Origin of the sequence: Arsukibacterium indicum, from assembly GCF_019100565.1 — a bacterium.
In the GTDB taxonomy this organism is placed as follows: domain Bacteria; phylum Pseudomonadota; class Gammaproteobacteria; order Enterobacterales; family Alteromonadaceae; genus Alishewanella; species Alishewanella indicum.
Map to the genome: position 1 here is coordinate 115344 of NZ_JAHRID010000005.1, position 115343 is coordinate 230686.

Annotated in this window: 98 protein-coding genes and 2 tRNA genes (2 of these 100 cut by a window edge); 67 read left to right on the forward strand and 33 right to left on the reverse strand. The window is 46.9% G+C overall.

What is annotated here, in order from left to right:
* Positions 1-672: the 5' portion of a hypothetical protein gene (locus KQY15_RS11845; protein WP_217669406.1), read on the reverse strand. 1518 nt of this gene lie to the left of the window's left edge; the window shows 672 of its 2190 coding nt (coding positions 1-672); its start codon is at positions 670-672; its stop codon lies off the left edge, out of view.
* A 147-nt stretch (positions 673-819) separates the two neighbouring features.
* Complete coding sequence (locus tag KQY15_RS11850; protein ID WP_217669769.1) at positions 820-2454, reverse strand: electron transfer flavoprotein-ubiquinone oxidoreductase; 1635 nt, start codon at positions 2452-2454, stop codon at positions 820-822.
* 197 nt (positions 2455-2651) lie between these two features.
* On the opposite strand from KQY15_RS11850, the gene KQY15_RS11855 reads away from it, so the two are divergent.
* The 3 genes from KQY15_RS11855 (at position 2652) to KQY15_RS11865 (ending at position 4941) form a co-directional block, all read left to right on the forward strand.
* Positions 2652-3401: an electron transfer flavoprotein subunit beta/FixA family protein gene (locus KQY15_RS11855; protein WP_217669407.1), complete on the forward strand. Its 750-nt coding sequence runs from the start codon at positions 2652-2654 to the stop codon at positions 3399-3401.
* Positions 3401-4327, forward strand: a complete 927-nt coding sequence (locus tag KQY15_RS11860; RefSeq protein WP_217669408.1) for an electron transfer flavoprotein subunit alpha/FixB family protein — start codon at positions 3401-3403, stop codon at positions 4325-4327. The genes KQY15_RS11855 and KQY15_RS11860 overlap by 1 nt, the downstream gene beginning before the upstream one ends.
* A gap of 116 nt (positions 4328-4443) precedes the next feature.
* Complete coding sequence (locus KQY15_RS11865) at positions 4444-4941, forward strand: GNAT family N-acetyltransferase (RefSeq protein WP_217669409.1); 498 nt, start codon at positions 4444-4446, stop codon at positions 4939-4941.
* Between the two features lie 66 nt (positions 4942-5007).
* On the opposite strand, the gene fur is transcribed toward KQY15_RS11865, so the two are convergent.
* Entirely contained in the window at positions 5008-5448 is a 441-nt protein-coding gene (fur, locus tag KQY15_RS11870; protein WP_217669410.1) for a ferric iron uptake transcriptional regulator, read from the reverse strand.
* 155 nt (positions 5449-5603) lie between these two features.
* Between fur and KQY15_RS11875 the strand changes: the two genes are divergently transcribed.
* Complete coding sequence (locus KQY15_RS11875; protein WP_217669411.1) at positions 5604-6068, forward strand: DUF4442 domain-containing protein; 465 nt, start codon at positions 5604-5606, stop codon at positions 6066-6068.
* An 88-nt stretch (positions 6069-6156) separates the two neighbouring features.
* Here the strand turns inward: KQY15_RS11875 and fldA are convergent, their stop codons facing one another.
* From fldA to KQY15_RS11895, 4 genes are read right to left on the reverse strand one after another with little or no spacing between them, the layout of a single operon-like run.
* Complete coding sequence (gene fldA / locus KQY15_RS11880) at positions 6157-6687, reverse strand: flavodoxin FldA (RefSeq protein ID WP_217669412.1); 531 nt, start codon at positions 6685-6687, stop codon at positions 6157-6159.
* A 14-nt stretch (positions 6688-6701) separates the two neighbouring features.
* A complete protein-coding gene (gene ybfE / locus KQY15_RS11885; protein WP_217669413.1) occupies positions 6702-6974 on the reverse strand; it encodes a LexA regulated protein in 273 nt (90 codons plus the stop codon).
* Positions 6975-6988: 14 nt separating this feature from the next.
* Positions 6989-7186 (reverse strand): DUF2788 domain-containing protein, encoded by a 198-nt coding sequence (locus KQY15_RS11890; protein ID WP_217669414.1) that lies wholly within the window; start codon positions 7184-7186, stop codon positions 6989-6991.
* 48 nt (positions 7187-7234) lie between these two features.
* Positions 7235-8050 (reverse strand): alpha/beta fold hydrolase, encoded by an 816-nt coding sequence (locus KQY15_RS11895; protein WP_254795675.1) that lies wholly within the window; start codon positions 8048-8050, stop codon positions 7235-7237.
* A 68-nt stretch (positions 8051-8118) separates the two neighbouring features.
* Here KQY15_RS11895 and seqA point away from each other — a divergent pair, with 68 nt between their 5' ends.
* From seqA to KQY15_RS12045, 30 genes are all read left to right on the forward strand, one after another.
* Entirely contained in the window at positions 8119-8658 is a 540-nt protein-coding gene (gene seqA, locus KQY15_RS11900; protein WP_217669415.1) for a replication initiation negative regulator SeqA, read from the forward strand.
* A gap of 9 nt (positions 8659-8667) precedes the next feature.
* On the forward strand, positions 8668-10317 hold the full coding sequence (pgm, locus tag KQY15_RS11905; protein ID WP_217669416.1) for a phosphoglucomutase (alpha-D-glucose-1,6-bisphosphate-dependent): 1650 nt from the start codon (positions 8668-8670) through the stop codon (positions 10315-10317).
* A 176-nt stretch (positions 10318-10493) separates the two neighbouring features.
* Complete coding sequence (locus tag KQY15_RS11910) at positions 10494-12974, forward strand: glycogen/starch/alpha-glucan phosphorylase (RefSeq protein ID WP_217669417.1); 2481 nt, start codon at positions 10494-10496, stop codon at positions 12972-12974.
* A 138-nt stretch (positions 12975-13112) separates the two neighbouring features.
* Positions 13113-14054 (forward strand): hypothetical protein, encoded by a 942-nt coding sequence (locus KQY15_RS11915; RefSeq protein WP_217669427.1) that lies wholly within the window; start codon positions 13113-13115, stop codon positions 14052-14054.
* 23 nt (positions 14055-14077) lie between these two features.
* Complete coding sequence (locus KQY15_RS11920; RefSeq protein WP_254795677.1) at positions 14078-14875, forward strand: SAM-dependent methyltransferase; 798 nt, start codon at positions 14078-14080, stop codon at positions 14873-14875.
* Positions 14876-14945: 70 nt separating this feature from the next.
* Positions 14946-15422: a GNAT family N-acetyltransferase gene (locus tag KQY15_RS11925; protein ID WP_217669429.1), complete on the forward strand. Its 477-nt coding sequence runs from the start codon at positions 14946-14948 to the stop codon at positions 15420-15422.
* 28 nt (positions 15423-15450) lie between these two features.
* Positions 15451-15744, forward strand: coding sequence for a hypothetical protein (locus KQY15_RS11930; protein ID WP_217669431.1), 294 nt, complete (start codon positions 15451-15453; stop codon positions 15742-15744).
* Positions 15745-15785: 41 nt separating this feature from the next.
* The gene (locus KQY15_RS11935; RefSeq protein WP_308160245.1) at positions 15786-17561 is read left to right on the forward strand and encodes a GGDEF domain-containing protein; all 1776 of its coding nucleotides are present in this window, start codon (positions 15786-15788) and stop codon (positions 17559-17561) included.
* A gap of 48 nt (positions 17562-17609) precedes the next feature.
* Complete coding sequence (astE, locus tag KQY15_RS11940; protein WP_217669435.1) at positions 17610-18656, forward strand: succinylglutamate desuccinylase; 1047 nt, start codon at positions 17610-17612, stop codon at positions 18654-18656.
* Between the two features lie 173 nt (positions 18657-18829).
* Positions 18830-20014: a thiamine pyrophosphate-dependent dehydrogenase E1 component subunit alpha gene (locus KQY15_RS11945; protein WP_217669437.1), complete on the forward strand. Its 1185-nt coding sequence runs from the start codon at positions 18830-18832 to the stop codon at positions 20012-20014.
* Positions 20014-20991: an alpha-ketoacid dehydrogenase subunit beta gene (locus KQY15_RS11950; RefSeq protein WP_217669439.1), complete on the forward strand. Its 978-nt coding sequence runs from the start codon at positions 20014-20016 to the stop codon at positions 20989-20991. The genes KQY15_RS11945 and KQY15_RS11950 overlap by 1 nt, the downstream gene beginning before the upstream one ends.
* Positions 20992-21000: 9 nt before the next feature.
* Positions 21001-22602, forward strand: a complete 1602-nt coding sequence (locus tag KQY15_RS11955) for a dihydrolipoyllysine-residue acetyltransferase (RefSeq protein WP_217669441.1) — start codon at positions 21001-21003, stop codon at positions 22600-22602.
* 90 nt (positions 22603-22692) lie between these two features.
* Positions 22693-24153, forward strand: a complete 1461-nt coding sequence (locus tag KQY15_RS11960; RefSeq protein WP_217669443.1) for an AAA family ATPase — start codon at positions 22693-22695, stop codon at positions 24151-24153.
* Positions 24154-24231: 78 nt separating this feature from the next.
* On the forward strand, positions 24232-26070 hold the full coding sequence (locus KQY15_RS11965; protein WP_217669445.1) for a protein kinase domain-containing protein: 1839 nt from the start codon (positions 24232-24234) through the stop codon (positions 26068-26070).
* Between the two features lie 153 nt (positions 26071-26223).
* Positions 26224-26697: a free L-methionine (R)-S-oxide reductase MsrC gene (gene msrC / locus KQY15_RS11970; RefSeq protein WP_217669447.1), complete on the forward strand. Its 474-nt coding sequence runs from the start codon at positions 26224-26226 to the stop codon at positions 26695-26697.
* Entirely contained in the window at positions 26694-27032 is a 339-nt protein-coding gene (locus KQY15_RS11975; protein WP_217669449.1) for a hypothetical protein, read from the forward strand. The genes msrC and KQY15_RS11975 overlap by 4 nt, the downstream gene beginning before the upstream one ends.
* A gap of 6 nt (positions 27033-27038) precedes the next feature.
* On the forward strand, positions 27039-27782 hold the full coding sequence (gene proQ / locus KQY15_RS11980; protein ID WP_217669451.1) for an RNA chaperone ProQ: 744 nt from the start codon (positions 27039-27041) through the stop codon (positions 27780-27782).
* Positions 27783-27799: 17 nt separating this feature from the next.
* Positions 27800-29824, forward strand: coding sequence for a carboxy terminal-processing peptidase (gene prc / locus KQY15_RS11985; protein WP_217669453.1), 2025 nt, complete (start codon positions 27800-27802; stop codon positions 29822-29824).
* A 91-nt stretch (positions 29825-29915) separates the two neighbouring features.
* The gene (locus KQY15_RS11990; RefSeq protein WP_217669455.1) at positions 29916-31247 is read left to right on the forward strand and encodes a sodium-dependent transporter; all 1332 of its coding nucleotides are present in this window, start codon (positions 29916-29918) and stop codon (positions 31245-31247) included.
* Between the two features lie 74 nt (positions 31248-31321).
* Positions 31322-32791, forward strand: a complete 1470-nt coding sequence (nhaC, locus tag KQY15_RS11995; protein ID WP_217669456.1) for a Na+/H+ antiporter NhaC — start codon at positions 31322-31324, stop codon at positions 32789-32791.
* A gap of 78 nt (positions 32792-32869) precedes the next feature.
* The gene (pepN, locus tag KQY15_RS12000; protein ID WP_217669458.1) at positions 32870-35452 is read left to right on the forward strand and encodes an aminopeptidase N; all 2583 of its coding nucleotides are present in this window, start codon (positions 32870-32872) and stop codon (positions 35450-35452) included.
* Positions 35449-35673 carry a DUF2835 family protein gene (locus KQY15_RS12005; protein ID WP_217669460.1) on the forward strand — a complete coding sequence of 75 codons (225 nt, stop codon included), beginning with the start codon at positions 35449-35451 and terminating at the stop codon, positions 35671-35673. The genes pepN and KQY15_RS12005 overlap by 4 nt, the downstream gene beginning before the upstream one ends.
* A gap of 319 nt (positions 35674-35992) precedes the next feature.
* A complete protein-coding gene (locus tag KQY15_RS12010; protein ID WP_217669462.1) occupies positions 35993-38074 on the forward strand; it encodes a DUF1302 domain-containing protein in 2082 nt (693 codons plus the stop codon).
* A 16-nt stretch (positions 38075-38090) separates the two neighbouring features.
* Positions 38091-39452: a DUF1329 domain-containing protein gene (locus KQY15_RS12015; protein ID WP_217669464.1), complete on the forward strand. Its 1362-nt coding sequence runs from the start codon at positions 38091-38093 to the stop codon at positions 39450-39452.
* A 115-nt stretch (positions 39453-39567) separates the two neighbouring features.
* Entirely contained in the window at positions 39568-40608 is a 1041-nt protein-coding gene (locus KQY15_RS12020) for a WD40/YVTN/BNR-like repeat-containing protein (RefSeq protein WP_217669466.1), read from the forward strand.
* A 1-nt stretch (position 40609) separates the two neighbouring features.
* Positions 40610-42928, forward strand: coding sequence for an efflux RND transporter permease subunit (locus tag KQY15_RS12025; RefSeq protein WP_217669468.1), 2319 nt, complete (start codon positions 40610-40612; stop codon positions 42926-42928).
* 234 nt (positions 42929-43162) lie between these two features.
* Positions 43163-47989 (forward strand): NAD-glutamate dehydrogenase, encoded by a 4827-nt coding sequence (locus KQY15_RS12030; protein ID WP_217669470.1) that lies wholly within the window; start codon positions 43163-43165, stop codon positions 47987-47989.
* 68 nt (positions 47990-48057) lie between these two features.
* Entirely contained in the window at positions 48058-49068 is a 1011-nt protein-coding gene (gene pyrD / locus KQY15_RS12035; RefSeq protein WP_217669472.1) for a quinone-dependent dihydroorotate dehydrogenase, read from the forward strand.
* A 117-nt stretch (positions 49069-49185) separates the two neighbouring features.
* Positions 49186-49704, forward strand: coding sequence for a cell division protein ZapC domain-containing protein (locus KQY15_RS12040; RefSeq protein ID WP_217669474.1), 519 nt, complete (start codon positions 49186-49188; stop codon positions 49702-49704).
* Between the two features lie 59 nt (positions 49705-49763).
* The gene (locus tag KQY15_RS12045) at positions 49764-50978 is read left to right on the forward strand and encodes a class I SAM-dependent methyltransferase (protein ID WP_254795678.1); all 1215 of its coding nucleotides are present in this window, start codon (positions 49764-49766) and stop codon (positions 50976-50978) included.
* 18 nt (positions 50979-50996) lie between these two features.
* On the opposite strand, the gene KQY15_RS12050 is transcribed toward KQY15_RS12045, so the two are convergent.
* The 3 genes from KQY15_RS12050 to KQY15_RS12060 all read right to left on the reverse strand — a co-directional run bounded on the left by KQY15_RS12050 (position 50997) and on the right by KQY15_RS12060 (position 54102).
* The gene (locus KQY15_RS12050) at positions 50997-51974 is read right to left on the reverse strand and encodes an extracellular catalytic domain type 2 short-chain-length polyhydroxyalkanoate depolymerase (protein ID WP_217669476.1); all 978 of its coding nucleotides are present in this window, start codon (positions 51972-51974) and stop codon (positions 50997-50999) included.
* A gap of 85 nt (positions 51975-52059) precedes the next feature.
* The gene (locus KQY15_RS12055; RefSeq protein ID WP_217669478.1) at positions 52060-53385 is read right to left on the reverse strand and encodes an alkaline phosphatase family protein; all 1326 of its coding nucleotides are present in this window, start codon (positions 53383-53385) and stop codon (positions 52060-52062) included.
* Positions 53386-53523: 138 nt separating this feature from the next.
* Entirely contained in the window at positions 53524-54102 is a 579-nt protein-coding gene (locus tag KQY15_RS12060) for a transporter substrate-binding domain-containing protein (RefSeq protein WP_217669480.1), read from the reverse strand.
* A 474-nt stretch (positions 54103-54576) separates the two neighbouring features.
* Here KQY15_RS12060 and KQY15_RS12065 point away from each other — a divergent pair, with 474 nt between their 5' ends.
* The 3 genes from KQY15_RS12065 to KQY15_RS12075 all read left to right on the forward strand — a co-directional run bounded on the left by KQY15_RS12065 (position 54577) and on the right by KQY15_RS12075 (position 58375).
* Entirely contained in the window at positions 54577-55821 is a 1245-nt protein-coding gene (locus KQY15_RS12065; protein ID WP_217669482.1) for an Nramp family divalent metal transporter, read from the forward strand.
* A gap of 99 nt (positions 55822-55920) precedes the next feature.
* Positions 55921-56976 carry a GGDEF domain-containing protein gene (locus KQY15_RS19245; protein ID WP_217669484.1) on the forward strand — a complete coding sequence of 352 codons (1056 nt, stop codon included), beginning with the start codon at positions 55921-55923 and terminating at the stop codon, positions 56974-56976.
* 58 nt (positions 56977-57034) lie between these two features.
* Positions 57035-58375, forward strand: coding sequence for a DNA recombination protein RmuC (locus tag KQY15_RS12075; RefSeq protein WP_217669486.1), 1341 nt, complete (start codon positions 57035-57037; stop codon positions 58373-58375).
* Here the strand turns inward: KQY15_RS12075 and KQY15_RS12080 are convergent, their stop codons facing one another.
* The 5 genes from KQY15_RS12080 to KQY15_RS12100 all read right to left on the reverse strand — a co-directional run bounded on the left by KQY15_RS12080 (position 58376) and on the right by KQY15_RS12100 (position 62022).
* A complete protein-coding gene (locus tag KQY15_RS12080; protein ID WP_217669488.1) occupies positions 58376-59413 on the reverse strand; it encodes a glycosyltransferase family protein in 1038 nt (345 codons plus the stop codon).
* 26 nt (positions 59414-59439) lie between these two features.
* Positions 59440-59967, reverse strand: a complete 528-nt coding sequence (locus tag KQY15_RS12085) for a phosphatase PAP2 family protein (protein WP_217669490.1) — start codon at positions 59965-59967, stop codon at positions 59440-59442.
* Positions 59968-60086: 119 nt separating this feature from the next.
* Complete coding sequence (locus KQY15_RS12090; protein WP_217669492.1) at positions 60087-61550, reverse strand: protein adenylyltransferase SelO; 1464 nt, start codon at positions 61548-61550, stop codon at positions 60087-60089.
* 170 nt (positions 61551-61720) lie between these two features.
* Positions 61721-61797 (reverse strand) — tRNA-Met (locus KQY15_RS12095).
* A gap of 148 nt (positions 61798-61945) precedes the next feature.
* Positions 61946-62022 (reverse strand) — tRNA-Met (locus KQY15_RS12100).
* A 206-nt stretch (positions 62023-62228) separates the two neighbouring features.
* On the opposite strand from KQY15_RS12100, the gene rlmKL reads away from it, so the two are divergent.
* The 5 genes from rlmKL (at position 62229) to rmf (ending at position 68920) form a co-directional block, all read left to right on the forward strand.
* Positions 62229-64358, forward strand: coding sequence for a bifunctional 23S rRNA (guanine(2069)-N(7))-methyltransferase RlmK/23S rRNA (guanine(2445)-N(2))-methyltransferase RlmL (gene rlmKL / locus KQY15_RS12105; RefSeq protein WP_217669494.1), 2130 nt, complete (start codon positions 62229-62231; stop codon positions 64356-64358).
* Positions 64358-64603 carry a glutaredoxin family protein gene (locus tag KQY15_RS12110; RefSeq protein WP_217669496.1) on the forward strand — a complete coding sequence of 82 codons (246 nt, stop codon included), beginning with the start codon at positions 64358-64360 and terminating at the stop codon, positions 64601-64603. Before rlmKL ends, KQY15_RS12110 begins: the two co-directional genes overlap by 1 nt.
* Positions 64604-64632: 29 nt before the next feature.
* Positions 64633-66537 (forward strand): ATP-binding cassette ATPase Uup, encoded by a 1905-nt coding sequence (uup, locus tag KQY15_RS12115; protein WP_217669498.1) that lies wholly within the window; start codon positions 64633-64635, stop codon positions 66535-66537.
* 39 nt (positions 66538-66576) lie between these two features.
* The gene (locus KQY15_RS12120; protein WP_217669500.1) at positions 66577-68418 is read left to right on the forward strand and encodes a DUF3466 family protein; all 1842 of its coding nucleotides are present in this window, start codon (positions 66577-66579) and stop codon (positions 68416-68418) included.
* A gap of 319 nt (positions 68419-68737) precedes the next feature.
* On the forward strand, positions 68738-68920 hold the full coding sequence (gene rmf, locus KQY15_RS12125) for a ribosome modulation factor (protein WP_019674311.1): 183 nt from the start codon (positions 68738-68740) through the stop codon (positions 68918-68920).
* Between the two features lie 81 nt (positions 68921-69001).
* Here the strand turns inward: rmf and fabA are convergent, their stop codons facing one another.
* Positions 69002-69514: a bifunctional 3-hydroxydecanoyl-ACP dehydratase/trans-2-decenoyl-ACP isomerase gene (fabA, locus tag KQY15_RS12130; RefSeq protein WP_217669502.1), complete on the reverse strand. Its 513-nt coding sequence runs from the start codon at positions 69512-69514 to the stop codon at positions 69002-69004.
* A 166-nt stretch (positions 69515-69680) separates the two neighbouring features.
* Here fabA and KQY15_RS12135 point away from each other — a divergent pair, with 166 nt between their 5' ends.
* The 3 genes from KQY15_RS12135 to KQY15_RS12145 all read left to right on the forward strand — a co-directional run bounded on the left by KQY15_RS12135 (position 69681) and on the right by KQY15_RS12145 (position 71656).
* Positions 69681-69938, forward strand: coding sequence for a hypothetical protein (locus tag KQY15_RS12135; RefSeq protein WP_254795680.1), 258 nt, complete (start codon positions 69681-69683; stop codon positions 69936-69938).
* A gap of 82 nt (positions 69939-70020) precedes the next feature.
* The gene (locus tag KQY15_RS12140; protein WP_217669506.1) at positions 70021-70878 is read left to right on the forward strand and encodes a 6-pyruvoyl trahydropterin synthase family protein; all 858 of its coding nucleotides are present in this window, start codon (positions 70021-70023) and stop codon (positions 70876-70878) included.
* The gene (locus tag KQY15_RS12145; protein ID WP_217669508.1) at positions 70841-71656 is read left to right on the forward strand and encodes a M23 family metallopeptidase; all 816 of its coding nucleotides are present in this window, start codon (positions 70841-70843) and stop codon (positions 71654-71656) included. The genes KQY15_RS12140 and KQY15_RS12145 overlap by 38 nt, the downstream gene beginning before the upstream one ends.
* On the opposite strand, the gene KQY15_RS12150 is transcribed toward KQY15_RS12145, so the two are convergent.
* Positions 71604-73436: a M61 family metallopeptidase gene (locus KQY15_RS12150; RefSeq protein WP_217669510.1), complete on the reverse strand. Its 1833-nt coding sequence runs from the start codon at positions 73434-73436 to the stop codon at positions 71604-71606. The genes KQY15_RS12145 and KQY15_RS12150 overlap by 53 nt on opposite strands.
* Positions 73437-73597: 161 nt before the next feature.
* Between KQY15_RS12150 and KQY15_RS12155 the strand changes: the two genes are divergently transcribed.
* The 3 genes from KQY15_RS12155 to KQY15_RS12165 all read left to right on the forward strand — a co-directional run bounded on the left by KQY15_RS12155 (position 73598) and on the right by KQY15_RS12165 (position 76030).
* Positions 73598-74014: an acyl-CoA thioesterase gene (locus KQY15_RS12155; protein ID WP_217669512.1), complete on the forward strand. Its 417-nt coding sequence runs from the start codon at positions 73598-73600 to the stop codon at positions 74012-74014.
* Positions 74015-74145: 131 nt separating this feature from the next.
* Positions 74146-75240 (forward strand): sensor histidine kinase, encoded by a 1095-nt coding sequence (locus KQY15_RS12160; RefSeq protein WP_308160246.1) that lies wholly within the window; start codon positions 74146-74148, stop codon positions 75238-75240.
* Positions 75212-76030, forward strand: a complete 819-nt coding sequence (locus tag KQY15_RS12165; RefSeq protein WP_217669516.1) for a LytR/AlgR family response regulator transcription factor — start codon at positions 75212-75214, stop codon at positions 76028-76030. Before KQY15_RS12160 ends, KQY15_RS12165 begins: the two co-directional genes overlap by 29 nt.
* A 41-nt stretch (positions 76031-76071) precedes the next feature.
* Here KQY15_RS12165 and KQY15_RS12170 read toward each other — a convergent pair whose 3' ends face one another.
* Positions 76072-77067 carry a 6-phosphofructokinase gene (locus tag KQY15_RS12170; protein ID WP_217669518.1) on the reverse strand — a complete coding sequence of 332 codons (996 nt, stop codon included), beginning with the start codon at positions 77065-77067 and terminating at the stop codon, positions 76072-76074.
* Between the two features lie 170 nt (positions 77068-77237).
* On the opposite strand from KQY15_RS12170, the gene KQY15_RS12175 reads away from it, so the two are divergent.
* The gene (locus tag KQY15_RS12175) at positions 77238-78209 is read left to right on the forward strand and encodes a DMT family transporter (protein WP_217669520.1); all 972 of its coding nucleotides are present in this window, start codon (positions 77238-77240) and stop codon (positions 78207-78209) included.
* Positions 78210-78280: 71 nt separating this feature from the next.
* Here KQY15_RS12175 and pyk read toward each other — a convergent pair whose 3' ends face one another.
* Both pyk and KQY15_RS12185 read right to left on the reverse strand, forming a co-directional pair.
* Entirely contained in the window at positions 78281-79717 is a 1437-nt protein-coding gene (gene pyk, locus KQY15_RS12180) for a pyruvate kinase (RefSeq protein WP_217669522.1), read from the reverse strand.
* A 139-nt stretch (positions 79718-79856) separates the two neighbouring features.
* Entirely contained in the window at positions 79857-80714 is an 858-nt protein-coding gene (locus KQY15_RS12185; RefSeq protein WP_019674299.1) for a MurR/RpiR family transcriptional regulator, read from the reverse strand.
* A 260-nt stretch (positions 80715-80974) separates the two neighbouring features.
* On the opposite strand from KQY15_RS12185, the gene zwf reads away from it, so the two are divergent.
* The 10 genes from zwf to KQY15_RS12235 all read left to right on the forward strand — a co-directional run bounded on the left by zwf (position 80975) and on the right by KQY15_RS12235 (position 93773).
* Positions 80975-82456, forward strand: a complete 1482-nt coding sequence (gene zwf, locus KQY15_RS12190) for a glucose-6-phosphate dehydrogenase (RefSeq protein ID WP_217669524.1) — start codon at positions 80975-80977, stop codon at positions 82454-82456.
* Positions 82457-82475: 19 nt separating this feature from the next.
* The gene (gene pgl, locus KQY15_RS12195) at positions 82476-83165 is read left to right on the forward strand and encodes a 6-phosphogluconolactonase (protein WP_217669526.1); all 690 of its coding nucleotides are present in this window, start codon (positions 82476-82478) and stop codon (positions 83163-83165) included.
* Positions 83166-83175: 10 nt separating this feature from the next.
* Positions 83176-85008, forward strand: coding sequence for a phosphogluconate dehydratase (edd, locus tag KQY15_RS12200; RefSeq protein ID WP_217669528.1), 1833 nt, complete (start codon positions 83176-83178; stop codon positions 85006-85008).
* The gene (locus tag KQY15_RS12205; RefSeq protein ID WP_217669529.1) at positions 85001-85972 is read left to right on the forward strand and encodes a glucokinase; all 972 of its coding nucleotides are present in this window, start codon (positions 85001-85003) and stop codon (positions 85970-85972) included. Before edd ends, KQY15_RS12205 begins: the two co-directional genes overlap by 8 nt.
* A 3-nt stretch (positions 85973-85975) precedes the next feature.
* Positions 85976-86629 (forward strand): bifunctional 4-hydroxy-2-oxoglutarate aldolase/2-dehydro-3-deoxy-phosphogluconate aldolase, encoded by a 654-nt coding sequence (locus KQY15_RS12210; RefSeq protein WP_217669531.1) that lies wholly within the window; start codon positions 85976-85978, stop codon positions 86627-86629.
* A gap of 148 nt (positions 86630-86777) precedes the next feature.
* Positions 86778-88367 carry an ABC-F family ATPase gene (locus tag KQY15_RS12215; protein WP_217669533.1) on the forward strand — a complete coding sequence of 530 codons (1590 nt, stop codon included), beginning with the start codon at positions 86778-86780 and terminating at the stop codon, positions 88365-88367.
* 153 nt (positions 88368-88520) lie between these two features.
* Positions 88521-88988 carry a Dps family protein gene (locus tag KQY15_RS12220; RefSeq protein ID WP_217669535.1) on the forward strand — a complete coding sequence of 156 codons (468 nt, stop codon included), beginning with the start codon at positions 88521-88523 and terminating at the stop codon, positions 88986-88988.
* 204 nt (positions 88989-89192) lie between these two features.
* A complete protein-coding gene (locus KQY15_RS12225) occupies positions 89193-90038 on the forward strand; it encodes an HDOD domain-containing protein (protein WP_217669537.1) in 846 nt (281 codons plus the stop codon).
* Between the two features lie 57 nt (positions 90039-90095).
* Positions 90096-91790 carry an NAD-dependent malic enzyme gene (locus KQY15_RS12230; protein WP_217669539.1) on the forward strand — a complete coding sequence of 565 codons (1695 nt, stop codon included), beginning with the start codon at positions 90096-90098 and terminating at the stop codon, positions 91788-91790.
* A gap of 111 nt (positions 91791-91901) precedes the next feature.
* The gene (locus KQY15_RS12235; RefSeq protein ID WP_217669541.1) at positions 91902-93773 is read left to right on the forward strand and encodes a DUF885 domain-containing protein; all 1872 of its coding nucleotides are present in this window, start codon (positions 91902-91904) and stop codon (positions 93771-93773) included.
* A gap of 27 nt (positions 93774-93800) precedes the next feature.
* Here the strand turns inward: KQY15_RS12235 and KQY15_RS12240 are convergent, their stop codons facing one another.
* Together KQY15_RS12240 and KQY15_RS12245 are read right to left on the reverse strand one after the other, a co-directional pair.
* Complete coding sequence (locus KQY15_RS12240) at positions 93801-94292, reverse strand: DUF1543 domain-containing protein (protein ID WP_217669543.1); 492 nt, start codon at positions 94290-94292, stop codon at positions 93801-93803.
* A gap of 32 nt (positions 94293-94324) precedes the next feature.
* A complete protein-coding gene (locus KQY15_RS12245) occupies positions 94325-95395 on the reverse strand; it encodes a hypothetical protein (RefSeq protein WP_217669545.1) in 1071 nt (356 codons plus the stop codon).
* A gap of 223 nt (positions 95396-95618) precedes the next feature.
* Here KQY15_RS12245 and KQY15_RS12250 point away from each other — a divergent pair, with 223 nt between their 5' ends.
* The 6 genes from KQY15_RS12250 (at position 95619) to KQY15_RS12275 (ending at position 103915) form a co-directional block, all read left to right on the forward strand.
* Entirely contained in the window at positions 95619-96668 is a 1050-nt protein-coding gene (locus KQY15_RS12250) for an efflux RND transporter periplasmic adaptor subunit (RefSeq protein WP_217669547.1), read from the forward strand.
* Positions 96665-99754 carry an efflux RND transporter permease subunit gene (locus tag KQY15_RS12255; RefSeq protein WP_217669549.1) on the forward strand — a complete coding sequence of 1030 codons (3090 nt, stop codon included), beginning with the start codon at positions 96665-96667 and terminating at the stop codon, positions 99752-99754. The genes KQY15_RS12250 and KQY15_RS12255 overlap by 4 nt, the downstream gene beginning before the upstream one ends.
* Complete coding sequence (locus KQY15_RS12260; protein ID WP_217669551.1) at positions 99747-100868, forward strand: GNAT family N-acetyltransferase; 1122 nt, start codon at positions 99747-99749, stop codon at positions 100866-100868. Before KQY15_RS12255 ends, KQY15_RS12260 begins: the two co-directional genes overlap by 8 nt.
* 75 nt (positions 100869-100943) lie before the next feature.
* A complete protein-coding gene (locus KQY15_RS12265) occupies positions 100944-101645 on the forward strand; it encodes a tellurite resistance TerB family protein (protein ID WP_217669553.1) in 702 nt (233 codons plus the stop codon).
* 91 nt (positions 101646-101736) lie between these two features.
* On the forward strand, positions 101737-103077 hold the full coding sequence (locus tag KQY15_RS12270) for an ABC1 kinase family protein (protein ID WP_217669555.1): 1341 nt from the start codon (positions 101737-101739) through the stop codon (positions 103075-103077).
* Positions 103070-103915 (forward strand): MipA/OmpV family protein, encoded by an 846-nt coding sequence (locus tag KQY15_RS12275; RefSeq protein WP_217669557.1) that lies wholly within the window; start codon positions 103070-103072, stop codon positions 103913-103915. Before KQY15_RS12270 ends, KQY15_RS12275 begins: the two co-directional genes overlap by 8 nt.
* Before the next feature lie 9 nt (positions 103916-103924).
* Here the strand turns inward: KQY15_RS12275 and yghU are convergent, their stop codons facing one another.
* Positions 103925-104767, reverse strand: a complete 843-nt coding sequence (gene yghU / locus KQY15_RS12280) for a glutathione-dependent disulfide-bond oxidoreductase (protein ID WP_217669559.1) — start codon at positions 104765-104767, stop codon at positions 103925-103927.
* Between the two features lie 195 nt (positions 104768-104962).
* Between yghU and KQY15_RS12285 the strand changes: the two genes are divergently transcribed.
* Both KQY15_RS12285 and kynU read left to right on the forward strand, forming a co-directional pair.
* Positions 104963-105913: an alpha/beta hydrolase family protein gene (locus tag KQY15_RS12285; RefSeq protein WP_217669561.1), complete on the forward strand. Its 951-nt coding sequence runs from the start codon at positions 104963-104965 to the stop codon at positions 105911-105913.
* On the forward strand, positions 105873-107162 hold the full coding sequence (gene kynU, locus KQY15_RS12290) for a kynureninase (protein WP_217669781.1): 1290 nt from the start codon (positions 105873-105875) through the stop codon (positions 107160-107162). Before KQY15_RS12285 ends, kynU begins: the two co-directional genes overlap by 41 nt.
* Before the next feature lie 5 nt (positions 107163-107167).
* Here kynU and KQY15_RS12295 read toward each other — a convergent pair whose 3' ends face one another.
* The 10 genes from KQY15_RS12295 to KQY15_RS12340 all read right to left on the reverse strand — a co-directional run.
* Positions 107168-107785, reverse strand: coding sequence for a DUF938 domain-containing protein (locus KQY15_RS12295; protein WP_217669563.1), 618 nt, complete (start codon positions 107783-107785; stop codon positions 107168-107170).
* 22 nt (positions 107786-107807) lie between these two features.
* The gene (locus tag KQY15_RS12300; RefSeq protein ID WP_217669565.1) at positions 107808-108539 is read right to left on the reverse strand and encodes an SGNH/GDSL hydrolase family protein; all 732 of its coding nucleotides are present in this window, start codon (positions 108537-108539) and stop codon (positions 107808-107810) included.
* A gap of 190 nt (positions 108540-108729) precedes the next feature.
* A complete protein-coding gene (locus tag KQY15_RS12305; RefSeq protein WP_217669567.1) occupies positions 108730-109098 on the reverse strand; it encodes a hypothetical protein in 369 nt (122 codons plus the stop codon).
* Positions 109099-109109: 11 nt separating this feature from the next.
* Positions 109110-109556: a hypothetical protein gene (locus KQY15_RS12310; protein ID WP_217669569.1), complete on the reverse strand. Its 447-nt coding sequence runs from the start codon at positions 109554-109556 to the stop codon at positions 109110-109112.
* A 728-nt stretch (positions 109557-110284) separates the two neighbouring features.
* Positions 110285-111625, reverse strand: a complete 1341-nt coding sequence (locus tag KQY15_RS12315) for a zonular occludens toxin domain-containing protein (protein ID WP_217669571.1) — start codon at positions 111623-111625, stop codon at positions 110285-110287.
* 1 nt (position 111626) lies between these two features.
* Positions 111627-112046, reverse strand: coding sequence for a DUF2523 domain-containing protein (locus tag KQY15_RS12320; protein WP_217669573.1), 420 nt, complete (start codon positions 112044-112046; stop codon positions 111627-111629).
* Positions 112046-113452, reverse strand: coding sequence for a virulence factor TspB C-terminal domain-related protein (locus tag KQY15_RS12325; protein WP_217669575.1), 1407 nt, complete (start codon positions 113450-113452; stop codon positions 112046-112048). The genes KQY15_RS12320 and KQY15_RS12325 overlap by 1 nt, the downstream gene beginning before the upstream one ends.
* A gap of 79 nt (positions 113453-113531) precedes the next feature.
* On the reverse strand, positions 113532-113744 hold the full coding sequence (locus KQY15_RS12330) for a hypothetical protein (RefSeq protein WP_217669577.1): 213 nt from the start codon (positions 113742-113744) through the stop codon (positions 113532-113534).
* A 296-nt stretch (positions 113745-114040) separates the two neighbouring features.
* Positions 114041-114382 carry a hypothetical protein gene (locus KQY15_RS12335; protein ID WP_217669579.1) on the reverse strand — a complete coding sequence of 114 codons (342 nt, stop codon included), beginning with the start codon at positions 114380-114382 and terminating at the stop codon, positions 114041-114043.
* 10 nt (positions 114383-114392) lie between these two features.
* Positions 114393-115343: the 3' portion of a phage/plasmid replication domain-containing protein gene (locus KQY15_RS12340; protein ID WP_217669581.1), read on the reverse strand. It continues 261 nt past the right edge of the window; only the last 951 of its 1212 coding nucleotides appear in the window; the start codon falls outside the window, past its right edge; the stop codon is at positions 114393-114395.

Sequence of the window (115343 nt, forward strand, 5' to 3'; positions counted from 1 at the left end):
ATTTGAAAAGCGCTGAGTATCTTTATTTAAAATTATCTTGGCTAAGTACTGACCAAGAATCGGGGCGTTACCGGCGCCTCCGGCATGGACTTCAGATAAATCCATTATTTTCATTTTGGTATAGTCATGCAAAAAACCGCTTTTCTCACCTTTATGTGAAAAACGGATCCGGCCTTCAATATCTTTGTCCAGATCGCCCAGCATTACTAACGGTTCTATTAAAAAAACCGGTTTCAGACTATTGTTTTGTGACAAATGTAAACTGCGTTTAATCCAGCGCATTGGCCGGTATTCTTGTTCACGGCTTTGTTTTTCTTCATTATTAAATTCATTTAAATAGAAATTACGGGCACTGTATACAAGTGAGGCAACGTCCAGTGCTATATTTGAACCACAACGGCCCAGACCAATCAGGCATACTGATGGAAAATGTTGCTGTTTCCGGTTTTCCAGCTCGTTGTCTGTTTGCATCTGCGGAAACACGCTAGTGCGTAGTGCATCAAGATTAGCCAGAATGCGATTTAAATCGCGCTCAGTAAAATACAGATAACCTTCACTGGCAAAGGCTACCGTGGTTTCGCTATGCGTATTATCGGCTTGTTCTGCAGACTTAACTTTACTGTTGACGGCAGCAACTGTTGTTGGTTGTTTATTTATTATTTTACTCGTCATAACGCTTACCCCGGTTAAACCTTAGCTATACCAAAGCATAAAGATACTGATTAAACGTAGTCGGGAATTTAGCTGAATACAATTTTGAGCAAAAAAAAGCAGCGGTCAGGCCACTGCTTTATAAATTAATAAATGTTTTAAATGTAATTACATATTCGGATAGTTTGGTCCGCCACCACCTTCGGGAGTAACCCAGGTAATATTCTGACTTGGATCTTTAATATCGCAGGTTTTACAGTGAATACAGTTTTGAGCATTGATCTGAAAACGAGGTTGTTGGCCATCCTCTTTAATCACTTCATAGACGCCGGCCGGACAATAGCGTTGGGCTGGCTCATCATACTTTGGTAAATTAACTTCAATAGGAATGCTTGGATCAGCCAGCTTTAAGTGGCAGGGCTGTTCTTCTTCATGATTGGTATTAGATAAATAAACAGATGTCAGTTTGTCAAAACTCAGTATATTGTCTGGCTTTGGATAATTAATCTTTTGACAATCTGCCGCAAGCTTAAGCTGGGCATAGTCGCGGTTGTTATCTTTCAGGGTAAACGGCAGCTTGCCGCCAAACCAGTTTTGTTCAATGGTATTAAACACACCACCCCAGAAAGTACCGAATTTATGCATTGCCGGGCCGAAATTACGAGAACTGTGTAATTCGTCATATAGCCAGCTTTGTTTAACGGCATCAGCAAATTCGGTTAAGTCTTTACCGCCAGCATCGTCGTTGCTTAAAGCGCTAAACACTGTTTCCGCCGCCAGCATGCCTGATTTCATCGCCGTATGGTTGCCCTTAATCTTTGCAAAATTCAGTGTGCCGGCATCACAGCCCAGCAATAAACCGCCTGCAAAGCTCATTTTCGGCAAACTGTTCAGGCCGCCCTTGGCGATAGCTCGGGCACCATAAGTGACGCGCTTGCCGTCAGCCAGGTACTGCTTAATTACCGGGTGCTGTTTGTACCGCTGGAATTCAGCAAACGGATCCAGATAGGGGTTGCTGTAATTTAAGTCGATAATCAGGCCGACCACGATCTGCTGATTGTCGGCGTGATACAGATAACCACCACCAGAGGCCTCATCTGCAAGCGGCCAGCCAGCTGAATGAACCACCAGTCCCTGATGATGATTATTGGCTGGTACATCCCAGATTTCTTTAAAGCCGATAGCATAATGCTGCGGCGATACATCTTTATCCAGCTGATAATGGTTGATAAGTTGTTTACCAAGATGGCCGCGGCAGCCTTCAGCAAACAAGGTATATTTAGCACGTAATTCCATGCCGGCAGTAAAACTGTCTTTCGGTTTGCCGTCGCGGTCCAGCCCCATATCACCAATAACGATACCTTTAACCACATCGTCTTCCAGCAACAACTCACTGGCGGCAAAGCCCGGGAAAATTTCGACACCCAGAGCTTCTGCTTGTTCCGCCAGCCAGCGGCAAAGGTTGGCGACTGACACAATATAATTGCCACTGTTATGCATGGTTTTTGGTACCGCAAAGCCAGGTAACTTTCGGCTGCGCTGTTCGTCGCTGAACAGATATATATCATCGTGAGTAACCGGTGTAGTTAGCGGCGCGCCGGTGCTCTGCCAGTCAGGTAGCAATTCATTCAATGCTCTTGGCTCAAATACTGCCCCGGATAAAATATGGGCACCCACCTCTGAGCCTTTTTCCACTACACAAACGGTCAGCTCTGTGCTGGTCTGCTGCGCTTGTTGCATCAACCGGATCGCGGCCGATAAGCCCGCTGGCCCGGCGCCAACGATTACGACATCGAACTCCATTGCTTCTCTTTCCACGATCGTTACCCCTTGGATGCTTATATTTACAGTATTCACTGTGTTTATTGTGCTGATAAGGGTATTGCAGGTTGACGTTAACGTCAACAGTAAGTAGATTGTGCAGCAATATATGGCGTTATGTTTACCTTAACGTAAACCTGCTGTCTGGCAAGCAATTGCATGCAATTGAAGAGGATTATATGAAGATATTAGTTCCGGTAAAACGGGTAATTGACTACAACGTGAAAGTCCGGGTAAAAGCAGACCAAACCGGTGTCGATTTAGCCAACGTTAAAATGGCACTCAACCCGTTTTGCGAAATAGCTGTTGAAGAAGCGGTACGCCTGAAAGAAGCTGGTGTAGCTACCGAAGTGGTCGCCGTATCGATTGGGGCTAAGGCAGTGCAGGAACAGTTACGTACGGCACTGGCATTGGGTGCAGACCGGGCTATTCATCTGGAAACTGAGCATAATCTGGATTCTTTGCAGGTAGCAAAATTACTGGCAAAACTGGTTGAAGAAGAGCAGCCTAAGCTGGTTATTCTGGGTAAGCAGGCTATCGATTCTGACAATAATCAAACCGGTCAGATGCTGGCTGCGCTGACAGGCATGGGGCAGGGGACGTTTGCTTCAAAAGTGGTGGTTGATGGCGATAAAGTTCAGGTTACCCGTGAAATTGATGGCGGTCTGCAAACTGTTGAATTATCGTTGCCGGCAGTCGTATCAACTGATTTAAGACTAAACGAGCCTCGTTATGCATCACTACCTAACATTATGAAAGCAAAGAAAAAACCGTTAGACGTTAAAGCGGCTGACAGTCTGGGCGTTAACTTGGACTCAAAAGTGTCGACTTTGAAGGTTACTGCGCCGCCAAGTCGGAAGGGTGGTGTTATTGTCGAGTCAGTAGCGGAACTGGTTGAAAAATTAAAGCATGAAGCGAAGGTGATCTGATGACGATTTTAGTAATTGCAGAACATAGCAATGATGCACTTAAAGCAGATACCCACAAGGTAGTTCAGGCCGCAACCCGCATCGGTGGTGATATTCATCTGCTGGTTGCCGGTGCAAATTGTGATAATGCAGTATCTGCAGCGGCAACTATCGCTGGCGTAAGTAAAGTGTTGGTCGCTGATGCCAGTGTTTATAGCCATCAGCTGGCTGAGAACGTTGCAGCGCTGGTAGCGGAAATTGGCAGGGATTACAGCCACATTCTGGCTGCGGCGACGACGACCGGCAAAAATATGCTGCCCAGGGTGGCAGCACTGTTAGATGTAGCCCAGCTGTCAGATGTGATTGCCATCGAAAGTGCCGATACCTTTGTTCGTCCGGTTTATGCTGGCAATGCTATCGCGACAGTGCAATCTGCTGATGCCATCAAGGTATTAACAGTGCGTGGTGCGGCGTTTGATGCCGCAGCTGAGGACAATAATGCCCCAGTTGAAAAACTGGATATCGTCAAAGATCTGCAGGTATCGTCATTTGTCAGTGAAGAGCTGACTAAATCAGCCCGGCCTGAACTTACTGGCGCTAAAGTCATTATTTCTGGCGGACGAGGCATGCAAAATGGCGAAAATTTTGCCATGCTAAATGGCATTGCGGACAAGCTGAATGCTGCTATTGGTGCCTCGCGGGCGGCAGTCGATGCGGGCTTTGTCCCCAATGATATGCAGGTTGGTCAGACAGGTAAAATTGTGGCGCCGGATCTCTATATTGCGGTGGGTATATCAGGGGCAATTCAGCATTTAGCCGGCATGAAAGACTCTAAAGTAATTGTCGCAATCAATAAAGATGCCGACGCCCCGATTTTTCAGGTTGCTGATTATGGTCTGGTGGCTGATCTGTTTACGGTATTGCCAGAATTTGAACAGCAGCTTTGATAAATAGCCGGGTAATTGAAAAAGCCAGCAATTGCTGGCTTTTTGCATTTTAGCTCTTGTGAGCTGAGTATTATAAGACTTAAGATAAAACATTGTTTACCAGGGATGCATAAACCATGTCTGTCGTGATCCGCCATGCTGAACCCGCTGATATAGAAGCGATTAAAGCTATTTATGATCAACCAACGGTATTCGCCAACACGTTACAGTTACCCTACCAGCCTTTAGCCAGCTGGCAGAGACTGTTTAACGCTGGTGCGGGTTTTTATAATCTGGTGGCAGAAGATGAAGATAAAGTGGTAGGGCAACTAGGGCTGCAGGTATGCCAGAACCCACGACGCCGTCATGTTGCTGAAATAGGCATGGGTGTACTGGAAGAGCATCAGGGGCAGGGTGTTGGTTCAGCGCTACTAAGGGCTGCGCTGGAAATGGCGGATAATTGGCTGAATATCCGGCGGGTGGAGCTGACCGTTTATAGTAGCAATGAGGTTGCGGTAGCCTTGTACGAGCGGTTTGGTTTTGAAGTGGAAGCTGAGCTGGCAGATTTTGCTTTTCAGTATGGCAATTATGTCAGTGCCCTGGCAATGGCACGAATTAACAGTGGTGTTGCCTGACCGTTTAGCCCTGAACAAAGGACAAACAAACATGGCAACTACTGCTGCCATGTTTATCAGTAAGCGTTAATGAGAATCAGCGTTTTTCTGACACTGTTCTGTATCAGTGCACTCACCATATAAATACAGGCTGTGGTGGGTCAACTTAATGCCATTTTTTTCGGCAATTTCCAGTTGCTTGGCTTCGATAATTTCATCTTCAAACTCAATAACCTTACCACACTTTAAGCATACCAGATGGTCATGATGGCTGTTGCCCGTTAACTCAAATACTGATTTACCACCTTCAAAATGGTGCCGGGTTAAAATGCCCGCATCATCAAACTGATTCAGTACCCGGTATACCGTTGCCAGGCCTATATCTTCACCCAGCTCTAACAGGATTTTATAAACGTCTTCAGCACTTATGTGCTGATGATTTGGATCTTGTAAAATCTCGAGTATTTTCACCCGCGGCAGGGTAACTTTCAGGCCGGCCTTACGTAGCTCAATGTTATGATCTGACATAAAAAACTCTGTCTTGCTGGTGGATTTGCATCGATTATAAAGACATTAGTTCAATATTGAAATGGCCGAGTGCCGCTCATTTCACTGGCATGCCCTTGTGCTTTTACTTTAGCTGGTTAAAATAGCCTTTTAACAGGTCATACCAGGTGTCTGCTATGCGTTGGGCGTTTAAACCACAAGTTATGCGAAAGTTATTAAATTTCTGGCCTCCTCTATTATTCAGCGGGATTAAAATCGCAAGCCTGGCTGACGATTATCGTTACGCCAGAGTTGAACTTAAAAACAGACCATGGACCCGCAATATTAATAATAGCCAGTTCGGTGGTTCAATGTTTGCTATGACAGATCCTATCTATCCTTTATTATTAATGGGTGCGCTTGGTAAAGAATACATGGTCTGGGATAAGCAGGCAGACATTGATTACATAAAGCCGGGACTGGGGAAACTGACCGCTGAGTTTCTGCTGACAGATGAGACACTGGAAGACATCAAAACTAAAACGGCAGCCGGCGATAAGTATTTTCCAGAGTTTCTGGTTCATATAAAGGATGCAGACAACACTATTGTCTGTGAAGTGAACCGAACGGTTTATATTCGTAAAAAAACCAAATATCGTTAACTGCTGTTGCCAATACCGGCGTCGCCGGACTTAACACAATAAAAAAGAGGCTTTCGCCTCTTTTTAAATAACACGTACAAATAACGCGTTACAGGTTAGCAAACTCCTGTAAGCTCATTTCTTCATAAACCTGTTTGCACCACTGCTTTACCCGTTGTTCAGTCAGCTCAGGCTGACGGTCTTCGTCAATGCCCAGACCAATAAAATGGCTGTCATCAGCCAGCGCTTTGGACGCCACAAAATTATAGCCGGCGGTTGGCCAGTGGCCGACAATAATAGCGCCTTTTGGCTCGATAATATCGCGCAGGGTACCCATCGCATCAAGAAAATACTCTGCGTAATCTTCCTGATCACCACAACCGAATAATGCAACCAATTTATTATTAAAATCGATGCCTTCTAACTCCGGGAAGAAGTCGTCCCAGTCACATTGCGCTTCACCATAGTACCAGGTAGGAATACCCAGTAGTAACAGGTCAAAGCCGGCAATGTCCTCTTTGCTGCTTTTAGCAATATCGCGGATCTCCACCAGATTTTTGCCCAGCTCTTTTTGGATCATCTTCGCAATATGCTCAGTGTTGCCGGTATCGCTACCGAAAAATATTCCTACAGTTGCCATGGTTTAATGCCTTCTTACCTGGATAAAGCCTGTTCTAAAAGTTGTTCAATTAAGTTACCGCGTGTGGTGTTGGCCTGCTCTGCTGCCCGCGTTAATGCGGCATACAGCTGGCCCGATACCTTAAATTCAATACGTTTTAACCCGTTATTACGATCGCGTTTAATTTGGTTGCGCTTATTAAGTTTAAGCTGCTCTTCACGGGGTAGCGGATTGGTTTTTGGCCGCCCCGGCCGCTTTTCAGCTGCAAACAAATCAATGGTGGTGCGATCAGTGGCGATTTTAGCCATTAATCTCAACCCTGTTATTCAATAAAGTGTTGGACGACAGTTTTAACTACAAATACCAATGGTGATAAAAACAACACCAGCCAGACAAAAAAGCGGCCGAGCCGCGGTGCCTGACTTTTTTTCAGCACGTCATTAATTGCCAGGACAATAAAAATGTACAGGGCCGTTAAGCCAAGCCACAAACCTATGGTTTCAAATTGTGCAACAGTCATTGATACTGGCCATACTGAAAAATTGGCGGCACTATAGCACAAAAATAGCTATTTTTTAGTGTGCTGGCTCAATAAAAAGTCACGTACCAGCCTGGCAAAAGCGGCGGGTTTTTCTGCATGTAACCAATGGCCGGTACCATTTATTATTTTTGCTTCTGCCGCCGGGAAATAACTCAGAATTTGCGGCCGGTGCTGCGGCAGAATATAGTCAGATTCTGCTCCTTTAATAAAAAGTACCGGTCCGCTGTACTTGCTATCAGACTGCGGCGCTTTTAACAGTTGATCATAGCTCTGCTCCAGTGCCGGTAAATTAAAGCGCCAGTTAAAGCCTTCGGCAGACTTATGCAGACTTTTTAATAAGAACTGGCGAACACCGACCTCGCTGATATGCTCTGCCAGTTGTTTATCAGCATCGCCACGGCTGCTAATCTCTGTTAACTTTACTGCATTCAGACCGGCAAAAACATTCTGATGACTACGCGGATAATTTACCGGGGCAATATCGGCGACAATAAGTTTTGTTACCCGCTCTGGATAGGCAAGTGCAAATGCCATCGCCAGTTTACCGCCAAGTGAATGCCCCAACATAGCCACCTTAGTCAGCTCCAAGCTGTCGAGGGTGGCAGCTAAGTCGGCCACCATGCCAGGGTAATCCATCTGCTCAGCGTGTGGTGACTGACCATGATTGGGTAAATCGATGCTGATAATCTGCCATTGGTCGCTTAATGCCCGGGCAACGCCGGCCAGGTTTTCATAACTGCCAAACAGGCCGTGAATAAGAACGAGCGGCTCACCGCTGCCAGTGCTGTGGGTATGTAGAATCATCGCTAACTCACTGAAAAAGTTAAGCCGGGATTTTAACAAATTAAGCTGCTGGCGTCAGTGGCAAAGCCTTTATATAATGGGACAACTTTCAGTTGACGGAAAAACTTATGAAAACCATTGAAATAGAAGACGATTTATATCACTACATCGCCGCCCAGACCCGCCAGATTGGCGAAAGTGCTTCTGATATTCTACGTCGTTTACTGTTAGGTGAGCAGCAGGTCAGTCAAACGCCAGAGGCAAGCAAAAGCGCCGCAGTTTCTGAAACGGCGCCGGAAGTTAGTGCAGCTGCCCGCGATAACAGCAGCCCCGGTAGCATATTTGATCTGGTTAGCCGGCAAGACTTACAGGCTGAATCCAGTGTAGTAGGACGCTTTCTATATTTGCTTTCGGTACTGGCCCGGGTTCATAAAAAGCAGTTCAGTAAGGTACTGGAGATAAAAGGCCGCAATCGGCTATATTTTGCAACCTCGGCTGAGGCGCTATCTGAAGCAGGAAGCAGCACCAATCCTAAGCAGATACCAAATACCGGCTTTTGGGTCATTACCAACTCCAATACCACCAGAAAAAAAATGATGCTTACCGAAACTGCCATCAAACTGGGTTATAGTGAGCAGGACGCTGAGCGGATCCGCGATTTATTATAAGGAAAGAGTATGTCTTTACATCCCCTGGCCGGGCAACAGGTACCAAACGACCGCATCCCCAATATCAGCCGGTTAATGACCGCCTATTATGTGTTGGAACCTGATGTTCATCAGCATCCGGAGCATAAAGTAAGCTTCGGCACCTCTGGCCACCGGGGCAGTGCCCATGCCTGCTCGTTTAATGAGCCCCATGTGCTGGCAATTTGTCAGGCCATTGCTGATTATCGCAAGGCGCAGGGAATTACCGGGCCGTTATTTCTGGGCAAGGATACTCATGCCTTATCGGAAGCGGCGTTTGCATCGGCACTTGAAGTTCTCATTGCCAATAAAATTCAGGTTTGTATTCAGAAAGATTTAGGCTACACGCCAACCCCGGTTATTTCACATGCTATTTTAACCCAAAACAACGGTGGTGATGATAAGCTTGCTGATGGTATTGTCATTACCCCCTCACACAATCCACCGGAAGATGGTGGTATTAAATATAACCCACCGCATGGCGGGCCAGCTGACACCGACGTCACCAACTGGATAGAGCAACGGGCAAATGCCTTGCTGGCGAAAGATTTAGAGGGCGTTAAAATGATGCCCTACAACCTGGCCATTCAGTCTGGTTATTGTCAGCACATTGATTATATTCAGCATTATGTTGACGACTTAGAAAATGTTATTGACATGGCAGCCATTGCCAAAGCCGGGATCCGGATCGGTGTAGACCCGCTGGGTGGCTCGGGCATTGGTTACTGGCCACGAATAGCTGAAAAATATGGTCTCGATATTACCGTTGTTAATGACAAAGTGGATCCGGCATTCGCTTTTATGCCGCTTGATAAAGACGGCCAGATCCGGATGGATTGCTCTTCTGCCTGCGCCATGGCCAACTTAATTCAGCTAAAAGATCAGTTCGATATCGCCATTGGTAATGACCCTGATTTTGACCGGCACGGTATTGTTACCCGTAGCGGTGGCCTGATGAATCCAAATCATTATCTGGCTGTTGCTATTAATTATTTGCTGTCTAACCGGCCAGGCTGGCCAGCCAGCCTGGAAATAGGTAAAACACTGGTTTCCAGCGCGCTGATTGATCGTGTCGTCGCGGCCCGCGGCTGTAAATTATGCGAAGTGCCGGTTGGCTTTAAGTGGTTTGTAGATGGTCTGTTTAATGGCACGTTGGCGTTTGGTGGTGAAGAAAGCGCCGGCGCCAGCTTTTTACGGTTAAATGGCAAGGTTTGGTCAACCGATAAAGATGGCATTATTTTAGGATTGCTTGGCGCTGAAATGCTGGCAAAAACCGGGGTTGATCCATATAAACAATATCAGGCACTGACCAAAGAGCTGGGCTCGCCACTCTACCGCCGGCTGGATGCACCGGCAACGGCTCAGCAAAAGGCGGCACTGAAATCACTGGATGTTGCCAGTGTCAGCCAGACTGAACTGGCTGGCGATCCGATACTTGCGGTGTTAACCCAGGCGCCCGGTAACGGAGCTGATATCGGTGGGGTAAAAGTAGTTACCCGCAATGGCTGGTTTGCCGCCCGGCCATCCGGTACTGAAAATGCCTATAAAATATATCTGGAAAGTTTTGTCGACCAATCACACTTGCAACAACTAGAAACAGACGCAAAAGCCTTTGTCGACAAGGTATTCAGTGGTATCTAACTGTTAAAATGGCTGCTGTGGTTATGTAATTTAATTACAAAAGCAGCCTTTGTTTTGCCAATTGCAGCAAATTGAGGTATTGTTTTCGTAATATTTCTACATTAAACAATAATATCAACTGGCAATGCTATGTTGATTTGCTTAATTAATAAGCTCAGTAAATTTCAGGATTGGCAATGAAGAAAGCAACCTCAGCTAAAACCGCTGCCGGCGGTTCATCTACCGAACAACTCAAACAAAACATCGTTAAGCATTTGCATTCAAGCCTAGGTACAGACGTTAATAAAGCCAGTAGTCAGGCCTGGTGGCGGGCAACCTGTGCGGCCGTGAACGAGCAGGTGTATGACGGTTTACGGAACACCCAACGTACTCATTATCAGCAGGACACCCGGGCGTTGCATTATTTCAGCCTTGAATACCTGATGGGCCGTTTGTTCAGCAATAACCTGCACAACTTAGGCTTATATAACCAGGCAAAACAGGCATTGTCAGAGCTTGGTATGAATATCGCTGATCTGGAAGATCAGGAAGAAGATATGGCGCTTGGTAACGGTGGCCTTGGCCGCTTAGCCGCATGTTTTATTGATTCGCTGGCAACCTTAAATTACCCGGCAATTGGTTATGGAATTCATTACGAACATGGCCTGTTCAAACAAAGCTTTCAGGATGGCCGGCAAATAGAGCGGCCAGACAGCTGGCGCGAATATGGTAACCCGTGGGAGATTTGCCGGCCGGAATCGGTGCAGGAAGTATCGGTGTACGGCTATGTTGAAACCGTATACGACTTACAGGGCGCAATGAAAAAGGTCTGGCATCCAGGCCGGATCATCAAAGGCGTGCCGTGGGACATTCCGGTGGTGGGTTATAATGGCAGTTCAGTTAATGTGCTGCGGCTGTGGGAAAGCCGGGCCAGCGACTTTTTTAACTGGGATGTATTTAACTCCGGTGGCTATATTGATGCGGCTCGCGAGAATATTGAAGCAGAAACCATTTCTAAAGTGTTGTATCCCAACGATGAAACCGATGCAGGTAAAGAGTTGCGGCTTATTCAGCAATACTTTTTCTGTTCCTGCTCATTAAAAGACATTATTCGTCGCTACAAACGTGCGCACGGCGATGACTGGAGTAAATTTCCAGAGCAGGTGGTTATTCAGCTGAATGACACTCACCCGGCGGTTGCTATTCCTGAGCTGATGCGCATTCTGATTGACCGGGCCGATATGAGCTGGGACGATGCCTGGGCGCTATGCCAGCAGGTATTTGCATATACCAACCACACCTTGCTGCCAGAAGCGCTGGAACGCTGGCCGGTTCGGTTGTTTGAAAAAGTGTTGCCACGGCATATTGAAATTATTTATGAAATTAACCGTCGTTTTCTGGTGGAACAGGTTGACGTACTATGGCCGGGCGATAATGCTAAAAAGCGCAAGCTGTCGATTATCGAAGAAGGTGACGAGCCGATGGTCCGGATGGGGCATTTGTCGGTGGTAGGCTCGTTTAAAGTGAATGGTGTGGCCGAAATACACTCGAAGTTGGTGCAGTCAGATTTGTTCCCGGAAATGGTTGCGCTATGGCCGGATAAGTTTACCAATGTTACCAATGGTGTAACGCCGCGGCGCTGGCTGAAAGCCTGTAATCCACGGTTGTCGAAACTGCTGGATGAGAAAGTAGGTGACAGCTGGCCGGTAAACCTGAAATTATTAAGCAAACTGGCCGAGTTTGCTGATGACCCGCAGGTTCAGGACAGCTTTATGGCCATTAAACAGCAGAACAAAGCTGACTTAGCCAAAGAAGTGAAGAAACTCACTAAAATTGATATTGATCCGGCCGCCATTTTTGATATTCAGATCAAACGCTTGCATGAGTATAAGCGTCAACACTTGAATTTATTACATATTCTGGCTTTGTACCGGCGGATTCTGCAAAACCCGGATTACGACATGGTGCCGCGGGTATTTATCTTTGGTGCCAAAGCGGCGCCGGGTTATAAACTGGCAAAAGAAATTATTTATGCCATTAATAAAATTGCTGACAAAATAAATAACGATAAACGGGTGAAAAACCGTTTAAAAGTAGTGTTTATGCCAAATTACCGGGTAACGCTGGCAGAGAAAATGATCCCGGCTGCAGATGTGTCGGAGCAAATATCAACAGCAGGTAAGGAAGCATCTGGTACCGGCAATATGAAACTGGCATTAAACGGTGCGGTAACAGTTGGCACCCTGGACGGCGCCAATATTGAAATTGCCGAGGAAGTAGGCAGCGATAATATTGCGATCTTCGGTTTAACCGTAGACGAAGTTAAAGCACTGCATGCCTCGGGCTATCACAGTTATGATTACTATCATAATAACCCGGAAATCAAAGCCATTTTAGACTGGCTGGAAACGGACTATTTTACACCGGGTAAACCCGGTGAGCTGGCGGCGATTAAACACAGTTTATTGCAAGGCGGTGACCCTTATCTGGTGTTGGCAGATTTTGAGTCCTATGCCAATGCGCAGCAGCAAATAGACAGCTGGTATCGTGATAAAGCCGGTTGGGCTAAAAAAGCTATTCTGAATACAGCGTTAGTAGGTAAATTTACCTCGGATCGCTCTATAGAAGACTATGTTAGCAGGGTATGGCAATTAAAACCTTGTAAAATAGCGGGCTAAGCGCGCCGCAGCAACAAGTTAGCGAATTGAAAACCCATCATTAGATGGGTTTTTTATTGCTGATTAGTAGCAAACAGCTAAGTTGATCGTTAGTCTGTAGATAGATGCATTCTACGATTAGAACAGCGAGGCTCCGCTATGATTGCTGGATTTAGCAAAGTTGCTGCAGTGTTAATGTTGCTCGGTACTTCAGGCCTGGCCGGACAGGAAAATGATGGACCAGAGCTGCGATTATCAGTGCCAGTTACTGAAACTGATACTAACGTGATTCACTGGGCAATAAATGATGCGCCGCCGTTTCATGTATTACATGGCGAATATCAGCGTAATGGTATTTGTGATGTGCTCACCTCGGTAGTTCATCGCTATCTGCCCGAGCAGCAGCTAAGTTATTTGCAAATGCCACAACCGCGTATTTCCCAGGCCCTGGATAACAAAGAGCCGGTCTGCTTCCCCTGTATGATTTACAAGCCTGAAGGAGAAGCCAGAGCCGTTTACAGTTTGCCTACCCATTTCTATTACCCGCACCATATTATTACCAGTGCCGCGACAGCAAAAACCCTCAGGGCACTATATGGTGAACCGGTTTCACTGGAAAAGTTGCTGGATGATCCGCGTTTCCGGCTGGGTTATCCGTCAGGACGCCGTTATGGGGTATTACAGCCACTACTGAACGAGCATGACCCTTATCTGGCAAGGGCGGGTACCGGTGGTGCGGTGGCGATATTGCATATGATAACTTCAGGCCGGCTTGATTACACCATCGACTATCCGATAGTTGCCAATTATTACCAGCAACTTTATAGCCGCAACATGGAAACACTGGAAATTGCGGAGACTAATGGGCGGCCTGTTGCCGGCGCTATTGGTTGTGCCAACACGGCTTGGGGCCAAAGCAAAATTGCGGAAATAAACAAGGTTATTTCCCGGATACGACAAGACCCAGAGCTATTGGAGGTATTGCAGTTGTGGCATAGTAACAATCGCAGCGATGATAACGACTTTGAAAGTTTTAACCAGCAATGGCTGCAAAAGTTTGACGATAGCGCTGCTGAAGCAGCACAAGGACTACGACAATAATTAGTAATAAAGCGGAGTATCAGTTGGAAAAGCAGGGAAGTTTAGTTTGTGTTGGTACCGGCATGACTTTGGGCTCACACATTAGCCCGCTTAGCCGCAGTTATATTGAGCAGGCCGATGTGGTGTTCTTACTGGTAGCAGATGGTATTACCGAGCAGTGGGTTGCGCAGATGAACAGTGATGTGCGTTCATTGCAGCCCTATTATCAGACCGGTGTATCGCGAATGCTCAGCTATCAGCAGATGGTTGCCGCAATACTGGCTGAAGTGCGGCAAAATAAAAAAGTGGTTGGCGCCTTTTATGGCCACCCCGGAGTATTTGCCTGGGTGCCGCATAAAGCGATTGCCGAGGCGAAAGCTGCTGGCTTTGCTGCCCATATGGAGCCTGGCATTTCGGCAGAGGACTGCCTGATAGCCGATTTAGCGATAGACCCAGGCACCTATGGCTGCCAACATTTTGAAACCAGCCAGTTTATGTTTTATAAACGCACCATTGATTCAGCAGCATACCTGATTTTATGGCAGGTAGGTGTGGCAGGTGATCGCAGCCTGGCTAAGCGTGGCACGGATGGTCGCTACCGGCAGCTACTTATTGAGGTATTAGCGGAATATTATCCGTTAAGCCATCAGGTTATATTGTATGAGGCGGTAACCTTGCCTATTCAGCAGCCGCGGATCACAACCTTGGCGCTGGCTGAGCTGGTGACTGCCGAAATGGATCCCAAAACCACTCTGGTGATCCCGCCAGCCACCAAAATGGTCGCCAACCAGCAGATGCTGGATAAACTGGCGGCATTGCAGGCTGACGATGACAAATATTAATGATGATAAATATGGGAATCCGCTAAACCACCGCTTTTGTTTGGATACGCCATTGATGCAGGTAAGAACAATGACCGTATCTGATCAGCCACTTTACCGGCAGCTTTTTAGCAGTAAAAAGATAATGCAATGGATTGCTGAGCCATTAACTGATGCCCGGTTAATCAGCAGTTTTGCCGCGGCGCTGCAATATAACAACGGCGCATCGGATGAGCTGGTGGCGGGAGGCCGGCTCTTTCTGGTGATTGCTGAACGGCCAGCTCATTTAGCGGTTGGCTTAATGGCCGCCACATTTACAGCTGCCAATGCAACATCATCTGCTGCCAGCGTTAACGCAGAAGTTGGCATTATGCTGTTACCCTCTGCTCAGCGTAAAGGCCTGGCTCACGAGGCTCTAGCTGGCTTGTGCCAATGGTTGTCGCGACGCAGCGAAGTCAATAACATAATATGCAATATTACCAACGGTAATCTGGCGGCAAAAAAGCTGGTTACGGCTCTGGGCTTTGTGTATTGTAAGCAGGCTAATTACTATAAATTAGAAAAATAATAATAAAATAACGTACAGGGCGTTCAGCATGAATAATGTATTACAGTTATTACAACGGTTGGGTGAAGATGCGGCATTGCGCCATCTGGCAGATACTCAGCTGGAAAAAGTTATTAACCCGTTAAATCTGGATCCGGCAATCCAGCAGGCCATTTCTCAGCAAGACGATATTACATTGGCCCGGTTGGTTCATGCTAATAATAAAATTGTTTGTATGATAATTCCGGCTGAAGAGCCTGAGGATAAACCTGCAGATCAGCCAGCAAAACAACCGGAAGATGTACCAGAGCCTCCTGAAACTGAGATAAAGCAGGCTGGATAAGTAGATGGGAAGCGGATGATTTCAGGGCTGAGCCTTTGAAAGTGCTTAGTTTCAACGTGTTATATATGGCTTTGTTGCTGGCAACTGCCGTTGTATTTGCTGACGGGCCGTATTTAACAACGGAACAGGAATATACTACTGCCAGCAATTTAACTATTCATCAGCAGTTGGTTCTGCTTGATCAAATAAGACTGGAAGACCAACCCCGGTTTAAAGCGGAACTGGCCAAAATAAGACAGTTACCTTTAACGCAGCTTGCCGATATTGAGTATTTAACCTTGCTGAATGCTTATGAACAGGCGTTGCAGGGACAATATGACAAAGTACTGGCCATCCTGACACCTTTACTTAAAACCTCTACTGACAACCAGATTATTACCAGGTCCCGCATCATGGCGGTCAATGTGCTGTTGTTATCAAACAACCATGCGCTGGCATTTACCTACTTTGAGCAGCTGCTTAATACCATTCCAACCATTACCGAGCCTGAGTTACTCGCTCAGGTTATTCTTTTAGTTATGTTTACTTATAACCAGCTTGAGCGTTTTGACCTCACTTTAATCTACGAACGGTACATCACTTACAGCTCTGTTTCTGATAAACTTGCCTGTCGAATTCGAGTTATTGCTTTAGAAGCCAAATACTTACAGCCAGAAGTCACAGTTACTGACGCTGCAGTTAATGAAGTGATTAATCATTGTATCGCTGCCAAAGAAACGATTCCGGCAAATCTCGCACGTTTTGAACAAATGCGTGATTTATTAAACAAAAACGAAGTTTCTTCGATACTAAAAATATATCGGCAACATATTGGCGAAATAGAACTCACTAATTACCCGATAATGATCTCCAGAGTAAAAACGCTCGCTGCATCAGCGCATTTTAAGAATGGTGATTATCAGCAAGCATTACAGTTGGCGTTGAATGCTTTGAAGTTGGCGCAAAGTAGCCCTAATAATGTGGCGCTGGTTGAAGCTTATGACGTGTTATACCAAATTGCTAAAGCAGAGCAGAACTATCAGCAGGCATTAGCTTATCTGGAACGTAAACAGCAGATTGAAAATGAGTTTAACGCCAGCAAAACCTCACAGCAAATTGCGTATCATACGGTTAAGTCAGAAATTGAACTAAAGAATCAGCGGATAAACTTACTGGACAGGGATAACGAACTGCTGTTTTTACAACAAAGTATTTATCAGGAAGAGGCCAAAAACAGCCGCTTATGGTTAATGCTGGTCGCGCTACTTGGTTTTATTACCCTGATTCTGGCTTACCGTGGCCTGACAGGGCGTAAACGCTTTAAACTAATGGCTGAATATGATCAGTTAACCGGCATCAGCAACCGTTACCATTTTAATAACCAGGCGAAGCAGGCGTTAAAGTATTGCCAGGCGAAACAGATACCGGTGGCGATGATTTTATTCGATCTTGACCATTTTAAGAGAATTAACGACCAGTTTGGCCACGCCACCGGTGACTGGGCGTTGGAGCAGGTAGTTCAAGCCTGTAAGCAGTTTATGCGTTCCAATGATATTTTTGGCCGGATCGGTGGCGAAGAGTTTGTTATTATGATGCCAGGTTGTGAGCTTGATAAAGCCACCTTGCTCGCTGAAATTTGCCGCGATGCTATCGTCAGTATTGATTGCAACAGTATTGAGCATCAGTTTAGACTTAGTGCCAGTTTTGGCGTCAGCGGCAGTGCTACCAGTGGTTATGAGGTAAAGCAACTACTGGCTAACGCCGACAACGCAATGTACCAGGCAAAAGCCAAAGGCCGGAATCAGGTCGTCGAATATCAGCAAACTGAGCGCGAATAGCCTTGCTATTCGCGGCATTAATTTGCCAAGTCCATGGAGTTTTCATTTATGCTATCGCATCTAATACCTGCAGCAGATTTTCTTAAACTTACCCTGGCTAACCCTGATGGTCTGGCACCATTTCAGGGCGAGCTGGATAACGGCACCACGGTGCAGGTATGGGATACTGGTGTGATTTGTTTTGAACCGGTCGGGGCAGTGAATGAGGATGTTGTGCTGTCGTGTGGTGTGCATGGCAATGAAACTGCACCTATTGAAATTTGTGCGGCGATAGTTCATGACATTCTGACAGAGCAGTTAACCCCATCGGTAAGGTTGTTGGTGCTGTTCGGTAATCCACCGGCAATTAATGCCGGCAAACGCGAAATAACGGAAAACCTGAACCGGCTATTTTCCGGTCATCATAGCAAAGGAGCGGGCCTGATTAATGCTGAAAGGCGCCGGGCTAAAGCGCTGGAGCACTATGTCAGCCAGTTTTATCAGGCAGAACGCGTAACCGAAACTGGTACGCGTAACCGCAGCTTATATGATTTACATACCGCTATTCGCGGCTCGAGATTCGAAAAATTTGCAGTGTGCCCCTTTCTGCACGACAAACCCTGGCGCAAAACTGAGTTTGCTTTTCTGGCAGAGTGCGATGTGCATACTGTGCTGTTAATGCAAACACCTGCCACCACCTTTAGCTACTATGCATCGAATGAACACGGTGCCAATTCGTTTACTATTGAGCTGGGCAAAGTGAAGCCCTTTGGCCAGAATGATATGAACCGTTTTGCCAGTGCTGACAAAAGTCTGAGGGCATTGGTCTCAGGTAAACCGGTTAAAAGCGGTGCCTTTGATAATAAAAAATTTAATATGTATAAGGTATACCGGTCGATAATTAAACAAACTCAGGATTTTAAGCTGCATTTTGCCGATGATATTGAAAATTTCACCAGTTACCCGGTGGGTACGTTGTTGGCCACCGATGGTGATTTAGAATATCGGGTTGAGCAGGAAGGTGAGGCGTTAATTTTCCCCAATGCCAACGTCGCTATTGGCCAGCGAGCCATGCTGATGGTAGTACCGACGTCGGTTGCCGACAATCTTGCCTGATAAGGGTTGTTGCCTGCCATTGCAGGGCTGACAGACAGTAAATATAACCTGACAGCTTAACCGGCGGTCAGGTTTTTTTGTACCCTGGCACGGTTGCAATGCAGTTTACGTAAAGGTAAAGTTCCCCGCAAATAACGATAATCGACAGTGTGTCCACAACCCAAGAGATTGCTATGACAAACCCTAATAACGCCACCATCACCACGGTGCATACTGCAGCTTTTACTGCCGGTGATGCGTTAAAAATTCCTACTCTGCGTATTCTGCAAGACGACGGCAGCCTGCACGAAGGTGCCGATAAACCAAACCTTGATAAAGACACTGCGCTGAAAATGTACGACACCATGGTATTTACCCGGGTGCTGGACGAACGGATGCTGGCAGCGCAGCGCCAGGGCCGGATTAGTTTTTACATGCAATGTCTGGGCGAGGAGGCGACAACAGTTGGCAGTGCCGCGGCTTTGGATGAGCAGGATATGATCATGGCGCAGTACCGTGAACAGGGTGCATTGCGTTACCGTGGTTTTACTCTGGAACAGTTTATGAACCAGTTGTTCTCTAACGAGAAAGACCTGGGTAAAGGCCGGCAAATGCCGGTGCACTATGGTAGTAAAGATATTTACTACATGACGATATCATCACCGCTGGGCACCCAAATTCCCCAAGCCAGTGGCTATGCCTATGCCCAGAAGCTGCGTGGTTTGAATAACACCACCATTTGCTACTTCGGCGAGGGCGCTGCATCCGAGGGCGATTTTCATGCCGGTTTAAATATGGCGGCGGTGCATAAGGCACCGGTGCTGTTTTTCTGCCGTAACAACGGCTATGCCATTTCTACCCCGGCAAATGAACAGTTTGTTGGCGATGGCATTGCTTGCCGGGCTGTGGGCTACGGCATGAAAGCAATCCGGGTAGATGGCGCCGATATTCTGGCTGTGTACCAGGCCACAAAAATGGCCCGTGACCATGCCCTTAAGCATAACGAACCGGTTTTAATTGAAGCAATGGCGTATCGGTTGGGGGCTCACTCATCGTCAGATGATCCCAGCGGCTATCGCTCAAAAGAAGAAGAAGAACTGTGGCGCAAAACCGATCCTATCTCCCGTTTCCGCTTATGGCTGGTTAAGCAAGGCTGGCTGGATGAGGAAGCAGATAAAACCAAAACGGACAAGCTTAGAACTGAAATACTGGATGCCCTGAAAGTAGCTGAGAAAGTGGCAAAGCCGGGTATAGAGCATTTAATTTCTGATGTGTATCAACAGCCGATCCCGGCATTGCAACAACAATTAGATGAATTAAAACAACATATCAGAAAATACCCGGATGCGTATCCGGTGACGTCGGGGAGAATGGACTAATGGCAAAAATGAATATGCTGCAAGCGATTAATAATGCGCTTGATATCGCCATGGCTAAAGATGACAGCGTTGTGTGTTTTGGTGAAGACGTTGGCCATTTTGGCGGCGTATTCCGGGCAACCAGCAAGCTGCAGGAAAAATACGGCAAAGCGCGCTGTTTTAATACGCCGTTAACTGAACAGGGTATTGCCGGCTTCGCCAACGGTATGGCGGCCCAGGGTATGAAACCGGTAGCCGAAATTCAGTTTGCAGATTACATTTTTCCTGCCTTTGATCAAATCGTCAACGAAACAGCCAAATTCCGCTACCGTTCAGGCAATGAGTTTAATGTTGGCGGTATCGTGTTTCGCAGCCCCTATGGCGGTGGTATTGCCGGTGGCCATTATCATAGCCAGTCGCCAGAAGCTTATTTTGCGCATACCCCGGGTTTAAAAGTGGTGATCCCACGGGACCCGTATCAGGCAAAAGGCCTGTTGCTGGCCTCTATTGCCAGTCCGGACCCGGTTATATTTTTTGAACCAAAAAAGCTGTACCGTGCGTCTACCGGTGAAGTGCCGGAAGATTACTATGAAATTGAGTTGGGTAAGGCTGAAGTTGTGCAGCAGGGCAATGACATAACCGTGCTGGCCTGGGGCGCGCAAATGGAGATTGTTGATAAAGCCGTGGCAATGGCCAAAGAGCAGGGCGTGTCGTGTGAAGTTATCGATTTACGCAGCATTTTGCCATGGGACGCTGACACCGTTGCCGCGTCTGTTCAGAAAACCGGCCGGCTGGTAATTAACCACGAAGCACCGTTAACCGGCGGTTTTGCCGGTGAAATTGCTGCGACCATCCAGAAAATGTGTTTCCTGCATCTGGAAAGCCCGATAGAACGGGTGTGTGGTTTAGATACGCCTTATCCGCTGGCACTGGAAAAAGAGTATGTTGCCGATCATCTTAAAACCTACGAAGCCATTATGCGCTCGGTTAATTTCTAAGGAGATGGCATGAAACAGGATTTTATACTGCCGGATATTGGCGAAGGTATTGTCGAGTGCGAAATTGTTGAATGGCTGGTTAGCGAAGGCGACACCATAAAAGAAGATCAGCCGGTTTGTGACGTAATGACCGACAAAGCGCTGGTGCAAATACCAGCGGTGCACAATGGTGTGGTTAGCAAACTGTATTACGCCAAAGGTGAAATAGCCAAGGTGCATGCTCCGTTATTTGAAATGGAGATTGGCGACGGCGCAGCACCCGCGAACGAAGTAAAACCAGAAGCGGATAAGGGGCAAGCCGCAACGGCGCCAGCTCAGAGCAGCGCCAGTACAGATACTTCCGACAGTCGCAACGAAGACTTTATACTGCCGGATATTGGTGAAGGTATTGTTGAATGTGAAATTGTCGAGTGGCTGGTAGCGGAAGGCGATACTATTACTGAAGATCAGCCGGTTTGTGACGTAATGACTGACAAAGCGCTGGTGCAAATTCCGGCTAAATACTCTGGTGTAGTTAGTAAACTGTATTATGCCAAAGGCGAGATTGCCAAAGTACACTCGCCGTTATTTGCGATGCAGCTAAGTGGCGAAGCAACGGCTGCCGCGCCGCAGGGTGCCGCCTCAACAGCTGAAAGTGCTGAGCAAAGCAAAGCCACGCTGGCAAAGCCCGATAATAATACGGTAGTCAGTAGTGGTAAGGCATTAGCCAGCCCGGCGGTACGCCGGCTGGCCCGTGAGCTTAACATTGACCTGGCGAAGGTGCAGGGTTCAGGTGATAAAGGCCGGGTTTACAAAGAGGATGTGAAGGCGTTTGCTGAAGGTACCGGTAAACCGGCCGCCGCAGGCAAAACTGAAACTAAATCTGAAACCAGAACCGCGGCGCCGGTTCAGGGCAATGCCCAGGCTGCAGACAGAGTTGAGCCTATTAAAGGTATCAAGGCGGCAATGGCGCGGCAGATGGCCGATTCTGTGGCGACTATTCCGCATTTTACTTATTGCGAGGAAATCGACTTAACCGAGCTAATCGCCCTGCGCTTAAGCCTGAAAGACAGTTACGCCAAGCAAGGTGTGAAGCTGACAATGATGCCGTTTTTTATGAAGGCATTGTCGCTGGCGATTAAAGACTTCCCGGTTATGAACAGCCAGCCTAACAGCGATTGCACTGAGCTGCGCTATTTCAGTGAGCATAATATCGGGGTAGCGGTAGACTCAAAAGTTGGTTTACTGGTACCAAATGTGAAAGGTTGCCAGGCTAAGTCAATTGTCGATATTGCCCGCGAGCTTGGTCGCTTAACCGATTCGGCCCGCGAGGGCCGGGTGAGCCCTGCAGACTTAAAAGGTGGCACTATTACCATTTCTAACATTGGTGCAATTGGCGGTACTGTTGCCACTCCAATCATTAATAAGCCGGAAGTTGCGATAGTAGCGCTTGGTAAAGTACAGAGCCTGCCACGCTTTAATGCCAAAGGTGAAGTACAAGCCAGACAACTTATGCAAATAAGTTGGTCGGGCGATCACCGGATTATTGATGGCGGCACCATTGCCCGCTTTACTAATCTGTGGAAGCAGTATCTGGAGCAACCTTCGTCAATGCTGGTTAACATGATTTAAGCAGTTGGCAAGCGAATACGTTTCTGATAAAACCCACGTTAGCAGTGGGTTTTTTTATGGTTGGCATTATAGCCGTCGCAGGGAAGTAAGATGTACGAATTTGAAGATTTAAGAGTGCTGGTGCAGGCCAAAAGCCCACTAATTATCATTGAAACCTATGAAGAGTTGCGGGCGCTGGCGCTGATAAAACGGCTGGCGGTGAATTTAATGCGGCCGGTATTTCAATGGACCATTACCGATGGGTTGCAACGTACCGATCGCGAAAGCAGTCCACAAGCCTTTAATGCCGAGCCAGCCCAGTTGCTGGCTCAGATAAAAGGTACCCGCATTCCTGGTATTTACGTGTTGTGTGACTTCCACCCGTTTTTATCTGAGCCGCGGCATATCCGCTTTATCAAGGAGATTGCCCAGGCGCACGATAGCCTGGGACATACTCTTATTTTGCTAAGTTATGCAGTAGATACACCTCCAGAATTGGCCCGGTTAAGTTATCGTTTTCAGTTATCACTGCCGGGCGATCAGCAAATTCGGCAAATGATCAGTGAGGCCGCCGAGAAATACAGCCGTGAGCACGGGCAATTGGTAGAGATGGCGCCAGCTGATGTCAGCGCATTGGTGACAAATTTACATGGCCTGACGTTTGATGAAGCGAAACGTTTAGCTTATAAAGCTATAGCAGATGATGGTGCTATTACCGGCGCTGATATTCCGAGAATTAACCGGGCCAAATTTAATTTGCTGCAGACAGCAGGTACTTTAAGTCAGGTTTTTGATACCAAAAGTCTGGATGATGTAGTTGGTATGCCAAATCTCAAACGCTGGTTAAGCCAGCGGCAAAAGGCTTTTAAACAAAACGGCCAGGATACACCAAAAGGCATTTTGCTGACAGGCGTGCAGGGTACCGGTAAAAGCCTGAGCGCAAAAGCTATAGCCGGTGGCTGGGGCATACCGCTACTAAGGTTGGATATGGCGGCCTTATACAATAAATATATTGGTGAAACCGAGAAAAACCTGAACCAGGCATTGGCCCAGGCAGATGCTATGGCACCCTGTGTGCTGTGGATTGACGAAATAGAAAAAGGCCTGGCCGGTGGCGATAACGACAACGGCGTAACCCGCCGAATCCTGGGTAGCTTACTGACCTGGATGGCTGAACGGAATAAACCGGTTTTTTTAGTGGCAACCGCCAATAATATTGAGGAGCTGGCGCCGGAACTGTTACGGAAGGGCCGCTTTGACGAGATATTCTTTGTTGATTTGCCTGATGAGCCGCAAATCAAAGCGCTATTAACCCTGCATCTGCAACGGCGTGACTTAAGCCTGAGCGATGCTGAATTAAACCAGTGTGTTACCTTAGCCCAGGGCTTTTCCGGCGCTGAACTGGAGCAGGCGGTGGTGAGCGCCAGTTACCGGATGCACACTGACGGCGGTGGTTTCAGTTTACAGCATTTACTGGCTGAACTGGCTGAAACCCAACCACTGTCTGTGGTGATGGCTGAACGGGTTGCCAGTCTCAGGCACTGGGCTAATCAGCGCTGTGTTATCGCCTGATGTTTAGTTTTTTCTGCACGTTAGCAGACAACTTTTTATCGGGTAATTTTTCCCAGAGCAACTACCTGACGGACAGCTATGCCGGATAAACCTGACAAGACCTCGTTGCGTAATTTTTATATTCCGGAAGAGCAATCGGTATATTTACTTAATGCCAATGATGCAAAAAAGCTCAAAGACTGGGTGGCGCTTTGTATTGAGGAGCTGGAAAAGCTTGGCTATCGCCAGATAGAACTTATTGGTAAAGGTGCCTACGGCTTCGCTTTTGCCGGCTTTGGCCAGGACGGTGTGTCTTATGTGTTTAAATTTTCCAGAATTAATTTAGCCCAGCATATTCAGGAACGCCTTGCTGACGAAGCTTATATGTTGTCATTGGTAAAGCATCCGGCCATACCGCAGTACGTTACCTACCAGGTGATAAAAAAACAGGGCATATTAATGATGGGCCGGGCCACAGGGCTGGACCTCGAACAATACAGTCTGAAAGTAGGGCGGTTACCGGTAAGGCTAATCATCGACATTGCGGTGCAGCTGGCACAGCTGTTGCTGTTTTTACGTCAGCAACAGTTAGGCGGGAACAGCGCACCGATAGTTCATGGCGATATCAAGCCATCTAACCTGGTGTTTGATGAGCACACCGGCAATATAAGTCTGATTGACTGGGGCTCGTCAGTGCATGCCCAGCTGGACAGTCAGGGCCAGTATCTGGCGAACAATGTTATGCAACTGATGTCGGCTGATTTACAGCACTCAAACGCCAGAATGGGTGATGTTTATTTTATCGGGCCGGAGCAGCGGGCCGGTGCTTTATCCAGCCCCCGATTTGATGAACAGGGGGTTGCCAGTACGCTGTACGCACTGGCGTCGGCTCAGTCCTGCCGCTTTGGCCGTCAGGCCATACCGGCACGAAGCCTTGGTCTGCCAGTGGAGTTTGCCACCATGCTCGACAGTATGCTAGCAGACGATGAGGCTTTGCGCAGGCAGGCTGGTGACTATTTTATAAGCAGAATGCCAACTCTCAGCCAACTGGTATTGCCACCAATTAGTTTACTACCGGATACTGCAATGCTTCCTGTTTGGTGTAGCGGCCAGGTACAGGAACTTGATACTGTGGTTTACTCGTCACGCAAATCGTTTTTACGGGAACATCAGGAAGAGGCCGACTTGCATTATGTCGATGATGTGCAGTTAGAGCGGTACTACAAGAACTATCTGGAAGGTATGGGGGAGACTGAGAAAGCCTTTATTGCTGCAGTAGGCCGGTTAGCGCGCTATCCGGTAGTGGGTGGCCTTGCCATCCACTGGCAGGCGAGCGGGGTGTACATCGATTCCAGTTTAAATTTATACAATGCCAGCCTAAAGGTGGCATTTAGTCATGCGGTTAATAATGTGGTTAGCCTGGCACGCGCTATTGGCAAGCTAGGGGTGTTTAAAGCCTGTTTATTTGATGCCCGCAATACCATTCATATCAGCCGGCAAAGTACTGAACAACCTTTTATCGTGCCGGCTGGAGCAGAAATTCGTTATCAGAAGGCGCCGGTGTTAAGTCAGGAAGAGGCCAGCAAGCAGCATTCCTATTTTGAAGATGGCAAAGATCCGGATGAACAACTGGTATTGCCAGACGTGATTATGGACGATATCGCCAGGTTAAACCTGATCCGCCATACCGGTTGTATTATTTTCGAAGTGACGCCGCTGTATATGAAAGTGCATAGTTATTACCGTTTGCTGGACAGCGACGCTGAGCCTGAATTTGCGGCACTGTTGCAAAACATTCTGGCTAAAGTACCGCTGATAAGTGGTGAGGGGGTTGGTGGTTTTATGAAGTTACCGTATAAAGACACCCGCTTTTTTGAGCATCAACCGCAATCCGCAGCCTGTTATTATCCTGCAAACCCGTTGCAATATACTGGCTAAAACCGCTGCCTGGATATTTTATAACCAGTTTAGTTAACTATCCGCATAATTCCGGCTGGTCGAGGCAGTCTTTCACACTAAAAAGGTTTAAATTAGCTGGCAAACCAAGTAATGTAGTGCCTTTGATACCTGGTAAGTTGAAACCGCAAACCGATGTCTAGCGAAAAACACATTCAGTACAACTTGCTGCTACAGCAAGCGCAGGCGCTGATCGCCGATGAATCCGATGTAATAGCCAATATGGCCAATCTAAGTGCACTGCTATATAACAGTCTGCCTGATTTAAACTGGGCTGGCTTTTACATAATGCGGGACGGGGAGTTAGTGCTTGGCCCGTTTCAGGGGCAGGTTGCCTGTGTCCGGATCCCGGTAGGCAAAGGCGTATGCGGAACAGCCGTTGCCACCGGTGAGGTGCAGCTGGTTGAAGATGTGCATCAGTTTGCTGGTCACATTGCCTGTGATGCCGCCAGTAATTCGGAAATTGTGCTGCCGGTGCGCTATAACAATAAAATTATTGCCGTACTGGATATCGACAGCCCGTTATTGTCGCGCTTCGATAATGCCGATAAAGAGCATTTGGTGGCGTTAGTTGAGTTGCTGGAACAACGGTTGACCGGGCCATTATGAAAGACGCACTGACAGTACAAGACTATCTGTTAAATGAGTCTGAAGTTGGTGACTGGGATGGCGAAGAGGAACTGGTAACCGACAAAATTAATAGTATTATTCATGCGGTCTGGGATGCTCTGCCGGATGATTTAAGCACTGAACAAATTGAGCGGATTATGCCGCAAATTTGGCAGCAGTTAGGCAGTGATACCGTGCTGCTTGACGTTGATGAACATGAATTGACCGGTTGGGCTTTGGTCTATATGCGGCAACAAATTGAACTGGGCATTGAAGAAGCTGACGCTGCAGAAGCAGAACAGGCAGATAACAGTGCAGACGACGAAGAAGAGTAAATTTTAATGACAACCTCCACTGACACTTTAACTACTGCCGATACTACAACACCAGAGCCTGAAACAACGGCCAGTCATCCTGAAACCAGAAAACTGGCGAACGTAAAAGAAGTATTGGCCTATCTGGCAGAGCAATTTCCGTTATGTTTTAGTGTGAAAGGTGAAGCCAAGCCACTGAAAATAGGTATTTTTCAGGACCTTGCGGCCAAACTGGAGCATGATAGTCTGGTTAGTAAAACCCAGTTACGCCAGGCATTACGGGTGTACACGTCAAGCTGGCGATATCTGGAAGCAATCCAGCCGGGGGTGGCCCGCGTAGATTTATCGGGTGAAGCAGGTGAGCAAATTGATCAGCAGCAGGCAGATCATGCGCTGAGCACTCTTACCGAGAGTAAACAGAAAGCTGCTGAGGTTCGTAAAGCACGGATCGCAGAGCAAAAAGCGAAAGCTAAACCTGTTACTGACAAACCTGCTTACAAAAAAAAGCCGAACAAAACGGCAAATAACAGCTCTAACAGCACTAAGCTAAGCAGTAAAGCAGTGACGAAACCTGTCAGCCCTGTGGCGACAGCACCTGCCTTAAATGCTGTAGCGAACGAGCAACTTAAAGTAGGTGCCGGTGTACTGGTTAAATTAGGCCAATCACCAATGACGGCGACCATACTTGAAGTGCACAAAGACGATGTGACCGTACAGCTGGCGTCTGGAATGGTGGTGAAAACCCATCGGGACAGTTTGTATCAGGCCTGAGACATGCAGAGTAGCTTATGAAAAAATTATCCATTTTAGCGGCAAGTTTGATGATGGCTCTGGCGGTTCACGCCGAGCCCGAAAAATCAGAAGAGAATGTGGTATTGCCTGTTGTGGCCCAGGCTTCTCATCATGCAACAGCCAGTAAAAGGATAACGGCGCTGTTTACCCGCAGCCACTACGTACCAGTGCAACTTAATGACGAGTTGTCAGAACGTATTTTTGATATGTATCTGAAAAACCTCGATTATTATCGTAATGTATTGCTAAAATCTGATGTTGACGCGTTTTCACGGTATCGGGACCAATTCGACGATGGACTGAATAAAGGTAACCTGGATTTTGCTTTTGATATGTTTAATCAAACGCTGCAACGTCGCGCGGAGCGTTTTGACTTTGCCATCAATCTGTTGGCGCAGGAATTTGATTTCACCAGCGATGACAGCTACCAGTATGACCGGGAAGATGCAGAATGGCCGGCAGATCAGGCTGAAATGAATGAATTGTGGCGCCAGCGGGTAAAGTTTGATGCACTAAATTTAAAATTGACCGGTAAAAATGATGACGAGGTCAGAGAGATCCTGACTAAACGCTACCGCAATAGCCAGAAGCGTCTGAGCCAGACCAACAGTGAGGATGTGTTCCAGTTGGTGATGAATTCATTTGGCCGGGCAATTGAGGCTCACACCTCCTATTTATCTCCACGTAATGCCGACCGTTTTCAGCAGGAAATGAATTTATCGCTGGAGGGGATCGGTGCTGTGCTGCGTGCGGAAGAGGACTATACGGTAATTCAAAGCCTGGTACCCGGTGGCCCGGCCGACCAGACCCAGAAATTGAAACCCAAAGATAAAATTATCGGCGTTGCCCAGGATTCCAAAGATTTCGTTGATGTGATTGGCTGGCGACTCGACGATGTTGTCGATTTAATCAAGGGACCAAAAGGCAGCACGGTGCGGTTGCAGGTGCTGGGAGGCAGCGATATCTCTGCCAACAAAGCTGACGTGGTAACAATAGTGCGGGATAAAATCCGGCTGGAAGATCGCGCAGCTAAAGCAGAAGTGCTTGACCCGAAATTATACGAGTTCGAACACAATATTGGTGTAATCAGTATACCTGGCTTTTATAACAACCTGGCTGAAGATGTAAAGAAGCTTCTGGTTGAGTTAAAAGAGCAGAAAGTTGACGGCATCGTTATTGACCTTCGTGGTAACGGCGGAGGTTCGTTGCAGGAAGCCACTTTACTTACCGGTCTGTTTATTGACCGTGGCCCGGTGGTGCAGATAAGACAAGGTGATGGTAAAGTTACAGAATCACCGGATACCGATGGGGTTAGTTATTATGAAGGCCCGTTAACGGTATTAGTTGATCGCTACAGTGCTTCTGCATCAGAAATTTTTGCCGCAGCAATGCAAGACTATGGCCGGGCAATTATAGTTGGTGAGCAAACATTTGGTAAAGGCACGGTGCAGCAACACCGTGGTTTAGGCCGGATTTATGACATGTTTGAAGAACCATTGGGTAGCGTGCAATACACAATTGCCAAGTTCTACCGGATTAACGGTGGTAGTACCCAACATCAGGGTGTGATACCGGATATTCATTTCCCGACAGCAATTGACCCGGCAGAGTGGGGTGAAAGTAAAGAGCAACATGCGTTACCGTGGGATTCCATTCCGCCAGCTAATTACGCCAGTGTTAATGATATTCAGGAATTGGTACCGGTGCTGCTGGAAAAACATCAGCGCCGTATTGGTAAGGAAAAGGAGTTTGCTTATTTGCTTTCTGATATCAGTGACTACCAGCAGCGGCAGGAAGAGAAAACCGTGTCGCTAAAAGAAGCGGTAAGGATCAGTGAGCGTGATAAGGATAAGGCAGAACAACTGGCCAGGCTTAATGAACGTCTAGTGCGATTTGAGCTTGAAAAAGTGGAATCAGTTGATGATGCACCGGAACTGATAAATGAACTGGACCCGTTTCTTGAAGAAGCAGCCAGCATTACTGCTGATTTACTGATGGTCAGTCGTTTGGCTAAAAAATAGTCTTACGTTAATAATAACTAACAAAAAAGCGGTATTTATTACCGCTTTTTGTTAGGCTCAGCCAAATAAATAATAATTATAAAGGTTAACTATGTCGACACGGGGTGTTTTTTCATCAAGGCTGGGTTTTATTCTGGCCGCTTCAGGTTCAGCCGTCGGGTTGGGTAATGTCTGGGGTTTTCCATCTCAGGTTGCCAGTAATGGTGGTGCAGCTTTTGTACTAATGTATTTAGTGCTGGCCTTTGTGTTGGCATATCCTGTGCTGATGGCTGAGTTGTTAATTGGTCGGGCAACTGAATCGAATGTGGTTGATGCCCTTGGCAAAGTCTCCGGCAGTAACACAGGACGTGCTGTCGGAATATGGGGTATTATTACTGTTTCACTTATTCTGGCGTTTTACGGTATTGTTGGTGGCTGGATGCTGTCGTATACCCTGGAAGCATTGGCCAGCCTGGCCGGCCTCGAACAAGTCGCAAGCTGGCTTATTTCCTCTTCTATAACCCGAAATATTATATTTTGTGCCCTGTTTATGCTGCTGACGGTAGGCATCGTTGGTGGTGGTGTGGTTAATGGTATAGAGCGATGGTCAGTTCGGTTAATGCCGACATTATTTGCCTTAATGTTATTGCTGTTTGGATATGTAATGACTCAGGAAGGCGCCCTGGAAGGACTGAAAGTATACCTGCTACCCGATTTCAGCGAAGTGCTGAACCCTGATTTGCTGATAAGTGCAATGGGCCAGGCATTTTTCTCAATGTCACTGGGGGTCGGAACAATGTTAATTTACGGTTCTTACGTCAGCCATAAAGAAAATCTGCCAAAACTGGGTGCGTCGGTGGCGCTGGTTGATATTGGCGTAGCAGTATTGGCCGGTTTACTGATTATTCCCGCTATGTATGTTGCCCTGCATAATGGCGTAGAAATTTTTGGTGCTGAAGGTCAGTTGCTCGCAGAAGATACTCTTATTTTTACTGTACTTCCTTCGCTGTTTACGTCAATGGGTGCTATTGGGCTGGTTGTTGGCTGTGCTTTCTTCCTGTTGATGTCGATAGCCGCCCTGACATCGTCTATTTCGATGCTGGAAGTGCCGGTGTCTTATGTAGTCGAAAATCGTAAAGTTGACCGTCATAAAGCGGTATGGTTGACCGCTGCTGTCATTTTTTCATTAAGTGTGATTATTCTGCTTAATTTTACAACTCTGTTTGGTTTTGTGATTGCGCTTACCACCCAATACAGCCAGCCTTTATTAGGCTTAATGTTGTGTATTTTTGCCGGCTGGGTGTGGCATCGGGATAATATTCTGGCTGAGCTGAAAAAAGGCGATGCCGGCGCTGAGCATAGCTGGTTCTGGCGGATCTGGCCCTGGTACGTCAGGTTTGTCTGCCCGGTGATTATTTTACTGATGTTTTATCGGTCTCTGTAAGTGTTCACTGCAAAATAATCTAACAATAATAATAAAAGGCGCTGCGGGCGCCTTTGCCTGATGGAGCAACATTAATGACTGAAAAACATCCCAGTTTTCTGGATGCTGCCTTGCCACTAATCGTACTGATAGTTTTGCTTTCGGCATCAGTTTATCTGTTCGGTAGTGACTCATCGTACGGTCCAAATCAGATTGCCTTGTTTCTTGCCACCGCAGTAGCGGTAATTATCGGTCTTAAGAACGGCTACAAATGGCAGTTAATGGAACAGGCCATGGTTAACGGTATTTCTTTATCGCTTGGTGCTGTGCTTATATTGCTGTCAGTTGGGGCGCTAATTGGCACCTGGATGTTATCAGGTACTGTGCCAACATTAATTTATTATGGCTTACAGCTGTTAAATCCAAGCTGGTTTTATGCGGCCAGTTGTTTATTGTGCGGTATCGTAGCAATGAGTATTGGAAGCTCCTGGACCACAGCAGCGACCATAGGTGTTGCATTAATTGGGGTGGCTTCCGGCCTGGGTTTGTCGCCAGCAATTACTGCCGGAGCAATTGTTTCCGGCGCATATTTTGGTGATAAATTGTCGCCTCTCAGCGAAACAACCAATTTAGCTCCGGCAGTTGCTGGTGCTGAATTATTTGAGCATATCCGGCATATGTTATGGACAACGGTGCCAAGCTATATTCTGGCATTAATTTTATTCACTATTATTGGCTTTAACACCGATATTGTGGCTGACTTTGCCAGAATTGAGCAGATCAGTACCGTGTTACAGCAAAAATTCGCAATTAGCCCGTTATCTTTGGTGCCATTACTGGTGTTGCTGGCAATGGCCATTAAAAAGGTGCCTGCTTTTCCTACCGTTTTCATTGGTGCATTGCTAGGCGCCGTTTGGGCGGTGTTGTTTCAGCAGGAATTGCTGGCGCAACTAGCCGACGAAACACTGCCGGGTTTTGTTGGAGTGTTTAAATTGGTCTGGCATACTTTTTACGCTGGTTTCAGTGTGGAAACAGGGGACAGCAATTTAAATGATTTATTAAGCGGTGGTGGTATGGCCAGCATGCTGAATACGATCTGGCTGGTATTTTGCGCCATGATGTTTGGGGCCACTATTGAGAAAATTGGTTTACTGCGTAAGTTTGTTGAATCTATTTTATTCTTTGCCCGCAGCACCGGGTCGTTAATAACCAGCACGATTGCTACCTGTTTTGTAACCAACCTGCTAACGGCAGATCAATATATGTCAATTGTGATGCCTGGCCGGATGTTTAAGGAAGAGTATGAACGTCGTGGTCTGGCACCGGTAAATTTATCGCGCTCTCTGGAAGACGGCGGCACTATTACCAGCCCGTTAATTCCCTGGAATACTTGCGGTGCTTACATGCACGGTGTCCTGGGTGTCAGCCCGCTGGACTATGCTTTCTATGCATTTTTTAACTTAATTAATCCGCTGTTGTCTATTGTTTATGCTTACCTTGGCATTAAAATTCTGCGACTGTCTCCACCTGCTGGTATGCCGCCGGCTCAGGCGATAAAGAATTAATCAAATGATAAAAGGCCTGAATAATTTCAGGCTTTTTACCCTTAGCGTCAGAGAAAGTAGCGCTGTAAAGGAGCGAATATGAGTGGTGAACCAACACGTAACAGCCGGAGACTGGCCGATTACCGCAAACCGGGTTTTTTAATCCCGCAAATTGAGCTGACGTTTGAGCTGGCAGCTGACGCTACCCGGGTAACTGCGCTGATGCAGGTCAAGCGACAGCAACCAACAGTGCCTTTAGTACTGGATGGCCAGCAACTGGAGCTGCAATATATCGCAATCAATAATATTGAGTTGCGCGCTGATCAATATCAATTAACTAGTGAACAGCTGATTATTTCAGATGCGCCAGCTGAATTCAGCTTACAGATAACCACAACAATTAACCCTGCGGCAAATACTGCGCTGGAAGGGTTGTATCTGGCTGACAATGTATTTTGTACCCAATGCGAAGCTGAGGGTTTCCGGCGAATTATGTTTTTCCCTGACCGGCCTGACATATTGTCGGTCTACACCACCCATATTATTGCTGATCAACAGCAATATCCTTATCTGCTGGCGAACGGCAACAACATTTCAACGGAAAAACTTGCCAATGGCAAAAGCCGGGTCAGCTGGCATGACCCTTTTGCCAAACCCTGTTATTTATTTGCGCTGGTTGCCGGTAATTTTGATTGTCTGAGCGACAGCTTTACAACAGCAAGTGGCAGGAAAGTCAGCTTGCAATTATTTGTTGAGCCAGGGCAACAATCAAAAGGGCAGTTTGCAATAGCGGCATTGAAGCGGGCAATGCGCTGGGACGAAAGCCGTTATAATCTGGAGTACGACCTGGATGTATATATGGTTGTCGCGGTTGATTTCTTTAATATGGGCGCAATGGAGAATAAAGGGCTCAACGTTTTTAACAGTAAATATGTACTGGCGGACGATAGCATTGCCACAGATAAAGATTACTTTAATATTGAGTCCATTATTGGACATGAATACTTTCACAATTGGACCGGTAACCGGGTTACCTGTCGCGACTGGTTTCAACTAAGCCTGAAAGAGGGGCTAACCGTATTCAGGGATCAGGAATTCAGTGCTGACATGGGTTCAGCCACGTTAAACCGGATTGATGCAGTAAAATTAATCCGAACGGCACAGTTTGCAGAGGATTCCGGACCGATGGCGCATCCCATCCGGCCAGAGCAAGTGCTGGAAATGAATAATTTTTACACGGTTACCGTATATGATAAAGGTGCCGAAGTTATCCGGATGCTGCAAACTATACTTGGTCAATCCGGATTTAATCGTGGTTTAGCCTGTTACCTGCAGCGGCACGATGGTCAGGCGGTAACCTGTGATGACTTTATCAGCGCAATGGAAGATGCCAACGAGGTTAACTTACAGCAATTTCGTTTATGGTACAGTCAGGCTGGTACGCCCACTGTAGCCATTCACCAGCGATACGATAGCGACAACGCCACGTTGCATCTTAGTATAAGTCAACGACATACAGCAACCGTCGGTCAGCCGGACAAGCAGGCGTTACTTATTCCGTTGCAGGTTCAGCTATTAAGCTCAGATAGAAAGGTTAATCAGCAACATCTTATTATGCTTAGTCAGTTGACAGAGCAGTTTACTTTTGCGGATATTGCCAGCGAACCAGTGGTGGTGTGGGAGAATTTTTCTGCCCCGGTCAAACTGCAACAGGATTATAAATTGCCCCAACTGCTATTAATAGCAAAGCACGCCAGCAATGGTTTTGCCAGATGGGATGCAATGCAGGTTTTCTGGTCCGATCTTATCCGGCAAAAAGCAGAACAACCAACCTTGTCGCTTACACTTCCTGATGATCTGATAAAGCTGATGCGGCAATGGTTGCAACAGCCACTTTCAGACAAAGCATTAACCGCGGAATTGCTGTCGTTGCCAGACTTTGACACCCTGGCCGAGCAATACCAGCATATACCAGTAGAGGCTATTCTCTGTGGTTTACAATCAATTAAGCAGCAACTTGCTGATGTTCTGGCAGCAGAGTGGCAGCAATGCTATCAGGCAACAACCAGCGGGCCTTATCATTACAATGAAAATGAAGTTGGAGCACGTGCGCTACGTAACCGTTGCTTAAATTATCTGGCGCTTGTTCCACAGGGCTCACAGCTTGTGCAGCAGCATTATTCAGATTCAGACAATATGACCGATACCTTAGCTGCGCTCACATCAGCACAGCAGGCAAAGTTAGCTAGCTTTGGCGAGTTAGCGACTGATTTTAGCCATAAATGGCAAAACAACGTGCAGGTTACAGATAAGTACTTTTCATTAATGGCCTGTGATCCGACTGATGAAGTATTTACTCATTTAACAGCGCTGAGTCAGCATTCACTTTTCAGCTGGAAAAATCCTAACCGGGTTCGTGCATTATTTGGTGCTTTTAGCATGCGTAATCCGCAACAGTTTCATCGTGCTGATGGTAAAGGTTATAGTTGTCTGGCTCAGGTTGTAGCCAGGATGGACCCGATAAACCCACAGGTTGCGGCCCGCCTTATTACGCCGCTACTGGCCTGGCAGCGCTTTAATGATCAACGTCGTGACCATATGCTTGCCGAGTTAAAGCAACTGGCGGCAACATCAAATTTAAGTAACGACCTCTATGAGAAAATATCTAAAAGCTTGCCATGAAACGTCAGTATCTGTTTAGCGCCTATCTGGCCAGAGAAAAATGTTTACTCTATTACCAGGGGAGCATTCGCTATGTCGTCGTTACTGCCGACTCGGGAGAGCGGGTGCAACTTGGCCTGAAACACTTTCAGCCTTATTTTTCTGCATTGGGCCTGCGTGGGCGGTTCAGACTGACATTGACTGAAAATGGTGCTTTTGAGAGGTTGGAACAAATTAATTAGAGCTATTACTTTAAACGGCAGATTAAAACAAAGCCTTGCAGTTTTATCTGGTTTGACCTTTAATTTCATTAGCTTATGATGTGGCAGATGTCAGGTTCAATCGTTGGTTAAACTGAAAACACATTTATCTGCCAAAGCAGATACCGCAATATGTAAAAATTGAATAAAAATCAACAGATTTACGAACGGAGAAGCCTTGCTAACACCCTAAAATGATGTAATTATTTCTTTGATGCAAGCTGAGCTCCGAGCAGTTGGTTCAGCATAATAATTAAAAAGACACAAAACATACCTGCAGGGACAGGGGGGAGATCACAAGATGAATAGAAGGCCTAATACTTTTTATAAAAGTCCGTTAGCCTTGGGGGTTGCATCTGCACTACTGGCTTTGTCCGTTGTGCCTGCACAAGCAGCAACCTTTGACGTTGGCAATTTCCAGGTTGTATTCGACTCAACCTTTTCTTATGGCGCCAGTATCCGTACTGAAGAACGTAACTGGGATACCATTTCAAAAGTAAACCACCCACGTTTTGACTGGACAGGCTATAACGCTGCCACGAATGTTATTTATCAACCTGCGGATATCTGGGCGCAACCCGGAGCATATTCCAGTAACGGCGATGCAGGTAATCTGAACTTTGACCGTGGCGACATGTTCTCCAGCCTGTTTAAAGGCCTGCATGAATTATCGATTACCAATGACAACATCGGCTTTTTTAGCCGGTTTATGTATTTCTACGACTTTGCCCTGAACGATGGGGATTTTGCATACAGTAACCCGCTGAGTGGTCAACAGGTTGACCCTTGTGCGGATAAAGAATCCAGAGAACTTGCCTGTAAGGATTTCAGGGTTTTAGATGCGTACCTTTATGGTAATTTCTCGTTTAATGATGGTATGAACCCTGTGACAGTAAGGGTAGGTAATCAGGTGCTGAGCTGGGGTGAAAGTACCTTTATTCCACATGGTATCAATATTACGCCGGTTGATGTCGGCATTTTGCGGGCGCCCGGAGCAGATCTAAAAGAAGCCTTTATACCAACCGGCATGGTTACACTATCCGTCGGCTGGACTGAGAACCTGTCAACTGAGATGTTTTATCAGTATTCATGGCAGGAGAGTTATCTGCCACCTCCAGGCACATACTTTTCAACTAATGATTTCGCCGGACGGGGCGGTTATGCGCAGAATATTCAGTTAGGTTTTGCCGGTAACCCTGACATTGATCTGGCTTATTTGTTGCAAAATTTAAATGGTATTGGCTCAGCTGTTGCTGCTGGGCAATTGGATCCTGCTACTGCAGCTCAGCTATATCTGGCATATCCAACCAAAGTTGCACTGCGGCCAACTGGAACTGATGGCAGAATTGAACCGGAAGACGGTGGCCAGTACGGTCTTAAAATTGAATATTTTTCGCCTGAGTTAAATGATACAGAATTTGCCCTTTATTACATGAATTATCACAGCCGTGTACCAGTTATCTCTGGTGTTGCGTCTGATTTCAGAAGCGCGGCTATTCAGCAGGATATTGGTTATCTGGTGCAGCAAGCTGGTAATTTAACTGCAGATAATGTCGATAATTTACTGGCGTTCTCAAAAGGTAAACTTGAATATCCTGAAGATATCAAACTTTATGGCTTCAGCTTCAACACGACTGTTGGTACTACTTCAGTTGCCGGTGAAATTGCTTATCGTCAGGATGATCCACTACAAATTGACGATGTTGAAATTTTGTATGCCGGCATGCCTGAGCAGTTGGCAAATGCAGGAATACGACCTGATTTAGCGGGAATCTCTCAGATTGGCCGTGAAATAGGGGTTAAGGTTCAACCGGGTGATCCGGCGCAGGGTTATATTTTACGTGATACCCTGCAAGCGCAAATGACCTTTACTCACTTATTCGGCCCTACTGCGTTGCTTGCAGCTGATAACTTCACCATGCTGGCAGAAGTGGGTGGTATCCAAATCCAGGACATGCCTTCACAAGATGTATTGCGGTTAAATGGTCCCGGTACCGATCGCAGCGGTGCGCCTCTGATTGGCGTGAATGGGCCGTCACAAGGCCTGCATACCGGTTTGTCAAATGGCGCGGAAACCAATCCGTTCCCAACAGCATCGGCCTGGGGCTACCGGATCCTGGCAAAAGCAGACTATAACAACGTGTTTGCCGGCGTTAATATGTCGCAGCGGATCGTTTTCTCGCATGACGTTAACGGCATTACACCCGATCCATTGTTTATGTTTGTCGAAGACAGAAAATCAGCGGCTTATGCGGTTAGTTTTGATTACTTAAGCAAGTGGTCAGCTGAACTATCATACAATTGGTTCTGGGGCGGTGCAGGTACGACAAATAACGTAGCCGACCGTGATTTTGTATCTTTTAATATTAAATACTCTATTTAAGGGACGAGAGCCAATTATGAAAAAACTCACCCTATTATCTTCAGCGATTGCACTGGTATTCAGTTGTAGCGCACTAGCGAAAATCAGCGCTGAGCAAGCTGCCAGGTTAGGAAATGATTTAACACCGGTTGGGGCTGAAAAAGCAGGTAATGCTGATGGTTCAATTCCCGAATGGACCGGCGGTATAACCAGCGCGCCTGCGGGTTACAGCCCCGGTGATCATCATGTTAACCCGTTTGCATCTGATGAAATTATATTAACAATTGATAAGTCTAACGTAGCAGACCATCGGCAATTCCTGAGCCCTGGCATGCTGCAACTGTTTGATATTTATCCTGATACTTTCAAGATGAACGTGTATCCGACCCGTCGAAGCGCGTCATATCCACAGTATTTCTATGATGCAACCAAAAAAATTGCTACCGAGGCAGAACTTGTTCAGGGCGGCAATGGTTTAGTAAATGCTGCTATCGGTATTCCATTCCCAATACCGGCTAATGGCCTGGAAGCTATCTGGAACCATATTGTACGTTACCGTGGTGTCGCAGCCAGTCGTAATGGTGGCCAGGCAGCACCAACTTCAAACGGTGCTTATACCGTGATCGGTTTCGATGAACAGATCATGTTTAAGTACTCTCATCCGGATGCCACTGCCGATGCATTAGAGGCAGAGAACATTCTGTTCCGGTTTAAACAAAGTGTCACTTCACCAGCGAGGCTGGCAGGTACTGCTTTGTTAGTGCATGAAACGATGGACCAGGTGGCAACGCCCCGTCAGGCATGGACTTACAATACGGGTCAGCGTCGGGTGCGTCGCGCACCTAATGTAGCTTATGATGCGCCGGGTACCGCCTCTGATGGTCTGCGTACTACTGACGATTTTGATATGTTTAACGGTTCACCAGATCGATACAACTGGGAGCTGAAAGGCAAGCAGGAAATGTATATCGCTTATAACGATTACAAACTGCATAGCAAAGAAGCGAAGTATGACGATATTCTGATGGCCGGTCATATTAACCCCGATTATGTTCGCTGGGAAAAGCACCGGGTGTGGGTAGTGGAAGCTACCCTGAAAGATGGTACCCGCCACGTTTACGGTAAACGTGTATTTTATATTGATGAAGACAGCTGGCAGATCCACATCGCTGATTTGTATGACAACCGTGGTGACATGTACCGGGTAGCGGTGGCGCATGGCTTGAACTATTATGAAGTACCGACTCACTGGAGTACCCTGGAAGTGTATCACGATCTGAACTCACGTCGTTATATTGCTATCGGTCTTGATAATGAAGATAGAATGTATGACTTTTCAGTTACTCTTTCTGACAATGATTTCACGCCAGCAGCGCTGCGTCGTGAAGGTACCCGCTAAATAACGTTGTTGGTGAAACGGCTGGCATTAGCCGGCCGTTTTTTTTAGGAATAATTGTTGGCCGGCGTTTGAGTTGTCAGCAATTTAATGAATTAAAAGAGTAGTTACGCTGCCTATGTTTAATAAACTTTTTGTTACCTGCGCTTGTGTGTTGCTAAGTAGTACAGGATGTAAAGTGCTTGCTGATGTCAATTCCGTTGAAGAGGTAAAGGCAGCTTACATGGTGCCAATGGCTGATAAATCACTGTTAACTGATGTGCAGAAGGTCAGCAACAATTTTTTTGTAGCAGTGGGAGAGCGTGGCCATGTGTTGTTAAGTAACAATGGCACTGACTGGCAGCAAGCTGCAGTACCTGTACAAAGTATGCTGACGGCTGTTTATTTTGTTGATGAACAAAACGGCTGGGCAGTGGGCCATGATGCAGTGATCCTGAATACCCGTGATGGTGGCAACAGCTGGCAGCTACAGCAGTTTCTACCTGAAGATGATAAGCCACTCCTTGATGTGTATTTCCGTGATAAGCAACATGGCATCGCAGTTGGCGCCTATGGCTTGTTTTATAAAACCAATGATGGCGGCAACAGCTGGCAGCAGGAATTATTTATTGAACTGGCCGCTGAAGACGATAAAGAATACCTGCTGGACCTGCAACAGTCTGATCCGGAAATATACCGGGCTGAACTAAGTTCTATTTTGCCGCATTTTAATCGGTTATTTGTGGATGGTAATACGGTTTATATGGTTGGAGAAGCAGGTTTTATCGCCAAAAGTGGTGATTTCGGGGTTAGCTGGCAGCGTCTGGAAGAATTTTATAACGGTTCACTGTTTGATTTGCATCGTACCCCTGATATGAGTCTGTTAGCAGTTGGTTTACGGGGCCATGTTTTCCGTAGTGAAGACAATGGCCAAAGCTGGCAACAGATTGAACTTGCCGATTCAGCAACCCTAAACAGCGTATTCAGTGATGCTGGCGGTAACATCTATCTGGCCGGTAACTCAGGGACTTTATTACAAAGCGAAGATGATGGGCTTAATTTTACCGAGCGTTCACAGGCAGATGGTAAAGCAATTTTAAATGGTGTCGTGCACGGAAATGAACTGTTACTGGTTACTGAAGTTGGCATTAAAGTATTAAATCTGGATAAGTCTGAATAATATGAGTGTAAATTCGCTGGTTAATAAAATTGAGTACGCATTGTTCCGCCACCGGTTGGCGGTGTTGATTATTTTTGTTCTGGTTACCATAGGCTTACTGATCAAAGCGACCGATATCAAGCTAGATGCTGCTTTTACCAAAAATATTCCACTGCAACACGAATACATGCAGACTTACCTGGAACACGCTGACGATTTTGGTGGCGCCAACAACATTCTGATAGCGGTTTGCGATGCAAGTGGCGACATTTTTAACCCGACATTTTTTGAAACCTTTCGTAAGGTCCATGATGAGGTGCTTTATACCCCGGGCGTTAACCGGGTTTTAGTGAAGTCACTTTTCAGTCCCAGCACCCGTTTTATTGAAGTTGTTGAAGACGGTTTTGCTGGCGGGCCGGTTATTCCCGCTGATTTCGTTGCTGACAGACAAGGCCTGAACAGGGTTAAGGCCAATATTGAAAAAGCCGGCATCGTTGGGCGAATGGTTGCTGACGACTACAGCTGCGCAATGATTACTGCTCAGTTACTTGAAATTGACTCTGAAACAGGTGAGGCAGTAGATACACTCGAGTTTGCTGCTGCCTTAGAGCAAAATATCCGGGAAAAACATCAGAGCGACCAAATTAGTCTGCATATCATCGGTTTTGCCAAAATGGTTGGTGATGTTGCTGACGGTGCTAAAGGTGTGGTGTTATTTTTCCTGGTCGCCATTGCTGTAACAGCGTTGATGGTATATTTCTTTTCTAAATCAGTGATGTTAACGGTGCTGCCAATAGCCTGTTCACTGATTGCAGTAGTTTGGCAAATGGGTTTATTAACGGTGCTTGGATTTGGCATCGACCCAATGTCGATTCTGGTACCGTTTCTGGTTTTTGCCATTGGCGTCAGTCACGGGGTACAAATGATTAACTCCACCGGCAAGCGGGTTGCTGCTGGTATGGATGCAAAAACCGCGGCTGAATCAAGTTTCCGTAAATTGCTGGTGCCAGGCGGTGTCGCGTTATTATCAGATACCGTCGGTTTTTTAACCTTATTGATTATTGAAATTGGCGTAATTCGTGAACTGGCTATTACAGCAAGTTTAGGGGTGGCGGTGATTATTTTAACCAATCTGGTTCTGTTGCCTGTGCTGATGTCTTACGTGAAATTCAGTGCAGCCTATAAAGCCCGGGTTGCCGCACCGTCAGTTAAGGCAGATAAATTCTGGTATGCGATGTCGGCGTTTGCTACCAAACGTTTTGCATACGGTATCCTGGTAATTACAGCCTTACTATTTACCGCCGGTTACTGGCAGAGCCAGCAACTTAAAATTGGTGATTTGCATGAAGGCGCACCATCGCTGCATGAAGACTCGCGATATAACCTTGATACCAAATTAATTACTGACAGTTTTGCGATTTCGGTCGATTACATCAATATCATGGTTGAAACCGTGCCAAGTGCCTGTACTGAACATGACATTATGGATCGGATAGATCAGTTCCAGTGGTTAATGGAAAATGTTCCTGGTGTTCAGTCGGCAGTGTCGCTGTCGTCTGTATCGAAAACCATTAATGCTGCTTATAACGAAGGCAACCAGAAATGGCGGGTACTGCCTCGCAACACCCAGTCTTTAGTGCAAGCAACTTCAAGAGTAGAAACCAGCACTGGTTTGCTGAATGCGGACTGCTCAGTTATGCCGGTAATGGTATTTCTGGAAGACCATAAAGCAGAAACTATAGAGCGGGTGGTTAGCGCAGCTAAAAAGTATGGGGCAGAGCTGGGTGATGAACAAACCCGGTTTATGCTGGCATCCGGCCCGGCAGGCGTAATGGCTGCTACCAATGAAGCAGTATCGGCGGCGCAGCAGCCTATGATGTGGTATGTCTACGGTGCAGTAATTGCTCTGTGTTTGCTGAGTTTCCGCTCTGTTCGGGCGACAATTGCGGTAGTAGTGCCATTGTATGTTGTATCGGTGCTGGCAATGGCGCTGATGACGAAGCTGCAAATTGGCCTCACTGTATCAACGTTGCCGGTCATTGCATTGGGTGTGGGTATTGGTGTTGATTATGGTATTTACATTCTGTCTAGCATGAGCCAGTTACTGCGCGACGGAATGCCACTGCGTCAGGCTTATTTTGAAGCATTGAAAGAGCGGGGCAGCGCCGTGCTGTTTACCGGCATTACTTTGGCTATAGGCGTAAGTACCTGGGTATTCTCAGCATTAAAATTTCAGGTTGATATGGGGATTTTGTTAACCTTTATGTTTGTAGTCAATATGCTTGGTGCAATTGTGGTGCTTCCTGCATTAGCTGCAATTTTATGGCGAAAAAACCGCTAACAGCTAAATTTTATTTTTGCATGTTTAAACACGAAAATGGCCGAAAGGCCATTTTCTATTTAAGCCAACTGAATAAGTTGTCAAAAGCCTTAAAAACCACTGGTTTAACCAGCATTAAAGTCAGAAATAGTGCTTCAAAAGCGCTACAATAGTCACTACACTGCGCAGCAGACAAGACCTTGTATGTTAGGTAGATCCAGCTGTTAAAGCTGTGCTCTGAAAAAGGATACAATAATGGCACTGATAGACGGTCATCCCTCTGTACTACTACAAAACGTAAGCAAACTGATAACTCAAAAAGTAAAAGATCAGCCCAAGCTGGTAGAGAAATTTGCTTACACCCTCTATGGCAACATGTCGAATGAAGATTTAGTGGGCCGTAATGACAGTGATCTGTATGGCGCAGCACTTAGTCTATGGCAAACATTTAACCAGCATGCCGACCCTCAGGCCCGGATCCGGGTCTACAATCCCGAGATTTCGAGGCATGGTTGGGAGTCTAAGCATACTATTGTTGAAATTGTTGTTCAGGACATGCCATTTTTAGTTGATTCTGTTCGTATGGCGCTGAACCGGCATGGTATTGCCGCGCATTTACTTCTGCATTACCCATTGCAAACACAACGTGATAAAGCAGGCCATATTACAGATTTTTTCAAATTGGGCAGTAAGCCTGATTCAAGCACGCAGCAGACCGTATTTCACATTGAAATTGATAGAATAACCGATGAAACGACAATTCACGCCCTGAAGGCTGAACTGCATTCAGTAATGGAAGATGTGTCGTTAGCCGTGCAGGACTGGCAGCCCACCCGCCAAAAACTGCTCGATGTGATAAAAACGTTTGCCAAACAAAGTGGTAAAGCTGCCGCTGATGAAATAAAAGAAACAACAGATTTTCTGAACTGGCTGGTAAAAGATAATTTTACATTACTCGGTTATCGTGAATATAAAATGACGCCGGTAAAGGGTGATTATAAAATTTCCGGTATTGATACCAGCTCATTGGGATTAATGCGTCGCTCAGAGTCCCGAGACTTAATGTTGTCAGAATTACCTGACGCAGGTCGCAAGCAGGCGTTAAGCCCTACGGTGCTGGTTTTAACAAAAACTAATAATAAATCACGGGTTCACCGTCCGGCCTATATTGATTACGTTGGGGTTAAACAATTTGATAAAGATGGCAAAGTAGTAGGTGAGCACCGCTTTATAGGCCTGTATTCTTCATCGTTATACAATAACAGTGCTGCCGATATTCCACTGCTAAAAAGTAAACTTGGCAGAGTGATGGCAATGTCTGAGTTTGCTACTGGCACTCACGCCTACAAAGCACTGCTGAATATTCTTGAAACCTATCCACGTGATGAGCTGATCCAGGCCAGTGCAGACGAGCTGCTGCACGTTGCGATGGGCGTATTGCAAATGCAGGAACGGGATATGACCCGTTTATTTATGCGCAAGGACGCCTTTGGACGCTTTGTTACCGCTATGGTGTATGTACCCCGTGAGCGCTACAACACTCAGCTGCGCAAAGAAACCCAGGCCATTTTACAACGGGCCCTTGGCACCGACGAGCCGGTAGAATTTACTACCTATTTTTCAGAATCAGTGTTGGCCCGTACCCATTATCTGGTACGGATCACCGATAGCCATGTCGAGTATAAAGTGAAAGATATTGAACGTAATCTGGTTGAAGCAGCCCGTACCTGGGAAGATAAATTAGAATCGGCGTTAACCGGTGTTTACGGTGAAGCCCGGGGCCGCGAGTTGGGCCGTAAATATGTCAACAGTTTCCCCCGTGCTTATAAAGAGGAAATGCTGCCAAGCGATGCGCTGGTAGATATTGGCAAGCTGGAAGCGCTCAATGACGACAACAAGCTGGAGATGCTGTTCTACCGGCCGCAGGAAGAAAGTAAAGACAGTAAGGCGGTACGGTTAAACCTGTTTCATAAAGACCATCCGATCCATTTGTCAGATGTACTGCCTATGCTGGAAAATTTTGGCTTACGGGTAATTGGTGAAACACCTTACGCAGTTAAATCTCCCGACGGCGCCGTCAGCTGGATTTTAAACTTCTCGATGGAGCTAAATGGCGAAGTACCACTTGATTTTGCTGAAGCCCAGCAAAGCTTCCAGTTGTCTTTTGCTAAAGTGTGGACCGGGCAGCTTGAAGATGATGGTTTTAACCGGTTAATTCTGGGGGCAGGTTTAACGGGGCGTCAGGCTTCAATTATCCGTGCTTATGCCAAATACAAAAGACAGATTGGCGGAACTTTCAGTCAGACTTATGTAGAAAGTACCTTTACCCGGTATCCGGATCTGGCGGGACTGCTGGTGCAGTTATTTGATAAAAAATTTGCTCCATCGTCTAAAGCCACAGCAAAAGCCATTGAAAAGCTGGAAGAGCAAATTACCGCACAACTGGAAAATGTTGCTAACCTGGATGATGACCGGATTATCCGCCGTTTCGTTAATATGATTAACGCGACGCTGCGCACTAACTATTATCAGTCCGCCGCTGATGGCACTGATAAGCCGTATATCTCATTTAAAATTAAACCCGATTTAATCCCCGATATGCCATTGCCATTGCCAATGTACGAAATTTTCGTTTACTCACCCAGAGTAGAAGGGGTGCATCTGCGCTTTGGTAAGGTGGCTCGTGGTGGTTTGCGCTGGTCTGATCGCCGTGAAGATTTCCGGACCGAAGTATTGGGTCTGGTTAAAGCCCAACAGGTTAAAAACACCGTCATTGTACCATCAGGTGCTAAAGGTGGTTTTGTCTGTAAAAAACTGCCGGAAACCGGTGGCCGTGATGCTTTTATTGCTGAAGGCAAGGAATGTTACCGCACCTTTATTCGTGGTTTGCTGGATATCACCGATAACATTGTGCAAGGCAGTATTGTTGCACCGAAAAGTGTAACCCGCTTAGATGAAGACGACCCTTACCTGGTAGTTGCGGCCGATAAAGGCACTGCAACATTCTCTGATATTTCAAACGGCATTTCAGAAGAGTATGGCTTCTGGCTGGGCGATGCTTTCGCATCGGGTGGCTCGAACGGCTATGACCATAAGAAAATGGGTATTACTGCCCGTGGTGGCTGGGAAGCAGTGAAACGGCATTTCCGGGAAACGGGTATAGACTGTCAGACCACTGATTTTACCTGTGTTGGTATTGGTGATATGGCCGGTGACGTATTTGGCAACGGCATGTTGTTGTCTAAGCATATCCGGTTGCAGGTGGCATTTAACCATATGCATATTTTTGTTGATCCGAACCCGGATTCTGCCACCAGTTATGTAGAGCGGGAGCGGTTATTTAATTTACCAACTTCTACCTGGGAAGACTACGACAAATCTTTGATCTCAGAGGGTGGTGGTATATTTGCGCGTAGTGCTAAAGCGATAAAACTATCACCGCAAATGAAAGAAATGCTGGGAACCACCAAAGTCAGTATGACGCCGAACGAGCTTATTCGTGAATGTCTGATGATGCCGGTTGATTTAATCTGGAATGGTGGTATCGGTACATACATTAAAGCAACATCGGAAACGCATGCAGAAGTCGGCGATCGTGGTTCAGAGCCGCTGCGTATTAACGGTAAAGATTTAAAAGCGAAAATATTCGGCGAAGGAGGTAACCTCGGCGCTACCCAACGGGGTCGTATTGAATTCGCTGCTAACGGCGGCCGGATCAATACTGATTTCGTTGACAATGTTGGTGGTGTAACCTGCTCGGATAACGAAGTTAATATCAAAATTTTGCTTAATGCACTGGTTCAGGGCGGTGATTTAACGCTGAAGCAACGCAATAAGTTATTGAATGATATGACAGATGATGTCGCTGCGTTGGTTCTGAAAGAGTGTTACCGGCAAACCCAGAGCATTACATTATCATCGTTGCTTGGTGCAGAGCAGATAAAAGAATATACCCGTTTTATTCATACCCTGGAAAAAGACGGCAAGCTAAACCGCGAGCTTGAATTCCTGCCGACCGATGATGAGCTGGCAGAGCGGATGGTTAAAGGTATTGGCTTAACCCGTCCAGAGCTGGCCATTTTAACAGCCTATGGCAAGATGGTACTTAAAGAGCGCTTGGTACTACCTGAGATCTACGAGAATGCTTACTTTAAGCGCCAGTTATTCACTGCCTTCCCTGAGCTGTTGCAAAAGCAATATGCCAAAGAGATGGAAAACCATCCGTTAAAAGCGGAAATTATAGCCACTAAGCTGGCAAACATGCTGGTTAACGAAATGGGCCCTAATTTCGCCCAACGGATGCTGGAAGAGACGGGTGCTAACATTGGCGAAGTTGCGATGTGTTACGCGATAGCCCGTGACTTGTTTGACCTGTCCTCTGTCTGGAAGCAGTTAGAACAGCTGGACAATAAAATTTCAGCATCGCTGCAAAACCGCTTATTGTTCCAGTTAAGACGGACAATGCGCCGGGCAACCCGCTGGTTTATCCGCCATCGCAACAAAACCATGGATATTCAGCAGACTGTGGATTTCTTCAAGCCAGCTTATCAGGCTATCTCCCGTGATTTAGCCGGTTATCTGGCTGAAGCAGAGTTAGCCCAGCTTCGTGACAATGAACAAGGCCTGATAGAAAAAGGTATTCCTAATGATATTGCCCGTTACCTGACTCAGTTAAGTACGGTGTTTTCAGTAATGGATATTGCCCAGGTTAGCGATAATCAGGGCACTTCACTGGCGATGGTTGCTGAAATTTACTTCAAACTTGGTGACCGGTTAGACTTACACTGGTTTCTGGAACAAATCACTCAGCAACCGGTGGCTAATCACTGGCAGGCTCTGGCCCGGGCATCATACCGGGAAGAGCTGGACTGGCAACAACGCTCACTGACCGCAGTAGTTGTTAAGAGTTGTGGCAAAGCCTGTGCTGCTGATGAAGTTATTGAAAGCTGGCTTACTCAGCATCAGATCCTGGTCGAGCGTTGGCGTTTAATGCTGGCTGAATTTAAAACGACCAAGAGCCATGAGTTTGCTAAGTTCTCTGTTGCTATGCGTGAACTGATGTTGTTAAGTCAATCAGTTTAATGCTGAAATAAGCCAGAACAATGGTTACAATACCCCGGTTAACACCGGGGTTTTTTATTAAGGCGTTTATGTTCTATTCTCTAGCAAAAAAAATAATGTTTAGCTGTGACGCTGAGCGGGCCCATAACCTGGCAGTTGGCAGTCTGAAGCGGTTGGCACATACCCCAGCATCAATACTATGGCGCCAGCAGGTCGTCTCTAAACCGGTAACGGTTGCGGGTATCAGTTTTGAAAACCCATTGGGGCTGGCGGCTGGTCTTGATAAAAATGCAGAATGTATCGATGCGTTTGGTCAGATGGGTTTTGGCTTTATTGAAGTGGGTACGGTGACGCCCAGACCGCAAGACGGTAATGACAAACCGCGGATTTTCCGGCTACCACAAGCTGAAGCCATTATTAATCGGATGGGCTTTAATAATAAAGGCGTGGATTATCTGGTTCATAACGTTAAAAATGCCAGTTATAAAGGTGTGCTGGGTATAAATATTGGCAAGAACAAAGACACCAGTAACGAACGGGGCAAGGACGATTATGTCAGTTGTATGCGTAAGGTGTATGCTCATGCCAGTTATATAACGGTAAACATTTCTTCGCCTAATACTCCCGGGCTGCGTGATTTACAGTTTGGTGATGCCTTACTTGATCTATTGCAGACAGTAAAAAATGAACAGCTTGATCTTCAGACGCAGTATGACAAGTATGTTCCGGTTTTTGTGAAAATTGCCCCGGATATGGACAACACAGCAGTTCGTCAGGTTGCAGAGGCATTATTAAAAAGCAAAATGGATGGAGCGATAGCCACCAATACTACGCTGGACCGCAGCTTAGTTCAGGGAATGGCCCATGCCAATGAGGCAGGGGGGCTTAGCGGCTTGCCGGTTCAGCATAAAAGCACCGATATTGTCAGTCAGCTACGCCAGGCAGTTGGTCCAAAATTGCCGATTATCGGGGTAGGGGGTATCAACGACAGTGCATCCGCCCAGGCTAAATTAACAGCTGGCGCTAACCTGCTGCAAATTTATACTGGCTTTATTTATCATGGTCCTCAGTTGGTTAAAACGATCATAAATGGCTTATAAAGATCAGTTTGCGATCCGGCATTCTTATAAATAATTAGTCTTTAACATGTTGATCAGCATGCTATAGTGATGAAAACACTAAGCTAATTCAATAACTTGTTTGCAAAGGACATGACCATGTTAACGCCGTCAGAGCGCTGGAGCTGGACATACTGTCAACAACGCGACCGTTTATTGTTGGATATCAGTGAACATGCACAGTTTTGCTCTAATATAAGCGCTCGCCAATTGGCGGTGTTGCCTCAGCAGCAACGCTTTGCAATCGCAGAAGCGGAGTTGTTCTGGCAGTATATGGAAAGTCTGGAACAGTTGCCGCTTAACCAGGAGCAACGGCTGGAATTTTGTCTGCATGCGTTAAGTTGTCAGTATTTACAGTTACAAGCCCACAAAAGCTGGTATTTTCCTGAGCAGGTTACCACCCGGGTAAACCATGGCGAATTAGTCAGTATTGTCGGTACTGCAGGCCGGATAGCGGCTTTAATTATTGCAGAAGATGCCGATTGTGTCAGTTGTTTACTGTTGAATGATGTACAGACACTGGCAGGTAAAACCATCAGACAGACCTCAGTAATCCGGTTGTTACGTAACCGGGTTAGTCCGCTAAATCAACCAACAATGCTGGCCCGTAGTGCCTGAACGCCCCTGACAGTGTTATTATAGCCGGCTATAGCTTTCGGTTAGTTCAGGAGCAGGATTTGACTGCATCGTTGCCACCATCATCTGACTCATCTGTTACTTTTAACAATGCTGAGCTGCAACGTTTTTTTACGTTGTTAGAACAAGCCATGTCGGCCAACACATTACACCGGCTGGTACTAAGTAAATACCAGGGGCCGGAGCCTGATTTACAGCGGCTGGTAATAAGCCCGGTTGACATTAAATCAGAGCTGCACTGGCGTTTTGTCTGGCAATACCAAACTAACCATCAGACTCACAATTATCTGCCGACAGAAGCTGTTAAGTTACTTGTTGAACTCCTGCCTGGCCAGTTTAAAGCCGCGCAGTTATCAACAACGGCCAGTGACGTGCAGTTGTCAATAAGTAAAAAAGCTAAAGTGTTGCTGAATATAAAAAAAAGTTTCAGAACGCTGCAGGCAGATACCAGCCACAATCGGCAGAAACAGCGGTTTGTTGAGCAAAGCCGGCCATTTCTGACGGCACTGGGTGTTACCGATCAGCGTGGACACCTTATTCCTGCCATGACCAACAAATGGAAGCAGATTAATAAATTTATTGAAATATTGCAGGGCGCAGTAAAAGACAGTGGGCTTTTGGAAGCAAAACAGTTACATGTGGCAGACTTTGGTTCAGGTAAAGCCTATCTGACTTTTGCAATGCATGATTTCTTCTGTCATACCCTTGGCCTGGCGGCTAAAATAACAGGTGTTGAGTTGCGACAAAATCTGGTTGATTTATGTAACAGCACCGCAGCTGAACTTAAACTTGCTAACATACATTTTGAACAGGGCGACGTTAAACATTTTAAAGCGCGGGGGATTAACGTTATGGTAGCACTGCATGCCTGTGATGTGGCTACTGATTATGCCATTAATATGGGTATCCGTACCGGTGCTGAAATTATTATGTGTTCACCCTGTTGCCATAAAGAAATCCGGCCGCAAATCAAATTGCCTGATGTTATGGCACCAATGCTGGTGCATGGTATACATCTCGGCCAGGAAGCAGAAATGGTGACTGACAGTTTGCGTGCGTTGTTACTCGAAGCGCACGGATATCACACCAAAGTTTTTGAGTTTATTTCGCTGGAACATACCAGCAAAAATAAAATGATCCTGGCCACTAAACGTAAAAATAACGTCGATAACAGTGCAGTATTACAGCAAATTGCGGCAATTAAGCAGTTTTACGGCATTAAGCAGCAGTGTCTGGAACAACTGCTGCTGGCTTAGCGACAGCGCATGGCGTAATCAATTATTGCTGCTGAGTTGTTCTGCCAGCAACATTACTGCCTGCAGTTGCGGTGCCTGCCTGGTGATATAATGCTCAGTGCTGTAACCCCACCAATCCCAGCAACCATGAGGGTTAAAGGCACTGGCAACAGCTTGCGGATAGAGGATCACCAGATTATTGGTATCGGCATAGTGGTTTAAACCTGTGCCGGTAATAAAAGCATCATCAACAACACCGGCGTGCTGTTTGCATCCATGAAAACTGATATGCAGAGCGCAGGGCTCGCCTGCTGCACATTGCACCGGAATATAAGCAAAGCCGGTTTCTGCCAGATGAGTTCCTGCATGGGTTTGTGTCACTTGCCGCATACTGCCGGTAGTATTCGCTGCCTTGGCATTAACTTTACCTAACAAGTGACTTAACAAGGCACCGGCAGCGTCGTAGCTGCAATTGGCAATAAATGGCGGTTCTGATACATCACATGCTGTACCCGCGGTGTTGTCAGTTGGAAAGTGATGAGCAAAAGGCTTATCAGAGACCATTTTTATACTGGTCGCCGGCAACCACTGCAGATACTGATTATATAGCGCTTTACCCACATTCGGATGAACCGTGGTATCTTGGGTGCCATGTAAAATCCAAACTTTATCGTCCTGCAGGTTTTTCCGTGGCGCAAGCTGTTGTTGCTCAAGCGTCGTCAGGTACTGCTCGATAGCTGTTAAGTCAGGGCTGGCTTCCGGCTTCCCCATACAATTGGCAAAAGCTGTTGCCAGACTATTCTGAGCACAATAAAGCGGGCCGCCAGCAATTATTGCCGCACCGGTTACTTTGTCTGAATATGCCAGATGAAACTGTACTGCCATATAACCGCCTGATGACAGCCCTGATACGGTGATATCACCGGTTAACTGTAACTTGGGTTTGGCGGCAGCTATGAGCGGCGTGCCAACCAGTAAACTGGCGATAACAGTTTTGGCTAAAAGGCTATTTTTCATAAACATTTTCCAGGTTGACGACTGAAGTTATGGCTGGTAACAGACATTTACCATGCCACAGACCACGGCCAGCAACAATAGCGCTTTAGTACTGCCTTATTGCGGTTGGCTCATCTTTTTGCAACTGTAATAATTGTCTGGTCCAGGCTGGATCTCCGTCATTTGCTGCCGGGGTAATATCTAAAATTGCGCACATCAGATTATATAACTCGATATTGGCAAACGGTGGTATGGTTTTACCGCCTGCAAAGGCAGGGCCATGGCCAATAAAAATGGCCTGCATTTGCGGTGCAATATTGTCGTAGCCGTGGCTACCGGTGACTGAATGCTGATTAGTTTTCGCCTGCCAGCGCTGATACTGACTTTGCTGCATTAAGCGCCAGCCAGGCTCTGGAATGATGAGTAATGGCGCTACCCGTTTACTTTGTTTGAAATGCCAGCGATCTGGCAATTCTGTTTTGCGATATACAGTGGCACTGCTGGGTAAGCTCGAACGCAGTTGTTGGTAAATTGGCTCAAGCATGCCTGGTTTAGGGAAAATTGAAACGATTTCCGGCGTCCACAGTGTTAAAACCGCGTCACTGGTATCAAATAACTTGTCGACGACAATAACCTGTTCCGGTATTACTTCAGCCATGCCGTGGTCTGATACCAGTATCAGGTTAACCTTACCATATAAATTTTGTTGCTTTAATCCGGCGATAAGTTCACCAACGGCCTGATCAACTTCTGCTACCGCAGCTTTTACTTCAGCTGACCACGGCCCATATTGATGGCCGGCATCGTCAACGGTACTGAAATACAGGGTCAGAAACGCCGGGCGCTCAGCCTCTGGTAAAGACAGCCAATTTAGCACTGATCGAACGCGCTCAGAATTGCTGACGTCACCATCATAAGCTTGCCACAAACTGGGCCTGACACCTTTGATATCAGCTTCTGAGCCAGGATAAAAATAGGTGGCAGTTTTAATACCCTGTAATTCTGCGGTAACCCAGATTGGTTCACCCAGCCACCAACGAGCATCGGTAACTTCTTCTGGCTTGCTCATTCTGAAAATGGCGTCAAAGTCGGCATCATATATATTGTTTTCAACAATGCCATGATTACCAGGATATAGCCCGGTGACAATACTGTAATGGTTGGGGAATGTTTTGGTTGGAAATGACGGCTGCATTGCCTCGGCCACAACACCTTCAGCCATGAGCATTTCTATATTGGGTGCAGGATATTTCCCCAGATATTGCTGACTATAACCATCCAGCGAAATAAGGATGACCAGCTCCGATGACGTTGTTTGCTGACCTGAGCTACCGTTAAGCTTGCCAGCGTTACCGTGAGAACTGCATGCCGTAGCGAGCAGCAATAGTAGTGCTGCCAGTATGCAGTTCAGTTTGTTAAAAACGGTATTCATTACGGTGTTCTCTTTGTTCTGGTCGGTTAACCTGCTTATGCTAACCTAATTTTTTGTTCAAAATACTTAAAGTAGATTAGACAGATAAAAATTACGATCAATAGCAGAAACGGGCTGATAGCGGTTTTTCAAACGCGGTCAAAACCCGTGCGGATAGGCCAGATACTTAAGATAGCGATCCTGCTGCAGTGTCTGGGGTAAAAGTTGCCAAATACGCTCACTAACTGCCGGATATTGTGTATAAAACTGTTTGCTAAACATCAGATACCCTACGGCAAAATACACTGGCGGATAGTGAATTTCTACTGGTAAAGTATTAATTTCCTGTTTGTTAGCAGCTAATCCGTTCAGCTGGCAGGTAACGGTCGTTGCATCAACCCTTCCAGATACGACCAGCTCAAGTGCCTGTTCAGGCGAATATGCGCCAACCAGTATTGCATGTTCAGGTAACGGGAGTGGCCTGTAACCGTAAGGTCTGGCAATAGTCAGATTAGCGGATTTATCAGCAATTTTTGCTGCCAGATCAGTATTAAAGTGATAGGCAAGACATAAAGCGTTAGTGTTGATAGCCCGGCTTGGATCGGGTTGGCCAGCGTTATTGCGTGGATATATGGTGTAGTGTTCACGCTCACTACTGTAGGATGCAACCAGCGCATCAATCTCATTGTCGGCAAGTTGTTGTAAACAGCGCAGCCAGGGCATTCTGACCAATTCCAATGAAATTCCGGCGACAGCGGCTACCTGCTGCAAATGTTCGATAGTTGCGCCGGGAGCAGCGGGTACTTCCGCACTATTGCCGGTATAGTAAGGTAACAGTTGCTTATCTTCATAACAAAAACGAAGTGATAAGGACTGGGGGCTGTTTAGCTCAGAATTTTCAGCAGTGATGGTATTAGCATATACAGTAAGTGTAAAAAAAGTAATGGATGCACCGAGCAGGGTTCCCGGCAGACTGACTGCTCGCTTGTTTTGTCTGTATCCTGATAAAATAGTCACCTCCGCAATTTAGCGATACCACAGTATTTCATGGCCAGTATAGCGGTTTCGCCTGTAAAGTGCAGCCGGCAAGCTGCAAGCTGCAAGCTGCAAGGTGTGCCGACGTGTCAATAGACACAGCTTAAAGTTTACCGCTACACTGCACTGGCATTATCAGCTTCAGAATAACAATTTTAATCAGATGAAGTGCTGCATATGATAACTAAAAAACCTTTTTTCAGCTTTGGGCCAGCAACACTGGTTACCGCTGCGTTTATTGGACCAGGAACCGTAATAACAGCCTCTTTAGCTGGTGCTAATTATGGTTACGCGTTGCTATGGGCGTTGTTGTTTTCAGTTGTTGCAACTATGGTGCTGCAGGAAATGGCCGCCAGATTAGGTATTGTTACCGGGCAGGGGCTGGGTGAAAACATCCGCTGTTTTTTTAATAATGCCTGGCTCAGGCTGCCACTGATGTTGCTGATTATTTCAGCGATTGTTATTGGCAACAGTGCTTACCAGGGCGGCAACATCAGTGGTGCCAGTATGGGAGCCGATGCCTTGTGGCAACAAAGCTGGCCAATCACTGTACTAAGAGAAACCGGTCTGGAAAACCCCTGGGCTTTGCTAATAGGATTCATCGCAACTGTAATATTGTGGCAAGGTAGCTATGTTGTTCTGGAGCGCTGTTTAATCGGTCTGGTATTGCTGATGAGTCTGGCCTTCCTGTTAACATTACTATTAACTAAACCCGATTATTGGGCCTTACTTAGTGGTTTAGTTAAGCCTGTGCTACCCGCCGGCGCAATCTTGTCTGTTATTGCACTGGTTGGAACAACAGTGGTGCCATATTCGCTCTTTTTGCATGCTGCAGCAAGTGCGCAAAAGTGGCATGGCTCTGCTGTTCCAATCCGGCAGCAACTGGCGTTGTCTGATGCAGATATCAGGACCGCCATTCCACTCGGTGGTCTTATTTCAATTGCAATTTTGGCCACAGCTGCATCGGCATTTTTTGGCCGGGAACAGAGCATCAACAATGCTATTGACTTAGCAAGGTCATTACAACCTCTGGCCGGCAATGCGGCTGTCTGGCTTATGGCCGGCGGACTGTTAGCTGCCGGCATAAGCTCCGCGATTACTGCACCACTGGCTGCGGCCTATGCGCTGAATGGATTAATTCCACTGTCAAAACAGCAGTTCAGAGCATGCTGGTTAATTATTATTCTGATGGGTGTCGGACTATCGTCTGCCGGAATTAAACCGTTGGCGGTCATTTGGTTTGCTCAGGTGGCAAATGGTATTTTACTTCCGGTTATCAGTTTAACCTTACTGGTAGCAGTAAACTCGTCAATGATGGGCGTGTATCGCAATACTGTTCGCCAGAATGTCGTAGCAATTGTTGTTTGGCTGCTGACATTATTATTAAGTGGCCGTAGTTTATATTTGGCAGTAATTGCCTGATCGGATCCGCCACTGATATCAGGTTGCGCCAAATTGGCGGATTGTCTGATTACGTTGTATCAATTAACATGTTCTGATAATCAGTTGGCAGGGGCCAGGGTGTTAAAACAATTTGTAACGAATAATCATCAGTTTAGACCTGCAGATCCCGAATACCGGCAGGTATACCTGATAAATGGCATGCTGCTTGGTATGGTGGTTATTTTTAGTTTTTTCTTTTTTGCAAATCTGGCTTTTTTTGCGTTATACAGTATAGCCTTGCTCGACTTTATCGGCGCTGCGCTCGCAGTGACCATACTGCGCCGTTTTCAACTCTCTAACAACGTGCGTCAGGGGGCTCATCATACTGTTTTGTTGCTTGGCGCTTTTCTGCTGGCATATTTATATTTTGCCGCCCCAGATTTTTACTCACTGTACTGGCTGTGTATTTTTCCTCCGTTGGCTTTTTTTCTGTTAGGACGGGGGCGGGGGCTCGTTGCCACTATTTTATTTATGGGTTTGCTTACCTTGCTTATGGCATGGCGTTCCGTTTCCTGGCCAGAAGACAGTTTTACGGTAGAGTCGCTGTTGAACGTTATTTTTGCATCAGTTTGTCTGGTGTTACTGGTTCATTACTATGAAGTCAGTCGCAGTGACGTTTTCAGGGCCCTGGCAACCCAGCACCGGCAACTTCAGCGTTTATCTGTTACTGATACTCTGACCGGAATGTATAACCGCAGCAAACTGGACGATATCCTCAGTCAGGAAATTGCCCGCTCAATTCGCCACCAGAGCCCGTTTAGTGTCATTCTTGCAGATTTAGACTTTTTCAAAAGCGTCAATGACAATTTTGGCCACATGGCCGGCGATCAGGTGCTGATGTCGTTCGCTGGTATTATGCTGCAACACTGTCGCGAACTTGACGTAGCCGGGCGCTGGGGCGGCGAAGAGTTTTTAATTATTTGTCCTCATACTGATCTTGCCGGTGCAAAGCTGCTGGCAGAGCGGATCAGAATGGCGGTTGCCAACTATGATTTTCCTCATGGCAAGCAACTAACGGTTAGTCTTGGCATAGCCAGTTTTATGCGTGATGATGATGCCAGTACTATTTTGAAAAGGGCTGATGACGCGCTTTACCGTGCTAAAGGCAAAGGTCGGAACAGGGTTGAAATGTGACTCTGTTCAGTGAATCATTCAGGTACGCGTAACCAACTATAACCAGGGCAGCATATTTATGGATTTCCCGTTCACGCCTTCAACTGCCGCATTGCTGATGATGGCGATATTTTTACTGATCCTGTTAGTGGTAACCGTCGGCCTGAAAAGACAACAACGAGAGCAGCAATTTAATCTGGCAAAAAGCGAAAATCAAACTCAGCTTTGGCAACAACAATATCAGCAATTACAACAACAGCATAATCAGTTACAGCAACAGTACCAGCAGCTGGCAATTGACCACGCCAGGTTGGGTAGCTCGCTGCAGGAAAAGCAACAGCATTTTTCCGAACAGCTGCAGCTGTTACAACACAATAAAGCGGCGTTAAAGCAAGAATTTGAATTGCTTGCAAATGATATTTTAGAGCGCAAAGGTGAGGTATTTAAGCACCAGAATCAGGAAAGTATGCGCCAGTTACTAACCCCGTTACAGCAGGATATGCAAGGCTTCCGACAAAAAGTGGAGATGTTGCATACGGAAGAAACCAAACAACGCTCAGAGCTGAAAACCGAATTAAAACAATTACAGGCGCTGAATCAGCAAATTACCACTGAAGCCAGTCAACTGAGTAAAGCCTTGCAGGGTGAGCGCAAAGTGCAGGGGAACTGGGGTGAGTTAATGCTGGAAAATGTGCTGGATAACAGCGGCCTGCAGCCAGGTAAAGATTACAAGCGGGAAGCGAGTTTTAATACTGACAGTGGCAGGCAAAGACCTGATGTTATCGTTTATCTGCCGCAGGGAAAGCACCTGATTATCGATGCAAAAACATCATTGTCTGCTTATACCCGTTATGTTAACTCAGACGATGACACAGACAGGTTACTGGCATTGAAAGCGCATATTGCAGCAGTTAAAGATCGGATAAACGAACTGGCTGATAAAAGCTACTACCAGATCTCGGGATTAAACTCTCCGGAAGTGGTATTTATGTTTATTCCGATAGAATCTGCTTATGTAACCGCCTTACAGCATGACAGTCAGTTATTTCAACAGGCACTTGATCGGAATATTCTGGTAACCACACCCACAACCTTGTTAACCAGCCTGAATATTGTTCGCCAGCTATGGCGTTTTGAAGATCAGAATAAACATACTGCAGAGTTGGCAAACCGTGCTGAAAAATTTTACCAGAAACTCAAAACATTTCTGGATAGCATGCAGGGGGTAGGCAAGCAACTGGACAAAGCCCGTGAAAGTTATGATAAAGCGCTGGGCCAATTGGTTGCCGGTAAAGGAAACCTGATAAAACAAGCTGCAGAATTTAAAGATTTAGGGGTGGCGGTAAAATCAGAATTAGATCAGGAATTGGTAGAGCGGGCCAGGCTTGAATTAGATATCAGTAATCAGCATAACGATTAGTTACTGTGACTGCCAGATTGACGCTGCTAACTGCTCAACTGGCGTCACACAGCCTTGTTTAAGCCAGCGGGCAATTGCCATGGACGGATTTGGCATCGGATAAGGGGCAGCCGGCGGACGGTTTAGCCAGTTTGACAGTAATTCGGGGATAAACTGGTTTAACTGCTCTGCTTTACCCATTTTCAGCAGGGTATAGGTGTTGTAGGCTTGCTCAATCTGACCTTGTAATGGCTTTATCAGTAATTTTTTACCGGCGATTAATGCCTCACTGCACAAGCCAAAACCGCTGTTACAGATTACGCCGCTGCAGTGTTGCAAGTCGGTGGGAAACCTACTACGGCTAAGTGGCAGTATCGTCACATTATCTTCAGTACGTAAAGCCTGCACGTTGGCATAAAGCTTAAACTGCCAGCTGGGGCATTGTTTTAACCAGTTAATGACTGATGACAATTGCTCAAAGGGCAGGTAAACCAGGATAAAGGCCGATTGGCCGCTAATATTGTCCGGGGAGCGTTCTGGCTGAGTTGCCGGGACAAGTAACGGTGGCAGTAACCCCGGAAATTCTGGTTGCCAGTGCACGCCCAGCATCAACTTTGCAGGTGCAAAACCAGATACTGCCATTTTTAACCATGTTGCAGACTGCTTTTCGGCCAGCGGAAATCGTAAGGCATACTGCCGGGCAAGGCCGACTGATAGTTTGCCCTGGCGTTTCGCGGCCCAGGCGCTGACTGGTTCAAAGTCGGTCAGTACTAAATCATAGCTTGTTAAGTCTAATTGTCTGACGTCACGGTAAAACTGCATTGGCCGTAATTGAGTAATGGTAGTCAGTTTTTTTACTTTGCCGTTTGCCGTAGCAAAGGTAAAACCATTTGCCCAGTGGTAAGCGCCAAACATATCCATATCAAACAGCTGTTGCTTTGGCCGGCCGCTGAACAGAAAGTCAACGTCGATCCCATGTTGCAGCAGCGCCGGCAACATTGCTCTGGCCCTGGTGATATGGCCGTTACCGGTAGCCTGCACCCCATAAAGTATTTTCATCAGGCTCCTGTTTAACAGATAACTTTTTATACACTGGTTTGCAAAACGACTAACGCAATCAGGCTGCCAAGGCCGGCTCCTGCCAGAATATCTGTTGGATAGTGTACTCCCAATAACACCCGGGACAAGCCGATACCAGTGGCCAGCATCAGATAATACACAGTAAATTGCGGGTAATACGCTGCAAGTAACCAGGCAAACATAAAGGCAGCGGCGGTATGGCCAGATGGAAAACTAAAACGGTCAGAGGGGTGAATCGCAGGTGTCCAGCCATGTTGGGTTGGGCCCCTCGGTCGCTCGCGTTGAATGGCATTTTTTAACAGCAGGTACAGTGGCAACTCAATAGCAAATGCCAGTACTGCATGCTGGATAAATTGCTGGCCCTGGTGAAAATCAAACTGCCACAGCAGCATGGCCGCAATTAGATATAAGTGGCCATCGCCGCAGCGGGATAAACCGAGGCTAAGCTTTTTAACTGATGGTAATTGCCCAATCAGGTTTACCTGAAAAAACAATCTCGTATCGAGCAATGTCAGCTTTTGCAGTGTATTCATCAGTATTATCTCTGGCGAAACCTGCTGTCATTAAAGGCATTAAACATGACATCTCCATGAAAATCAGATGAAACATTTATGACTGGCTGGCGCTAAGCATTCAATCAGGTGCGGTAGGTTTAAGTACCACAAAAAGTCCGCTGTACCCGCTCTTTCGCAGTGGCTGGCTGACGAAATGCGGCATAAGCCTGATCAGTTGCAAAAGGTTTTAGCCAGGCCTGTTTTAACTGATTAAATAAAGTGAGTTCGCCATGCCTGCTAACCTGCTCGATAGCTTGCTGGATCAAATGATTCCGCGGGATAAACTCTGGATTAACGCCCTGCATAGCCGTCGTACGTTGCTGATCGCTCATTGTCTGCTTGTTAATACGTGCTTGCCAGCTGGCAAACCACCTTTGCCAGTGGTTGTTATCAGTGAATAACTCAGCAGCGATTTGTGGATCGTTCTGGCTGAACTGACGAAAAAACAAGGTGAAGTCGACATGATCCTGCTGCATCAATTGCAGTAACCCGTTAATCAGCTGCGTATCATCAGGCTCACTGTGTGCAATACCCAGTTTTGCGGTCATTTTTTGCAAGTACACTTGCTGATAACTTTGACTGAATGACTCCAGTGCGGCGCTGGCCATTGCAATTGCTTCGGTTTGACTGCTATGCAGTAGCGGCAACAGGCTCTCGGCTAAGCGGGTCAGATTCCACAGCGCAACAGGTGGCTGGTTGATGTAGGCATAGCGTCCGCGCCGATCTATGGCACTGAATACGGTTTTGTCATCGTACGCTTCCATAAAAGCACAGGGGCCGTAATCGATGGTTTCACCGCTTATGCTCATGTTGTCGGTATTCATTACCCCATGAATAAAGCCCAGGCTCATCCAATGTGCCACCGTCGTTGCCTGTGAAGCGATAACGGCTTGCAATAACGCCAGATAGGGCTGAGATTCGCCCGCACAGTGAGGATAGTGACGGCTGATAACATAATCGGCAAATTCTTTTAGCAGCGCAGGATCGCCGACCGACGCTACATATTGAAAGGTACCAATCCGGATATGACTTTTGGCTACCCTGGTTAAAATTGCACCGGGCTGTGGTTCATCCCGATACACTATTTCACCGCTGCTTACCGCTGCTAGCGCGCGGGTTGTGGGCACGCCTAACGCATGCATGGCTTCACTAACCAGATACTCGCGGATAACCGGTCCTATAGGTGAACGACCATCACCACCCCTGGAAAATGGGGTGGGGCCGGCACCTTTTAGCTGCAAATCAAAACGCTGGCCTGATCGGCTAATGACTTCTGCCAGCAACAAGGCCCGGCCATCGCCAAGCTGAGGTACATAGTTGGCAAACTGATGGCCGGCATACGCCTGTGCTATTGGTTGGCACCAGTCAGGCAGATCGTTGCCGGAGAACAATTTTAACCCTGCATCGCTGGCATGGTATTGCTCTGGCAGCACTAATTCATTGGCCAAATCCTGATTAAATGCCAGCCATTGAGGCCCGGCTACCGGAGTAGGTTTACAATTAGCAAACAATGCTGATGGTAAACTTTGATAGCTTTGTTCGACATTAAATGTAGCTGACATACCAGACTCGCGTAAGCAATAAAGCTGAATACTGTAGCTGAATTACGCCCACAAAAAAACCTACTTAAAGTAGGCTTAGTTGGTTGCGGGAGCCGGATTTGAACACCTTCGCCACGCGGTTATAAAGAGGAGCCCGAGGGCGATTCATTAAACCATATATACAACTTAGTTGGTTGCGGGAGCCGGATTTGAACCGACGACCTTCGGGTTATGAGCCCGACGAGCTACCAGGCTGCTCCATCCCGCGTCCGTGTTATTACAACTGAGCAGTGGTTGTAATAGGTTGCTATGCAATGAGGGTTTTTGGTTGCGGGAGCCGGATTTAGACCTTCGCCCCATGGTTATAAAGAGGAGCCCGAGGGCGCTGTCCTATAATCACTTTTGCACAATCAATTTGGTTGCGGGAGCCGGATTTGAACCGACGACCTTCGGGTTATGAGCCCGACGAGCTACCAGGCTGCTCCATCCCGCGTCCGTCATTGCGGGGCGCATCTTAGTGGTTTTAGTAGTGCTATGCAAGATGTTAATAAGGGTATTTTCAGTTATTTATCCTGATTGGCTATTTAAGCAGCAGCTTGTGCTAATAAGCCGCAATAATAGTTGCAATTACAAATCTTCAAACGTGTTTAAAGCACATTCTGTTATACTGTCGGCCATTTTATTTAAAGGTTAGGTGTTATGCTGGAATTCTGGGCTTTAACGTCAAAGGGCGTCGAAGAGCTGTTGGCCGATGAGATACGCCATTATCAGGGCGAAGTCATTAAAGTGGCTATGGGTGTAGTGCGCTTTAAAGCTGAGTTAAGCAATGCATATCAGTTATGTTTATGGTCGCGCCTGGCCACCCGTATTATGCGTCTTATTCAATCAGAACCGGTAACCGCAGACTCAGATTTGTATCAGATGGCCCGTAAAATTGACTGGCCACAGTTAATGACCATTCGTCAGACCCTGGCGGTGGATTGTGTTGGTAAACACGCCACTATTGATAACAGCCAGTTTGGTGGCATGCGTTTAAAAGATGCCATTGTTGATCAGTTTCGGGAAGAAACCGGCCAGCGGCCGGATGTTGACCGCTTAAACCCGGATATGCGCTTTCAGGTTCGGCTGGAAAAAAACTATTTTCACTTTTTGCAGGACTTCTCCGGGCCATCTTTACATCAGAGGGGATATCGCAGCGGGCAGGGTGAAGCACCGTTAAAAGAACACCTGGCGGCTGCGTTATTAAAGCGATCTGGCTGGAGCAGCGATAAGCCGTTGTTTGACCCGTTTTGTGGCAGTGGCACCATTATTATTGAAGCGGCATTAATTGCCCTGAATAAAGCACCGGGGTTAAACCGCGAACGCTTTGCTTTTGAAGGCTGGCCGGGCCACCGGGCAAGTGTCTGGCAGCAGTTAAAAGCCGAGGCTAAAGCCAAAGAAGTGCAATTGCCGGCACAAACACTTTGTTATGGCAGTGATACCGACGAACGGGCGCTAGCCAAAGCGCGGCAAAACATAGCCAGGGCAGGGGTAGCAGACTATGTTAAAGTCGAATACGGCGATGCAACCGGGCTTAAAGGCAGTGTTGCTGCAACACCCGGAGTGATTGTCACTAACCCGCCTTATGGTGAGCGTTTGGGCGATTTACCCAGTTTAATTCCGCTATACAGCAAATTCGCGCTGGCGCTAAAACAGCATTATCAGGGCTGGCGCTTAGCCATTATTACCTCTAATGCTGATTTATTGCGCTCATTGCGTTTATCGAAAAGTAAAACCTATAAATTCACCAATGGCCCGCTTGATTGCGAATTCACCTTGTTTGATCTGACTGAAAAACAAGTGGCGGTGAGTTCCGATGCACCGTCGTTATTTTTTAGTGAAAGCAGCTCTTTTGGTAATAGGTTGGCGAAAAACCTAAAGCAGTTGCAGAAGTGGGCTAAGCGCGAAGGTACTAACTGTTACCGGCTGTATGATGCCGATATTCCCGAATATAACGTTGCGGTTGACTGGTACGACGGTGAAGTGGTGGTGCATGAATACGCCGCGCCAGCCACGGTTGATGAACAAATTGCCCAGAAGCGTTTATTTGACGTTGTTAATCAGGTACCGGCGGTGCTGGGGATCAGCTCCGATAAAATGATTTTAAAAGTGCGGGAAAAGCAAAAGGGAACAAATCAGTATCAGGCGATGGCTAAAGCCGGCCAATATAAAGAAGTAACCGAATACGGCGCTAAGTTTTTAGTAAACCTGCGTGATTACCTGGATACCGGTTTGTTTTTAGACCATCGCTTAACCCGGCGTTTAATTCAGCAGCAAGCCAGGGGTAAGACAGTGTTAAACCTGTTTGCCTACACTGGCACTGCGTCGGTACATGCGGCTATTGGCGGTGCCAAAGCAGTGACAACCGTTGATATGTCCAACACCTATTTAGACTGGGCAAAGCGTAACTTTACCCTCAACGGCTTCATGCTTAGCGGCCCACAGGCTAAACAGTATCAGTTTGAGCAAGCTGATTGCCTGCAATGGCTGGCTCGCTGTCGCAACCAGTTTGATCTTATTTTTGTTGACCCGCCAACTTTTTCTAATTCGAAGCGGATGGAAGATAACTGGGATGTACAACGGGATCATGTCAGCCTACTTAATATGTTGGTAGGCCGCCTGAATCCGAGCGGAAAAGTCATTTTTTCTAACAATAAGCGCCGCTTTAAAATTGATAAAGCAGCACTGGAAGAGGCGGGCTGGCAGATCAAAGATATTTCGGCAGCAACCTTGCCGGAAGATTTTAAGCGTAACCCCAATATCCATGTTTGTTTCGAGTTAACCCGTTAATGCCTCAGTACATTTTATACAGCACCTGGGGCTGCCATTTATGTGAGCAAGCCGAAGCACTGTTAACATCATCCGGCGTTGAGTTTCGGGTGGTGGATATTATTGACGATGAACAACTGTTGCAGCAGTTTCGGGTGCATATTCCGGTGCTGGCTGCAGCTGATAAACTATTGTATTGGCCGTTTGATGCGGACAGTATCACAAGTTGGTTGAAAAACATTCAGGCTGAAACACCGTCAGAGTAAAAATTGCTTAGATTAAAGGATAGTAAGTAGTGGAATTATTGCGTTTTCAACAGGCGTGTCTGGCCTTTGGTACCAATCCGATATTAGATCATGTCGATTTTAGCCTGTTTAGTGGTGAGCGGGTGTGTTTGGTCGGGCGCAACGGTGCCGGTAAATCGTCGTTTTTAAAATTGCTGACCGGTCAGCAAAATCTGGATGATGGCCAGATAGTGGTTAATACCGGCGTGGTGCTAAGTCGCTTAGAGCAAGATCCGCCAGCAAAAATGCAAACTAAAATTGCCGATTTTATCCGAGAAGGTGCTGATGATTTAGCAGAGAAGCTGCAGCAATTTTATACCCTATCTGAGAATCTGGAAGGGGCTGGTGATGCTGAGTACCGGTTATTTGAGCAACTGCAAAATGAAATGGATACCCGCGATGGCTGGTCGTTGGAGGCCAGGGTTAGCGATCTGTGTCAGCAATTTGAAATGGATCCAGACGCCAGTTTAGCCACTTTATCCGGTGGCTGGTTACGTAAAGCAGCGTTAGCGAGGGCATTGATCGCTAAGCCTGACATTTTGCTGCTGGATGAACCAACCAACCACTTAGATTTAGCCGCCATTCAGTGGTTGGAGCAATTCTTACTGAATTTTAATGGCGCCATCATCTTTATTTCGCACGACCGGGCGTTTATCCGGGCGCTGGCGACCCGGATCATTGATTTAGACCGGGGCGAATTAACTTCACATCCTGGCAACTATCAGGAATATCTCGATCGCAAACAGAAGATGCTGGAAGACGAGCAAAAGCACAATGCCTTGTTTGATAAACGGCTGGCAGAGGAAGAAGTGTGGATCCGTCAGGGAATTAAAGCCCGTCGCACCCGCAATGAGGGCAGGGTCAGAGCATTAAAAGCATTGCGTCAGGAACGGGCCGCCCGCTTGGAGCAGCAAGGTAAAGTCGATTTTAATATTGAGCAGGCTAACCGCTCGGGCAAACTGGTATTTGAAGGCAAAGGCATTAATCTGGCGTTTAATGGCAAGCCGGTAATCGCCAATCTGGATTTGCTGGTAATGCGGGGCGACAGGATTGCATTAGTCGGGCCAAATGGGGTAGGTAAGTCCAGTTTGATAAAGGTGCTGCTGGGTGACTATAACGTTGACAGCGGCGAGGTAAAGCGCGGCACCAACCTGGAAGTCGCCTATTTTGACCAGCACCGGATCGCTCTGGATTTAGAAGCGACCGTTCAGGACAACGTAGCAGATGGTAAACAAGAAGTTCAGCAAAATGGCCAAAGCCGCCATGTGCTTAGTTATTTACAGGATTTTTTGTTCCCTCCAGCCCGGGCCAGAACACCGGTAAAAGCTTTATCGGGCGGTGAGAAAAACCGGCTGTTGCTAGCCAAGCTATTTGCCAGACCCAGTAATTTACTTATTCTGGATGAACCGACCAACGATTTAGATGTAGAAACCCTGGAATTGCTGGAAGATATTTTACAACAGTATCAGGGTACCGTGCTATTGGTTAGCCACGACCGGGAGTTTGTAAATAATACGGTCACCAGTTCATTGTTATTTGCCGGTAACGGCCGGATTATTGAAATTGCCGGCGGCTATGACGATGTTACGGCATATCAGGCCAGACAAATGGCGCAAGTAACGCCGGCAAAAGCAGTCTCAGTTGCTGAAAAGCCTGCAACGGCGGAAGTTAACCCTTTAGTTAAAAATCCGAAGAAGTTATCATACAAAGAAAAACGCGAACTTGAATTATTACCCCAGCAGATTGAACAACTTGACGCCGAGCTAAATGCTTTGCAATTACAAGTGAATGATCCTGAGTTCTTTAAACGGGATGCTGCTGCTAGTCAACAGACGTTGAACCAATTGCAGCAAACCGAGTCGAAGTTGGCGCAAGCGTATGCGCGCTGGGAACAATTAGAAGCATTAAATTCTTAGTACGGCAAACGTACATCAGAAGTACATTAGGGGCCTTGAATGAAATTATCTCGAATCAGTTTGGCGGTATTGCCACTGCTAACTGCATTTTCCACTGTTGCTGCTGTGTATCAGGTCGCAGAACTTGAACCTAACTCAATATCCAAGGCAACATTTGCTTCAGCACTGAATGATCAGGGCAATGCGGTTGTTACTGGCCAGGGCTTTATCCAATGGCAGGAGTCAAATCAGCAAGGTTCTTTGCGCTCAGCGGTAAATTTTATTAATTTCCCGCTGGATGTCAGCACTATCAATTTTGAAAGTACGACCATTACCGCGGTGTTAACACCGGAACAGATTGAAGATGCCAAACTAGGTATTTTTGATGCATCAGTTTTAAACACACTGACCCTACTGTTAGCCACCAACCCGAATATCAGAAATCAACCTGTTGGCCGGGCTGTTGCTATTTCGCAGCCAGAAAATGGCGCACCGGTGGTCATTCCAATGCGCGATCTGGAACAGCTTCGCTCAAACAGTGAATATGTATACGATTTAAATGAGCAAGGCGTAGCGGTTGGCATCGCGACGGCGCCTGCCAGTAAGCAGCAGTTTACCCCTGCGCCGGACCCGGACGATGAGGATGCCGAAGCCCCTGAAACTATAACGGTCTGGCAACCAGAGCCTGGCTTTCAGTACGGTGTAGCGGTTACTGATTCTGGTCCGGTAAACCTGTTGCCACCTTATACTGAATTAGGCGGTGGCTTTAGCCGGGCCTTATCAGTAAATAATCAGGGTTTAATTGCCGGATCAGGCTCAGTCGGGCTTGATGACGGGAGAGTGACAGTTATTGAAGAAACCTGTGATGGCGCAAGTCAGCCAGTAGATGCCTGCTTAAACGCCTTTCACCAGGCAGGAGTTTATACACTTGGTGATTTACTAGCCGACGTCAGGGCTTACCAAACCGTGTTTTCCTACAGAAACGGCTATCAGGAAAGAGCGATGTTATGGCAATTGCAGCCTGATGGCTCTGCTACTGTCAACCAAACCTATGGCTTCCTGGGTGAGAAAGGCACTGGAGCAACGTACACTCCTGAAAACGGATTGCCTGAAGTGCAGTATTACAGTAGCGCGACAGCAGTTAATGATAACGGTGTAGCGGTAGGACATTCGTTATATACTGATGGCGACCGGATCCTGAGATTCCGTGTTCAGTTTCAGGAGTTGAGCCGAATTTATGCCGCACCCCATGCCACGTTATTTCGTGATGGCGTAGTTAGCGATATTATTGACCCGGCAGAGTGGCTTGCAAGTACTGCTGTTGCCATTAACAACAGTAATGTTGCTACCGGTTTTGCCATGAAAACCATTAATGGTTTACGACGGAGCAAGTTTTTTTACTATGACGTGGCAACGGATACAACAGTGTTTCCGACCGACTTTTTCGCCAGTTCGTCATCTGTTCCATCGGCTATAAACGATAACGGTCAGATTGTCGGCCGGGCTGAAATTATTATCGGTGGCACTACCGACCGTCGCCAGCATGGCTTTGTTTATGACATTGCCAGTGATACGTTCCAGGATTTAAACAAGCTGGTAGGTTGTAATGCCGATTTTACTATAGTCGATGCCAACGCGATTAATAATAATGGTGAAATACTGGCAACAGTACTGCAGCGAATGCCACAGCTTGATGCTAAAGGTGAACCAGTACTTGACGACAGTGGTAACCCGGTGCTGGCAGAACAAGCCAAGGCCGTTAAGCTGCTGCCAATAGCCAATGGTGAGCCTGAGAGCTGCGATACCGAACAAAACACCTACGAGCGTAAGGCTGGTGGCCTGGGCAGCTTTGGGTTTTTGTTGCTGGCCGGTTTTGGTTTGTTGTTTCGTCGCAGACGCTAACAACCTGACACCTAACTCTGAAATATAAAGCTGCTTCGGCAGCTTTTTTTTTAATTAATATTTTTGTTATGCTAAAACAGTTATCAAAAAAACTTTTTAAGCGTAATAAAATATAAATAAAAACGTCTTTAAAAGGCAAACAACTTCAGTTCGTTAGCTTTTGTCAAGCAGTAAATCTTTTAATTTGATTTGAACCTTCTTTTGCTGTCAGCTATCAATTAATACGTACGCAATGTTGGATTGGTGACAGGCCAGCGTCGGCTGCTCAAAACACGTGACGTACGATTAATTAATAAAAAATGTTGAGGAAGACTGCCGTATGAAAAGACAAAAACGTGATCGTCTGGAACGTGCTCATGCTCAAGGTTATCGTGCCGGTGTTACCGGACGGTCTAAAGAAATTTGTCCCTATCAAAATTTAGATGCCCGCTCACAATGGCTTGGAGGTTGGCGGGAAGCAATGGAAGACCGAAATGTCGGTTTATTTAACAAAGGCCTCTAACCGGATACCTAACCAATTTCAATGATTAGAAAGACAAACCCCGCTTTGATTGCGGGGTTTGTTTTATTATGCACTTTAGGCTCAGAAGCTTGACGTGTCCTGAAACAGGCCTACCTTTAAATCGGTTGCGGCATAAATATCCCGACCATCAACACTTACCACGCCGTCACCGATACCCATAAAGAGTTTTCTTTTAATTACCCTTTTCATATTAATGGTATAGGTTACTTTTTTAGCCGTGGGTAATATTTGCCCGGTAAATTTGACTTCACCGACGCCCAACGCACGGCCTTTGCCAGGGCCACCACACCAGCCAAGGAAAAAACCAACTAATTGCCACATGGCATCCAGGCCAAGACATCCTGGCATTACCGGATCACCCTTAAAGTGACAGGCAAAGAACCAGAGATCAGGTGTAATATCCAGTTCTGCTATGATCTGGCCTTTGCCGTAAAGGCCGCCTTCTTCAGATATATGGATAATTCTGTCCATCATCAGCATGTTATCCGACGGCAGCTGGCTGTTACCTTCGCCGAATAAATCGCCATTTGCACAGGCGATTAAATCTTCTTTTGTAAAGCTATTCTTAGTCATGTATGTTTAACCCATTATAATTGCTGCGCCACTTTAGCGAACACTTGTACGCCAGACAAGTCCGATTTGTCGGTTCGTTGTAATTTCCAACCTGTCTGATAGTTTGTACTTGTGATAATAGGCGTGCGTTGTTCACCTGACAAACAATAGAGTAATGAGTATAGCTATGAGCAGTGACAATAAGCGGGCACTGAGTAATGCCGAGAAACAACAACGTTACCGGCAGCGGCAACAAGCTTCAGGCAAAAAGGAACTTCGGGGATATTTAACACCTGAAGCATTAGGTTGCTATCAGGAGATCCAGGATAAAACCCAATGGAACGACAGTACACTGCTAAGCAATGCCATTCGTTTAATGTACGCTGCCCATAAATGTGGTCAGATTGGTATTCTGAACAGCTGGTTAACCGAGCACAAGCGTTAAAAGCTGAAGCTGGGCTCTTACTGCAACAGCGCTGAACAGGTATACTACACGCAGCCGCAATTGCTTTAGCCTGGACATTCTGATGATCTTATTCGTAAATTCGTTAACCGTAATTGATTTTTCTTACCTGGACCTGCAACGAGGCATGGTGGGAGAGAGCTATATTGTCGATGCAGAGTTGCATGGCAGTCTAGATGACACGGCCATGGTGTTCGATTTTGCCAGGGTGAAAAAAGTCATTAAGCAGGCAATTGACCAGCTGGTTGACCACAAGCTTGCGTTACCGTCACATTGCAGTGCACTTAGTCTGACAACTGAGCCGGCGTCCACAGTGGTTCATTATAACAGTTTACGCGGCACAATCAGCCTGGCATCACCCGCTGAAGCCTTTGCCGCTATTCCTACCCACCAGATTAATGAGCAGAGCGTTAGTCTGTATCTGGAACAATGCATTAAGCCTTTGCTTCCGGCTAATGTTGAATGCCTGAAGTTATCACTGCGTGCTGAAGCAAGTACCGGATTTTATTATCACTACAGTCATGGTTTAAAAAAGCATGATGGCAATTGCCAGCGCATTGCCCACGGCCATCGCTCCACAATTCAGATATATACAGATGGTATGTTGTCGCCACGACTGAATAAAATGTGGAGTGAGCGGTGGCAGGATTGCTATCTTGGAACTGCAGCAGATTTATGTGATGCAACAGCGTTGCAGGTTCTGAGCGGACAGCCTGACGCACATTGTTTTCGCTATCAGGCAAGCCAGGGCTGGTTCGAATTAGTTATTCCCGAAAGTCATTGTGATATTTTACCTTGTGATACCACAGTAGAATGTCTGGCAGATTATATCGCAGGTGAACTTAAGGCGATTGATAACACTAAAAACTATAAGGTGGTAGCCTATGAAGGTGTGGCAAAGGGCGCTATTGCTAAGTGCTAGTTTACTGGTATCGCTTAATTCAACGGCAAACACAGACATTATTCTTGATGGTGAGTTAACTCAGGGAAGTCTGATCAGGGGGCAGGCTCCGGCCGGTTCCCAGGTGTTTTTCAATGAGCAGCCAATTAAAGTTTCAGCATCTGGCCAGTTTGTGTTTGGGATTGGTCGCGATGCCGCTTTGCAGCATCAACTGACAGTCATAACCGCTGACGGTAGCCGCCAGGCGTTGCCACTTACCTTTAGCCGTCGTGAGTATGATATCCAGCGCATAACCGGGGTGGCACAAAAATACGTGACGCCGCCGGCCGAGGTATCTGAGCGGATCCGGAACGATAACCGGAAAGTGGCCGCGGTTCGTAAAACCCTGTCAGATAAGACCGCAATTTTTGCTGAACCTGTGTTACCGGCTAAAGGCAGGATATCCGGTGTGTACGGCAGCCAGCGGGTATTTAATGGTGAACCGCGTAACCCGCATTACGGGCTTGATATTGCCGCTCCGGTTGGTGCGCCAGTGTTAGCGCCATGGGATGGTGAGGTATTGCTGGCTGAAGATTTATATTATTCAGGGCTGACACTGATTATTGATCACGGCATGGGAGTAACGTCTACTCTTATGCACTTACATGCAATAAACGTTAAGCCAGGGCAGCAGGTAAAACAGGGTGAAACTATTGCCGAAGTAGGGGCCACTGGCAGGGTAACCGGCCCCCATCTCGACTGGCGGATTAACTGGTTGCAGGAGCGGCTTGATCCGCAGTTGCTGCTGGCGGAAGAATAACGCCACACTGTAACCATTGGCTGGCTTTTTTGCAGTCAGTAAACCGCAGGACTGCGACTGTCGCGGCAGCGGTTCTGATGGGCAGCCGCAATGTTAATAAGCGGTCTTTACGGTAGATGGTCAGTATTTGTTCTGTATCAGACGGTAACCGTCGCAACAGCTGCGGCAGGCTTTGTTCGGTAATTCTCCTGCCGGCAAGTGCCAGCAGCTGATCACCCACTATCAGGCCGGCCTGATGAGCTGTACCGCCATCAATCACCTGGCTAATCGTAACTAAACCTTGTTGTACTTTTGTCGCCGCAGCCAGATAAGCAGGTAAGTTAGCTGGCGGATTAGATTCAGCAGGGCCACCAAGATCATTGTGATCGGTTGCCGGTCGAAAACTGAGTTCAAGCCCTAGCTGTGTTGCGGCCTGCTGCAATGGCAACGGTTCACTCTGGCTTACCCAGTTACGTGCTGCGACAGCCAGATTTTCAAAACCCAACGCATTCAGGCTGGTGAACAGGCTATTGTCATCGGTACCTGTTTCCAGATAGTGTTGATACATATATTGACATAGCTGTTGCAATGAGCTGCCTTGCTGGCGCAGCCCAGCGTCCAGGCAAAATGCCAGTAATGCCCCTTTAGCATAATAACTGACCACCGCATTAATTGCGTTTTCATCCTGTTTATAAAACTTTGTCCAGGCATTAAAACTACTGTCAGCAAGACTTTGTAAATTTTCTGACGGGCTGCGTGTCACCCGGCTGATCACTTTTTCCAATGTTGTCAGGTAGCACTCTGGACTGATTAAACCCGCCTGAACCAATGCTAAATCATCAAAATACGACGTAAAACCTTCATATAACCATAACTGTTTTGTATATTGCTCTGCGGCTAGCTGATATGGCTTAAACTCAGTTGGCATTAACCGCTTTACCCACCAGCTATGAAAATATTCATGGCTGCACAGTGCCAGCAACTGCTGATAGTTATCATCAGGTTGCGTGATGTTAGCAGCAGGTAAATCATAACGATTGCAAAGTAACAGGGTGGAAAATTTATGCTCAAGCCCGCCATAACCCTGATCTGTTACCCACAGTAAGAACCAGTATTGGTTTAAATCTGCCGGCAGTGTGCCGAAAACTTCACTTTGTTGCTGGCATATCTTTTGTAAATCATCTTTAAATCGCGGCAAATCGGCAAGATTGTCACCGGTAACCACCAAATAGTGCGGTATATCATTTATTTGAAACTGCTGCAGATTAAAAATGCCAGCTAGCATCGGGCTGTCAATTAAGCTGGCGTAGTCAGCCGCCTGGTAACAGCCAAAACCTAAAACAGTGGTATTGTTGACCGGCGTCAACGAAGTGGCCAGCCGCCAGTTGGTTGCTGTTTCTGCCTCAGGTTTAGGAACTAAAACGTGTTGTGGTACAGCCTCAAGGTCGCTTACAGACAGACACAGTGCCGCCGGGTTTAATACGGCTAACTCATCATCCACATAGGCTGCCCGCACAGACAAATCAAATGCATAAACCTGATAAACCACCGTTACCGGCAGGTCGCGGCAATTAAGTTGCCAGCTTTGTTTATCCATTTGTAGCAACGGCAACGGGCCAGATGAGTCTGAGGCGGTAATTTTCAGCAGATGTTTAGCGAAGTCTCTTATCATATAGCTGCCAGGGATCCAGGCTGGCATGTTCAGTTGATGAATACGCTTTGCCGGCATAAAGTTGATTGTCACTTCAATCCGGTGCAGGGCGATATCCTGTATTTTCAACTGGTAACTAACTAGATCCATAAAGTCCTCATTGCAGTTATTATGATAATAAGCGTTGTGGTAGCAGTTGTTTCATGCAGAGAAAATACCGATGAATAGTGCAGGGCTGTTATAATAGCGCAAAGAATGCTGTTATCTGCAGCATTGTCATAATTCGTAATGCATTTTCAAGTGAGTAGCTTATGTCAAATACCCCACCCAGTGAAGCCCTTATTGCCAAAAGAACAGCCCATGCCGTTACCCGGGTAACCAAAACGGTATTCCCGGGCCGCACCAACCATCACAATACCTTATTTGGTGGTGAAGCTTTGGCCTGGATGGACGAAGCAGCTTTCATTGCTGCTACCCGGTTTTGCCGCAAGCCGTTGGTAACGGTATGTTCAGATCGGGTCGATTTTAAAGAGTCTATTCCTGCAGGGACCATTATTGAACTGGTAGCAAGAATTGAGCACGTAGGGCGGACCAGTATTAAAGTTCACGTCGATATTTTTGTTGAAAACATGTACAACGACGACCAGCACAAAGCGATATCCGGTAACTTTACCTTTGTTGCATTGGATGCAAATCGCAAACCTACTCCGGTACTGGCAGATTTCTGATAGTTGGTTGCTGAGCGCGCTGCCTAATTGCGATTAATGTCTGCTGAAATCAGTTTAAGCGGCAAGGTTTTAACCTTGATGTTAGTTATACTCTGCGAAGCGCAATAACACGGAATTTTATCTTGTACAAAGTGTTTGAAGATCGTAACCGGCAGTTCTGGATCCTGCACACCCTGGGCTGGCTTGGATTTGCCATCGTTAATTACCTTGGTTCACTGGTTCAGGAAACCCGTGATGCTTATATTATCGTCGTTGCATTAGATGCCTACGTAGGCTGGCTGATCACCATTCCATTACGCTATTTGTATCAGCGCATCTGGTTCTGGCAACCTTGGCGCATGATTTTGTTGGTTTTATTGCTGGCATTACTGATCGCGGCAATATGGACCAGCGTAAGAAACTTTAACTACTGGGAAATATATCGTCATGGCTACCGTCCTGATGACTGGTTGTTATATATAAGAGACACGCCGGTGGCGTTTTATGTGATGCTTAGCTGGAGTGGTTTGTATTTTGGAATTAAATATTACCAAACACTGCAGCTTGAAAAACAGAAATCGTTAACTGCAACTAATAAGGCACATGAAGCCCAATTAAAAATGCTGCGTTATCAGCTTAATCCGCATTTTCTCTTTAACACCTTGAATGCCATTTCAACGCTGGTGTTAATTAATGAAACTGACACAGCAAACAAAATGGTAACCAGGCTCAGTGACTTTTTGCGTTACTCACTTTATAAAGATCCGATTAACCGGGTACCGTTAGAGCAGGAATTGTATGCAGCTAAGTTATATCTGGAAATTGAAAAAGTTCGCTTTTCGGAACGGCTGACGGTAAATTTCGACATTGAGCAGGGCACGGAGCGGGCTTTGGTACCCAGCTTAATTTTGCAGCCGTTAATCGAAAATGCCATTAAATATGCAGTTGCCAGCCAGGTGGACGGCGGTGAAATTACCATTACCGCCAAAAAATTTGGCCATGATTTACTGCTTGAGGTGTCAGATGATGGCCCCGGTATGCCTATAAGTGACGGCATACCTAAAAACAGCGCCAGTGGAGTGGGTTTAGTGAATACTAAAGAGCGCCTGGCAGCCTTGTATGATAACGATTTTGCCCTGGTGCTGACACACAATGAGCCAGAGGGGCTGAAAGTTAATATCCGGATCCCATTACAGTTAGAGCAATTGGAAACAAACCATGTTGAAGGTAATAGTAGTAGACGATGAGCCTCTGGCTCGCAAAGGTATGCTGGTAAGACTGGCTGCTTTTGCTGAGCTGGACGTTGTTGCCCAGTGCAGCAACGGTGATGAGGCGGTAAGCCGCATTCTTGAGTTAAAGCCTGACGTGGTATTTCTGGATGTTGAAATGCCGGGTATGGATGGTTTTGCAGTACTGAAAAACCTGCAACAAAAACAAGCAGAGTTGCCCTATATCGTGTTTGTCACTGCTTATGATCACTATGCATTTAACGCTTTTGAAGTTAACGCCCTGGATTATGTGTTAAAACCGGTTGAATCAGAACGCCTGCAAGCAGCTGTTGCTAAAGTACTTAAATTCCACTCAGCAGCTGATAGTCAGAAGCACAAAGACAAACTTGCCGCAGCGGTTGCAAAACTTACCGGCGATGAAACTGGCGATATTTTGCAGCGTCTGGATAAATCTGAGCCGGTGGTGAATGATCGTTTTCCGGAAGCAATTAGTATCAAAGACAGCGGTGAAATAACCCGGGTACCGGTTGCTGAGATAGACTGGGTTGATGCCGCTGGTGACTATATGTGTATTCATACCAAAGACGGCCAGACTCATATTTTACGCCGGACTATGAAAGAGTTGGAGCAGGAACTTGACCCAAGATTATTTGTCCGGGTACATCGTTCTGCAATCGTAAACGTCAATACTATTGCTAAATTGCAGATGCTGACTAATGGTGAGCATCAACTGATGCTGACCAATGGCCAGGCTGTTAAGGTAAGCCGAAGCTACAAAGACCGGGTAAAACAGGTATTCAGCCATTAACGGCCTCGCACACGACAATAAAATCGGATGATGCAGGCAGCCTAGTAGCTGCCTATTTGCTGTTGCCAGCGCACTAAAAAAGGGTCTATTGCTTTAGCTTTGTCACCGGTTTTTGCTAATGGATACAAGCAGGCCTCGCCGTTTACTTCACCCGCCATTACCAGAGTTGCACCGTGCATTAATTGCTCTACAGCAAAAGCCCCCAGTTTTGTTGCAAGAATACGGTCGGCACCTACCGGGCTGCCACCCCGTTGAATATGGCCCAGAATACAGGCCCGACATTCAATACCTATTGCCTTTGTTAAAGCTTCAGCTAATGAAGTTGCGCCTCCCGGATAGCTGTTTTCTGCCACAACAATTAAATAGCTGGATTTACCTTTTAACAGCTGAGCATGCTGAATAGGTTTGATAATGGGCCTTAGATTATCAGGATTGAGCTGTCCAAACTCCGGACAGATAATTTGCTCAGCCCCCCCGGCAATGCCGGCAGCCAGACTGATATACCCACTATGGCGCCCCATAAGCTCCACCAGGAAAATTCGTTCAAAGGCATCAGCCGTATCGCGTATTTTATCAATGGCGTCCAGCGCAGTGTCAATTGCTGTGGCAAAACCAATGGTGCGGTCAGTCCCATCGACATCATTATCAATTGTGCCTGGCACCCCGATAAGCTGACCATCGTAAAAGTTACTGATAGCCATAGCCCCGCGAAAACTGCCGTCACCGCCGATCACGATAAGTGCATCGATGTCCAGTTGCTTTAATGCATCGGCTGCCTCTGCTGGCCCATTGGCTTGCTGCAAGGCAGGGCAGCGGGCACTTTTTAAAATGGTGCCGCCACGCTGGATAATATTATCAACATGCATAGCATGCAGCGTTTGATACTCCTGTTCCAGCAAGCCATTAAAACCATGTTTAAAGCCGATAACTTCAATGTTGCAGGCTGAGGCTGTCAGCACAATGGCCCGGATACAGGCATTCATTCCCGGGGCGTCACCACCAGAGGTAAGCACCGCAAGTCGTTTAATTCTAGTCATTATGAGTTCCGAAACTAAAAGTGTTAGCTTAAGTACAGTATAGTTTCTGAACGGATGAAACACTTGATTTGTCGCAAACTATGCTAAATGACAAGACAGCTTGACCGTAAATAAGTGACAATGGCACTGCCTGAACGACTCGTTAATCCTGTTTAAGGAATTTTTGCTGTATGCATCAAATTACCGGTAAAAGTGTTATTGGTTTGCTGTTAGCGTTAACAACCGCCATTTTATGGGGCATGTTACCTATAGCACTTAAAATTGTGCTTGATGTGCTGTCGGCCAATACGATTACTGCTATCCGTTTTCTGGCAGCGGCTGTTATCGTTGGACTCTGGCTCGCTGCCAGAGGGAAGTTACCAGTTACAAAATTACTGTTACAGCCAAAAATAGCGCTATTGATGCTGATAGCTGTCGTCGGTTTGTTATCAAATTATATAATGTATTTAAGTGGCTTAAACTATCTAACTGCCGAAACCGGACAAGTTGTTATTCAGTTGGCGCCTTTTCTGATGATGCTGGGGGGCATTGTCATATTTAAAGAAAAACTATTGTTATGGCAGAAAATAGGGGCGCTAACCTTAGTAGCTGGTTTATTGTTGTTTTTTAATGAGCGTTTAATCCAGTTAGTTATGCAGGCGGGTTCAGAGACAAAAGGTGTTCTGCTGGTCATTGCCGCTGCTATTACCTGGGCCGCTTATGCGCTGGCCCAAAAACAGCTGTTGGTTAACTACAGTTCTAAACAAATTATGTATTTATTGTATGTCGCCGGAACCGTCTGCTTTATTCCGGTTTCTGATTTTATGCCCTTACTGACAATGAGCTACTTACACTGGGCATTATTAGTATTCTGCTGCCTGAATACCGTTGTTGCTTATGGTGCATTTGCAGAGGCCTTACATCACTGGGAGGCCTCTAAAGTCAGCGCTGTACTGGCGGTAACGCCTTTATTTACTATTTTATTCGCTAATATTACTGGCAGTGTCTTCCCCGATTATCTGCAAGCACAGCAGCTTAATTTATGGTCGTGGCTTGGTGCTTTACTGGTGGTAACGGGCTCTGTATTAACTGCATTAGCACCACAGTTTGTTGAATACCGGGCAGCCAGAAGGGTTAGAAAATTACAACGCGACGTTTACTAGTACACTGCAGTAACAAAAAAGGGCCTCAGGCCCTTTTTTTGTTACTGCTTATTGTTCAGGTGCTGATAACGTTATTTCACCTGAACAATTTTGCAGGTATTTGACGCACCAATTGTCTCCATTGCATCACCATGGGTCATAATAACCAGGTCGCCCGCTTTCAGGCCGGCCTGTTTACGGATGGCCTCTATAGCCGCATCGGCCAGTGACTGTGCAGATTGGGCTGTGCTGTCAAAAAATGCCGGATAAACACCCCGGTACAACGCCATTTTATTCAATGTTTTGTCATGCCGGGAAAGCGCATAGATTGGTTGCGGTGAGGTTATCCGCGACATTAACTTAGCGGTATAGCCCGATTCAGTTAAGGCAATAATCGCTTTAATATCAGCTAAATGGTTCGCTGCGTACATGGCGGAAAGTGCTATAGTTTCACTGATTTCTGTAAATGCGACATCCATCCGGTGTTTGGAAATCTGCACACTTGGATGTTTTTCAGCACCATCACATACCCGGGCCATAGCTTTGACAGTCTCAGTCGGATATTTACCTGCTGCTGTTTCTGCAGACAACATAACCGCATCGGTTCCATCCAGCACAGCATTAGCCACATCCATAACTTCGGCACGGGTTGGCATCGGACTTTCTATCATGCTTTCCATCATTTGGGTTGCCGTTATCACAACCCGATTCAGCTGCCTTGAACGGGCAATTATCCTTTTTTGCTGACCAACCAGTTCTGCGTCGCCAATTTCCACCCCAAGATCACCCCGGGCGACCATCACTGCGTCTGATGCCCGAATGATGTCATCTAATGTTTCGTTATCAGCAACCGCTTCGGCCCGCTCAATTTTTGCCATTAAACGTGCTTCAGAGCCGGCAGCTTTTGCCAGTTCACGGGCAAGGCGCATGTCATCACCGCTGCGGGGAAAGGACACCGCCAGGAAATCGACATCAATTTGTGCCGCAGTAATAATATCCGCTTTATCTTTGTCGGTAAGGGCAGGGGCGGTTAAGCCTCCTCCCTGCCGGTTAATACCTTTGTTGTTACTTAATTTGCCGCCGACTGTAACTTTGGTATAAACACGGACATCTTCTACCCGCTCAACCTGTAACTGAATACGGCCATCGTCCAGCAACAATAAATCACCAGTGCTGACATCCTGAGGCAGCGCTTTGTAGTCAATACCAACCTGATGATGATCACCTTCACCTTTTGCCAGACTGGCATCAAGCACAAACTGCTGGCCTTCAGCTAACAAAACCGCGCCTTCTTTAAAAGTGGACACCCTGATTTTAGGTCCTTGCAAATCACCTAAAATGGCAACATGGGCGCCAAGTTTAGTTGCTGCTGCGCGCACCATAGCAGCACGTTCCCGGTGATCATCTGCACTACCATGCGAGAAGTTTAGCCTGAACACACTTGCGCCGGCACTGATGAGCTTTTCGATTGATTGCTGGGTACTGGTGGCGGGGCCGAGGGTTGCGACTATTTTAGTTCTTCTTGGCATCAGATGCTCCTGCTGTTAAACGCGGACGTTACATGACATTAAGTGTAATGTAATTTTATTACAGAATACAGCGGCAATATTGATAAAAGCGACAGGTTGGTGCAGTTGCAGCAACCTGAATAACGAAATACAACATAATTTAATTAGCGAAATCTTTCTTTTCAAAGCGGGAGCCACGCAGACTGTCTTTGACTTTTTTCAGGTTTTCCCGGAATTTACTGCCACGACGTAACGTAAAGCCCGTTGCCAGAATATCAATTAAAACCAGCTGGGCAACCCTGGAGGCCATCGGCATATACATATCGGTATCTTCTGGTACGTCCAATGACAATACTAACGTGCACTCACGGGCCAACGGGCTGTCATAAGCGGTGATACCGATTACTGTTGCATCATTTTCCCGGGCAATGGCGGCAATATCACACAGGTTTTTGGTGCGGCCGGTATGGCTGATACACACCACGACATCACCGTCAGAACTGTTAATAGCCGACATACGTTGCATCACAATGTCATCAAAACAGACCACCGGCACATTGAAACGAAAAAATTTATTCTGCGCATCATGTGCCACCGATGCTGAGGCGCCTAATCCGAAAAATGATATTTTTTTAGCCTGAGTCAATACATCGACTGCCCGGTTGATGGTATTAATATCGACACGCTGGCGGGCCGTATCCAGCGCGGCCATGGTAGATTCAAAAATTTTGGCCGTGTACGCTTCAGGGCCATCTTCTTCTTCTACGTGCCGGTTAACATACGGCGTGCCGTTAGCCAGGCTTTGTGCTAGATGCAGCTTAAAATCAGGAAAGCCTTTGGTATCAAGGCGGCGACAGAAACGGTTAACAGTAGGTTCGCTGACATCCGCCATTTTGGCCAGCGCTGCTATACTACTGTGTATAGTAATCTGTGGATTAGCCAGAATAACATCGGCAACCTTACGCTCAGACTTGCTGAAGCTGGTAACACTACTTACGATTTTTTCCAGTACGTTCATCCGCTAATTCCTGATCTTAAAAGTTGTTAAGGTGGCAAAGGTTGTTGCAGCTCTGGTTATCCATCAGGGCAGCCTTCAAAACAGTATTAAATTTACCACAAAACTGTAATTCAATTGCTAAGGCTGCCTTAATATGTAAGATTAGTCAAAATATAAGTTATTATGTAATTTAATTACATCAAATTGGGTTTACAGCGCTTTTTTAGCGCGTTAGTATGCGCTAAGTGTTGTAAAATTACGTATTATTGCAAGGGTCAGATATGACAACAACAGCACAAAACAGCCAGAATAACGCCTGCGATTTAATTTTATTCGGCACTAAAGGTGATTTAGCGAGGCGTAAGCTTCTGCCGGCGTTATATCAACTGGAGAAAGCTGGCTTGCTTGCTGAGGACTCCCGGATTATTGGGGTAGCCCGCGATGCAATGGATACCAACGGCTATCTTGAGATGGTAAAGACCAATCTCAATACCTTTCTAAAAAAGGAAACGCTGGATGAACAGGTGTGGCAGCAACTTGCCGCAAGGTTGCTGTATGTTCAGCTTGATTTAACGCAGACCAGTGATTACGAGAAATTAGGCAAACTGGTCGATGCCGCTAAAAGAACACCTGTCAGCTATTTTGCGACACCTCCCGCGCTATTCGGTGATCTTTGTAAAGGCCTGGCTGCAGCAGGATTAGCCGCAGAACCATCCAGGGTTGTGCTGGAAAAACCAATAGGCCACGATTTAGCCTCTTCGGTGGTCATAAATGATCAGGTTGCTGAACATTTTAAAGAGTGTCAGATCTACCGGATTGACCACTATCTTGGCAAAGAAACCGTGCTGAATTTACTTGCCCTGCGTTTTGCTAACGCTATTTTCGCTTCGAACTGGGACCACAATGCTATAGACCATGTTCAGATCACTGTTGCTGAAGAGGTCGGGGTTGAAGGGCGCTGGAGTTACTATGATGATGCCGGTCAGATGCGTGACATGGTGCAAAATCATTTGTTACAGGTGTTGTCACTAATAGCGATGGAACCACCAGCCAGACTTGATGCTGACAGTATCCGTGATGAAAAACTAAAGGTTTTAAAAGCACTGCGCCGTATTGATAGCAGCAATGTCCAGGAAAAAACGGTGCGAGGGCAATATGCCAGCGGTTTTGTCGGTGGTAAACAGGTGCCGGGTTACCTGGAAGAAGACGGCGCCCGGGCAGGCAGTCGCACTGAAACCTTCGTCGCAATCAAAGTGGATATCGATAACTGGCGCTGGGCCGGTGTGCCTTTTTACCTGCGAACCGGTAAGCGCATGCCGAAAAAGCATAGTGAGGTGGTGATTTGTTTTAAACCACAACCTCATAATATCTTTCATGAAACCTATAATGAATTGCCAGCCAATAAACTGATTATTCGGTTGCAACCCGATGAAGGGGTTGAAGTCCAGGTAATGAACAAGATCCCGGGCCTTGGCGAGCATATGCGCCTGCAGCAGAGTAAGCTAGATTTAAGTTTCGATGAAACCTTTAAATCTCAACGGATAGCTGATGCTTATGAAAGATTATTACTCGAAGCCATGCTGGGCAATCAGTATCTGTTTGTCCGTCGAGACGAAGTAGAACAGGCCTGGCAGTGGGTTGACGGCATTCTGAATGCCTGGAAAAACAATAACGAACCAGCCAAAACCTATCAGGCAGGTACCTGGGGGCCTGTTGCGTCAATTTCGATGCTGGCACGCGATGAACGGAACTGGGACGAATAAAAAGAGTAGGCGGTAATAAATGCAACTTCATCAATATGCCGATACACAGGCGCTTAATAACGATTTTAGCGCGCGGCTGATTAACCTGCTGCAAGAAGCAATTACCCAGCGTGGCCATGCCTACCTGGTGGTATCTGGAGGCAGGACACCTACAGCGCTGTTTAATGCCTTGTCTGAGTCAGAACTGGCCTGGCAAAACGTTACCGTGTTACTGGCGGACGAGCGTTTTGTTCCGCCGGATTCACCGGATAGTAACGAGCGGCTGGTTAAAGCAAATTTATTAAAAGCAAAAGCGGCAAAAGCCACGTTTATCAGTTTATATGCATCTGCCGCTACCGCAGAGCAGGCTATTGCTGAGGTGCTGCCGCGCATTGCACCTTTACCGGCTTTTGACGCCGTTATCCTGGGTATGGGCGAAGATGGCCACACCGCATCCCTGTTTCCATGTAGTGCTGAACTTAGCAAGGGCCTGGCAGCTGACGCTCCTGCTGTGCTGGCAGTGAATCCAACTACAGCACCGCATCAGCGTATTTCCCTCAGCTTGCCACGGTTACTGAATACCAGGCATTTATTTATTCATCTGGTGGGTCAGAGCAAGCTTGAGGTGCTTAATAAAGCTCAAGCCGGAACCGATGTAACCAGTATGCCAGTACGGGCTGTAATGCAGCAGCCCGATGTTGATGTGGCCGTTATGTACGCCGCCAATTAGAGGACGAGTTATGAATCCTGTTATCCAACGGGTCACCGATCGCATTATTGCCCGCAGCAGCAAAAGCCGGGCTATTTATCTGGCGCGGGTTGATGAAGCGGGCCAAAACGGACCACATCGGGGCGTACTGAGTTGTGGCAATCTGGCGCACGGTTTTGCTGCTTGTAATAAACAAGACAAAGCCGATTTACGCAGTCTGACCAAAGCAAATATCGGTATCGTGTCATCATACAATGACATGTTGTCAGCGCATCAGCCTTACGAAACATACCCTGCAATAATCAAACAAGCGGTAAATGAAGTCGGCAGCGTAGCGCAATTTGCTGGTGGCGTGCCAGCCATGTGTGACGGTGTTACTCAGGGTCAGCCTGGAATGGAATTAAGTTTACTGAGTCGCGATATCATTGCGATGTCAGCAGCAGTTGGTTTGTCGCACAATATGTTTGATGGCGGCCTGATGCTGGGAATTTGTGACAAAATCGTGCCAGGCCTGCTGATGGCGGCATTAAGTTTTGGTCATTTGCCCTTTGTATTCATACCGGCAGGGCCTATGCCATCAGGTATTCCTAATAAAGAAAAAGCCCGGGTTCGCCAGTTGTTTGCGGAAGGCAAAGTAGGTAAAGAAGAGTTACTGGAGGCGGAGTCAGCCTCTTATCATTCTGCAGGTACCTGTACTTTTTACGGCACGGCTAATTCTAATCAACTGGTGGTGGAAATGATGGGGCTGCATTTACCCGGCTCGTCGTTTGTTAACCCCGGAAGTGCACTCCGGGACGAACTAACTAAAGCTGCAGCTCGCCAGGTTACTCGTTTAACTCAGCTTGGCGATAATTACCTGCCCATAGGCAAGCTGGTTGATGCCAAAGCCATTGTTAACGGTATAGTAGGCCTGCTGGCAACGGGGGGTTCTACCAATCACACCATGCATCTGGTTGCTGTGGCAAGAGCGGCTGGTTTTATTGTCAACTGGGACGATTTTGCCGAATTATCTGCCGCCACACCGTTATTAACCCGGATATACCCCAATGGCCAGGCAGACATTAATCATTTTCAGCATGCTGGTGGTATGGCGCTCCTGATCCGTGAATTACTGGATGCCGGTTTATTACACGAGGACGTGCAAACCATCGCTGGCCCGGGTCTGCGTCGCTATACCCAACAGCCTTTGCTAAAGGATGGCAAGCTGCACTGGGTAGATGCACCTGAGCAATCGCTGGACTCAGATGTTCTGGCGACTGTGGCTAAACCATTTAAGAGTCATGGTGGACTTGAAGTGTTGTCTGGTAATATTGGCCGGGCCATACTTAAAACATCCGCTTTACGCGATGGCACTGAAGTTATCAAAGCGCCTGCAGTGGTATTTCACAGCCAGCATGAACTGGATGCTGCATTTAAAGCCGGTGAGCTAAATAAAGACTGTATCGTGGTTGTCCGCTTTCAGGGGCCCAAAGCCTGTGGCATGCCAGAGCTGCATAAACTGACGCCGCCACTTGGTGTGTTGCAGGATAAAGGATTTAAAGTGGCACTGGTTACTGACGGCCGGATGTCCGGTGCCTCAGGTAAAGTGCCGGCGGCAATTCATGTTACCCCGGAAGCATTAGACGGCGGCGCCATTAGTAGGATACAGACCGGTGACATGATGCTGGTTGATGGAAACACCGGGAAACTGGAAGTATTGGTCGATGAGGCTGAGTTTAACGCCAGAGCACCGGCCAAAAGCGATCTGAGTCATAACTACTATGGTATGGGCCGGGAGATGTTCGGCGCTATGCGAAACCAGTTAAGTGGCGCAGAGCAGGGGGCTTGTAGCCTGTTTGTTACCGAGGAGCACCTACATGGCTAAATCGGTCGACTACGCTATTGTTGCCGATATTGGTGGCACGAATGCCCGGTTCAGCCGGGTCAATTTAGCCACTCTCACGCTCGACAACGTTGCGGTTTTCCCCTGTGCCACTTTTGCCAGCCTGGCCGATGCATTGCAACATTATCAACAACAGCAGCAACTTACTGAGCTTAAGCACGTTGCTATTGCTATTGCTTGTCCGGTTACCGGTGATGAAATCAGTATGACTAACTTTCACTGGCATTTTTCAGTCAGCGCAATGCAGCGTCAGTTGGGCCTGGAGCGGCTGCTGGTAATGAATGACTTTACCGCCGTTGCCATGTCGTTGCCGGCGCTTGGCGCAAACGACAAAGTACAGCTGGGCCAGGGTAGCGCGAGGCAAAACCAGCCGATGGCTGTGCTGGGTGCCGGTACCGGCTTGGGTGTGGCTCATCTGGTGAGTATTGCTGATAAATTTATCCCGCTTCCGGGGGAAGGGGGCCATGTAGACTGGGCAGCACAAACTGAACAGGAATGGTTTATTCAACAGGTACTGACTAAAGAATATGGTCACGTATCGCCCGAGCGCCTGTTATCCGGGCCTGGGCTGGAAGCAATATACCGGGCATTGGCGTTGTACCGGCGATTAGATGTTGCGCCGCTGTCTGCCGGTGAAATTGGCAGTCAGGCGCTGGCAGGAAGCTCTGAGCTGGCCACCGCTACAGTGGCACAGTTTTTTGCCAGCCTTGGCAGTGTAGCCGGAGATTTAGCGCTGACACTCAGTACCTTTGGTGGCGTGTATGTTGCCGGTGGTATAGCGCCAAAATTACTGCCATTAATGGCAGCAAGTGAATTCAGAACCCGTTTTGAAGCAAAAGGCCGGTTTAGCGCGTTTAATCGCCAGATCGCCACATATATCGTGACTGCCCCGCAACCAGGTTTACTTGGTGCGGCAGTTTACTTAAAACAATCATTGGCGAGTTAACGTATGGCATTTGAAAATTGGCAGCTGCAACCAGCTGAGTTATTTGCACAAGGTGCAGTAGTTCCGGTTATTGTAATTAAAGATCTGGCTGACGCCGTACCAATGGCAGAAGCCTTACTGGCCGGAGGGATCCGGGTGCTGGAAGTAACTTTACGCACCCCGGTGGCGCTTGACGCCATTAAATTGCTCGCTGAACAGGTTCCCGAGGCTATCGTTGGTGCCGGCACAGTGACCACTGCAGCACAATTGCAGCAAGTGATTGCCGCCGGAGCTAAGTTTGCGATCAGCCCTGGCCTGACCCGGGAATTATTGCAGGCAGGCAAAGATTCTGTCATTCCGCTAATTCCGGGTATTGCCAGTATCTCTGAACTGATGGAAGGCACCGGCCTGGGTTATACCCATTTTAAATTCTTCCCGGCAGAAGCTGCCGGTGGGGTTAAAACCTTAAAATCGATTCATGGTCCGTTCTCTGACATTCGGTTTTGCCCGACCGGTGGCATTAATGAAAACAATTACCTGGAGTATCTGGCGTTGCCAAATGTCAGTTGTGTCGGTGGCTCCTGGATTGTACCGGATCAGGCTGTCAGCAATAAAGACTGGCTAAAAATTACTGAGTTAACCCGCACTGCCGTTGCTGTCGCAGCCCAGACTCGCTGAGCGCGGGTAAAAACGCGTAACACCGCACGCCAACGCATATCAACCCTATTTAAAGCCGGCATTCACGCCGGTTTTTTTGAATTTGCCGCATAAAGCGCGTATAGTGGCGCACCTTTTTCATCCAGTACAATCTGTAGCGGACCTTTTAGTGATCTCAACTGCCAATATTACTATGCAATTCGGCGCCAAGCCGTTATTTGAAAACATTTCTATAAAGTTCGGTGAAGGTAACCGTTATGGTCTTATCGGGGCTAATGGTTGCGGAAAATCGACTTTTATGAAGATCCTCAGTCGTGAACTGGAACCTACCTCCGGTAATGTTTCCGTTGAACCCAACCATCGTGTTGCGAAATTGCATCAGGATCAGTTCGCGTTTGAACAGTATTCAGTTATTGATACCGTGATTATGGGCCACACTGAGTTGTGGGCAGTGAAAGAAGAACGCGACCGCATATACGCCAGCAGTGAGATGAGCGAAGAAGACGGGATGAAAGTAGCCGATCTGGAAGTCGCATTTGGTGAAATGGATGGCTACACCGCAGAATCCCGTGCCGGCGAGTTACTGATTGGCGTTGGCATTCCGGTTGAGCAGCATTTTGGCCCGATGTCAGCGATTGCCCCGGGCTTTAAGCTTCGGGTGTTACTGGCTCAGGTTTTATTTGCTGACCCGGAAATTATGCTGCTGGATGAGCCTACCAACAACCTGGATATCAATACTATTCGCTGGTTGGAAAACGTGCTGGCTGAGCGCAACAGCACCATGGTTATTATTTCGCACGACCGGCATTTTCTAAACAGTGTCTGTACCCATATGGCTGATCTTGATTACGGCGAATTACGTCTGTACCCGGGAAATTACGACGAATACATGTTCGCAGCCACCCAGGCGCGTGAGCGGCTGCTGTCGGACAATGCCAAGAAAAAAGCGCAGATAGCTGAACTGCAAACCTTCGTCAGCCGCTTTTCGGCCAATGCGTCTAAAGCCAAACAGGCGACATCCCGGGCCAAACAGATTGATAAAATACAGCTGGAGGAAGTTAAAGCCTCCAGTCGGGTTAACCCGTTTATCCGCTTTGAACAGCAAAAGCAGCTATACCGGTTGGCACTGGAAGTTGAAGGTCTGAACAAAGGTTTTGCCGAGCTACAGCTATTGAAAAACCTTAATATGACCATTGAAGTTGGTGAAAAAGTAGCGATTTTGGGAGCCAATGGTATCGGTAAGTCGACATTACTTAAATGTCTGATAGGGGACTTAACGCCGGAATCCGGTACTGTTAAATGGTCAGAAAATGCCAAAATTGGCTATTACGCCCAGGATCATGCCCATGAATTTGCAGAAGCCATGACCTTGTTCGACTGGATGAGTCAATGGAAACAACCATCAGATGACGAACAGGCCATCCGCGGTATTCTTGGCCGGCTGCTGTTTTCTCAGGATGAAATTAAAAAATCAGTTAAGGTGTTATCGGGTGGTGAAAAAGGCAGAATGCTGTTTGGTAAACTGATGCTGCAACGACCAAATATACTGGTGATGGATGAACCCACTAACCACCTTGATATGGAATCTATTGAATCGTTAAATATGGCGTTGGAACATTATAAAGGCACGCTGATTTTCGTCAGTCATGACCGGGAATTTGTGTCATCACTTGCCAGCCGGATTATTGAAATCACCGGCCAGGATGTCCGCAATTTTGTTGGCACGTATGAAGAATATTTAACGGCACAAGCCAGTTAATCCTTAATAAACGCGCGTTTGAGCAGCAGCCGGTAGCGCATAAGTACTACCGGCTTGTTTTTTTCATTATTACCCCCATGTCCTTGTTATAACACCATGTTTAAATTTATGGTTGAGTTTTGACAGCCCGTAATTGAATCAGGAGACGGTAATATGAAAGTTAACATCGGTATTGATGAAAACGAACGTAAAGCGATTTGTGAAGGCCTGGCAGTATTACTTGCCGATACTTATACCCTGTATCTGAAAACGCATAATTACCATTGGAACGTTACCGGCCCGATGTTTCAGACGCTGCATACCCTGTTTGAAACACAGTACATAGAGCTGGCGGAAGCCGTTGATGTTATTGCAGAGCGGATCCGGGCGCTGGGTGAGTTTGCGCCGGGCTCTTACAAAGAGTTCGCTAAACTGACCAGTATTAAAGAAGCAGATGGTATTCCGACAGCCGAAGACATGATTAAAGATCTGGTTAAAGGTCAGGAAGCCATTGCCAAAACAGCGCGTTCTATCGTGCCGGTGGCAGACAAGGCGTCTGATGAAGTTAGCCTGGATTTACTCACCCAACGCATGACAGTGCATGAAAAAACCGCCTGGATGCTACGCAGCCTGGTGGCATAATATCCGGCACTGGTTTTTTTCACTAAAAAGCAGCGTTAAATCGCTGCTTTTTTATGCATATTACCGTGAAAACAGCTTTTCCTGGCAGCGGTGGCAAAAAGTACTAAGTTTTTCCGGCAAAAACTTGTAAAATCAGCGCCAGCAGTAACACTTAAAAGCATCAGATGCTGTAAGTGCTGATAGAGCCAACCGGAGATGTCCCCGATGAACGCCTTGCAATATGCGCAAAATGCTGTCGAGTTATTTGCTTTTCCTGATAGCTATATTCGCGTTAAAGAATTAATGGAGTCGGATACCGCCAGTCTGGACGACATTGCCGAGGTTATTCTGCTTGACCCGGTCCTGACCTCCAAATTATTAAAATTGGCTAACAGCGCAGTTTATAGATTGCCGTATCAGGTTGAGTCAGTCAGTAAGGCACTGCTGGTGCTTGGTAAAGCTCAGCTTTATAATCTGGTGGTCAGCATTGCTGTCAGCTCAGCCTGCAGCAAACTCAGTTCAAGCTCAATTGATTTAGAACGATTCTGGGAGCAGAGTATTAATGCTGCCCTGATTGGCAAATACCTGGCAAATTTCTGTGGTTTGCGACAGCCTGATCGGCTTTACGTCTCTGGCTTACTTCACAATATTGGTGAGCTGGTGGTAATGCAACAAGCGCCAGATAGCGCGGCACAGTGTCAGCAGTATTCAGTTGATATTAAACCCTGGCAATTACAGCAAACAGTCCTGGGGTTTACCTATGCCGCCTGCGGTGCAGAATTGCTTAATTTATGGCAGTTACCCGATAGTATTGTTGAGCCGCTGGCACGGCAACACAGTACCCAGTTTAATGTATCAGAGCCAGACGTGTTGATAAGCTATCTGACCGTGCGGCTTGCCCTTGCTAATCAACACCCGGATCTTTACAGCATTAAAACCCTGGTCGACCCTTTTGTACTTGAACTACTTCACCTTGAGCAAGCCGACTTAATTAAGGCGATCGACTTTTGCAATACTGAAGGGTTATTTATCCTGTCTGTTCTGAACCCTCGTATCAGTACTATTTATTGATCCTGTCTGTTAACGGCACTGGACAACAGTGCCGGCGCTATTATTTGGAATATTGTTATGTCTGAAACAAAAGTAAAAGCTTCTTTGTATACCGCTTATTCCGGCTCTGCACTACTGGAAACACCGCTACTTAACAAAGGTAGTGCTTTTAGTAAGGAAGAGCGGGCCGCCTTTAACCTGACAGGGCTGTTACCTCCACGCTTTGAAAGTATTGAAGAGCAGGTTAGCCGCGCTTATATGCAATATAAAAGTTTTGATACGGCAATTAACAAACATATTTATCTGCGGGCAATTCAGGATAACAATGAAACTTTGTTTTACCGTCTGGTACAGCAACACCTGGAAGAAATGATCCCGATAATCTACACGCCAACCGTTGGCGATGCCTGCGAGCAGTTTTCCGATATTTATCGCAGTGCCCGTGGTTTATTTATCAGTTATGAAGATCGCTATAATCTGGATGATGTACTGCGCAACGCCACCAAAGCAAAAGTAAAAGTGATAGTGGTCACCGACGGTGAACGCGTTTTGGGGCTGGGCGATCAGGGCATCGGCGGCATGGGAATTTCTATTGGAAAGCTGTCGCTTTACACGGCGTGTGGTGGTATCAGCCCAGCCTATACGTTGCCGGTTATGCTTGATGTAGGAACCAATAACGAAAAATTGTTAAAAGATCCAATGTACATGGGGCTACGACACAAGCGGGTAGGCCAGGACGACTACAACGAATTTGTTGAACTGTTTATTAAAGCGGTAAAAAGGCGCTGGCCGGAGGCAATAATTCAGTTTGAAGATTTTGCCCAGCCCAACGCCATGCCTTTGTTGCAACGTTATCGTGATCAGATCTGCTGTTTTAACGATGATATTCAGGGTACCGCTGCGGTTACTGTCGGCACCTTGCTCGCAGCGTGTTTAAGCAAAGGCGTTAAGCTTAGTAGCCAGAAAGTTGTCTTTGTCGGAGCCGGCTCTGCCGGCTGTGGTATTGCTGAGCAAGTGATAAGCCAGATGGTGGCAGAAGGCATTAGCGAGCAGCAGGCCCGCCAGCAAATTTACATGATTGACCGCTTTGGCTTGCTTACTGACAGCATGAATGAATTACGTGACTTTCAACAGGCATTAACGCAAAGCGCATCAGCTTTAGCTGACTGGAATTACAGCGGAGACTATCCAAGCTTGCTGGATGTGATGCATTGTGCCACCCCGGACATTCTGATAGGGGTTTCCGGCCAGGCCGGCCTGTTTACCGAACAAATTATTCGCGCCATGAAAAAAGGCTGTTCTAAACCCATTATTTTTCCATTAAGTAATCCGTCGCGTCAGGTAGAAGCAACCCCCGAGCAAGTCATTGCCTGGACCGAAGGTGAGGTTATTGTTGCCACTGGTAGTCCGTTTCCGGCAGTAGAGTATCAGGGCAAAACGCATCATATTGCTCAGTGCAACAACAGCTATATTTTCCCTGGTATCGGCTTGGGTGTTATTGCCGTTAAAGCCCGGTTAATCAGTGACGAAATGCTGCGCGCAGCAAGTAAAACACTGGCTGCCACCTCGCCGTTAGCGAATACCGGTAAGGGCAGTTTACTGCCTCCTTTTACAGCGTTGGCGGAGCTGAGTAAAAAAATAGCGTTTGCCGTCGCCAAGGTGGCGCAGCAACAGGGATTGGCTCTGGAAATTGATGACAATGTGTTGCAACAACGAATTGACGACAATTTCTGGAAGCCGCAATACCGTCATTATAAACGGGTCAGCGGATAACAAACTGCCGTTAGCATTTAACGGATAAACCTTGTTACATTTCGTACTTAGACTATGTTCTTTATTAACGGTACGCTAAGGATTATCTTCGCCCGTTAATAAGGAACTGTAATGCGCAAATCATTGTTATATATTGCTGTCACCGCCATTTTGGCCGGTTGTAGTCCAGCCCCTGAAAATACCACAAATAATTCAGCTGATAACCCGGCTTCAACTCAGGCTGCAGTTTCTGCGCCCTCCACCACAGAGCGATTAAACCAGTGGTTTGAACAAAAGTATGAGCAGCAATTACAGCAAAGCCCATTGCAGATGACCTTTTTGGGTAGAAAAGATAAATATGATCAAATTGACGATGTTACTATCGCCGCAGAAGAGCAGCAACTGGCCTGGCTGGCAGCAAGTGTTGCTGAACTGAAAGCTAATTTTAACTACGATGAACTTGATCTTGAAGCGCAGACATCTTACGACGTCTGGGTGTACCAATATGAAATGGCGCAAGCCGGTAAAGCATTCAGAACCAACAATTATGTGTTCACCCAGATGCAGGGTATCCATGCTTTACTGCCGCAAATTCTTATCAACTTTCATAAAGTTGATAATGCAGAGGATATGCAGGCCTACGTAACACGAATTGAAGGGATCAGTAAAGCGATTACCGATTTGCTACAGCGGGCACAGCAAAATGCAGAACAAGGGGTAAGGCCACCACGCTTTGCCTATGAAGGTGTTATGCAACAGCTTGATAATTTGCTGGCCGGCGCACCTTTAACGGAGTCAGAGCAGGATATTCCGCTATGGGCTGACACCAAGGCTAAAATCAGCAGCCTGATTGCTGCCGACAAACTCAGCGACGAGCAGGCAGCACAACTAAGCAATGACGCCAAGGTGGCACTCGAGCAATATTTCCAGCCCGCATATAGTGGCCTGAAACAATGGCTGCAGGCCGACATTGAAAATACCGATACCATTGCTACTGGCGTTGGTAAACAAGTTAACGGTAAAGCCTATTATGATCATCAGCTGAAAGTCTCAACGACTACGGAGTTAACGGCTGAACAAATTCATCAGATAGGTTTAGACGAAGTAGAGCGCCTGACGGCCGAGATGACAGCAATAAAAAATCAAGTCGGTTTTCCGGGAGATCTGCAGGAGTTTTTCAAGTTTATAAAAAAAGATGATCAGTTTTACTATCCGGATACAGATGCCGGACGTCAGGCATATATTGATGACTCACAGCAATATCTGGATTTTATAAACAGCCGCTTACCGGATTTTTTTGGCACCTTACCCAAGGCAGGTCTTGTGGTAAAAAGGGTAGAACCGTTCAGAGAGCAGCCCGGTGCTGCCCAGCATTACTTCCCGGGCACTCCGGATGGCAGCAGACCAGGGGTATATTATGCCCATTTATCGGATATGCGTTCTATGCCGAAAAATGAAATGGAAGCCATTGCTTATCATGAAGGCAGCCCGGGCCATCATATGCAAATTTCAATTGCTCAGGAGTCGACGTCAGTCCCAACTTTCCGCACTCAGGCGCGGTTTACTGCGTATTCTGAAGGCTGGGCGTTATACTCTGAATTGCTGGCTAAAGAAATGGGAGCCTATCAAAACCCGTATTCAGATTTTGGTCGTCTGATCACCGAAATGTGGCGGGCAGTGCGACTGGTTGTTGATACCGGCTTACATAGTAAGGGCTGGACTGAGCAGCAAGCCATCGACTATTTTCTGGCAAAAACCCCCATTGCTGAGGGGGCTGTGCTGTCAGAAGTGCGGCGTTACATTGTAATGCCAGGCCAGGCTACGGCCTATAAAATTGGCATGCTGAAAATTCAGGAGCTGCGCCATTATGCAGAGCAGCAACTGGGGGATCAGTTTGATATCAGAGCCTTTCACGACACCATTTTAACCGGTGGTGCGCTGCCACTAAGTGTGCTGGAGCGCAGGGTTAAAAACTGGGTTAATCAGCAAAAAAGCACTGTCTGATATAATGCCCGTCTGTTCCCGGACGGGCTAACCAATAACAATATAATCATTTTCAAAATAACAACCATTATGTGCAGCCGGGTGCAGTTGAATATAGCGCCCGGCTACCTGCTCTACTGCCACACATTGCTCTATTTCAAATACGTTGTCGGTATGGGGTTTATCCCATTTCAAGCTAAGTTGCTGCTTCGCTATTTTCTTTGCCTCAGCCTTGTTTTCGGCGGCCACTACCAAATACCGGTGATCTTCGCCAAATACACTGCCTACATAGCCACCTAAATTGATAAAAAATAGCTTGGGACCTGCTTTTGCCGGAGTATCAGACAAACTGACCGCATAAGCATCAACGCCTGCTATCGACATCCAGGCATCAATATGCAGTCCCTCTGGTGCAGCAAACCACAGAGCCCGCAGTTGTGGATATGTCTGTTCGAGGTTGTCGCCAGCAACAAAAACAACATCATGCAATTCAGTGTTGGCTTTAGGATGGCTGCCACCGAGCATTACCATATACAGCATAGGTTACTTTCCTTAGCGTAAAAACGCTGATATTACTTGGATACCGGTTGCAATACTACTCCCGGATTGCTGCGCCATATTAGGGTAAAACCTTTGTTCAAAACATATAAGAACAGCAGTGGTAATAACAGTGTTTTTAAGAAGAACAGTGCCATTAAATTCAGGATATTGGTTACGGCATTATCCAGCCTTTCCTTTATCTGATATACCTGGCGTGGATTCACCGCATCTTTGATGGCGGCAATACCATCACCGAGTGAACTGAAACTATCCGATATCGCAGCAAAAAAGCCGGGGGTTTTACCTTCACGGGCCAGTTCGGCAAGTTGAATTTGGTTGTTAATGTCGGCCAACTGCCGTTGCAGTTGTGCTCGCTGTTGCGGTGGGATAGTGTTTAGGCGCTGTCGAAGAGTTGCGGCCTGTTGCTGCAGCTCGGTAATATTGGCCGTTAACTCTGTATGTAATTCCGGGTTAGTGAATTTATTTTCCTGCTCATTGACACCTTCAATACTTTCCAGAATGTGCAGTTGATTTTCAGTGCGCTGGTGCAAAAAGGCCTGGTCGACAATGCCGTTGGCGGCCACCACCAATACCAGGGCAAAGCGTAAAAACAATAACGCTAAAAACAATCGCAGTAAAAATAGTCCCAAGTAACCGGCGGCAAAAGCTCGATTTATCACTGCACTAATCAGAACAGCAACACCGGAAATTGTCAGCAATATTTTAAAAATATTGTCACTGACAATTTCCAGCAAAACCTTCTGAATCACCAGTGAGCCGATGGCCAGCTTCATGGCAGACGAATACTGCTCTACTAAATCATTGAGCGGATCAAGTACCTGACCTGCGCCCACTGAGCCACCAATACCAACGCTGAATTCAAAGGTAACCGACTGTAAAAAAGAAATCAGGGCATTCATTGCTCTGGCAATGACAAAGGCTGAACTGGCCTGAACTAAAGCTTCATCAATGTAAGCTGTGGTATAGCGGTCAATAGCACCACTCCAGGATAAGCCAACGCTACCTATAATCAGGCCCAGAATCAGCCAGCGCCATTTGCTGGTAAAGGCGTTTTGTTTAATCGCCGTCATGACTTTAGTCATCGTTAAGCCCTTGTATGTCGTTTGATTTGATAAAATGATGCTATCAGCCGTATGCGGCACTGTCGATGAAAAGTCACTTAACTCAAATTACCGCAGCTTATCGCCTATTGAGCGAGTTTAGTGATCATCATCAGTTTAAATCCGTATATTCGCTCTAATGATGCGGGTGTAAGCAATGATACAGAAACCCGGACAACCCATTTATTCGTGACAAGGATCCTAAATGACAACTGTTTGGCAAAAAGCACTCTGGCTGATTTTATTCTTTATTACAGCCGGCGGCGGGTTTAATGTGCACGCTCAAAGCAGAGGTGAGGGACGTGCAGCCAAAGTCATTACTATGCCTGTAGAGTTCGAGCGGCAAAGCAGCCAGATTGAAGCAGTTGGCTCGGCAGAAGCCATTCAGTCAGTGGTAATTTACCCGGCAGTGGCCGACAAAGTGACTGCTATCAGGTTTGTGCCTGGCCAGAAAGTGCAACAAGGCGATGTGTTACTGGAGCTGGATGCAAGACGGCAGAAAGTAGCGGTAGAACGCGCCCGGATCCAGTTAGCTGATGCAGAGCGCACCGTTGAACGGCTTAGCGTTAGCCGGCGCCAGGGCGCAATTGCCCAGAGTGAACTGGATGACGCCCAGACTCTTCGCGATCTTATGCAGGTAATGTTAACAGAGGCAGAAACTGAATTAGAAGATCGTACTGTACGGGCACCATTCACTGGCGTGGTGGGTTTAACTGACATTGAAATTGGCGACAGGATAACTCAGCAAACGGCCATTACTACATTAGACAACCGCAGTGAACTATTGATTGATTTCAGGGCGCCGGAAACCGCCCTTAGCATGTTACAACAGCAACCAACACTGACCTTACAGCCATGGCAGGGTGCTGAAACCCGCTTATCTGCCAAAATCAGTCAGATAGATTCACGTATAGACAGCACCAACCGGACGATCAGGGTACGTGCATTACTTGATAACAGTAGTGATACTTATCGGCCAGGAATGAGTTTCAGGGTCAGTCTTGAACTTAAAGGCGAAGCGTATGCAGTGATTCCGGAGGCGGCTTTGTTATGGGGAGCAACCGGTGCTTATGTCTGGCTGCAGCAACAGGGAACAGCAAAAAAAGTAGAGGTGCAGATTAAACAACGGCTCAGTGGCCGTTTGCTGGTGTCAGCAGATATTAATGAGGGCGATATGCTGATTACAGAGGGTGTGCAGACCCTGCGTGCTGGCCAGCGGGTAGAAACAATTAATGAGCAAAGGGCTGGTTTATGAAACAGCAACCCATACATGATGATTTGCCATCATTATCTATTCGCCGGCCGGTACTGATTGTTGTACTTAACTTACTGATTATAATTGCTGGCTTTGCTGCAATAAATGGTCTTGAAGTAAGAGAGTTACCTGACGTTGATCGGCCAATTGTATCTGTTACTGCCAGTTTTCCCGGTGGATCACCGGAAACAGTCGATACTGAGGTAACCAGCAAACTTGAGGGTGCTGTTGCCCGGGTATCAGGTGTTAAATCCATTAATGCATCAAGTGAAGAGGGCAGCTCGCGGGTGCGGGTTGAGTTCAGGCCAGGCATTAACCTGGATGATGCTGCTAATGAAACCCGTGAGGCAGTAAGCCGTGTTCAACGGGAGTTACCTGAAGCCGTCGAACGACTGGCTATTATCAAAGCAGACAACGATGCCGAATCAGTGGTAAGTATTGCTGTATCCAGCGCGACCTTAGATCTGGAAACTCTGACCGAACGAATTGAAACTGATTTAGCACCGTTATTTTTAACCATTCCCGGCGTCGCTGATGTCAGATTAAATGGCGACAGAGAGCGGGTATTGCGGGTTATACTGGATCCGCTACGATTAACCAGTTTTAATCTGACAGTAGCCGATGTTGCAACCGCGTTACGGCAGGCGCCGTTTGACGTTCCTGCAGGCAGCATGCGCTCCACCGACCAGCAGCTGATTGTGCGGGCGGATGCCACCTCTGTCAGTGCTGAGCAGGTAGAAGATATCATCATAAGTGGCAATACCCGGGTAGGTGATGTCGCCACAGTTTATTTTGGCCCGGCAGATGCCAACAGCATGGTGCGGCTGGATGGCCGGCCGGTTATTGGTATGGGTGTTATCCGTCAGGCCCGCTCAAATACCATTGAAATTTCAGACGAAGTTCTGGCGCTGGTAAAACAGGTTGAAAGCCGTTTTCCAGAACTTGAATTACAAGTTACCTCTGATGATGCCGAGTTTATTCGTGGCTCAGTGCGCGAAGTGATGACCTCACTGGCGCTGACCGTATTATTAGTTATTTTCACTTTATGGCTGTTTATTGGTTCCTGGCGTGCCACCATCGTGCCCGCGCTATCTATTCCGGTGGCTTTAATTGGTGCGCTGGCAGCGATCTGGCTGATGGGGTTCTCAATTAACATTCTGACGTTACTGGCTCTGGTACTCGCCACTGGCTTAATAGTAGATGATGCTATTGTTGTTTCTGAAAACATTCAGCGCCGGCGCAGCATGGGCCTGGGAGCAAGGGCGGCAGCGGTAATTGGTACCCGTGAAGTATTCTTTGCTGTCGTTGCCACCACCGCCGTTTTAGTGGCTGTTTTTGTGCCTATTGCTTTTTTACCTTCGACCGCCGGCCGGCTGTTTCGTGAGTTTGGCGGAGTGTTAGCGGCTGCTGTCATTATTTCATCTTTTGTTGCGCTGTCACTGGTGCCTGCGTTAACTGCCCGCCTACCCATTAAGCAGGGCGCCAGCAATATGTTTGGCTCAATCGGTAACGCGTTACTTGGTTATTACAGTCGCAGCCTGCATTGGACCTTAGATCATGCACTTATTGTATTTGTGGCCTGCCTAATCGCCGCCGGCAGCGCAGGTGCTTTGTATGTCACCCTTGATAATGAACTGATGCCAAGTGAAGACCGCGGCACAATCCGCGTTTTCGCGCGCGGACCTGATGGTGTAGGCCTGAATTTTATGGATCGTCAGGCCGATAAAATGGAGGAAATTCTGCTGCCCTATGTTAATGGTGGTGACATCGATTCTATTTACACTGTTGTCGGACAATGGGACCCCAACTTAACGTTTATTACAGTGCCATTAAAGCACTGGGATGAGCGCAGCCGGTCGCAACAGGAGATTATCAATGAAATTAGTCCGCAACTGGCGGCAATTCCCGGAGCACCGGCACGTGCTTTTGGCTCAAACAGCTTAAATTTACGGGGCCAGGGAGGCGGCCTGGAGCTGGCTTTAACGGGGGAATCTTATGCCGGTATTTTTGCCGCTGCACAGCAGTTTTCAGCAGCAATTCAGCAACAAATGCCAGAGCTTGGCATGCCACGTATTTCATACCAGCCAACTCAACCCCAGTTGCGGGTTAATATAGACCGGCGGCGTGCAGAAGAGCTTGGTGTGCCATTGTCTGATATTGCTACAACATTGCGGGTAGCAATTAATGGTGACGATTTGGCAGATTTAAATGTTGGCGATCAGTCAATCCCAATCATTTTACAGGCGAACAGGACTACCGTGTCTAATCCGTCAGATCTTGCCAATTTATATGTTGGCTCCCGCAATGGTGGCCTGGTTCCATTGTCCAGCCTGGCTCATATTTCCGAAGAGGGTGTTGCTGCAGAGCTGGAACGTCAGGCACAACGGCGCGCGATTGAAATGGAAATGGAGTTGCCGCCAGAATTGTCAATGGAGCAGGTGGTTGAGCAATTACGGGAACTGGCGCAACGTGAATTGCCAGCCAACATTGGCCTGGTGTTTTTAGGTGAAGCATTAACATTTGAAGAAACGGCCCGCGAGATAACGCTAACCTATGTGCTTGCTTTTGTTATCGTGCTGTTGGTGCTGGCCGCTCAGTTTGAAAGCGCAAATAGCGCGGTTGTGGTTATGGCAACTGTACCTTTTGGTATTGCTGCGGCGTTATTTGCATTGTTTTTAACAGGTACTTCTATCAACTTTTACTCGCAGATTGGCTTGGTTATGCTGATTGGCTTGCTCGCCAAAAACGCCATATTGCTGGTTGAATTCGCCGATCAGTTACGTGACCGCGGTTACAGTGTCAGAAAAGCAGTGGAAGAAGCGGCTCAAATCCGTTTACGACCTATTGCCATGACGCTGCTGTCCACCCTGTTGGGTGGCTTACCACTTATCCTGTCGACAGGAGCAGGCGCCGAAGCGCGCAATGCTATTGGCTGGGTGGTGTTCGGCGGCCTGGGTATAGCGGTGATTTTTACCTTGTACCTGACACCTGTGCTCTACCTGGCTCTGGCACGCTTCGCTAAACCACGTGCTGATGAAAGTAGCCGGCTGGAGCGTGAAATGGAGGCCGCTGAACAGATTGATTAATATTACGCTATGTGACTCGTTAGCTGAGGTAGATGCTGGCGCATGGAACAGGCTGTTTAATGCCAATCTGCCGTTCTGCCAGCATGCCTTTTTAAATGGGCTGGAACAGGGCGGCAGCGTAGGAGAGGGCACCGGCTGGTTACCACAACATTTACTGCTTTATCGCAGTAGCGAGTTAGTTGCAGCTATGCCTATGTATCTGAAGTTACACTCATACGGTGAATACCTGTTTGACTGGACTATTGCAGAGGCCTATCTGCATTATCAGTTGCCTTATTATCCTAAATTGCTTTGCGCCATTCCTTTTACGCCAGCTGAAGGACAACGCTTCGGCATCGCTACCGATGAAGATCCGAAAGAGCTATTTAAGTTGTTTCATCAAGCGATTATCCAGCGTCAGCAGCAACTTGGCTGCAGTAATTTTCAATGCCTGTATCCGGATTTACCGCTGCAGCAACTGATGCGCGATAGCAATATGCAGGAGCGGATTGATGTTCAATTTCAATGGTACAATGACAATTTTGTGGATTTTGCTGACTTTCTGCAAACTCTACCGTCGCGTAAACGTAAGCAAATAAGCAAGGAGCGTAGGCAGGTTAAGCAACAGGGTATCAACATAAAACATTATGATGGCAATAATCTGCCAGCAGATTTCTGGCCTGAATTTGTCGGCTTTTATCAGGCTACGTATCAAAAACGTTCAGGCCACAATGGTTACTTAACCCCGGAAACCTTTGCATTATGGGGTAAGCACATGGCAGATAATATTCTGGTGTTTGCCGCTTATGCAGGTAAGCAGCTGGTTGCGGCTTCATTATGTTTTAAATCAGCTAATTGCTTATATGGTCGGTACTGGGGTTGTCTTGCAGAATTCGATAAGCTGCATTTTGAGTGCTGCTATTATGCTGGTATCGAATATTGCATTAGTAACAAATTAACGCGGTTTGATGCCGGAGCCCAGGGCGAGCATAAACTTAAACGCGGCTTTGCACCTGTTATACGCCATGGCTTTTATCATTTCAGCCCAGGCCCGCTGATAAATGCTATTGCCGACTATTGCCAACGTGAGCGACAGGCGTTATTGCAGCATTATCAGCTCACAGAGCCTGATTGATTTGATTTAAAAAAATGAATCTTTTTCTTTTTTTATTATCCATATTCTGGTTTGGTGCATTAACAAGGAATCACAATGAATACAAAAAGCTTGTTGGATCAACTGTTAAAATCAGGTTCTGGCTTACTGGGTGGTACAAGCTCCCAGCAAAATCAACGCCGCCAGCCTGGTAGCGACGGTCTGGCTGGCCTGCTCTCTGGCAGAGCAGGCGCAGCATTAGGAGGCGGTGCTCTGGGTTTGCTGCTGGGCAGTAAAAAAGGCCGTAAGCTCGGTGGCAAGGTTCTTACCTATGGCGGTATGGCAGCACTGGGTTTAGTGGCATACAAAGCCTACAGCAACTGGCAGCAAAATAATCAGCAACAGCAAACCAGTGTACCGGCAACGGTTGACAGGGTGCCAGAAGCAGAAGTTGAGGTGCACAGTAAGGCAATATTAATTGCTGTAATTGCCGCTGCAAAATCAGATGGCCATATCGATGATCGGGAACGGGAAATTATCGATGCCGAAGTCGCGAAATTTACCCGGGATGCCAGTTTACTGCGCTGGATAGATACCGAATTACAAAAACCACTGGATCCGGTAGCAATCGCTTCGGTAGCGACTACTCAGGAAATTGCGGCAGAAATGTATCTGGCCAGCGTTCTGGTAATCGACGAAGAAAGTTTTATGGAGCGCAGTTATCTGAATGAATTGGGTAAACAGCTTAAGTTGCCGGCTGACCTGCAGCAGGAAATAAAAAAGCAGGCGCTGGCCGCTGAGCAACTGGCTGGCGCCTGAAACTGATTAGCAGAATAATTGCCCCTTAACTGAGCCTGTTAACGTTTTGCAGCGTAAATTCAGGATATAAGGTCAAAAGATAAGGGTAGTAATGTCTGACAATTCATCCCGGGTGCCAACAAACCGGCTTAGTCGTTTCAGCGGCCTTGCAACACTGGCCGGGAAGGTCGCTGGTGGCATGCTGGCGGAGGGCGCAAGACAGCTTGCCCGGGGTAACAGGCCCAGTGGTAAAAGTATGTTACTTACGCCGGCAAATATTAAGCGGGTAGCTGATCAACTGTCGCATATGCGCGGCGCGGCGATGAAGATGGGCCAGCTGCTGTCCATGGATGCAGGTGATATATTACCTGCTGAACTCACTGAACTGCTTGCCAGATTACGTGCTAATGCCAACCCAATGCCAGCTAAACAGTTATCGCAGGTTTTGCGACAGGAGTTAGGTGAGCAGTGGCAGCAGCACTTTGCTGATTTCAGCTTTAAGCCGATGGCCGCAGCCTCTATTGGCCAGGTTCACCAAGCCTATCATGATAACGGTGATAAACTTGCTGTTAAAATCCAATACCCCGGAATTAAAGCCAGTATTGACAGTGATGTTGATAACGTGGCGTATTTATTAAAAATAAGTGGCTTGATCCCAGCTGAAGTTGAGTACCAAAGCTTATTAAACGAGGCCAGACACCAACTTAAAAATGAAGCGGATTATCTGAAGGAAGCCAGCTATTTGCAGCGTTATCGACAGTATTTGATATCTGATGATGCTTACCTGATGCCAACTGTCTATCCACAGCTCAGTACTGCCAATATTCTGGTTATGTCGTATGTTGCAGGTGACCCTATTGAAAGTTTGCAAAGTGCACCACAAGCTGAGCGGGACAAAGTGCTGGGACTAATGTTCAGCCTGTTTTTTCGCGAGTTGTTTGAATTTAACCTGGTACAAACTGATCCGAATTTCGCCAATTACCTTTACAACCGACAAAGCCAGCAGCTGGTACTGCTTGATTTTGGAGCCTGCCGTGATTACTCAGAGCAAATAAGTAATGGCTATCAGGCTTTATTTGCGAGCGCTTGTGACAATGATCTTGCCGGCATGGAGCAGGCGCTGACCAAAATTGGCTTTTTCAGCCAGAATATTTTAGCTGCACAAAAAACAGCAGTATTAAAACTGGTTGAACTGGCCTGTGAGCCGCTGCGCCAATCTAAACCTTTCGATTTTGGCAACAGTGATCTGGCTTTTCGCTTGCGCGAAGCCGGAACCGCTTTAAGTATGAAACAAAACTATTGGCATAGCCCGCCAGCCGATGCGCTCTTTTTACATCGTAAAATTGCTGGTTTGTATTTGCTGGCTGCAAAATTAGGCGCCCGGGTTAATGTCCGCCAGTTGCTCGAACCTTATCTTCATCAGACGGATACTGAACAGGAAGTTTATGCTTAAGAAATTGATTAGCTCGTTATTACTGTTTGGCACGATAACAACAGCAGCTTTTTATGCTGCCAGGGTCAGCGCGGAGCCCGCCACCGAACTGCCGCTATGGGAGGCGGGAATAATTGGCCTGAGGATTGAACAACTGGCTTATCCGGGTTCCAGCGAACAGGTTCAGCGCAATTTTGTGCTACCTTACCTTATTTACCGTGGTGACTTTTTAAGAGCTGATCGTGACAACGTGGGCTTGCGGGCATTTAAAAGTGACACACTTGAGCTGGATGTTGGTTTTGCTGCTGCGTTGGGTTCTTCACAAAGTGATATTCCCCAGCGTGAAGGCATGCCCGAGCTGGGTACGCTGGTAGAAGCGGGCCCACGCCTGCGCTGGACAATAAGCGATAATATCTGGGGTAGCAGGTTGCGCATGGATTTACCCGTTCGCGCGGTTTTTGATATCGAAGATGGCATGCGCTATAGCGGCATCAGCTTTGAGCCGGCACTGTTTGCGGATGTGACTACTGCAGATGATCTAAGTTATACAATTGGGATCAGTGCTTTATTTGGTAGCGAGAAGCTGACAGACAGGTTTTATCAGGTGCCAGATCAATTTGCTACATTTTCACGGCCAGAGTTTGACGCTAAACCCGGCCTTATAGCCTTAAGGCTTTCCGGCGCAATAAGTAAAAAGTTTTCATCAAAATGGCGTGGCTTTAGTTTTGCCCGTTACGAAACTGTCACTGCTGCAAAAAATCGACAAAGTCCATTAGTGGTTGCAAATGGCGGCTGGTCGGTCGGGCTAGGTGTCACTTACATCTGGGCCACATCGACCCAGACAGTAAGTGGCTGGTAGCAGCGTCTTCTAGCTGGTCATTACTTTGTCTAACTCTGAACTGCTGTGACGTTCTGGCAGCTTTGGTCCATCGCCCCAGGTACGGTTAACTATTTTGCCACGTTTTACCGCAGGCCGCTCATCGAGCTGCCTGGCCCAGCGCTGCAGGTTAGGGTAGTCGTTAACCTGCAGGAACTCTGCAGCTTCATATAAGTGGCCGAGTACTAATGCGCCGTACCAAGGCCAGATAACGATATCGGCAATGGTGTATTCATCTCCGGCAATATATTGATGCTTTGCCAATTGTTTATCCAAAACATCAAGCTGGCGTTTAGTCTCCATGGTATAGCGATTAATCGGATACTCCAGTTTTTCAGGTGCGTACGCGTAAAAGTGGCCAAAACCGCCTCCCAAAAATGGTGCGCTACCCATTTGCCAGAACAGCCAATTCAGGGTTTCAGTGCGCTTTGCCGGTTCAGTCGGCAAAAAAGCACCAAATTTTTCAGCGAGGTATAACAATATTGAACCGGATTCAAATACTCTGCTGCCGGTTACAGTATCGAGCAGTGCCGGAATTTTCGAATTGGGGTTAAGTTCAACAAAGCCACTGCCAAACTGATCACCTTCTTTAATGTCGATAAACCAGGCATCGTATTCAGCATCTTTAAAACCTGCTTCCAGCAACTCCTCAAGTAAAATAGTAACTTTCACACCGTTTGGTGTTGCCATCGAATATAACTGGATAGGGTGCTCACCTTTTTTCAGCTTTTTATCATGGGTTGCACCAGATACAGGGCGATTTATATTTGCAAACTGACCACCACTCTCTTTATCCGCTCGCCAGACCTTTGGTGGGATATAATTGTCGCTCATGCGTTGCTCCTGTTTAAATATTAAGCTGGTTAAGTGCTGTTAAAAGATATTGGCTCAGTAGTCAGGAATTACAAGGTGTTCACTTTGGCTGTAAAGAGGTTTTAGGACTAAGCCAGATTAAATTTGAATATGGGTAACACGAAGCTGGTAATAAACTAATAATAAAATAACGAGTTAAGTGTTGCAGATAACGCTATGAATAAAATAATAATTGCTTTACTGACTGGCACTACGTTGTTACTGCACGGCTGCGCGCAGCGGCAAGTTGTTAACGAGCAAGAAACTGCCGTTTCAACCAGTGTGGTAAATCAGCACGCCATAAATAATGTCAGTTATAGTAGTCTGGCCGCATTACCATACAACGATACCAGTATCAGGCTGCAATACGGTCCTGAACCTCTGCAATATGGTCAATTGTATCTGCCTCCTGCCGCAACGTTAAATAAACGAGCACCTTTATTGGTTTTTATCCATGGTGGTTGCTGGTTGAATGCTTATGATATCAGCCACAGCCGGGCTTTTAGTCAGGCTGTGGCAAATGCAGGTGTTGCAGTTTGGTCTGTTGAATACCGGCGAACCGGCGATGAAGGGGGTGGCTGGCCCGGTACATATACTGACGTGCTGCAAGCGTTACAATATAGCCAACAAGCACTGAGCGCTTATGCTGTGGATAGCAGCAATATTGCCATTGCCGGTCACTCAGCAGGGGGCCAGTTGGCGCTGTTGGCGGCAGGGCAAGCTTATCAACAGCTTGTTTCTGAAAGCTTGCCGTCAATTAAAGGTGTAATTGGCCTGGCTGCTATCACGGATATGCCAGCCTATGCCAGTGGCACCAATAGTTGTCAGCGTGCTGCCAGCCAGTTTCTTGGTGGTACAGCATCTGAGCAGCCTCAGCGTTACCAAGAGGCGAACCCCGGTCAGCAAGTCATGCATCCGGCAACTTTGCTTTTACATGGCAGTGCCGATACTATTGTGCCGCTTGAGCAGGCCAGCAATAGCAATATGTCGTACCAGATTATTGCTGATGCGGGGCATTTTGATTGGATCCATCCCCATACCCGGGCGTATAAGCAGTTTATTGCATTTTTGCAGGAGCTTTTGCAAAGTGACAACCCTAAGCCATTATCTAGAAAACAATCAGACTGATATTAGTCTGCCGTTGTTACAGCAGTTAGATTGTCAGGATCCGCTCGCGACTAAACGCGATGCTTTTGTGTTGCCTAAAAACACCGTTTATCTGGATGGCAATTCCCTTGGCGCTATGCCTAAGCTTGTTGCAGAGCGGGCGCAACAGGTGCTGAGTAAGCAATGGTCACAGGATTTGATTAAGAGCTGGAACAGTCATAACTGGATTGATTTACCAGTAACGTCTGGTGAAAAAATAGCCCGTTTAGTTGGCGCTGCCCCTGGACAGCTTATTTGCTGCGACTCAACATCTGTTAATTTATTTAAAGTATTAAGCAGTGCTATGCAAATGCAGCCGGGACGTAAGGTTGTGTTGTCTTTAGCCGGCAATTTCCCGACCGATCTGTATATGGTTCAGGGCCTCGCCAGTTTGCTTGGTGAGCATAATTGTCAGTTAAAACTGATTGATGAAAGTGTAAACGACCAATTGCTCGAGCAAGAATTAACTGACGAGATTGCAGTGTTACTGTTAACTCAGGTCGATTTTCGCAGCGGCCGTTTATTGAATATGCAACGGTTAACTGAGCTAGCCCAAGCCAAAGGCATCCTGGTTATATGGGATTTAGCCCACAGTGCCGGTGCTTTGCCCATTGCGCTGGATGCATGTAATGTCGATTTTGCGATTGGTTGCGGTTATAAATATTTAAATGGCGGCCCTGGCGCGCCGGCTTTTATTTATGCCGCGGCACGTCACCATAACGCGGTAAGCCAGCCTTTATCTGGCTGGATGGGCCATAGCTCGCCTTTTAGTTTTGATAAGCACTACCAGAAGGCTGCGGGGATCAGCCAATTTCTAACGGGCACGCCGGCTATTTTATCAATGAGTGCGCTCGATGCAGCTTTGGATGTATTTGCAGATGTTGAGATGACACAATTACGTGAAAAATCACTTGCACTTAGCCATTGTTTTCATCAATTAGTCCTCCAACATAACTGCCTGAGACCACTAAAACTGATTACGCCATTGAAGCCGGCAGAGCGGGGCAGTCAACTGGCATACCAGCATCCTGATGCGTATGCGTTATGTCAGGCGCTGATTTCCCATGGTGTTATTGCTGATTTCAGAGCGCCCAATATTCTGCGGCTGGGTATTACACCACTTTATTTACGCTATGTCGATATCTGGCAGGCGGTAACAACATTGGCAGAGCTGGTAGCAAGCAATGAATATTTGAAACCACAGTACGCGGTAAAGAATAAAGTTACCTGAGTCGGTTAAGCTGTTTTGGTAAACCACAATAAACGATTATTGGCCGGCATAGGCGTGTCACGTTCTAACTGAAAGCCTTGCCGGCGCGCCAGTTCAAGCACTTTTTCAAAGTCCCGGATACCCATAGCAGGATCACGGCTTTTTAAACTGGCATCAAATGCCTGGTTACTGCTGCTGGTAAACTGGCCATGATAATTAAAGGGGCCATAAAAACATAAATTGGCCCGGGCTGCTGTCAGCTCATTTAAACGGCTAAAAAAATGCCTAACCACCGCCCAGGGCATAATATGTAACGTATTGGCAGTAAACAGGCCATCTGCCGCCGTTGCAGGTGATGGATCGATACAGATATCCAGTTGCAGCGGCGAGGCTAAGTTAGCTAACGCAGCACGGCGAATACGCTCTGTTAACGCCGGCAGATAAACCGGCTGATCTGACGCCTGCCAACTTAAATGCGGTAACTGCTCAGCGAAATACACAGCATGCTGACCAGTACCGCTACCAATCTCAAGCACTTTACTACAACAAGAAAAAGCCTGTTGCAGCACAGTTAAAATAGCTGCTTTATTGTTTTCACATGCTTGTGAAAACGGTAAATCGGCGTCAAAAAGTCCAGTTGTCATATGCAATATCCCGCAGATATTTTTAGTTCAATCGCAGATTTCGTTCTACAGATTCAAAAACCAGTTGCGCCCAGATTTTACAACCAGATTCAGAGGGATGAAAGCCATCGACAGCAAGCATATCTGCGGTTAATGCCAGGTTACTGTATACCAGCTGCGCTTTTGGCCAATTTTTTAGCTCATTAGCCAAAGCCTGATTAAGCAACGCGGCTTTTAAACCTAACCAGTAATTTAGCGGTGAGGGTAGAGCTGTGAAGTGCTGCATTGGTGGTATAGCACTGAATAACACAACAGGGTCCGTAAAATCGGTGGCCAGTCTGTTTAGCAAAGCTCTGATCTGCTTTAGAAATTCAGTCTTGCTGAGATTTGCCGTAACATCATTTACGCCTATCGATACAATAACTACGTCCAGCCGGTACACCGCATTGCTATGTGCATATAGCTGATGCAACAAACTGTTTAACCCAGCGCAATCGAGGCCGGTTTTAGCGGCAAGTTGCCAGTTTACCTGATATCGCTCGCTTAATAGTGTTACCAGTTGCCCGGAAAAGGCCTGTTGCTGCTCAGCAATACCCACACCAGCAGCCGCCGAGTCACCACAAATCAGTAGGCGCAGGGACTCGCCGTTACCCAGCATACCGCTGCGCCGGCCGGCAGCTTCTGGCAAACGCAAAGCACGTTGTCTTGTGCGCTTGCCTTGCCATAACAACAGCGGCCAGCAGAGCAAAGAAACAAGGAACAATCGTATCGACATAGCTTAAAATTCAGCCTGATAAAAAAGAGCATGTTACAACAGATTAGATGACGCTATTACAAGTTTTATCAGCAGGAGCGACTGAAAACCTGATGGTTGCTTGCTATATATGAAATACCAAACGATTAAACGACAGATAATACAATTTAACATAATAGTAACTTGAAGCCGGGCAGTAAGCCCGGTTTTTTTATGGGCGGTTTTTATATCTGAAACATGCAGAATCGCGGTAAGTTTTGTGAACTTCATTTTGAGATTTGCGGTATTCAGCAGTCCAGTAGTCGCAAAGTTGCTTATCATTTGCTTTGGCAGCATCAGCAGCGCGTTGTTGGCGAAGTTGATCAGATGTTGGTTGAGGGGTAATTGGAGGTGGTGTGAATAGCTTTTGGGGTGGACGAGGGATGCTTTTTAGTGATTCAACCGCGTGATTAAGTTGAGCAAGATAATACTCTTTTAAAGCAGCGTTTACTGTATAGGCCGTTAGGATGGTAAAGCACGTTAGGGCTAAAAATACCGCTGAGAAGATAGTTATAAATAGCTTTAGGTGGTTAGTTTGCATATGGCCTACTGTTATTTTTTTGAACTAAAGTCCTGGACAAGACGGTTGAGGTAATCAGCTGTATGCAGTAGCAGCTGATATTTAGTACCAGATGTTATCTCATCCAATTTGTTACGTAACGCTTTTACCTGTCTGTTTGACTGTTCTGCTGACCATTTGTAGCGCCAAACGAATGCAACGTCAGAGGATTTGCAACTTCCCCAGGGGGTGTGAAGTATACCGTCATGGTCTATTGTGCAATCTTTCCAGCCAGTAGCAAAGGGTAAATAACCTTTGTAATGCACGAATAGGTAGCGTTTTGCGATTTCATGGGGCTGGTTAGTGAGGTACCAGCGGCGACAGGTTTGCTCTGATACGCCAAAAAAATCAGAAGCCAGTTTATGCTTTTTTTCCCATATACCAAAAGCATGATCATACATGGTTTGAAAGTTCGGTATTTGTTCCTTTTTGGGTAACATTTTCTTTAAAAAACTCCATTTTTTCAGGTGGAATTTGGAAATATACCGAAGTTGGGTAAATGTAAAGGGTGAAATTTAGTTTTTAATAGCGTATTCAATGCGTTGCAGTTTGTTTGGCAGTGGAGACGCATCAGTTTTGTGTGTGTGTTTAATGCGGATGTCCGCACTCAGTTCGAGTGTAACAGAACTCGAACTGAAAACTCCCTCTAAAAAGACCGCCACCCAGCCGCCTTGCGTCTGTCTGCGCGTCGGCCTTTTTCTCTTCAAAAAACACCTAATTTAGCGAAAAAATCGCGGGGCGCGGAGACGCGCCGGGAAAACGCCTATGGCGGTGGCCGGAGACGGCCACGGAGAGAAAAACGCGCAAAATTGCGCGGGCGCGGGGACGCGCCAAGAGGGTAACGGCTTCGCCGGAACGCTTACGCGAGATAATGCCTGGCTTCGCCAGTTTGTTTATTTGCCGCTTTGCGGCAGGGGTTCGGCAGGGCGCGAACCGGCCGAGGATTGAAGCCGGGCTTTAGTGACGCGAAAAAACATGGTGAAAGCAAGGGTCAGCTGGTACCCGTTGCGCGCCTCCTTCCAGTCGGTGCTCACTGCATGGCCGTTGGCCATAACAGAATTAGTATGGCTGCGGTGATGAAACCCTGGAGAATCATGTCACCAAGGATGAATAAAATACGTCTAAAACGAATGATTATGCGTGTATAAAGCATGTTTTTTGTCATTTTTTAGTACCTGGGGAAAATGTAACGGGTATTGCCGTAGCTTAAAACTGGCATGCGGTTGCTGTATTCAAAGGTAAAACCGAGGTTTGAAAGGTAGTAACCATCTAATAGCAGACTTGGTTTGATAAAGTTTTCTTCGTTTTTTGCTTCATCTTCGAGGTATGGCAGTTCGCAAGTGAAAAAATGCTCTACTACAGGGCGGTTATATCGCGTTTTAAGCTCATATCCGGCGTAAGTGAGTGAATCGCATAGCTGGCCAATGGGGGTGTCGGCTGGTACGGCAGAGAATGGCTTTATCTGGTCGTATATGGCTGGTTCATTAGTAGGTATGTAAGCATCCGGTGCTGGCTGTTGGGTTTGGGGTTGGCTTGGTTGGGCAGTGTTAGTTTGGTTGCTTTGCTGAGGTGCTGTATTGGATGCCCAGGAGCCTGAAAGCAGGTACCAGACTAAAACACCAATTAACAAAGGAACAAATAGCACTAATATGAGTTTTTTGGGTAGAACAAGCTTGTGTGTATGGGCATCAGCTGACCAATAAAGCCCGTAAAGGGATTTATCACGGGTAATAATACTTCGAATGGTGTTTTTTTTCTGAAAGTAATCTTCCTGGTCAAAAACTTTATCAGCCTGATAGCGGGTTACGCGGTTAGATTTGAACGGGTTGAAGTAGTGAACGTGGCAACCGGCCAAGCGGCGAACATGGTTGTCCATTAGCTTGGCATCTTGTGTAACCAGGTGAATATCCCAGCCTTTGTGCCGGTGGGTTTCGAACTCTGAACAGTGGCGGGGTACTCTTGCACCTACTGGCCGTGGAGGAAAAGTCTGCTGGCACTCATCCATAACAATGATGCTTTGGCGTGGCAATTCGTACCAAAGCTCTGGCTTTTCAAAGCGCCGCCAATCTAAGTTGAACTGTTTAAGGGTTTCAACGGTTACGTGTTCTTTGTCTGCTGATTCTATGTAAAGCTTTAGATTTTCCCTAGCAGAATCAGGGTAGACGATGCGAACCCAGTGTAGCCACAGTAAAACATCGCCTTTTGATTCTAGCCAAGCATCGTAGATATGAATGAGGTGCGGAAAGCTGGTTTCGTCTGCCAGCTCTCCGTCACCGTGGATTTTTTGCAATCGCTTTTGAACAGGTTTAATAGCGGATTTGTTTAGGCTTGGTAGATATACGCCGTAAAAATAACCCTGAAAGCTATGGCAAACTTCGAAATCAAGTAGCAACAACTTTATGTTGTGGTAATAGATTTCACGGCCAGCGGTCTTTGTATCGTGGGTTATTTCGCGCAGGGTGTTTAGTGTTTTAGATGCGCCTGGTAAGCCAGTTCTTAAATAAAGCATATTACGCCTGCCATATCATTGATTTTTGTTTGCCAGTGGTAGACAAGTTACTAAAACCCATAAATGCCAGGCGAGCAGCTAAACCACCAAAAAGTATGCTGATCGCATCCGGTATTTTAGCCATAGAAACGAATTGTAATATTTCAGGGGGTAGCCCTGAAAAATGGGTCTGTATCTGAGTAAAAATAACCTGCAACGCCATAGTGCCAAGCTCATAAACAACAAAGCCAATGCCAAGACCGGACATGACTTTAATAATAAGCGGAACCAAGGCAAAACCGATAAAAGTAAGAATAAAGCCGACAATAGATAGCCTGAATGCTTTAAGGCCGTGGGTTAATAATGAACCGATGCCGACACCTTTAGGGGTTGGTATTGGCGGTGCAGGGTTTAAAGGTGGATTCCAGGGGGTAATAGGCATTATTTTTTAACTCCGAAAGCTATGAAAGCAGAAAACAGCGTTGCAGCTGCCATGATGAAATAACTAAGAACACTGAAAGCTTCACAGTATGGTTCCCATTCCATGTACCAGGTACGGCCGAGCATGTTGATGGCGCGGGGCGCTGGACACGCTGTAGAGCCACCAGACCATTGAAAATCGTCTTTGAATGTATCGAGTGAAATTTCTGAAACGGTTAAATCCACAATGGATTCATCGCCAGTTATGCCAAGCATACTGGTTATGTTTGCGCGATCATTGTCGTCAAATTCAACGCCATCACCTTTTAGAGATTCGGATATATCCTTAGTATTAGCATCAATTCCGGTTAGTAATTGGTTGGATTTGTCCAAGCGTTTTGTAATTTCGCTAGTGTTGTTGGCATCACGTTTGATTTGGTCAGCAAGTAGTTCATTATTGGCATCAATCCGGCTTTCTACGCCGCGCATTGTGTCTTTAAAATCGCCCTTAACCATGTCAGGCATGGGTTTATTGGGGTCGGTTATATCATCATCAGGCTCAGGAACGTCAGGGGCGCAGGCATAGCCGTTGGTGGTTACCAGGCAATCATCAAGTGACGGTAAGTCGGGTTCAGTACCACAAAGGAAATTATCATTAACAAAGCCACAACCAGCTTGGCAGTTTGAATATACGGGTTCATCGTTTACCGTTTCTAAATCACATTTATCGTTTGGGTCTTCGAAACACACTTCCATGCCGTTTCCGGCAATAAAACAATCTGGCTCTGGTGGAACACAGCCGCCGATGGTGTCAGGGGGGCAATCATCGGGGTTTGGTTCGGGTTCACAGTCGCCGTTTTCTTCGGGGCAATCGTTTTGTAGAACAGCAGCAGCCCAGCAAAAGAAATTGGGATCAGTACCTCCAAAGTTAATAAGTGTAGGGGTATTGTCAGGAGCACAATAGGGCGCGGGAGGGTTTTTAATAACTGAGACGCCGTTTATATTTAAATCTCCCATTGGATCCTCAGTGCCTGTCGAATGAATAACACAAGTTCGGCGCAATGGTATACCTGTAGTATATGTACCCGAAGGATTTAGAGGCAGGTTTATATCTTCATTTCTCAAATATGTTTGGATTGTTCCAACACCATAACAACCCCCCCCTGCACCGAGGTAGCTATTAGCAAGCGCATAATATGCTGCGTCGTGTGTTGTTTCTGTGAATGATTTAGCGCCTGTTGTTGCAGTCCAGGTATTGCCTGAAGGCGCTGGAGCAGAGCAAATATGCCCAAGTTCTGGATGGTCTTGATAACTACCACCATCGGGGCACGAGTAGTCGAGGAAATCTTCAGGATTTTCTTGTGATGTTACGTAACGAGGAAATAAAAAAGCCCCGGTAAGCAGGGCTAATATCAGGGCTTTTTGCATGGTTTGCGGCCTTATGAATCGAATAAAATAAAAAGAGCCATAAGGCCGACAATGATAAACACATCGTCGGCCGTAAACATTAACTGAACAACATGCCTTTGGCCCATTTCCAGACGATGGCACCGAAGCCAGCAGCCAGGAAAGCGGCACCGATAACAGCGGCAGCGGCTAGAAAATCGGTTTGAAACGCAGTTGCTTCAGCAGATACATCAATAGCGGCCATAGCAGATGGAGCGATAACAGAAGCCAAAACAATTGGCAGTAAAACAGCTAACTTTTTTGCAAATTTCATAGGTTTATTCCTATTAACGATGATTGAAAACCAGTTTAACGAGTTTTTTAATACCCCAAACTGACAGTAAAACGGCAACAAGTGCCGGTACCATTTGGACAAACTCAGCGTAAGTTAAAGGCAAAGCGCTAGCAGTTTGAACCCAAATAAGGGGTTCAGGACATACACCGTTAACGGGTGTAGCGGGGCAGACCTGAACGAATCTCATTGAAAATATCTCCGTTTAAAAAGAATGACCGACCAGCTTAAGGCAGTGGCCAAAATAGCGAAGCTGGTCAGCCACAAAGCGAACATGGTTAACCGGCCTTTTTAGCTTGTTGCGGAAATTCAACAGACAAGCATTCGAATTGCATGCCAGCCTTGGTTAGCTTGGTTCGACAGTTAAGTACCAGTTCCTGGAGGAAAACGTTACTTTTGCGCAATTCATCGGCTAACTTGTGGTTGGGATTGCCGGTAGCTTCGTCAATTAGCTTAATTTTGAGCGTTGGCGAGCCGTAGCTAAAGCCATTGGTTCGTTGATCGTTGTTCGGGTATGCCTGAACGCCGGTAACGCTGGCGTAAGGCGTTTGCGATTTATCAGCTTGCTCCATGAAGCCAGCTGAAATTTCGGTAATGATGAAGTTGATAGGTGTTAGCATTTTATTTTCCTCAGGCCGCTTGGCCGTGTATGACTACAAAGTTACGGGTTGATGGTTTGCGATACCAGTCGGGCATTTGATGCGGCCGAACAGTGATTTCGCGTTGGCGTTTTATCATTGGCAATGCAGTACGGGTTGCATCGAAAGGAATGGAAATATCCAGACCTAACTGGATTAAGCGCGACTTGTGTACGTAATACTGGCGTGGGTACTTGCCGGAATCTTCGTTATACAGTGACTGACCATTTAGCCACATGTGACAATAATTCGCGGTGGCATTAGCAGCCTGGCGAGAGTTTACGATTTTGCGCTTAAGCAGTTGGTCAGCAATGGTTATGTAATCCATAGTGGCGACCTCTAAGGTTTCGGTTAACGTGTCTAACGTGGTTAAAGTAAAGTGGTTGGCTAAATCCTCAACAGTAACGTGACCGAAAAAACAAAGCTCATAACGGGCTAATTTCTTGGCCTTGAAGCTATGTTCCTCACGGACTATTCCCGCTGCCTGGCAGTGTTCAATGAGTTTTTTGTAATACTCAACGTCTGCATCGGTAGCGTTTTTAAGGTTCTTTTTCATATGCTCTATCAGTTCATGGGCTTTGATATAGAGCTTGGAGTAATCCCAGGAGCTACCGCCAATGCTACGGCTTGTCGAATAATCGACAGTCGCGCCATTGGGATAGAGGTTTGGCTTTTTGCCATTGGGTAACGAGAAAGAGGACAGGGCGCGTAAAAAGGCGTATTCGTTGCGATACCCGACTGAATGGTTGCGGGTAATGTCAACGTGCTTAATAACGCAGCCTGAGTATGTTTTAAGGTGCTTGCGGTCTTTGGCGCCAGAGCGGTTATCGGTCTTAAAGCTGAACCGGCCAGTGGTAAATGGCGGTAAGCCAAGCTTTGCCAGGACAATGTTATAGACACGGATACATTCCTCGAATGTCTGAAAGCCGTATAGGTTTTCAAC

What these genes read in the sequence shown, in the direction of transcription:
- KQY15_RS12090 (WP_217669492.1), bottom strand. Translation starts at nt 61,550, where the DNA reads ATGTCAGCTACATTTAATGTCGAACAAAGCTATCAAAGTTTACCATCA.
- KQY15_RS11855 (WP_217669407.1), top strand. Translation starts at nt 2,652, where the DNA reads ATGAAGATATTAGTTCCGGTAAAACGGGTAATTGACTACAACGTGAAA.
- KQY15_RS12140 (WP_217669506.1), top strand. Translation starts at nt 70,021, where the DNA reads ATGATCTTATTCGTAAATTCGTTAACCGTAATTGATTTTTCTTACCTG.
- KQY15_RS11875 (WP_217669411.1), top strand. Translation starts at nt 5,604, where the DNA reads ATGCGTTGGGCGTTTAAACCACAAGTTATGCGAAAGTTATTAAATTTC.
- pepN (WP_217669458.1), top strand. Translation starts at nt 32,870, where the DNA reads ATGAGTGGTGAACCAACACGTAACAGCCGGAGACTGGCCGATTACCGC.
- KQY15_RS11930 (WP_217669431.1), top strand. Translation starts at nt 15,451, where the DNA reads ATGAATAATGTATTACAGTTATTACAACGGTTGGGTGAAGATGCGGCA.
- KQY15_RS12325 (WP_217669575.1), bottom strand. Translation starts at nt 113,452, where the DNA reads ATGCAAAAAGCCCTGATATTAGCCCTGCTTACCGGGGCTTTTTTATTT.
- KQY15_RS12145 (WP_217669508.1), top strand. Translation starts at nt 70,841, where the DNA reads ATGAAGGTGTGGCAAAGGGCGCTATTGCTAAGTGCTAGTTTACTGGTA.
- KQY15_RS12155 (WP_217669512.1), top strand. Translation starts at nt 73,598, where the DNA reads ATGTCAAATACCCCACCCAGTGAAGCCCTTATTGCCAAAAGAACAGCC.
- KQY15_RS12175 (WP_217669520.1), top strand. Translation starts at nt 77,238, where the DNA reads ATGCATCAAATTACCGGTAAAAGTGTTATTGGTTTGCTGTTAGCGTTA.
- astE (WP_217669435.1), top strand. Translation starts at nt 17,610, where the DNA reads ATGCTATCGCATCTAATACCTGCAGCAGATTTTCTTAAACTTACCCTG.
- KQY15_RS12110 (WP_217669496.1), top strand. Translation starts at nt 64,358, where the DNA reads ATGCCTCAGTACATTTTATACAGCACCTGGGGCTGCCATTTATGTGAG.
- KQY15_RS12240 (WP_217669543.1), bottom strand. Translation starts at nt 94,292, where the DNA reads ATGCTGTATATGGTAATGCTCGGTGGCAGCCATCCTAAAGCCAACACT.
- edd (WP_217669528.1), top strand. Translation starts at nt 83,176, where the DNA reads ATGAATCCTGTTATCCAACGGGTCACCGATCGCATTATTGCCCGCAGC.
- KQY15_RS12230 (WP_217669539.1), top strand. Translation starts at nt 90,096, where the DNA reads ATGTCTGAAACAAAAGTAAAAGCTTCTTTGTATACCGCTTATTCCGGC.
- pgl (WP_217669526.1), top strand. Translation starts at nt 82,476, where the DNA reads ATGCAACTTCATCAATATGCCGATACACAGGCGCTTAATAACGATTTT.
- fldA (WP_217669412.1), bottom strand. Translation starts at nt 6,687, where the DNA reads ATGGCAACTGTAGGAATATTTTTCGGTAGCGATACCGGCAACACTGAG.
- KQY15_RS11950 (WP_217669439.1), top strand. Translation starts at nt 20,014, where the DNA reads ATGGCAAAAATGAATATGCTGCAAGCGATTAATAATGCGCTTGATATC.
- ybfE (WP_217669413.1), bottom strand. Translation starts at nt 6,974, where the DNA reads ATGGCTAAAATCGCCACTGATCGCACCACCATTGATTTGTTTGCAGCT.
- KQY15_RS12255 (WP_217669549.1), top strand. Translation starts at nt 96,665, where the DNA reads ATGAAACAGCAACCCATACATGATGATTTGCCATCATTATCTATTCGC.
- KQY15_RS11945 (WP_217669437.1), top strand. Translation starts at nt 18,830, where the DNA reads ATGACAAACCCTAATAACGCCACCATCACCACGGTGCATACTGCAGCT.
- KQY15_RS12210 (WP_217669531.1), top strand. Translation starts at nt 85,976, where the DNA reads ATGGCATTTGAAAATTGGCAGCTGCAACCAGCTGAGTTATTTGCACAA.
- KQY15_RS12205 (WP_217669529.1), top strand. Translation starts at nt 85,001, where the DNA reads ATGGCTAAATCGGTCGACTACGCTATTGTTGCCGATATTGGTGGCACG.
- pgm (WP_217669416.1), top strand. Translation starts at nt 8,668, where the DNA reads ATGTCTTTACATCCCCTGGCCGGGCAACAGGTACCAAACGACCGCATC.
- KQY15_RS12170 (WP_217669518.1), bottom strand. Translation starts at nt 77,067, where the DNA reads ATGACTAGAATTAAACGACTTGCGGTGCTTACCTCTGGTGGTGACGCC.
- KQY15_RS12010 (WP_217669462.1), top strand. Translation starts at nt 35,993, where the DNA reads ATGAATAGAAGGCCTAATACTTTTTATAAAAGTCCGTTAGCCTTGGGG.
- KQY15_RS12085 (WP_217669490.1), bottom strand. Translation starts at nt 59,967, where the DNA reads ATGAATACACTGCAAAAGCTGACATTGCTCGATACGAGATTGTTTTTT.
- fabA (WP_217669502.1), bottom strand. Translation starts at nt 69,514, where the DNA reads ATGACTAAGAATAGCTTTACAAAAGAAGATTTAATCGCCTGTGCAAAT.
- KQY15_RS12310 (WP_217669569.1), bottom strand. Translation starts at nt 109,556, where the DNA reads ATGTTACCCAAAAAGGAACAAATACCGAACTTTCAAACCATGTATGAT.
- KQY15_RS12285 (WP_217669561.1), top strand. Translation starts at nt 104,963, where the DNA reads ATGAATAAAATAATAATTGCTTTACTGACTGGCACTACGTTGTTACTG.
- KQY15_RS12270 (WP_217669555.1), top strand. Translation starts at nt 101,737, where the DNA reads ATGTCTGACAATTCATCCCGGGTGCCAACAAACCGGCTTAGTCGTTTC.
- KQY15_RS12300 (WP_217669565.1), bottom strand. Translation starts at nt 108,539, where the DNA reads ATGTCGATACGATTGTTCCTTGTTTCTTTGCTCTGCTGGCCGCTGTTG.
- pyk (WP_217669522.1), bottom strand. Translation starts at nt 79,717, where the DNA reads ATGCCAAGAAGAACTAAAATAGTCGCAACCCTCGGCCCCGCCACCAGT.
- KQY15_RS12005 (WP_217669460.1), top strand. Translation starts at nt 35,449, where the DNA reads ATGAAACGTCAGTATCTGTTTAGCGCCTATCTGGCCAGAGAAAAATGT.
- KQY15_RS11975 (WP_217669449.1), top strand. Translation starts at nt 26,694, where the DNA reads ATGAAAGACGCACTGACAGTACAAGACTATCTGTTAAATGAGTCTGAA.
- KQY15_RS12020 (WP_217669466.1), top strand. Translation starts at nt 39,568, where the DNA reads ATGTTTAATAAACTTTTTGTTACCTGCGCTTGTGTGTTGCTAAGTAGT.
- KQY15_RS12250 (WP_217669547.1), top strand. Translation starts at nt 95,619, where the DNA reads ATGACAACTGTTTGGCAAAAAGCACTCTGGCTGATTTTATTCTTTATT.
- KQY15_RS11865 (WP_217669409.1), top strand. Translation starts at nt 4,444, where the DNA reads ATGTCTGTCGTGATCCGCCATGCTGAACCCGCTGATATAGAAGCGATT.
- KQY15_RS12265 (WP_217669553.1), top strand. Translation starts at nt 100,944, where the DNA reads ATGAATACAAAAAGCTTGTTGGATCAACTGTTAAAATCAGGTTCTGGC.
- KQY15_RS11990 (WP_217669455.1), top strand. Translation starts at nt 29,916, where the DNA reads ATGTCGACACGGGGTGTTTTTTCATCAAGGCTGGGTTTTATTCTGGCC.
- proQ (WP_217669451.1), top strand. Translation starts at nt 27,039, where the DNA reads ATGACAACCTCCACTGACACTTTAACTACTGCCGATACTACAACACCA.
- KQY15_RS12025 (WP_217669468.1), top strand. Translation starts at nt 40,610, where the DNA reads ATGAGTGTAAATTCGCTGGTTAATAAAATTGAGTACGCATTGTTCCGC.
- KQY15_RS12225 (WP_217669537.1), top strand. Translation starts at nt 89,193, where the DNA reads ATGAACGCCTTGCAATATGCGCAAAATGCTGTCGAGTTATTTGCTTTT.
- KQY15_RS12185 (WP_019674299.1), bottom strand. Translation starts at nt 80,714, where the DNA reads ATGAACGTACTGGAAAAAATCGTAAGTAGTGTTACCAGCTTCAGCAAG.
- KQY15_RS12245 (WP_217669545.1), bottom strand. Translation starts at nt 95,395, where the DNA reads ATGACTAAAGTCATGACGGCGATTAAACAAAACGCCTTTACCAGCAAA.
- KQY15_RS11955 (WP_217669441.1), top strand. Translation starts at nt 21,001, where the DNA reads ATGAAACAGGATTTTATACTGCCGGATATTGGCGAAGGTATTGTCGAG.
- KQY15_RS12075 (WP_217669486.1), top strand. Translation starts at nt 57,035, where the DNA reads ATGGATTTCCCGTTCACGCCTTCAACTGCCGCATTGCTGATGATGGCG.
- fur (WP_217669410.1), bottom strand. Translation starts at nt 5,448, where the DNA reads ATGTCAGATCATAACATTGAGCTACGTAAGGCCGGCCTGAAAGTTACC.
- KQY15_RS12220 (WP_217669535.1), top strand. Translation starts at nt 88,521, where the DNA reads ATGAAAGTTAACATCGGTATTGATGAAAACGAACGTAAAGCGATTTGT.
- KQY15_RS12150 (WP_217669510.1), bottom strand. Translation starts at nt 73,436, where the DNA reads ATGGATCTAGTTAGTTACCAGTTGAAAATACAGGATATCGCCCTGCAC.
- KQY15_RS12135 (WP_254795680.1), top strand. Translation starts at nt 69,681, where the DNA reads ATGAGCAGTGACAATAAGCGGGCACTGAGTAATGCCGAGAAACAACAA.
- KQY15_RS11850 (WP_217669769.1), bottom strand. Translation starts at nt 2,454, where the DNA reads ATGGAGTTCGATGTCGTAATCGTTGGCGCCGGGCCAGCGGGCTTATCG.
- msrC (WP_217669447.1), top strand. Translation starts at nt 26,224, where the DNA reads ATGTCTAGCGAAAAACACATTCAGTACAACTTGCTGCTACAGCAAGCG.
- KQY15_RS12165 (WP_217669516.1), top strand. Translation starts at nt 75,212, where the DNA reads ATGTTGAAGGTAATAGTAGTAGACGATGAGCCTCTGGCTCGCAAAGGT.
- KQY15_RS12080 (WP_217669488.1), bottom strand. Translation starts at nt 59,413, where the DNA reads ATGAAAATACTTTATGGGGTGCAGGCTACCGGTAACGGCCATATCACC.
- KQY15_RS12055 (WP_217669478.1), bottom strand. Translation starts at nt 53,385, where the DNA reads ATGAATACCGTTTTTAACAAACTGAACTGCATACTGGCAGCACTACTA.
- KQY15_RS11910 (WP_217669417.1), top strand. Translation starts at nt 10,494, where the DNA reads ATGAAGAAAGCAACCTCAGCTAAAACCGCTGCCGGCGGTTCATCTACC.
- KQY15_RS12305 (WP_217669567.1), bottom strand. Translation starts at nt 109,098, where the DNA reads ATGCAAACTAACCACCTAAAGCTATTTATAACTATCTTCTCAGCGGTA.
- KQY15_RS11890 (WP_217669414.1), bottom strand. Translation starts at nt 7,186, where the DNA reads ATGACTGTTGCACAATTTGAAACCATAGGTTTGTGGCTTGGCTTAACG.
- KQY15_RS12320 (WP_217669573.1), bottom strand. Translation starts at nt 112,046, where the DNA reads ATGCCTATTACCCCCTGGAATCCACCTTTAAACCCTGCACCGCCAATA.
- KQY15_RS12330 (WP_217669577.1), bottom strand. Translation starts at nt 113,744, where the DNA reads ATGAAATTTGCAAAAAAGTTAGCTGTTTTACTGCCAATTGTTTTGGCT.
- KQY15_RS12015 (WP_217669464.1), top strand. Translation starts at nt 38,091, where the DNA reads ATGAAAAAACTCACCCTATTATCTTCAGCGATTGCACTGGTATTCAGT.
- KQY15_RS11965 (WP_217669445.1), top strand. Translation starts at nt 24,232, where the DNA reads ATGCCGGATAAACCTGACAAGACCTCGTTGCGTAATTTTTATATTCCG.
- rlmKL (WP_217669494.1), top strand. Translation starts at nt 62,229, where the DNA reads ATGCTGGAATTCTGGGCTTTAACGTCAAAGGGCGTCGAAGAGCTGTTG.
- KQY15_RS12065 (WP_217669482.1), top strand. Translation starts at nt 54,577, where the DNA reads ATGATAACTAAAAAACCTTTTTTCAGCTTTGGGCCAGCAACACTGGTT.
- KQY15_RS12030 (WP_217669470.1), top strand. Translation starts at nt 43,163, where the DNA reads ATGGCACTGATAGACGGTCATCCCTCTGTACTACTACAAAACGTAAGC.
- KQY15_RS12315 (WP_217669571.1), bottom strand. Translation starts at nt 111,625, where the DNA reads ATGCTTTATTTAAGAACTGGCTTACCAGGCGCATCTAAAACACTAAAC.
- nhaC (WP_217669456.1), top strand. Translation starts at nt 31,322, where the DNA reads ATGACTGAAAAACATCCCAGTTTTCTGGATGCTGCCTTGCCACTAATC.
- KQY15_RS11925 (WP_217669429.1), top strand. Translation starts at nt 14,946, where the DNA reads ATGACCGTATCTGATCAGCCACTTTACCGGCAGCTTTTTAGCAGTAAA.
- rmf (WP_019674311.1), top strand. Translation starts at nt 68,738, where the DNA reads ATGAAAAGACAAAAACGTGATCGTCTGGAACGTGCTCATGCTCAAGGT.
- KQY15_RS11915 (WP_217669427.1), top strand. Translation starts at nt 13,113, where the DNA reads ATGATTGCTGGATTTAGCAAAGTTGCTGCAGTGTTAATGTTGCTCGGT.
- zwf (WP_217669524.1), top strand. Translation starts at nt 80,975, where the DNA reads ATGACAACAACAGCACAAAACAGCCAGAATAACGCCTGCGATTTAATT.
- KQY15_RS12235 (WP_217669541.1), top strand. Translation starts at nt 91,902, where the DNA reads ATGCGCAAATCATTGTTATATATTGCTGTCACCGCCATTTTGGCCGGT.
- KQY15_RS11960 (WP_217669443.1), top strand. Translation starts at nt 22,693, where the DNA reads ATGTACGAATTTGAAGATTTAAGAGTGCTGGTGCAGGCCAAAAGCCCA.
- KQY15_RS12335 (WP_217669579.1), bottom strand. Translation starts at nt 114,382, where the DNA reads ATGCTAACACCTATCAACTTCATCATTACCGAAATTTCAGCTGGCTTC.
- KQY15_RS12040 (WP_217669474.1), top strand. Translation starts at nt 49,186, where the DNA reads ATGTTAACGCCGTCAGAGCGCTGGAGCTGGACATACTGTCAACAACGC.
- KQY15_RS11860 (WP_217669408.1), top strand. Translation starts at nt 3,401, where the DNA reads ATGACGATTTTAGTAATTGCAGAACATAGCAATGATGCACTTAAAGCA.
- KQY15_RS12050 (WP_217669476.1), bottom strand. Translation starts at nt 51,974, where the DNA reads ATGAAAAATAGCCTTTTAGCCAAAACTGTTATCGCCAGTTTACTGGTT.
- yghU (WP_217669559.1), bottom strand. Translation starts at nt 104,767, where the DNA reads ATGAGCGACAATTATATCCCACCAAAGGTCTGGCGAGCGGATAAAGAG.
- prc (WP_217669453.1), top strand. Translation starts at nt 27,800, where the DNA reads ATGAAAAAATTATCCATTTTAGCGGCAAGTTTGATGATGGCTCTGGCG.
- pyrD (WP_217669472.1), top strand. Translation starts at nt 48,058, where the DNA reads ATGTTCTATTCTCTAGCAAAAAAAATAATGTTTAGCTGTGACGCTGAG.
- KQY15_RS12275 (WP_217669557.1), top strand. Translation starts at nt 103,070, where the DNA reads ATGCTTAAGAAATTGATTAGCTCGTTATTACTGTTTGGCACGATAACA.
- seqA (WP_217669415.1), top strand. Translation starts at nt 8,119, where the DNA reads ATGAAAACCATTGAAATAGAAGACGATTTATATCACTACATCGCCGCC.
- KQY15_RS12295 (WP_217669563.1), bottom strand. Translation starts at nt 107,785, where the DNA reads ATGACAACTGGACTTTTTGACGCCGATTTACCGTTTTCACAAGCATGT.
- KQY15_RS12120 (WP_217669500.1), top strand. Translation starts at nt 66,577, where the DNA reads ATGAAATTATCTCGAATCAGTTTGGCGGTATTGCCACTGCTAACTGCA.